Below are 115,343 nucleotides of genomic sequence, written 5' to 3'. Positions count from 1 at the left end.
AAACTATGAGAACGAGATGAAGAAAGTCGAAATGGCTCATAAGTTCGGTGCTGAAGCTATAATGGATCTTTCCAACTACGGCAAGACAAATACTTTCCGCCGTGAACTGGTGGAGAAATCACCTGCAATGATAGGCACTGTGCCTATGTACGACGCTATCGGCTACCTTGAAAAGGATCTGCTGGAAATAAAAGCAGAAGACTTCCTGAAAGTTGTACGTGCCCATGCTGAAGAGGGCGTTGATTTTATGACCATACACGCAGGTCTCAACAGACGTGCCGTTGAAGCTTTCCGACGTGAGGGCAGAAAGATGAATATCGTTTCCCGCGGAGGATCACTACTGTTCGCCTGGATGATGATGACAGGCAATGAAAATCCTTTCTACGAGCACTATGACGAGGTTCTTGATATTCTCCGTGAATATGACGTTACGATCAGCCTCGGTGACGCGCTTCGCCCCGGATGTATAGACGATTCCACCGACGCAGGACAAATATCCGAGCTTATTGAACTTGGTGCGCTGACACTTCGCGCATGGGAAAAGGACGTACAGGTCATGGTAGAGGGTCCCGGACATATGGCTATGAACGAGATAGCCGCAAATATGACTTTCCAGAAACGCATATGCCACAATGCACCTTTCTATGTTCTGGGGCCTGTTGTTACAGATATCTTTCCCGGCTACGACCATATCACCACTGCTATCGGCGGTGCTATTGCCGCATCAAGCGGTGCAGACTTCCTCTGCTATGTTACCCCCGCAGAGCACCTGCGTCTGCCAGATGTCAATGACGTTAAGGATGGTATCATAGCTTCAAAGATAGCTGCACACGCTGCTGACATCGCAAAGGGCGTACCTCATGCACGTGACAAGGACAATGCCATGGCAGAAGCCAGACACAAAGTCGATTGGGATGAAATATTCAAGCTTTCATTCGATCCTGAAAAAGCACGTGAGTATTTTGAGAGCACTCCCCCCGCTGACAGACATACCTGCTCAATGTGCGGAAAAATGTGTGCAGTAAGAACTACCAACATGATACTCGAAGGTAAGACCGTAGAGTTCTGTACAGAGAAATAATCTACCTTTATATACAAAAACAGTTCCCGATACATCATATTCCGGGAACTGTTTTTTATTTATTTTTCAGCGTTCCATTTCTTCAAGATATTTTACGGCTGTATCCATAAGGTAGTCATTGCCCTCATCAAATATCTCGCGGAATGCTTTTTCATCAAATGGTACTATAACTTCCGCATCATCATCGGCATTATAATCGGTACCGCAGTCTATATAGACAGTGCCGTCCTTATTCAGCATAAGCGAACTTGAATAGCTGAACGTCCCGCTTTTAAGCTTTATGGGAGATACACCCTGTGCTGAACCGAGAGGTCCCGTGAAACCCATGACCGTAGTATTTTCAAATCCGCTCATAAGCTTTGTAAGATGGTCAGCAGCACTTACCGAATAGCTTCCCACAAGAAGAACTATCCTGCCTTCATCGCCCAGGATATTCTCACCATCAACGAAAACATCTCCCGCTGTTTTCCACTTTCCATCACCCTCGCTGACATAGCACTTATTTTCATGGTCGAAATATGCATCGGTAACATAATAGTGTTCGCCCTCGGGTGCAAAAAGTTCGCCAATGGCTTTAACCATTGTTCCGGAACCGCCGTTATTTTCGCGGATATCTATAATGATATCGCGCACGCCCTCTTTTTTCGCATCCAGTATCTGCTCACGAAGTTCCTCTTTCATTTTCTTGTGTTTGTCTTTTTCAGAAATAGAATCAAAGCTCATGGTCTTGATGCGCAGGCAGGCTGTGGTATCGTTTATCTTTGTTATCGTCATATGACCCACGTTCATACCATTTAGTAGTTTTTTATATGCTTCTTTTGCTCTTTCATAGTAATTATCGGAGAGCTTATCAATAGTGACTGTTTTTTCTGTTCCGCTGTCGTCTTTTATAACTGCCTGAACACTGTCTCCGCCTGTGCCTGCTGCAAACATACCCTCAAAAAAATTCTCGTTATCGGAATCTGCAAAGGTGTAAAGCTGTTTCATTTCATTGTGTTCATCAGCTTCGGCAGGTGTCATACCGTTCCAGCTTACTATCTCGATGCCGTTATGTATACCGAGCTTTTCCAGGCTGCTGTCAGTCTCGGCTGCAACTGTTCTGCCATCAGAAAGCGTACATATCACAAGGCCGTAATCATTGCCTGATACCCTTGCGTATGCTGCATCTCTGGTTTTCTCGTCTGAGCCGAAATTCACATGACCGTCATGGAACTCAGCACAGAATTTGTACCATGCTATCTCATTGGCAACCTTGTCATGCGCTTTGTTCGCCGCTTTGAATTCGGGAAGATATTTTTCATAAAGCGCATCCCAGTCGACCTCTTTATGCTCGGCAAGAACATAATGAGCTTTCATACTCTCAAAGCCATCTTTGAAATCACTGACGTAATCCACACTTCTGTACGCCTTATTGAAAAGACACATCGGAAGACTTATCAGCACCAGCACCCATGATACTGCCGATGCTGCCCTACGTGTCTTTATCTTGTGTATGAAAAATCCCGCTACAAGTATCACAGCCCCAAGATACGCAGGGATCAAAAGCTTTTCTACTCCGCCAACATATACTATCAAAAAACAGGATGCCACTGGGATAAGCCATAAAAGTCTCCACTTTGAATTCTTAACTCTATCCGCAAGACCTGCCATAAACCACAGCCCACCGCTCATCAATGGGAGCAAAACAAGCGTGACTATATCTAAAGTTTCAAGTTTACTCATTTTATCGCCCCCTATTCAAGATCATCGGTGTGGAAGAAATTGTAACCTAACAAAAGATATAAAGCCCCCACCGCCAGCGAGACCAATATGCACCTGACGATGAATCCCGCTTCTGGCATAGGAGTGTATACCATCTCCACAGGACTCTCCAGACCAAAGATATGCCATTCCTTATATCTCATGAGAGTGCCTACAGTAGAGAAAACAGTCAGCACTCCCGATTCATCATCAGCACCCTTTATCATGTTTGAAACAGCAAAGATCATATAGTCTGTGAGAAATGCAAAACCCGCACGCTTAATAAAATACGCGATCATTACGAAAAGACATGATACCCGAATAAAAGGGAATGCCAGCAGAAGTATCCTTGCTGCAGCCGCACTGAACGGAACTGAATCTCCCCAGCCTGTAAGCATAAAGCTGATCCCAAGCGAGGTGAATACCATGACCAGACCGAAAATCGTACACAGAACTATCGTTACGGAAGCCCTTGAAAAATAAGTTTGCTTTCTCAGCTTGCCTGACATCATCTCATAATTCACAGTTTTATCGCTGAAATCATCTGCACAGAAAAAAGCCGCAAAAAAAGCTATCCCCATCATTGCTATACTGACTACCATTTCCATGCGGGTAGCAAAGTCAGATGCTGTCAGTTTCTGCCATTCCTCCAGATTATCTGCACCGTTAAGGTACTCTACCGCACCGAACAGAACAGCAAGCATCATCAATGTTATAAACACAAGATAATACACCCTGGTGCGGGATATCTGATACAACTGCGCTTTTATCAAATTCTTCATGTACTCACCTCAATTCATGTCGCGTCTGCGCATTACAGCGTAGCCGATAAGCAAAAATACAGCTGTGCCCAGGATACTTGCTGCCGCAGCGTGACACATAGTATCTGTTTCAAGTATATCCTTTACCACCATAACATCTTCTCCGTCAAAAAAGCCGTAGCCCATATTTTTAGGATTCAGCAGCCTATCAAAGATATCGATTGAAAACAAATACATCGTTACCTTAGTATCAAAAAGTTCATTTATCAGAATAGTTAAAAGCATCGTTATCATTGAGAACACATAGCCTATACCGATAACAACAGCTTTGTTTCTGACGGCCATCGTTATAAAAGTATAGAACGATGTATATCGAATCACAGGCAACAGACCCAAAGAATACCTAATGGCTACTTCTTTGACCGTCATAGTATGACCCCAGCCGTTCAATGCAGTGAATATAAGCATCGGCGGAACAGTTATGATAAGATACACTATAATATTTACAGCCAGTACTACAAAGAATCTTCCAAAGAAAACATCACTTCGTCTGATCCCGCAAAGCAGTTCGTAGTTGACCGTTTTATCGGTAAGATCATTGCCGAATATCACAGCAGTATAAACTAGGATCAGCATAGGCGGGATCGTCATATTTATCTCACCTATGTAGCTGACAAACATACTTCCGGTTATCTTTTCTGCTTGTTCACCTGATATCTCCGCAAACAGGATAGCGGCAATAAATAACAGCGAGCAGAGCAATATCACATAAGTGCTAATGCTTCTCAGCAGCTGATACTTCTGCGCTTTTATCACGTTGATCATTTTCATCACCTACCAGTTTCATGTAGAATTCTTCAAGGTTAGCATCGTGCATATGTATCTCTGTCGGTATGATACCGTTCTCGAACATGGTCTTTGATATCAGCCTTATCTCATCGATACGTTCATAAAGTTCAACAGAACCGTCCCTGCGAACACGGATATCATGTATACCCAGCTTGTTTTCAAGCATAGCGGGAAGAGCTGCATTATTATCCGAATCTATGTGATAGAACTCATGGCATTTATGATTAAGTTCCTCGGCAGATATGGTCTCAACTATCTCACCTTTGCGGATAAACACATAGTCCGTGCAGAGAAGAGAAAGTTCGGACAGAATGTGTGATGATATAACTATGGTCATATGCTCCTCGCGGTTCAGTTTCAGAAGCAGCTCGCGTATCTCAACTATGCCCTCGGGGTCAAGACCGTTGACAGGCTCATCAAGTACCATAAGTTCCGGTTTTGTCAGCATTGCCCCTGCTATGCCCAGTCTTTGTTTCATACCAAGCGAAAAATTCTTAACCGATTTATTGCCCGTATCCGCAAGACCTACCAGTTTCAGCACCTCATCAACTCTGTCACTATTGGGCAGACCTTTCTGAAGCCTTAACTTTTCAAGATTCTGCCTAGCTGTCATATTCTGCTTAGCGTAGGGCGTTTCTATCATAAAACTCATTCTGCTTCGGGAATGTGCCAGTCCCTTTTCACTCTTCTCACCAAAGAGTTCTATCTCCCCTTCCGTTGGAAGAACAAGTCCTCCCAGCATTTTCATGATAGTTGTCTTGCCCGCGCCGTTAGGTCCCACAAGTCCGCATATCATTCCCTTTTTAATAGAGATATCAGCACTTTTGACCACCGTGTTTTTCATATACTGCTTTGTAAGTTCCGTCGTCTTGATGATTATATCACTCATAGTACATACTCCTTTCGTTTGTGTATGATCTTTCCTTGATATTAATTCTAAAACAATACCTTAAAGAATTTCTTAAATATTCTTAATGTTTACAAATTATTCACAAGTAAAAAAGACACCCGGCAAAGCAGAGGTGTCATATAATAATTATTCTATTCAGCACATAAAAACTTGATCCTGACCGAAAGCATATCATCTTTTACATCGGCACTGACCTCCGCGCCCTGTTTTTGCGCTAGAAGTTTGACGATATAAAGTCCGAGACCCGCACCTTTTCCGCCCCTGGCGCGATCGGCACGATAGGTGCGTTCAAATAGCCGCTCAGGTTCGGGAATGTTCATGCTGATGGGATTTGAGATCGTCAAACAGCCATCCTCGGTGAGGGTAAGCGTAAAAAACTCATGTGAGTATTTAAGCACATTGCCCAGAAGATTTCCAAGCATACGCCCCACAAGCTGAGTATCACCATGAACGAAAACAGTCTTAGGGGGAAGTGATATCTCCGGTTCAAGTCCGGAGAGCCTTATCATACCCTCGTTTTCCGCGATAAAACTCATAAGAAGGTTCGTGAGATTTATCTTACCGACGTCAACAGTTCCGCTCTCGCTTTCAAGAACAGCCAGTTCAAAAAACTCATCGCACATCTCTTTCAGACGTTCAGTTTTTTCAAGGCATATCCCGGCATAGCCGCGGCAGTTTTCACTTATACCATCATCACGGAGTATAAGCTGAAGATCGCCTTTAATTACAGCAAGAGGCGTTCGCAGATCGTGAGCTATATCCGAAACCGACTGCCGCAGAGAAAGCTCAGCCTGCTCGGTTTCCATTTTCAGCTTTTTCTGATGGTCGATACTCTTGTTGATCTCCCCCGCCAGATCATTAACGTCCTTGTCGAAAAGCGATATCAGCAGATGGCGGTCATAGTCGAACTCAGCTGTGCGTTCAAGCTCCCGTCGCATTACCCGAAGCTGGTGCTTCATAATCAGAATATATATCAGAAGACCTACGCAGATAACCCCCGGTATAAATATCGCGGCGATCATTGTGCGTACCCTTTCAGCCTGTAGCCAATGCCCCAGACCGTTTCAATGTGATCTTTGCCCGAAGCTTTTTTCAGCTTTGAACGCAGATTGCTCACATGAACATTGATGGTGTTGTCCTCGTAGAAATACTGCTCATTCCAGACAGTTTCATAAAGCTCTGCCTTTGTGTAAACCTTTTTCGGGTGTTCAAGAAATAGTTTCAGCAGCATGAGTTCCTTTGCTGTGAGCTGAACCTGTTTCCCGCCCACCGTCAGCCGATTTTCTTCGGTGTTCAGCGAAAGCTCCCCTGCTTCAAGTACAGGCTTTGCAGAAAAAGCACCACTTCGCCTGAGAACTACTTCGATCCTTACCAGCACTTCGTCGAGATCAAAAGGCTTGATGATATAATCATCTGCACCAAGCCTGAGAACTTCAAGCTTAGTTTCCATCATGGACTTTGCAGATATAACGATAACAGGAGTTTCACTATTTTCCCTGAGTTCAGCGATAAGCCTTTCACCGTTTTTGTATGGCAGCATCAGATCCATCAGCACCATATCGAAGCTCTCCCGCGACAGCAGTTTTGATGCTTCATCACCGTCAAAAACCTGAACACATTCATACCCGCTGATTTCAAGAAGCTCTTTTAATATACTGCTGATCTCGCGATCGTCCTCCACAACTGCTATCCTGATCTTCACAATACCGCCCTCCCGTTTTATAAATAACAAATGAATTATATCATAATTTACTCAGAAAAGTCAACCCCGATAAAAAAGCGGTAACGAAAACGATGTTGACCAAGCAAGAAAAAGATTGTCCGAAATTTACATATTGAAAAAAATAAGAAACTAACCATATCATAAAAATTTATACGTTTATGTCTAAATAATCCCTTGACAAATGTATTTAACAATGGTATAATGTTTTTAGTTAATATTTCAAACGTAAAATTTGAAACTACAGGAATATTTTAATATTATCATATTTTAAAGGAGGAACCCGAAATGAAAAGAAGGACAAAAAAAGCAGCCGGCATCTTGCTCGCCGCAGGAATGGTGATGTCAACAGCTACACCTCTTATACCGCAGTCTCAAAGCGGTCTCATAGCATATGCAGGTGAAAATGATTTCAGCTGGAGCGCATACTCAAAGAAGGATTCTTCATGGTGGTCAAGCTATGAAGCAACTTCCCTTGCAGATGAGATGATAGCATATCAGCTCTCCGACGGCGGCTGGAGAAAGGATATGAAGAACGCGACCACAGGTTCATGGAACAAGTCCACCATCGACAACAACGCCACATGGGGACAGATACGCTTCCTCGCAAGCGTATACAAAGCAACAGGTAATTCTAAGTACAAATCTGCCTGCCTGAAAGGTCTTGACCTGCTGATAAACGGTCAGTATTCCAATGGTGGCTGGCCTCAGGTATTCAATGATGCAGGTACTTACCATGCTCACATTACCTACAACGACAGTGCAATGGTACAGGTACTGAAGATCATGCTTGAAGTTTCCCAGAAGTCGGGAGCTTTCTCATGGGTTGACAGCAGCTATCAGAGCAAGGCTGAAAACGCTGTAAATAAGGGTATAAGCTGTATCCTTAAAACACAGATAAAGGTCAACGGCACACTGACTGCATGGGGTCAGCAGCACGATGAATATACACTTGCTCCCGCTGCAGCAAGAGCTTATGAGCTGCCATCGGTATGTACTTCCGAGAGTGCGGGCATAGTTGATTTCCTGCGTTCGCTTCCCGATTCAAAAAAATCCGCAGACGTTATCCGCAGTATAAACGCTGCTGTAAGGTGGTTCGATTCAGTAAAGATAGAGAACAGGAAGTGGGACTGGAATTCCGATAAGTCCGATAAAGTTGTTACATACTCCAGCGGCTCGACTATATGGGCAAGATTCTACGATCTCCAGTACTGCAAGCCCCTCTTCGCAGACCGTGACGGCAAAGCGTATTCCGATGTTACACAGATAAGCCTGGAGCGCAGAACAGGCTATTCATGGTACGGCACCTGGTGCGCAAACAACATCAAGCTGGGTACTCTGCCTGAACCCTCGAGTTCTTCTACACAGACACAGGGTACACATCTTTATGTCGGCTACAGCAATAAGTCAAACAATTATAATACCATACAGGCAGCAGTAAACGCAGCTGCTTCAAAAAACCCTTCATCCGAGCAGACCCGTGTAAGCATACATATCGCTCCCGGCACATACCGCGAGCAGGTTCGTGTAAACACACCTTATATCAGCTTCGTCAATGACGATCCCTCAAAGGAAGTTAAGATAACATGGTACTATGGCATAGGCTATAAGTATTACAGCATGGGCAGCGATGGATACTACAATTCATCAAATGCAAAAAGCAAGTCCTCAAAGGGCGAAGCTACCCGTTGGGGAAGCGCTGTTGCACTCCACACAAGTGCTTCACACTTCCGCGCTGAAAATATCACCTTTGAGAACTCTTTCAACCGCTATGTTACCGATGAAGAGATCGCAGATGGTGTTCAGGTATCGGGCAGCGAATCCATTACATTCCAGCGCTACAAGGGCGCAGATGTAAAGAGCAAGACAGCTACTGAGCGTGCAGCTGCGATAGCTATCGAGGGCGATTACAGCGAATTCTATAATTGTAAATTCCTTGGCAGCCAGGATACTCTGTTCACAAGAGGTGAACACGAATATTTCCGCAACTGCCGCATCGAAGGCAACACCGACTATATCTTCGGTCAGGGCACCTGCGTATTCCAGACCTGCGACCTCGTATGGGCCGGCTATACCGATAGGGCTGTCGGCGGCTATATAACAGCAGCCAAGAGTGAAGGCAAATATCTGTTCACCGATTGTAATGTATACGGAACAAACGGTATGTATGTAGGCTCCGGCTATTTCGGCAGACCCTGGGGTCCTTATGCAGATGTTGCATTCGTTAATACAAAGCTTTCTTCCGAAAACATGATCACCTCCGCAGGCTGGACAAGCATGAGCGGAAACCAGCCACAAAATGCGAAATTCAAGGAATACAACACCACAGCTAACGGCTATGGCGTAAATACTTCCGGTCGTGTGTCGGGTACTGTAAGATACTCCGCAAGCGGACTTGATGTATATTCATACCTCAGCGGCTGGACTCCATATTATTTAAACTATTCAGGTGCTGTCGTTACAGTTGATCCGATAAGCGGCAAACTGGTAAAGGATCTGACAGTGAGCGATTACGAAAACGCTGCTGACTGGGCAATAAACAACAGCTTCGGTTACGGCTCTCTGCTCTTTGGCGACCGTGATTTCACAGCCACCGGTGTACCTTCTTATCTGGTGGGCGCAGAAGCTATAAAAACTGCCTGCGATTCCAAGACTGTAACATCTGACCTCGGTACATTCACTGCAGGTTCTGACATTACTGTTTATACAGCAGTTGACAGCCGTGTTACAAGCAGCGGTCTGCCCTCATGGCTTTCAAGCTGGACAAAGACAGGCGATTCCATCTACACCTCCAACGATCTTACATTGGAGATCTTCAAGAAGACATATTCTAAGGGCAGCCAGATAACACTCGGAACAAACGGCGGTTCAACAGGCTGTGTTAACTATATTGTTCTTGTTACCGAAAATGCTCCCGAGCCTCTGAACGGAAAGTACATCAGAAATCTCGTGGTAAACGATACTGAAAATGCATCTGACTGGTCCATCAGAAACGATATGAACAACGGCTTCCAGATATTCGGCGACCGTGATTTCACGGTATCGAATGTTCCAAGCTATCTCGTAAATGCTGAAACTATCCGTACTGCCTGCGATTCCAAGATATACACATCTGATCTTGCAACATTCACAGCAGGTTCGGATATCACCCTCTACATTGCAGTTGATACAAGAGTAAACTATCAGCTCAGCTGGCTGAACTCATGGACACCTGTTGGCACATCTCTGTACTCTTCAAACGACGTTGAGCTTGCACTTTATAAAAAAGATGTTAATTCGGGAACAAAGGTAACTCTGGGCACAAACGGCGGCGAGGGCTACTCCATCAACTACATTGTAATGGCTGTTCCGAGACAGACATCACAGCCGATCAACAACACTCCTTATGTCACCAATATCAGTGTTCTGTACAACCAGCAGTACCATCAGATAAGATTCTCGTGGAAGCCTGTCAGCGGCGCTACAAACTACGGCATCGCAGTTTATCTTGCAGGCAAGTGGAGAGTTCAGACTTCTTCTATCCCCGCATCTGCTACATACTTCACAACTCCCAAAAACCTGACACCCGGCATGACCTACAAAGTTGCAATTGCCGCAAAAGTCAACGGCGACTGGAATGTAAACAATGCGATCAAGAACGCAGTGATCGTAACTGTACAGTAATATCTGAATTATCAAGGAACAATTTTACCACATAATGTCAAGAGCTCAGATGACCACAATACGGTCGCTGAGCTCTTTTACACTGTATAGTCACAGGCAGAAAAAGCCCCGCGGATCCACTGTTCCGCGGGGCTGAACTTTTATACAGAAATAAACATCAGTGCTTTTTCAGCTGCTTTTTACCCTTGACGTGGGCAGCTATCATAGTGATATCAGAGATGTTGATTTTGCCATCACCGTTGACATCTGCACGCGTCTTTCGCTTTTCGCTCAAAGACTTTTTACCCTTAACGTGGGCTGCCGTCATAGTGATATCCACAATATTTACAGAACCATCGCCGTTAATATCACCGGGCGCAGTTTCCTCACCGGAGGTATCCTCATCTTCCTCATCAAATATTATATCAGGGGTTTCGGGATCAAGAACTTCGTATGAAAGATCATTGACCACCGCATATATATAAGCCTGCGAATTCATATAACAATTTATCCTGAACCCGCTTATTTTCGTGTAAGAAGCCGCATCATTGTCATCAAGTGTGAAACCAAAAGCTGCGTCCTCAATTTTGACAACGTTCTTAGGAATAGTTACCGATTTCAAAGAAGTACAGCCCATAAAAGCCTCATACTTGAATGTTACAGCAGAATCCTGTATGGTTACAGTCTTCAGCGCAGTACAATCCGAAAAAGCTGCTTCTGAAACAGTCTGTAAATTCTTTGGAAGCTTCACAGATTTAAGGCTTGTACATCCGCTGAAAGCACATACGCCGATGGTCTTCACAGAATCAGGTATAGTTACCGATGTCATAGAATCGCACTCCATAAAAGCGCTTTCGCCGATGGTCACAACAGTGTCGGGAATAGTAACAGCGGTAACAGCGTCACACTGAAAGAACGCATTATCCGCAATTGCAACAACCTTTTTGCCGTTTATCTTAGAAGGTATCGAAACCTTTCCGCCATTGCCGCCATAAGCGGTTATTGAAACTCCCCCGCTGACAGCCTCATAGTAAAAATCGCCGTAAGATTCAGCTGAAGCCGATACACTATATATGCTATCCCTGACAGGCAGTATTCCGCTGCCGCCGAACACAAAAACTGCCGCCGCAAGACAGGCTGCAAACTTTTTATTCAACATATTTCCTCCGATCGTTAGTATACAAATACCATTATCTTTTTTCCAAAAGCCGTTAACTTCGTCATATCTGACATCTTTTGCCATAGCATTTAGTATATTATACCCTAATCGCACCCGAATGTCAATTGCCGTAAATGCAGAAGAAAGCCCGAAAAGCTAAGCTTTTTCGGGCAATATCATCAAAATTCTCCATCAGAAGTTATATCATCATCCGACGTGACAATATCTTCGTCATCAGTTATAAAGCTGTCTTCATTGTACCTGCGAACATCCGTGATAATACGCTTACCTTTGATGTGAGCTGCCAGACGTGTAATATCGGTGATATTTACCTTACCGTCACCGTTAATATCGGCAAGGAGCTGTGCATCGTCAGTAAGACATCTTGCAGATTTTACATGAGCCGCCGTAAGGGTAAGGTCGGTCACATTTATATTACCGTCACCGTTAATATCGCCGAGAGTTCCTGTTGTAAGGAGCACAGCACCGTCAATAACGCAGGTTGTCACTGAATTCGGCGCAAGATCAACAGAAAAACCAGTGCTTGTGACTACTGCCGAATCATCTGTCACAGACCAATGCTCACCGTTATCAAGACTTCCTGAAGTACGTATCTCTTTCACAGTGCTTCCTTTCAGCATACCGAAGCCATCAAGAGAATACTTCACTTTCTTTACTCCGCATCCGTCATTGACCGCGACGATAGTCATCCTGTTTTCTGACCTGTTGTATGCAGCTATCGTATTCTCATCGACCTTGATAAGCGTTGATCCCGCGCTTATATATCTGCTGAACTGCCCGAAGGCGTAGTACTTTTGTGTTGGTTCAAGTCTTCTCGTAAGATCGTCACGATACACTAATCCCAGGTAGCCGCGGTCGAGATCCGGTCTGCCATCGCATACAGCCTGCCATATCACCCACGCCGAAGCACCGCTGTTCTGAAGATCGGAGATTATTCTTTTGCTGATGCCCAGCGCTGCTGACATTTCTCCCGCATTTGAACCTGCGGTGTAAAGACCATCGGCCTCTGTTATTCTCACACTTCCGAAATTCTTTGAAGCCGCAGTAAAATCAGAGTTTTCATGCTCGGCAGAATGTATATTCACATTGTGGACAATACGCGCTGCCTTACCGGTAAGAGCTTTAAGTGAAGCTGATGCCGTATCGATATCTGCTTCATCAGGGGCGGAGATATACACTTTTGAAAGGCCTGCATTATTCAGAGCATTCCTTACAGCGAGCAACATATATGACTGCTGTTCTCCCTGAGAGACATGAAAACCCTCCCGCCTTGTGTCGCCTGCTTTCCAGTGAAGCGAAGACGGCTCATTCATAGGTGCGATGCCTGCAACACTTATACCTTGAGCTGCCATAGCAGTCACGGCTGATGCAAGATATTCTCCGTAAGCACCGCGGCACTCCGAACGCAGATTATCCTTTCCCGAATACACAGCCCCGGCTGTACAGCCGCTGACCGTCATATAGTATGGCGGCGAGGTAGGGCAAAGCTCGACCGAAAGATTACCGCCTGCGCTGTTTATACACTTTTTAAGCAGTGCTATCCTGTTCTTATCTTTTGAAAGATCGATAATATGATCGGTCTTCCCTTTCTTGTCGGTAACAGCTTTAGTCCAGGATGGCGGCATTTTATCAGCATCGAGAAAATGTGAATGAGTCGGGTCATCACCGCCGCTTATCTCGTACCTGACCATATTCATTTTCAATCCATCTTCACCAAAGAGAACTTCGGCAGCCTTGTCGGATACAGTTTTTGACTTGCCTGCATCTACAGCCCACTGTGAAAATCCTGTACCCCACCCTGAAAACACACAAAGCCTATTGGATATGGATACTGTTATTGTTTCCCTTTCATCAGCAGAAACAGGGAAACTCAACATATCAAACAGAACCGAACAGGCGGCAGCTATACTTAATATACGTTTACTGAGCTTCATGAGCATCACCTCCAAAAAATCTGCCTTGTCCCCAAATGGACAAGGCAGTTAATTTTTTTAAGATTCATTATTCAAGTTCATCAACAGCATTCTGCTTCTGCTCATAAACAGTTTTAGCTGAACCGTAAGCAGATGAAGCTGACTGTGCAGCCTTTTCTTTGTCGGTAACTGCCTGTTTAGCAGAATTGAGGGCACTCTCAGCACGTTTCATCGCTTCCTCCGCGCCCGAGTAACTCTTGCCCTTGATAGCGGTTGAATAATAGGTATTGAATTTCTCGGAAAATTCAGCGAGAGGCATCATCCGTCCTGCATCATAGCCCTTATCACAGAAAAGCACATTATGAACATTGCCATTCTTGTGACTGTAAGCAAAGCCGGCAGCGATATGTTCTTCATTCACAAGGCTGAGATAATTGCCGCCGTTATCGTCCTTTTCATCATAATACCATATGGTGAAAGGATCGTCGAAACCGATAGCAAGATCTTCGTCTAGACCGGTTCCGTTGGAATTGCTGTTATCCGCAGAATAAAGATCGTTGTTCAGCGCTGCAAGAGCCATAAGCTTACAGCTTACCTTGACCTCAGGCTTGCCCTCGGCTTTTCTGATCTCGTTGATGAAATTAAGATACTCTATGCTTCTCTTCATGCATTCCAGCGATGCTGCATCAGCAGAATCACCCATATTTGAAAGAGATACAAGATCAGAATCATTCAGAGTTTCAATACCTTTGTGATCGTGTATACTTTCAAAGAAGCCAAGCATACCCTTGTTGAAGTTCTCTTTTTGTTTCTCATCATAATTACGCTTGATCTCTTCGTACTTTGACTTTGCGTTATCGTATTCACCCTGAAGCTGGTCTCTTCTGCTCTTTGCATCGTCCAGAGCCTGATTACACTGATCGAGCTTTTCGCCCGCTTTCTCAAATTTTTCTGAAGCTGCTTCAAGCTCTTTCTTAGCCTTCTTCAGCTTTTCTTCTTTTACTTCTTTATTCGATCTCGTAGTTGTAGTCTCAGTCTTGCGGCGGTTATCTATCTTTTCGGTAGACTGTGTGACCACAGGGGTCTCTTCATCGGGCTGACTTTCCTCGCCGCTGATCGTAGTCGTAATATTGGAATCAGTGTCTGGTAACACATCATCAGCATCAGTTGTAAGGCCATCATTTTCAGCCGTGACATCACCTTCATCAGAAAGGTTCTTTCCGGAACGTTCGATCGAGAAAGGATCTCTTCTGAGTGAGTATTTGATAAGCAGTCCCGAAAAGACTACTACCACAATAACAGCTATCCCTATCCAAAGCTTCAAACTGCTTCTTACCATTTCCTACCTCACTTTATAGAAATTAAAAAAAGCTTATATTACTCATATAATAACATATGGTTTATTATAGCACAACAGATTAAATATTCATGATATACTTAGTGAACAAAAAGTGAAGTAATCATTTTCGATGTAATATTTTTCATTCAAATCGTGTCAATAACTGTGCAACCAGTACAATTCAAGCTAAAAATTCGCCTTCAAGCCGAATTTTATACCAATACCTGGTATACGCAAATAACGTCATTTGATCGCAGTTCTTAGTTTCAGCTTTATTTAAAATATAACTCTGCTTACTGTTTCCATACCGGTTAAAAACTACTGAGATTTGTCCAAACCGAATGTGCAATAGCTTGCATTATTGTCAATTGTATGATATAATAAATAGATAATCAATCATACTTATTATTGAGATCTTGAGGTGTATTTATGGTAGTCAATTATTACGGTATTCTCGGATGCGAATGTATATGGGATCAGAATGGTTTATTTCTCGCAGCACCCGCAGGGGTACAAGTACAGTCGCTTCAGCAGCTTGGATTTTACACTGCTGCCGACGGAAGGTGGTACAAACAGCTTTCTCCGCAGGAATCCGCATATCTGAATTCCATGAAAAATGTGTCTGTTGTTGATCTGCCTTCACAAGGCTATAATTTCGGTATGGTGTCAGGTACAGCATCAGATATGGAAGAATCCCCCGAGGATAAAAAGAGAGCAAACACTCTGTGCTTGATATCATTGATACTAGGGCACGGACTAAGTTTATTCAGTTATATACTTACACAAATATGTGATATGCATACTTATTCCATATTTGGAACAGCAGGTCTGATCGCATTTATCCTGATGATATATGTACGTGTAAAATATCCGAAGAATAAATTCGGCAAGGTACTTATGATACTTTATATTGTTGAAATCATAATAGCAATTATAGTTTTAATCGCAATTATCGCTGCGTGTGCTTCATGCTTGAACGACTGCTCGTGAATGTGATGTCAACACTAAGGTGAATTTATGATAGTTAATTATTATGGTATTCTCGGATGCGAATGCATATGGGATCAGAATGGTGTATTTCTGTCAGCCCCCGCAGGTGTACAAGTTCAGTCGCTTCAGCAGCTTGGTTTTTATACCACCGCCGACGGAAGGTGGTACAAACAGCTTACTCCGCAGGAATACGCGTATCTCGAATCCAAAAGAAATATGGCTGTTGTTGACTTGCCAGAGTATGGGTATTCTGGTTTACCCAATTCATCAGAAGAATCTCCCGAGGATAAAAGGAAAGCAAACATCTTGTGCTTGATATCCTTGATATTTGGTCAAGGGTTAAGCGTATTAAGTTTTGTACTTTCAAAGACATATAAACTGGGTATTTCTCCGCTCACCGCAATACTCGGTATATCTAGCTTTATACTGATGATCTATGTGCGTATTAATTATCCGAAAAATAAATTCGGCATAGTGCTAATGACAATTTATTGTATAGAAGCAGTTTTAATACTTATAGGGATAATAGCAGTTATTATCATGTGCTACTCCCTTATTTCCTCGTGCAATTCCTTCTTTAATGACTGTAGGGGATGTTAATAATGACGACTATGCATATCCATATAAACACTACACATTCCCACATACAGCCCTATGGTCTGATGATAATAATGTCGTTTATTGTTGGGGCGGCGGGGATGTATATACTTAATATCCGAAAAGGAGTTCAGAAAAATATAGCACGTTATCTGCTTTTGCTTCTGCCTTTGATGAGCTTGTTCTGTGCTGTAATGCTTACATATATCACAAGCGGCGGAAAGAACTACGGGCTATCCTCTGTCGGCGGATTAATTGGAGTATACGCTGCTGTTATCACAATGGGGCTTATGTCTCCTAACAAAAGTGATATACCTGTAATGACAGAAACAGCAACGGTAATGCTTCCGCTGATGTACAGCGTTTCAAAAATCGGCTGTTTTCTGGCAGGGTGCTGTTACGGTTTTGAATATAACGGCGCATTAGCCATTGAGTATTCGGGACGCTACGCACATGACCATCCTGCTTTTCCTGTACAGGCGACCGAGACACTTACATTCCTTATCATATTCCTGATCGGCGTTATGCTTTACGTTAAAAAGATGCGGTACGCTGTGCAGATGATCTTCATTGCATCTGCATCAGCAAAATGTGCGCTGGATTTTCTCCGCGCATCGCATGAAGGCATTATACTTTCACTAACACAGGTATTCTGTATAATACTTGCTGTCATCGGCATAATATGGCTGATTCTCAAAATGAAAACCCATAAAACCAAAAGAGCTAATACTTGATAATGATCGGTCTTAGCTCTTTTTATTATGTAATATTATTCTGAATCGGTGGTGTTTTTATCCTGACCCAAACTAAAGAAACTATCGTTCCTGTGTTCGCCGTAGGTAGATAAATATGCCTTATTGATGATGATATCTTTTTTAGGACGAAGGTCGTCATCATCTTTCATTACTTCGGCACGGCAGATAGCATCATAAGCATCAAAGCCATCATACACCTGTCCGAAAATGGTGTACTGCTGAGAGAAATTCGGTATGCCTCCCTTGCTCTTGAAAGTTTCAACGAGCTCGGTGTTGCCGCCCGCAGAATCAAGTTCTTCCTTGAATTCGTCGGTGAATTCCACCGTATCAACAAAAAGTATACGGCTGCCCGACATGATCTTTTTGTTGAAGATGGAGCCGCCCTTGTCACCATAGGATATCAGTGCCCCCTTGAAAGGCCACAGGTCCTTGTTTATCTCAGGCTCGATCTGAGTTTTATCTGTATCGTCAGTTTCAGTACCGTCCGATGCTTTTGAACCGCCCATGAAATAAACGTCCTTCTGTACTGCGAATACATAGGTTCCGTCGTAGTATCCGTCCTTGACCAGATCCTCGAAATACTCAACGAACTTCGGTGCCTGATCGGGATAAAGCACTGCAGTGAATGTGCCCTCGGAAGTTTCAAACACAACAACAGGTGCATCGTCCTTTGGTACCTGATACTGTATAAGATCAACATTATCGGGATCAAGTGTGCCTGTCTTCATTCTCTGACAAGCATTGAACAGCGTAAAAACCAGCACAAAAGCCAGGGCTATCATTGAGAAATTGAAATATATCCTGAAACGTCTGCTGCGCTGCACATCGTAATAATTCTTTTTTGGTTTCTTGTTTTCCATCATTTCCTCCGCTTAAAGCTTAGTCACGGTAGTACCCTGACGAGTTTCCTTGACCTCATAGCCAAGAGCGGTTATCTTGTCGCGTATCTCGTCTGCCTTGGCAAAATTCTTGGCTTTTCTTGCAGCCTGTCTCTCCTCAACCAGTGCCATTACCTCAGCGGGGATATCAGCACCGCTGTTCTTTTCGTTCTGCTTCTTTGCAGCATTGATAAGACCTACGCAAAGCACCTTGTCGATATCCTCGATAGCGGCAAGCTTGGTAGCAGCGGAAGCATCGGATTTCAGGATATCATAAAGAACTGTCATGCCGTTTGATGTGTTAAGATCTTCGTCCATAGCAGCAGCAAATGCAGCTTTCAGCTCATTAACTTTAGCTGCATCAGCGGCAGAAGCGTCCTTTTCATTCAGCAGTGCAGCGATCCTTGCAGTAAGCTTATCATAAGCAGTCTTTGCATTGTCAAGGTTTTCCCATGAGAATACCAGTGACTTTCTGTAGTGAGACTGTAAGCAGAAGAATCTGTATACCAGCGGGTCATAGCCCTTTTCTTCAAGCAAGGATACTGTCAGGAACTCGCCCTTAGACTTGGACATCTTGCCTGTATCGGTATTCAGGTGATGAACGTGGAACCAGTAGTTGCACCACTTGTGTCCGATATAAGCTTCGGACTGTGCGATCTCATTGGTGTGGTGGGGGAATATATTATCAACGCCGCCGCAGTGGATATCAAGATACTCGCCGAGATTTTTCATGGATATGCAGCTGCACTCGATATGCCAGCCAGGATAGCCTACGCCCCAGGGAGATTCCCATTTCAGCTCCTGATCGTCAAACTTGGACTTTGTGAACCACAGCACGAAGTCAGCCTTGTTGCGCTTATTTGTATCCTCTTCAACGCCCTCACGGACACCTACTTCAAGATCCTCTGCGCTGAAATTGTGGAACACATAGTACTCCTTCAGCTTGGAAGTATCAAAGTAGATATTTCCGCCTGCCTCGTAAGCATAGTCTTTTTCGATAAGGGAAGAAATGACCTTGATAAACTCATCGATATAGGTCGTTGCAGGTGCCACAACATCGGGGGTCTTGATATTCAGCTTAGAGCAATCGGTGAAGAAAGCATCGGTGTAGAACTTAGCGATCTCCATAACAGTCTTATGTTCGCGCTTTGCACCTTTGAGCATCTTGTCATCACCTGTATCGCCGTCAGAAGTAAGATGACCAACGTCAGTGATATTCATTACTCGCTTAACATCAAGGCCTGTCCAGCGCATATACTTCTCCAGAACGTCCTCCATGATGTAGCTTCTCAGGTTACCGATGTGGGCAAAGTGATATACAGTAGGTCCGCAGGTATACATGGATACCTTTCCCGCAGTGTTCGGTACGAATTCTTCAACCTTATGGCTGAGTGTGTTATAGATCTTCATTGTTTTTTCCTCCTGATAATTTACTTGGAAATTTTATTAAGTTCAAGTCTGACTGGCTTTTTGAAATTCAGCTCACTCACTCCAGTAACACTGAACCAGTTGAGTTCACTTCCAAAAAGTGACCGTGCATCTTCAAGCAGAGCAGATTCATCTTTAAAAAAATGCCTGCGCTGATATATAACGCTGTCCGTTTCATAAGCTGAAAGCCAACCTGCGCCATCTGCAAGTTCAACAGCATAAAAAACTGTGGGGTATTTATCCAGACCGGTTATCTTTACAAAGGCTTGCTGCTGTTCATCGGTAAGCATTACCCTTTTGTATGACCTTATCTCCAGTCTGCGGAAATTATCGAAGTAATTCACGAACATACGGTAGCCCTCTTTATTGCCGAAATATGTCATGAGTATATCGTACCAGTCGGCTTTGGGTTCATCGTAGGTCAGCGAACACCTGATGAATTCAGTGAATAGTCTCCAGTCAGCGGGCAGGAGCGAATATTTTTCAGGGCTTTCATTCAGTATCATATTTGAAGCCAGACAGAAATCATAACCGAACTGAAAGTATTTCAGTGCTGTCAGATCCTCGCCGCCCGTAAACAGATATGGCTTTGCCAGCATATGTTCAATAAGCTTTATCGTATCCATTTATCTGCCCTCTTGTCCTATGAGCTTTTCCAGATCTTCAACACGCTTTTTAAGGCGTTCAAGTTCGATCCTTTCCTTGCAGAGCTCCTGAGAAACAGGATCGGGCATATGCACCTGATCGAGATCGAGTGTGCGCTTGCCGTTCTGCTTAACTACCTTTGCGGGAACGCCAACTGCCGTACAGTTTGGCGGAACAGATTCAAGAACCACGGCGTTAGCCGCTATCTTTGAATTATCTCCGACCTTGAAAGGACCGAGCACTTTTGCGCCGCAGCCCACCATTACATTATTGCCCAGTGTAGGATGACGCTTACCCTGATCCTTGCCGGTACCGCCGAGGGTACAGCCCTGATACAACAAACAGTTATCGCCGATCTCGGCTGTTTCACCGATAACGACTCCCGCGCCGTGGTCTATCAGCAGACCCTTGCCTATCTTTGCCCCGGGATGTATCTCGATACCCGTAAGAAAACGAGCCGTCTGGGAAATCACCCTGGCTACAAACTTTAAATTTTTAAGATAGAACCAGTGTGCAACACGATACATAGCCACCGCGTGCAGTCCTGAATAAGTCAGTATCTCTAAAGTACTTGTCGCTGCAGGATCCCTGTCCTTGATGGACTGTATCTCATCTTTGTAGCTTCTTATGATTCTGGTTATCAACTTACTCATGTTGACCCTCCGTGTTTCTGAATAAACATATCATTTATAATTACTGTAATGCGTTCAGTCGGAAAAAGCAGACCTCTGTTAAATAAAAAAGCCCCCGAACACGCAACGTATGCGCATTCGGAGGCGAGAGATCCCGCGGTCCCACTCCGTTTCACTGTACATATCTTGTACAGCCTTGATATCCTTAACGCGGATAAACGAGGAGGGATACTGAGCATTGCTGTTCCCCTCTCCCTGCTGTCAGCCGCACTTCCCACCGCCGTAACTTAGCCTTGCACCGAACGGCTTTTCTCTTGACGTCACTGATGCGGGGTACTCTTGCTGATGCGCATTTCGGGAATATTCAATTATTCATTAGGGTCTATATACTTCGCGTAAGCTTTAAGATAAACACCGCCCGATATAACTGTAAGTATAACAGCTATCCAGATCAGCACCTCATTCATCAGGAAAACAGGGTGTGTCCAGTTCAGATCGGGAGCACCTTTAAGCTCGGGGTAGATTATCTGCATAAACATTATAGCTATCATAGCAACCATAGTGAAAGCTGTTTTAAGCTTGCCCCAGATGCCTGCGGCAACAACAACTCCCTCGCCTGCAACAACTAGTCTCAGACCTGTTACCATGAATTCTCTTGAAAGTATGATAACAACAGCGATAGGATCTATCCATCTTTCAAAAGTAAAACATATCAGCGCCACCATGACCAGCAGCTTATCAGCCAGCGGATCAAGGAATTTGCCGAAAGTTGTAACAAGATTCTGTGCCCTTGCTATCTTGCCGTCCAGCATATCCGTCAGCGATGCGATTATAAATACCGACATTGCAAGTATCGTATGCAGTCTCGGACCTATCTCAAAGCAAAGCATAAATACCATGAAGAATGGTATGAGTATAACTCTCAGCACCGTGAGCTTATTTGGCAAATTCATTTTCTTCATCGGAAAGTCCTCCTTATTCCGTTACAGTTCCCAGCAGATCGTAGTCAAGAGTATCAAAAAGTTCGACCTTGACGTATTGTCCCACTGCGACTTTTTTCTCGGAGGTAAAGAATACCTTTCCGTCTATCTCGGGCGCATCTGCTGTACCTCTGCCAAAATAGCACTCCGCATAGCGGTCAAATCCTTCGCAAACTATCTCGACTGTCTTGCCAAGCTGTGCCTGATTATATCTTTCGGTCACCAGCATCTGCTCCTGCATGATGATATCAGCGCGTCTATTTCTTGTTACTTCATCTACCTGATCGGGCATTGAATATGCCTTTGTGCCCTCCTCGGGAGAATATGCGAAGCAGCCAAGTCTTTCAAAACCGACATTCTTTACAAACTCGCAAAGTTCCTCAAACTGAGCTTCGGTCTCCCCGGGGAATCCTGCAATGAGGGTAGTCCTCAGCACAATATCAGGTATCCTCGCTCTCAGCTTCTGTATCAGTTCAAGCAGAAAAGCCTCGTCTCCTGCACGGTTCATTCTTTTCAGAACATCACCGTTGCAGTGCTGTATAGGCATATCTATATATTTTACCAGTTTATCCTCGGTCGCCAGCACATCGATGAACTCATCGCTGATTCGCTCGGGGTAGCTGTAAAGTGTTCTTATCCATTTGAAGCCCTCTATCTCGCAGAGCTTTTTAAGCAGTTCAGGGAGCATTGACTTGCCATAAATGTCCTCACCGTAGCGGGTGGTATCCTGTGCTATGACTACGACCTCGGTAACACCGTGTTCAGCCAGCCATTTAGCTTCCTCCAGAATATCTTCCATCTTCCTGCTGCGGAATTTTCCTCTTATGGCAGGTATTGCACAGTAGGTACAGCAATTGGAGCAGCCCTCTGCTATTTTAAGATATGCAAAGAAAGGCTCGGTGGATATCAGTCTGCCGCCCTCCATAGGAAGGTCTGTCTTGCTGCCGTAGGCGCAAACGCTTTCCTCGGTGCGGTATATATCCCTGATTATATCGGCTATCTTGCCGTTTGAACCAAGTCCTACGACTGCGTCAAGCTCGGGTATTTCCTTTTTCATCTCATCGCGGTAGCGCTCGGCAAGGCAGCCTGTTGCGATAACGTGCTTTATCCTGCCCTCTTCTTTAAGGGTGCAGAATTCAAGTATCGTATCGATAGCTTCCTGCTTTGCGGATTCAATAAAACCGCAGGTATTAACAATGACCACATCAGCCAGAGCTGCATCGCTCACAAGCTCATAGCCCTCTTTTTTTAGGTCATAAAGCATATGCTCGGCATCCACCTGATTTTTGGGACATCCAAGAGAAACCATACCCACTCGTGTAGACATAAAATAAGAACTCCTATCAATTTAACATTCTGCTCGATCACATTATTACATTATAACACCTTTTTCCTGATTTGTAAAGAGCTGTAAAAATATTTTACATTAATTTACCTTCACAGGATATCTCGATCGACCCATCTCCCAGAAGTTCGACCATAACACCCTCACCGAGAGCGCCATTTTTTGCGGTTACTGTTATACTCAGAACAGTGCCCTCATCGTCTTCATCAACAAAAGCACTTTCTATCTCCATTATCTCTTCTATCTGCGCAGAAGTCAGCAGAGGGAATTTCTTCTTGTCGTACTTTCCATCGCGCTTTATTATCTCGGCAAGCTTTGACTTGTTGCGCTCTACCCTGCCCAGCTTGTCAGCAATATCGGAGATATTATCCATTATATCCTGCTGATCTTCCATATAAAACAGGACCGTCACAGGCTTGCCCCAAATCTCGTAAGATATCTCAAATGCTTCCTGTTCCTCGTTGTACTTAATCTTATCCAAAATCTACTCCTCCTCGCCGTATTCTTCTTCAATATCTCGCAAGACCTCTTTTATGAGGTCATAACCATAACCATATCTTACCAGCGCATTCTTTACACGGTTAACGCCCTTTTCGTCATCAAGGTAACGCAGATATTTCTTCTCCACCAATTCATAAAGGCGGTCATACCACGTATCTTCCTCGTCTTCGTCATATCTGTCAAGGGCTTCGTTAATGACTTCCGATGTGAGACCTTTATTTCGCATCTCACGGAACGCCCTTGTTCTGCCGAATTTTTTGACTTCAACATAATGACGCGCCATACCCTCAGCATAGCGTCTGTCGTTGACAGTGCCCATCTCCACCATCTTATCCATTACACGATAACAGGTGTCTTCGGAATAATTCTTTTCAAGCTTTCGGAAGAGTTCGATATACGAATAGTCCTTATAATCCAGCAGATACAGCGCTCTTTCCCGCGCCTTGCGGTATTCTTCCTCTGCCTTGATATCTTCCCACGCAGACAAAGGCAGACTGATGCCTGCCTTTAAATTATATCTGCTTACTATCTCACGATTCAGGAATTCAGCATCCCTGTCCTCGAATTCGATCATATAAGTCGCGCCCTTGTAAAGGGATACGTTGGTTATTTTAAGCATTTTTTTACTCACCGAGACTGTCGATATCTATCGGTGCGAACTCCTCAAAATCCTCATCTGAAGGATTCTCGGGTTCGACAGATGCCTTATCAGCGGTGATGCCTGCACCTGCATTAGCCTTTTCTTCAAGCTTTGATTTTTTCTCAGATTTCTTATTTGAAGAAGCCAGTGCATCATCAACGGAAGCCGCCTTTATCTTCTCCTCGATCTCAGCCATGATATCCGGATGATCCAGCAGGAACTGCTTGGAGTTGTCTCTGCCCTGACCCAGTTTGTAATCCTCATAGCTGAACCATGCGCCGCCCTTCTTGACGATACCGAGATCAACAGCCGCATCAAGAACTTCGCCCACGCGGGAGATGCCCTTGCCATACATGATATCGAATTCACACTCCTTGAAAGGAGGAGCGACTTTATTCTTTACGACCTTACATTTAGTCCTGTTGCCCAGAACTTCTCCGCCGTCCTTGATCTGCTCACCGCGTCTGACTTCAATACGTACCGAAGCATAGAACTTCAGCGCACGTCCGCCGGGAGTAGTCTCGGGGTTGCCGTACATAACACCTATCTTCTCACGCACCTGATTAATAAATACGCAGGTAGTATTGGATTTAGAAACAACACCTGTCAGCTTTCTCATAGCCTGTGACATAAGTCTTGCCAGCTGACCTACGTGGGTATCGCCCATTTCGCCGTCTATCTCAGCCTTTGTTACCATAGCTGCAACAGAGTCGATAACTATGCAATCGATAGCACCGGATCTTGCCAGTGCTTCGGCTATCTCCAGTGCCTGCTCGCCGCTGTCTGGCTGTGATACCAGCATACTGTCGATATCAACACCCAGATTCTTTGCATATACAGGGTCGAGAGCGTGCTCAACATCGATGAAAGCAACATCGCCGCCCATCTTCTGGGTCTCTGCAATAATATGCAGTGCAACTGTTGTCTTACCCGAGGACTCGGGTCCGTATATCTCGATGATACGTCCGCGGGGAACACCGCCTATACCAAGAGCCATATCAAGCATCATAGATCCTGTGGGGATAGCCTCAACGTCCATAGCCCTTGCATCGCCCAGCTTCATTATAGCACCCTTACCGAACTGCTTTTCAATAAAAGCAATGGCAGTTTCAAGTGCCTTCTTCTTCTCCTCAGCGTCGGTGATGTTGTGGACCTTAACGTCCTTTTCCTTTTTCTTCTTATCGATAGCCATATTTTTTATTTCCTTTCAAAATCAATTTTATCGGAAATTTTTCTTTCCTGCATATATTATAACACATTAACTGTCCCTTTGTACGGACTGCAAGTGATTTTTTGCCAAATTAAAGATTTGCGTACTAAAATTCGTACTATTATCGTTTTCTGTACTCTTTAATGTACTCTATGCGTCTTTTTCGACGTTCAGAACCGTTTTTCTTATGAAAATAGTTATCCTGAAGACTTCTTTTTCTCATCAGAGCATGACGTACAGCCATATGTCCGCTGAGTTCGGATTCTGCATCAAACAGAATACCCCAGGGTCTTGCGGGACGTTTTGCGCACATAGGACAATCAGGATCGCCGCAGACATCTTCTGCCCACCTATCGCAGGCAAGGCATCCAAGTGCATCATACATCGGGAAATCATAAAGTTCCGCACCGCACACTTCGCAGACACGACCCGTTTCAAAGGCAAAGCCTTCGTTTACCAGTCTGCGCATTTTTGCACGTCTTTTAAGGTAGTTCTTCCTGTTTTTCAAATTTCATCACCGCCGACATACCGGCATTATTTTATTTCGTCAGACGACTTCGGTATAGTGCAGTCGTAATGCCACTTCGCGTTCAGAAGCCCTGCATTGAAGCCTTCATCGCAGAAGTCTATCTTTGTCCTGTCTTCCTCGCTGCCCTCGTAGAAAACTTCCTCGGGTGCAGTGAAGTTGAAGGCTTTGAAGCCTATAAATTTCATGCTTTTCGGGATATAAATACGTTTCAGCGATCTCATCCCGGCACAGCTGTACTCTATCATACGTTGACAGCCCTCGGGTATAACGATAGTTTCAAGTGACTTAGCATTCAGTGCCGTGTCCCCTATCCACTCGACACCCTCGGGTACAAAAAATACCTTTCCGTCAAACTTCGGCGGCATAAAATAGAACTTCTTCATATCCTTAGAGTACAAGCCGCCCTCATACATACGGAAATACTCATTATCATCTTCAACGATAAAGTGTTCAAGCGCATTGTTGTAATCGAAAATATCACCTTCGATATAAACAACAGGCGCACCATTTATCGTATTCGGGATATAGAAATTCCTGATATTACTGACACTTTCGCGCGTACCTATCAGCCATATGCTGCCGTCATCTTCTTCCTCGGTGCTGAAATAGACCTTGCAGCCGTCACAGATATAAAACTTTTCTTCCGTTGTGATATGCTTTGTATTCATTTTTTTGTACCCATAACACATCTCATTATGCCGCAGGGGTCGGGCTTACAGCGGACGTTCTCAAAGCCGTGCTGAACCATTATCTGCATAACGTCATCTTCCTGACCCATACCTATCTCATATATCAGCATACCGCCTGTTTTAAGCCTGTTTTTCCATATGCGTGTAACAGTGCGGTAAAAATCAAGTCCATCCTCTCCGCCAAAAAGTGCTTCTTCGGGTTCGTGAGTAACTTCCTTTTGAAGACGTTCCATATCTTCCCCTGTGAGGTAAGGCGGATTGCATACTATCAGGTCACATTCAGGGATGATCTCGACACATGACGATCCGAGCACATCACCCATCACAAGCTTTACTGCCGAACCGTTCATTTTAACATTCTCACGAAGATATCCCGCCGCTTCTTCGCTCTTCTCAACGGCGTAAACTTCACTGCACCGCAGATATTTTTCCAATGCAAGTGCGATACAGCCGCTTCCCGAACAAAGATCGGCGATAACTAAATTATCCAATTTTTTGTACTTTTTAACAGCCAATTCCACAAGAGTTTCCGTATCCTGTCTTGGGATGAGCACGCCTTTACCCACCTTGATCGGGATACCGTAAAACTCCCATTCTCCCAGCAGATACTGAAGAGGCTCGCCATTCTCTCTCCTGCCGCAAAGCTCTTCAAAAGCTGCGCTGACAGAACTTTCAGCCTGTTCGTCAAGCGCAGATTCAAAAGTCCCGCTTCGGCAGTCCTTGCCCATAGCCAGCCCAAGAAGCTCACTGCAATCGAAAAACGCATTATCACAGCCCGCCTTTTCAAGACGTTCAGCCTGCGCTTTAAGAAGCTCCCTGTAAGTCACCACTGATCGTCCTCTTTATTCTCGGGTATAACGGCTTTCAGCGCAGCGATAGCACACTCGATCTCTTTTTCATCAGGCTCGCGTGTGGTTATGCGCTGTATCCACAGTCCCGGGGCTGAGAATATACGGGTGCAGGCGTTGGTATACTTTCCTGCCAGACGTATCAGCTCGTAAGCTATACCCGTCACCACAGGCAGAAGTGCCAGTTTGCACAGCACTCTCAGTGGCAGACTAGCCCATGATATTCTGAAAATAGTGTTCACAAATATACTTATGAACAGCACTAAGAATATAAAGCTTGTACCACATCTCGGATGAAATCTTGTGAACTGCTTTACATTTTCAGGAGTGAGCTCGGTCTCAGCCTCATAGCAGGCAATGGTCTTGTGCTCAGCACCGTGATACTCATAAAGGCGCTTCATATCGGGCATAAGTGCAGTAAGTGAAGTATACCCGATGAATATTCCTATCTTGAGAAAGCCCTCTATCACGTTTTTAAGAACTGTGTTGAGCTCTGTTCCCGCCAGCTTTTCAACCAGCTTTATCAGAGCCGAGGGCACCCACATGAACAGGAACATAGCTATAACAAGTCCAATTATCATTGAAATAGTGGTAACAATTGGCATCAGCTTGTCGCCAAGCTTATCCTCCAGCCATTTCTCAAACTTTGTGGGTTCTTCCTCATCGTCATCTGTCATCTGCTTGTCAACTGAACGTGATATGCACTTATAGCCATCTATCATCGAGGTCACGAAATTGAATATGCCCCTGATGAAAGGTGTTTTTCTGTACCAGGCAGGATTTTTGCCGCCCTTTATCTCCCACTCATCTAAATCGATAGTGCCATCGGGCATACGGTTAGCCATAGCGCCCTTGTCTATGCCGCGCATCATTACGCCCTCAATAACTGCCTGACCGCCTATTTTTGATTTGAATTTTTCCTTACCGGCATTACTGCTCATCGGTCTCTTTCCTTTCTATAGCCTCCTCGGGCTTGTCATCAGAGGATATCAGCTCAACATCGACAGTATCGCTTTCCTCCAACTTATCTTCCTGCTCTATACAAGGCAGAGTTATCATAACAGTAGTTCCGACACCCTGCTCACTGTCAATAGTCAGAACACCGCCGTGTCTTGATATTATCTCATCAGCCACAGCAAGTCCTATACCCGAACCGCGTCGTGTGTGGTTCGCCTTGAAGAATTTCTGCTTTATCCTGGGAAGGTCTTCCTTTGATATACCTATACCCGTATCGGATACAGATATACATATATCTCCGTCTTCTTCATAAGCCTCAACTGATACAGTATCTCCCTTGTCGGAATACTTTATCGCATTATCAACAACATTGATGAACACCTGTCTGAGCCTGTTCTTGTCACCGTAAACAAAGGGGAGCATATCCGGTTCAAAATAATTCAGTGTGATACCAAGTGCCCTCGCCCTCTCCTGATAGATAAGCACAGTTTCACCTAACTCGGCAAGTATGTCTATGGTGTCCATCTGGAGCATCAGCCTGTTATCCTGTATACGGGAGAAATCAAGAAGTTCCTCCACCATCTGTGAAAGTCTTTCCGTTTCACTGTTGATGACACGCATACCTTTCTTGAAAGTCTCCACATCACCGTACATCGTGGCGACAGTTTCCGTCCAGCCCTTTATCGCTGTAAGAGGTGTTCTCAGTTCATGTGATACCGAGGATATGAACTCGTTCTTCATCTGCTCGGTATTAGAAAGCTCTTCAGCCATGTTGTTTATGGAGTCGCACAGCTGCCCCAGCTCGTCCTCGCTTTTTTTCTCGATACGCTTCGAGAAATCGCCCTTAGCATACTTATGTGTTATATCAGCAATACCGCGGATAGGTATAACTATCTGCCTTATAAAATACATACCTGTGAAGAACATCAGCAGGATTATACCCAGCACGATAGCAGATATCACCGCTATTATCATAACTATCTGATTATCTACGTTCTTCATGGAACTCAGCATCCTGAGAGCTTCATAGTCGCAGCCCTTAGGGGATATGACAGAAGTTACAGCCACCACTTTTTCACCTGTAGGCAGCTTGATTATCTGCGCAGCCGTACCCGCCGCCGAAGCCTTTGCCTCTGCGTAATCGGTCATGCTGTCACTGCCCTCCAGTGAAAATCCCGAGGAAGTAACATCGACATCACCATCAGCGGTTATAGCCATCAGCTCTATCCTGTCCTTGTCCTCATAGCTCTCCACAATGCTTCTTATCTCAGCATTGTAGTTAGTTGTATCCCCTGCCGAATTCATCACCGAAGTGGTTATGATATTCATTTTTGAAGTCAGGTACTGCTTAGCTGAAGTATAGTAATAGCTCCGCACTATCACTATCAGCACTATCTCCACCGCCAGAAGTATCAGCGTAACAATGCCCATGCTGTTTATCAGCCAGTGCCTAGTTATGCTCTCTCTGCCGCGGTATCTCCGTTTAATATCAACGCTCAATTTCAGCAGTACTCCTTAACCGTTTCCGCCCGACCACTTATAGCCGAATCCCCAGATCGTCAGTATATACTTAGGATTTGAGGGTTCATCTTCGATCTTCATGCGGATACGTCTTATATTTACGTCAACGATCTTGTCATCGCCGTAATAGCTCTCGCCCCAGATATGGTTGAGTATACTGGATCTGTCCAGAGCAGCATTCTGATTCTTGAAGAAATACTCCATTATCTGGTATTCTACCTGGGTCAGATCTATCTGCTTATTGTTCTTGAGAACGGTCCTGCTTTTGAGATTAAGCACAAAAGGTCCCGAAGTTATAGTAGAAGCCTCCTCGGGCTTAACAGCAGAGCGGTTGACTCTTCTGCAAACTGCGTCAACTCTGGCGATAAGCTCGGATATGGAGAACGGTTTGGTGATATAATCGTCCGCACCACTCATCAGGCAGGATATCTTATCCATTTCCTGGCTCTTGGCAGAAAGCATGATGATACCAACAGAATTGTTCTTCTCGCGTATCTTTTTGCATACCTGCATACCATCGATACCGGGCATCATTATATCCAGCAGAGCAACATCGAAGCCACCCTCGTTCTCTTCATATGCTTTAAGAGCATCCTCGCCGCAGTTAACATCTACTACCTCATAACCGCTCCTTACAAGATTTATAACCACAAACTCGCGGATGGAGTCTTCATCTTCGCAAACAAGCACTTTTTTCATAGTAAAAGTTCTCCTCTCGTTTATTATTTCAGTAATTATCGTGCATCAGCCAACGATAAAGAAATTGTTCTTGACCTCATCTATGGTGAGTATCAATTGTTCCCTCTTATCCTCGGGAAGCTTTACATAATAATCCAGCTGACCCTTGCTGGCGATGAGTTTATAACCATCGTCTGCATAGGACTCACTGTCCTTTCGGCTCACAGCCGCTATTCTCATAATTTCGGTATTTGAACTGTTGATATCACCGCTGTATTTGTAAAACACCAGTTCCGACATATCCGGTTCCCTCTTGATCGTCACCTGATCGTTCCACCTGTTGGGGAAAGCGAAGAAATAACCGTTGGATATTGAGTAGTATCCGTGATACTTCTCCGTCAGGTCAAAGAAATCCTTGTATACGTTCCATGTGGTCATGTATACCATCTCATCGGTGATAGCATTCTCATAACCCGTCATAGGCTTTACCGATGGTATCTCAACTATGCCGTCATCGTCAACATCAGTGCTGTAATAGCCCGACGGTCTTGTACAAAGGGGCAGAAGCTTCTGCGGACTTAACTGCATGGGATTCTGCAAACTCGAATACCGATAGTAAACTATCTCCGTCTGAAGATTGCCGTCAGAATTCATGCCGTCAATAAATATCGCCTCATGCTGTTTGTTCAGCAGACCCGAGCAGGTATTGACGTAATTCACGACATTTGAGCACATATCTATGCCCTCTGTCCTGACAAGTTCATTATCCGCAGACATATCCAGAAGCGAAGCCTTAGCAGATGTTGCATTTGTTTCCGAATTGGTCTGCCTTTGTATCGTAACTATCTCGCGATAGCCGTCATAATTTATATCCAGCGTATCCAGCACCGAATAAGTATCAGTACCAACACGTTTGAAATCTCCGTCATAACAGCTGTATATCTCCAGTGCACAATCTGTACCTGTCACCGACTGATAACCTACCAGCACATTGTAACGGTTTTTCTCGCCCATCTGCGCGATTATAACTCTGTCAACTTCAGTACCTGCACCTGCAAGCTCCTTTACCGAGAACCATTTACCGTTCTCATCTTTGTCCAGCAGATTGACTCTTATACCGTTATCCGAGCCTGCACCTGTGTTGTATTCGTAGAATACCAGTGCTTCCTTGCCGGGATCTCCGTCAAGATTTCCTATAACAAAAGCCGAACGGTTATCACCGTTTCTGGGATACTTCAGTGTAACGCTTCCACCGACAGCAGCCGTCAGAGCTTCATGGATCTCGCCCTGCTCCTCGGTGAGCTTTGGAGCATTTAGAAGACCGTCAACCGTAAAGCTGAACCCGGTACAGCCGCTGAGTCCGACACTTAGCGCCGTCACAGCCGCAGCAAGGCTCAAACGTAAACAGCTCACCACATCACTTCCGATCATTTCAGTTTCATTCCATACGTTATCATTATAACACAAAATCCCGCAAATGTAAAGACACCGCGGAGCAAAAAATTCCACCGCAATGACAACATCTTTTCCACCATCAAAAAAAGCAGCCCCGCCAAAAGCGGAGCCGCTAAATATGTGATTAACCTAAAATGTCGTCGAAGTCAAGAACCTCTTTAGTCGGTCTTGATTTTTCATCGCCTATGATATAAAGCTGATTCGAGAACAGACCGTAACTTACGACGTTCTTGTCTCCGATATAGCCCTTTACTCTTACACTAGCAAAATCAGCATCCTTAAGATCGCCGATCATAGCCATATTGCCCCTTACAGTAGAATACAGTTCGTAACCTTCGCCCTTGTCAAGGTAAACCATGTATTCATCGCAGTCCTCGATATCGTTCCACGAGATAACTGCATAATCATTGGTCTTGCTGACCAGTGCAGCTTCAGTAACTTCGGGCAGTGATATTATCACTCGGTTTGATGCCTCGGTATAAAACTCCTGATCGTTCTTGACATTGTAACCCTTAACCAGGAAAACAGTTGCCTCTGTATCATCGGTGCTGAAATGACAGCGATCAACTCTGCCTATCTCGACCTCTCTGCCGTCATTAGTAAGCTCATATACAACATAGCCAAGGGCATCATCGATCTTATTCCATGTCAGACCATCTGCATCTGAATCCAGTTCGATAGAACCCTTAGGAGGATAATTAACACCCTTGAATGAGCAGATATTTGAACGTTCAGTATAGAACTTCTCACCTTCGAGCTCTATATAAGCCTGAACATAGAAATCAGCAGTCTGGCTGTCGTCAACAAAATAACTGGTGTCATTGACAGCAAGCTCACTGACTTTACCATTAAGATTTCTGGTTATGATGTAGCCATCTGCCTCGGGAACAGCTGTCCATACCAGTCTGTTAGCCCTTAACTCAGCTGTAGGCACACCTGCGGGAGCATTACCGGGAAGATCGACCTGTTCTGAAAATTCACCGCATAAGCCATTCTTGTTATAAGCTCTTACAGCGACCTTTTTCTTCTGAAGATTTTTTCCGATTATCTCAAAGCCGGTATCAGCTGTCTTGCTAATACGCATTAATTTGCCATCAGTTACAGTGTATACCTCATATCCGGCTGCCTCAGGAACAGCATCCCAGCTGACCATGACCTTGTTGATACCGTTTCTCTTTGCATCAACACCTTCAGGTGCCTGGCGGAAGCTGTCAACCATATTGGAGGTTTTACCGTAGTGATTCTTTCCGCTGAAATAGTTGTATGCTGCAACACAGTATTTACCTGCTGTCTGACCGTCTATCTCAAAGCTTGTACCTGTAACATTGGCAACCTCATAAGTATCGGTACCGTTGTCAGAACCATATACAGTGTAACCGTCAGCTCCCGCTGCCTCATTCCAGGTAAGCACTCCGTTTTCGATATTTAAATTAACTTTGGTTGTAGGAGCGTAATTCACGTCATACATAACGTTGATATCTACACTGCCCTTGATGCCGCTGATATCAGCATTGCTTGAATACTGCCACATATCATATATGCCTGCGTAATTAAGCTGTGACATATACGCAGCGACCCAGGTCTTGTAATCATTACCAAGTTCGGGACCGTTTATCATATTATTCAGCCAGTAAAGGTTAGCATATACGCCCGACTCATAGCCGTAAGACTCAATCCTGTTGCAGAACTCCTTGCATAGCTTTGTCTTCTGAGCCTTTGTAAGACCTGCATGGTCAAGTCTGCCGTAATCGTAGTCAACGCTCTCGATATCATAGTATACAGGAAGATCAAGAGTATAGCCTTTCAGCGCATTAGCACAGAAGTCAGCCTCTGCACGAGCCTCAGCGTAGCTTATAGCCTGAGTGTAGAAATATATTCCTACTTTCAGACCCGCAGCTTTTGCACCATTGATATTCTCATAGAAACTGTTATCCATCATAAGCGTGCCTGCTGAGCCATAACCACGATATCCAAGTCTGATTATAACATCGTTTATGCCGTCTGCCTTGACTTTTTTCCAGTCTATCTTTCCCTGCCACTGCGAAACGTCGATAAGATATGTTCTGTTCATTCCGTCGAATCTGCTGTCGTGGCTAAGGTAAGAACCGAAAGTACCGCATATTGTGGAATAGTTCTGCTTGATCCTGCCCGCAGGAGATATACTCGCAAATTTATTAGCGATGAGGTTATGCTTGTATTTCAGATAACCACCATCGTCATTCTTTTCAGCATTAGTGACCGCAATGGCTCCATCGCTTATAACTTCCTTGCTGACTTCATCAGCACTGGCTGTCAGGGTCATGCCCGCGATAATAATACCCGCGATGACTGCGCCCGATGCCGCTTTGATAAATTTCATAAATATAGACCTCCGTAAAAGTTACAGTTTATTACATAACGGTTACATTCAATGCCATATATTATACTCGATTTCACAAAGCTTGTCAATAGAAAGAATTTTCCAAACAAATAAAAAAACTCCCAAAAGTCGGAATTTTTGTAAAAAATCACCGATTTTGGGGAGTAAATCATATCAATTTAAACAAAATTAATCAACTATATAAATTGATTTTTTATATTATACATTTTCGATGGCATGGATCTTATCAACTCTGCGCTGATGTCTGCCTCCCTCGAAAGGAGTATCGATAAATACCTTGATAAGTTCGCAGGCAAGACCTGCACCAACTACTCTTGCTCCTATACACAGAACATTCGCATCGTTGTGAGCTCTAGTATACTTAGCCGAAAAATAATCCGAACAGCAAGCAGCCCTTATGCCCTTTACCTTATTTGCCGCCATAGACATTCCAATACCTGTGCCGCAGATAAGTACAGCCATTTCGCACTCACCGCTTGTGACCTTAGCGCATACTTCCTGAGCCTTGTCAGGATAATCGCATTTTTCGCCTTCCTGAACGCCCAGATCAACATATTCCACGCCTATCTCATCCAGATATGCAAGTACCTCTTTTTTAAGCTCGGGACCTGCATGATCGCAACCAATTGCAAGTTTCATAGTAGTTTACCTCCACATTTTGATTTTAGATACATTTTCTCAAATGTCCAAATCTTCCCTTTTCCTCTTTTTCATATTTCCAAACAACATAAAGAATTCAATTAAAGCCATCACATGAAGAACAATCGATATTATAAGAAATTCTTTTCCATGCCCCTTTAACAGAAGGCAAACCGTCGCCGATAAAAGCAATGCATACGCATAAAACGGGTCGATAAATCTCTTCATAACAACTCCACCTCAATATAAAATATCCTGTACCACAATTCAAATTTATTGAACTGTCCGCAGGACAGATCGCGTTCAACTGTCGCGGTGAGCCTTGTCTTTTTCAGCCTTAGTCGCCTGAAGATAGGACACTGCCAGTTCATCAGCACTGCACATAAGCGTCGGATCATCTTCGACCGCAAGACAAAGCGACGATGCTCTTTGCAGAACACAGTTCAGCGGAGCTGTACGCACATTGTCAGACTCAGCAAAACGACCTGCCTTTATCTCCTCGGCACAGTCACCTACCAGCATGACATTTCCGCAGAAGCCTATCTGCGAGAAGAATTCGTCCTCACCGCAGACCTTATCCTCGGTCATACGTATGATCTTTCCGCCGCTGCTTTCAAATGCCGCAGCGTAGATTATCTTAGGGCGAGCTCTCATCACTGAGAATATCTTTCCCTCAAAGCCCACACAGTTGTAAGCCAGCGCCAGTAAAGTCGATACTCCTGCCGCTTTGATGTTCGGCGCACCCATGCAGATGCCCTTAACAGCACCAACGCCTATCCTGAGCCCGGTATAAGAACCGGGTCCGTTGGCGATTGCGATGCAGTCAATGTCGGGATAGTCAATTCCCGTTTCTTCCAGAGCGCTCTCCACCATCGGCAGTATCACCTGCGAATGTGTAAGCTTAGTAAAAACCGTCTTTTCCCACAGCAGTCGTGCTCCGTCACTTATTGCAACAGAAGCCGTTTTGCCGCTTGTATCAATAGCTAATATTTTCAAATCTGTCATCTCCGCCGCAGGTCTCGATGGTGAGCTCTCTCTCATCATCGGATATCCTGTTTATCGTTATCCTGATACAGTCATCGGGCAGGTCATCGTCTATATTCTCCGACCATTCCACAGCCAGTACCGTATCCTCGTCCATATAGTCGAAAAATCCCGTAGTTTCCAAATCTTCCCCGGAGGTTATACGGTACATATCAAAGTGTATCAGGCTAATTTTGCAGCCCTTTTTTCGGTACTCGTTTACAAGAGCAAAGGTAGGCGAAGTCACTTCGTCACCAAGCCCAAGCCCATCTGAGATACCGCGTGTTATCGTTGTTTTTCCTGCACCGAGCCCGCCGCGGTAGGCGATAACCTCGCCACCGCGCAGACGTTTGCCTATCTCACGTCCGAGTGCGATAGTCTGCTCAGGAGAGGAAGTCCTGAAAGTAAAGTTCAATTTATCTCAACTCACTATTCTTCACCGACGAACTTGTGCTCGCCGTAATAATTCAACATAAGATCAACCATTCTGCAGTAAGATTCGAGACCGTCCTCAACTCCGTTAGCCTGCAGAGAAGTCTCCATAGCCTTTTCGCTAACTTCACTGACACTTTCGCTTTCAAACACTGTGTCTTCGGCTTCTTCCACTGACTCCCAGTATGCACGGTTTCCGTCGATATCTGCCCATACCTCGTCACAGATGGCATTATCAAATTCAACCATTGTTTCTTCGTCACAGTACTCAAATATCTCATTGCGAACATAGGTCAGCGCCGAAAGATAACCGGAATACCTATAATCCACATTATCACAGCGGTCACAGGCAACAAAAGCGATGAAATTCGCTTCTTCTTCCCTTATAAAGCCCTTCGTATGGGCAAGTTCGTGACAGATAGTGTTCGGCAGCTTCGCCTTGTACATATCAGTGTTGTAGTTTGCTTCCATCGAAAACGGGAAATAAATCCCCATAAGATCCATCTGGCTCATAAAAAACGAGCAGTAAATGGGTTTGGGGTGAACTTCATATCCGCCGAAGTTTACAAACTCTTCTTCCAGACCCTCGATAGCATCCCGTGCTGTATCGTCGGTATCCGCAGTCAGCACAAATCGACCATCTTCATCACGCTGCACCTTTTTTGAAAGCACGTTAACCTGAGAGACTATGCGGTATCCTAGCGCTTCCAGTTCTTCATGGGTGTGCTCTTCTGTACTGATATCGTTCAGCTTTTCAAATGTAGAAGTATGATACAGTATAAAGCAGTTCAGCGTTTCTGTACCAAGGATAAATACCAGTATCCATCCGTAAATAAACCCGAATATCCTTGCAACTTTCCCACGCCTGCCCTTTTTGATAATAAGCAGAACGATCATCACTATAAGTGAGAGAGGTATACCGAAAACAGCTATCGCTATCAGCAATTCTCCAAAAGAGAAAGGCAGCAGTGAAGTCACACGGCCGTAGGTCTGTGCCCACAGCGGGTATATCCACTTCTGGTAAAAATCGCAGAATGGTGTGCTTTTCCATGCAAGCACATTCAGCAGCACGAAAACAACCGTGCTGCCGATGAGCCATTTAAGTTGTGTGTGCTTATGTTTTTTGTCCGCTTTATCGGACTCATTTACGTCAACGCCCTTTGCTGTCACTTCTTCGGGTATGACTTTGGTTTTCATTTCGCACCTCTGTATTTATCAGAACAATCCATAGATATTGCCCTTATTGTCACAGTCGATATTATTGGCAGCAGGCACCTTGGGCAGACCCGGCATGGTCATGATATCACCTGTGTAAGCTACAACAAATCCTGCACCTGCCGATACTCTCAGATCGCGGACAGTTATCTCAAAGCCCTCGGGCTTGCCAAGCTTGGTGGGGTCGTCAGAAAGCGAATACTGTGTCTTTGCAACACATACAGGTATCTTGTCGTAGCCCAGTTCATTGATCTCTTTCAGTGCCTTTTCAGCCTGAGCGGTGAAAATAACACCGTCAGCACGGTAGATCTCCTTAGCGATCACGCCCAACTTTTCCTTGATAGGCAGCTTTTCATCATAAAGTGGCTTGAAGTTGCTCTCGTTATTTTCAATGGTAGCAACTACCTTTTCAGCCAAATCAGTACCGCCCTTGCCGCCGTTTGCAAATATCTCAGCCAGTGATACCTCAACACCCATCTCAGCGCAGGTCTTTTTGATAACTTCGATCTCAGCCTCCGTATCGGATGCAAATCTGTTGATAGCAACAACAACAGGCACACCGAACTTCTTCATGTTCTCGATATGTGTCCTGAGGTTTACGATACCATTTTCCAGTGCGGGTACATTTTCAGCAGTAAGATCTGCACGTGCAACGCCGCCGTTGTATTTCAGCGCACGGATAGTCGCAACCAGAACTACACAGCTGGGCTTGAGTCCTGCAAAACGGCACTTGATATCAAAGAACTTCTCAGCGCCAAGATCGGAACCGAAGCCTGCTTCGGTAATAGTGTAATCAGCCAGTTTCAGGGCAAGCTTAGTTGCTCTTACAGAGTTACAGCCGTGAGCGATATTTGCGAAAGGACCGCCGTGTATCAGCGCAGGATTGTTCTCCAATGTCTGCACGAGATTAGGCTTCAGTGCATCTTTAAGCAGTGCCACCATAGCGCCGCAGCCGCCGATATCCTTAGCGAAAACCGGCTTGCCATCGGTGGTATAAGCAACAAGTATACGCTCGATACGCTTTTTAAGATCTTCAAGATCAGCCGCCAGACAGAGTATAGCCATTATCTCAGAAGCCACGGTTATCTGGAAAGAATCCTCTCTCGGTATACCGTTGACTTTAGAACCCAGACCGATGATTATATCTCTCAGCGCTCTGTCATTCATATCAAGACATCTCTTGAACATTATCCTTCTCTGGTCGATATGCAGAGGATTGCCCTGCTGCATGGAGTTGTCGATCAGTGCACAAAGCAGATTGTTAGCCGCAGTAATAGCGTGCATATCTCCAGTAAAATGGAGGTTTATATCTTCCATAGGAACTACCTGAGCATATCCACCGCCTGCAGCACCACCCTTTATGCCGAACACAGGTCCGAGGGATGGTTCTCTCAGTGCGAGTATTGAATTCTTGCCAATAACGTGCATAGCCTCATGCAGACCTACCGAAATGGTAGTCTTTCCCTCACCAGCAGGTGTAGGGTTTATGGCAGTAACAAGTATCAGCTTACCGTTGGGCTTATCCTTTGTCTTTTCATAAAGAGATTCTGAGAGCTTAGCCTTGTAATGACCGTAAGGTTCATATTCCTCCTCTGTTATCCCGAGTTTCTTGGCGATCTCGGAAATTTTCAGCATTTTAGCCTGCTTGGCTATCTCGATATCTGACAGCATTGCGATCAGTTCCTTTCAAACAAAAATATTACATACACATTATATCACACAGCGCTGTAAAATGCAAGTAAAAAATATAACATAAACTCTATAATAAAAAAGTATATCTCCATTCATCCTCTGATAAGATCCCCCTCTTTTGTTGTCCTAGGATTTCCTATGTCAGTATCACAACATAACCGCTGTCTTTGTCAAGCAGTGCACCATTGGGAAAGTTCCCGTTTATCCAGTAAAGTTCTGCGTTCTCGAATTCGTCCCGCTTGCTTTCATCTATCCGAGCATTATCACAGAACCAGTCAATACCCTTTATCTCGTTTTCGCTTTCATCTTTCACCCTTCTCTCATCGCATATACCGCCATAGTATTTGGCATAACTGTCTATCGTCCTTTCATCAGTGCGGAATGACAGACATGATGATGCATGATAATCTTGTGCTATCATACAACCACGAGTAATGAATGAATAATCCTCGCATTCATCGGGAAGTCTTTCAGGCAAAAGATTTTTGTAATACTCCGCATTCTTGCCGTAGACACCATGCGCGTAATCCAACCTTTTTATACTATACATACTTTTTGTATTCTTAAAATTTAAAAGCACCAAGGAAGGCAGATATATCCCCGCTAAGCACAAAAGCAAACCTGCCCTCAAGGCATTTATAATCTTCGTTCCGTTATTAATGTATCTGGCTTTCTGATATACTATTTTAGTAACGATCATACACACGATCGAACCTAACAAAGAATAAAACGATATCCCGATCGTATATACACTCATATAAAACCACAGAGGAAACACGATATGCAACACAAGTATCAATTTATTCAACTTCTTTAATCTGCTTTCCTTCATCGTCGTTGTAGCCTCTCTTTTGCAACTTGTGTTATTTTATCACTTTGGTTCATCTATCGTTATAACCACATACCCGCTGTCTTTATCAAGCAGCACACCTTCGCGAAAAATCCCATCTATCGAATAGATCTCAGCATTTTTGAACTTTTCAAACCATTTATCTTTCCCTTCACCCCATCTGTCTACTAATCCGGATCTTGACAAAAAACCATCGAGCGCAACCTCTGTTTTTTCAAGCTCTTCTTCAATACTTATATCATCTATATCATCGTAAAGAGCACCATTGTATTTCCTTTCACAAAAACCGGCATAGTATTCCGCATACTTCTCTATAGTTTCTTCATCTGTGCGAAACATCAGACGAGATCCGGGATAGAAGTCATACATACCACCCTGAGTCAGATATTCATAGTCATCACATTCATCGGGAAGGTTTTCTGGGAAAATCTTTTTGTAATACTCCAGTCTTTCTCCGCTAAATCCGTACACCCCATGAGCGTAATTCAGCCGTTTTAAAATGTACATACTTTTTGTATCATCAAAATTATTGATCACTATCGACGGCAGATATACCCCCGCTAAACACAAAAGCAAAGCTATCCTCAAAAAGATCAGTATTATCACGCTATTTTCTATTTCGCTGTCATTATTATAAAATTTCCACGTAGCGATCATAAACACGATCGTACCTAAAATGCAATAGAAAGAAATTCTTGATGTGTTTATACCGACAAGCCACGCAGGGAACACAAAAAAGGTCAGCACAAATACTATTGCGTTCAATATCTTAAATTTATTTTCTTTCATAATCGTTGTCTCCTATCTTTCTTGATTTGTATTATATCACACTCCAAACTGTTTGTCAATAGTTTTTTATTGTTTTTCGATATTATTTTTTTGCTATTCAAGTCATCGACATACAAAAAGACCTCCCCGTTTTCGGGAAGGTCTCATACAAAAGAATATAAAATATTACTTAGTCCTCTTTCAGCAGATCATCCATAGCATAAAGACCTGCGGGCTTGTTCTTCAGGAAGATGGCAGCATTTACAGAACCAACTGCAAATACAGACTTAGAATGTGCTTCATGCTTCAGGCTTACGACTTCATCTCTGCCAGCAAAGATTATCTCATGCTCACCTACGATAGTGCCGCCGCGCACCGAGTGCATACCGATCTCGTTCTTGCCTCTCTTAGCACGAACGGAGTGTCTGTCATAAGTATAGGAACATCTGTTGTCAAGCTCACCATTGATAGCGTCAGCCAGCATAATAGCAGTGCCCGAGGGAGCATCAAGCTTCTGGTTGTGGTGCTTCTCTATGATCTCGATATCGAACTGGTCGCCCAATATCTTAGTAGCCCTGCGAGCCAGATCAGCCAGCAGATTAACGCCCAGTGACATATTAAAGGTGAAGAACAGAGGTATCTGTTCAGCAGCCTTCTTGATCTTGGCAGTCTGTTCCTCATTGTAGCCTGTGGTAGCAACTACAAGTGCAGTTCCGTTGGAACGGCAGTAATCAAGCAGACTATCAAGAGTTGAGGGGTGTGAAAAGTCTATTATAACATCGGGCTTTTCTGGAAGTTCAGAAGCATTCTCATATATAGGGAAATCTGCATACTGAGCAGTCACTTTGTCGATTCCCGCGATAGTTTTGCAGTCATCACGGTTGCTTATTACATCGGCGATAACTCTGCCCATGTGACCGTTTGCGCCGCATATAACTATATTTGTCATTTTTATCAGTCCTTTCATTTACACGATAAAAATCAAGGGCAGAGCGTTCACCGCTCCGCCCCGTCAATTGCTTTTTACTTTACAAGACCCAGCTCAGCCATCTTAGCTCTGAGCTTCTCGATCTTAGCTTCTTCCATCTTAACCAGAGGCAGACGGCATTCGCCAACATCCCAGCCCATGAGATTAAGAGCTTCCTTTACAGGGATAGGGTTGACATCGCAGAACAGACCGTTGCTGTTTGCGAAATCGAGGATCTTATTCATCTTAGCCTGTGCCTCGGGATACTTGTTCTCCAGGCAAAGCTGTGTGATCTCGTGAGTCTCCTTAGGCATAACGTTGGACAGTACAGAAATAACGCCCTTTCCGCCCAGTGCCATGATAGGAACGATCTGATCATCGTTACCCGAATAGATATCAAGTTCATCGCCGCAAAGTGCTGCAACTCTTGCTATCTGCGAGATATTGCCGCTTGCTTCCTTAACAGCCACGATGTTCTTTACCTTTGAGAGCTCCTTCAGAGTTTCGGGAGTGATGTTCACGCCTGTTCTGGAAGGAACATTGTAAAGTATTATCGGGATATTTATAGCGTTTGCTATAGTTGTATAGTGTACTATAAGACCCTTCTGAGAGGTCTTGTTGTAGTAAGGTGTTACCAGCAGTACAGCATCAGCACCAAGTTCCTCAGCCTTCTTGGAAAGACCAACTGCATACTCGGTATGGTTTGAACCTGTACCTGCAATAACAGGGATCCTGTGGTTGACCTTTTCGATAGCATACCTGATAGCCTCAACGTGCTCATCATCGCCCATTGTAGAGCTTTCGCCGGTAGTGCCGCAAATAATGATAGCATCAGTGCCCTCAGCTATCTGCCATTCGATAAGCTCACCCAGCTTATCGAAGTTGATAGAACCATCGGCGTTCATAGGTGTGACGATAGCCACGCCTGCGCCGGTAAAAATTGTATTCTTCATAATTATTCTCCTTGATCGTTAAGATCAATGATCTTGTTGAAAGTCATGCTAAGCGGCAGTTTACTGCCGCCCGCCGACCGTATCATCTTTTTTAATTAGTCAAAATAGCCCTTAGCAGCCAGAAGCTCAGCCAGCAGAACAGCACCGCCTGCAGCGCCTCTCAGTGTATTGTGAGACAGGCAAACGAACTTGTAGTCATACTGAGTATCTTCTCTCAGTCTGCCGATGGAAACAGCCATACCACCCTCGAGGTTTCTGTCAAGCTTAGCCTGAGGTCTGTCATTCTCCTCAAAGTAGTTCAGGAACTGCTTAGGAGCGGAAGGCAGATTGATCTCCTGAGGAACACCTGCGAATTCCTTCCATGTCTGGAGGATCTCTTCCTTGCTGGGCTTGTTCTCGAAGCTTACGAATACAGCAGCAGTGTGACCGTCAGAAACGGGAACTCTCAGGCACTGTGCAGTGATTGCGGGAGTTGTAGCATCAACGATCTTGTCGCCTTCGATATGGCCCCAGATCTTCATGGGCTCCTGCTCACTCTTCTCTTCCTCACCGCCGATATAAGGGATAACGTTATCCAGCATCTCAGGCCATGTCTCGAAAGTTCTGCCTGCGCCGCTGATTGCCTGATATGTGCAAGCCAGTGCCTTTGTTACCTTGTACTTTGCGTGCAGAGGAGCCAGTGCGGGAACATAGCTCTGCAGTGAGCAGTTGGACTTAACTGCGATGAAGCCTCTCTTTGTGCCGAGTCTCTTTCTCTGAGAAGCGATGATCTCGATGTGCTCGGGGTTGATTTCAGGGATAACCATAGGAACGTCATCAGTGTGTCTGTGAGCAGAGTTGTTGGAAACAACAGGGCACTCAGCCTTAGCGTACTTCTCTTCCAGAGCTCTGATCTCGTCCTTCTTCATATCAACTGCGCAGAATACGAAGTCAACCATAGAAGCGATCTTCTCAACATCTTCCTCAGCGTTGAGGATAACCATATCCTCCATGGACTTAGGCATAGGATCAGCCAGCTTCCACTTGCTGCCTGCAGCCTCTTTATAAGTCTTGCCTGCACTTCTGGGGGAAGCAGCCAGACATACTACATCAAACCAGGGGTGCTTGTCGAGAAGCAGAGAAAATCTCTGACCTACCATACCGGTCGCACCGATGATACCTACCTTGAATTTCTTTTCCATAACTAAAAACTCCTTTTCCTCTTGCACGGCACCGTCAATTACGCCAAATATACTTGCGTATTCCGACAGCATTTTGCGCAAAACATAAAAAATTGACAAATAACAAAAAAACCGGTTGAAAACCGGCGCATCATACAATATAATAAGAATGTTGGCAAAATTAATTTCCGCCGATAGCACTCCATCATAAAGTCATGATGACAACCGATGACCTATTAAACCATCAGTCAGCAAACGATACCCCACATCGCAGCTTCGGCAGTTTTACCTTTCACATCGGTCATTCGGCTTGGGAAACTTAGTCCGCGGAATACCGCATGACAGACCGTGCTACTCTTTTCAACCGCACCTCTATCTGTTCTGAAATAAAGGATAACACATATTCCGCCGCTTGTCAATAGTAAGCGCCCATGTTCCGAAAAGTTTTATATGAATTTTCTGTAAATTGTCAGCAATCAGCCGCAGATTTTGTTCATTACGCGGCATACGATATAAGCAAGGAGAGTTAATATGCTAGACCTCAACAACATGAAAAAGTCCGATTTTTTCTATGAGCTTCCTCAGGAACTCATAGCCCAGACACCCATCGAGCCCCGCAACGCATCAAGGATGCTTTGCCTTGACCGCAACACAGGCGAGGTAGGTCACGACCACTTCTATAATCTATGCGATCATCTGAAAAAAGGTGACTTACTGGTACTGAATGATTCCCGAGTTCTTCCCGCACGTATCTACGGCGAGACCGAGGATACTCACTCATTCATCGAATTCCTGCTGGTCGAACAGAGGAGCAATCTTGAATGGGAGATACTCTGCCGTCCCGGTAAAAAAGCCCGCGTGGGCAGACGTTTCGTATTCGGCAACGGTCTTCTCACTGCCGAGATAACGGAAGTTCTCGAAGACGGCAACCGCATCGCAAAATTCGAGTGCAGTGATGCCACAAACTTCTTTGCTGCACTGGACGAAATAGGACAGATGCCGCTTCCCCCTTATATAACTGAAAAGCTCAAGGACAAAGAGCGTTACCAGACAGTATATTCCAACGAGATAGGCTCTTCCGCAGCACCAACTGCAGGTCTGCATTTCACAAAGGAACAGCTCGCGGATATCGAAGCTATGGGAGTTAATATTGCATATGTGACCCTCCATGTCGGTCTAGGAACATTCCGACCTGTCAAGGAAGACAAAGTACTTGATCACAAGATGCACCGCGAACACTACGAACTTCCCAAACGCACCGCCGACCTCATCAACAAGACCAAGGCAGAGGGCGGCCGCGTTATCGCAGTAGGCACGACTTCCTGCCGCACCCTCGAAAGTGTAGCCGCTTTCTACGGCGAAATAAAGCCCTGCGACGGATTCACGGAAATATTCATCTACCCGGGATTTGAATTCAAGGTCCTCGATGGTCTGATAACCAACTTCCACCTGCCCGAAAGCACCCTTATCATGCTGGTATCAGCTTTCGCAGGATACGAGAACACTATGAACGCCTACAAGATTGCCGTGGAAGAAAAATACCGTTTCTTCTCCTTCGGTGATTCCATGTTCATTGCACCTGACGCAAACAAGAAATAAACAAACAGAGCGTATGCAAAGTCAAAATGCATACGCTCTTATTACTTTTGTGGAAAGTATCACTGTTCCTCGTCAAGCCAGATGCAGTAATACTCATCATCGTCATCCCATGGGGTGTTTCCGTCATCCGGACCAACATATTTCAGCTGATCTCCCCTTATGATGATCGAACACTGATGCTCGGGCTCCCAAGGACACTCTGCTGTGATGCTGTAGCCTGTCTCATCTGAATAGTCTTCAGACATTTCAATATTAAGGCAGGGTTTCGTGAGATATTTCAGTATATCCCCACCCGATTCATATTCTTCCACAGCCTTTTCAGTATCCTCGGCTATATCAACATATATGCCCATAGACTCCCATTCATCACGCATATAGTACATGAATTTAGCAAGCTTCTCACGGATATCAGCCATAAGCTCGGGATTCTCATTAAGGCAGTTATAATGGGCTATGCATTTTTCAGCATATTCGGTATACTCGTCTGAATCACCATATATCGTTATATCCATCTCACCATTAAACAGCGAGACCGAATCAAACTTGCCATTCAGCCAGTCAAGTCCGCCCTCATCGTGAAGGATATCTCTTATAATACTCATTTTCTGCTCCTTGCTTATATGCCGTTTTTCATACCGGAAATGTTCCCTGTCTTAGCTTTGTTCTTGCCGGCAAGAGCCTTCCAGCTCTGCTTGTAACAGCTGTACGCTGCCTCGAACTCAACATCCGCAGGTTTATATCCACCGAAGCATACCTGCTCGAACAGGCTGACAGCCCTGCTTATCTCAGCACCCCTCTCGGTGCCCATAGCCAGTATCTCACCCGGTGTCATTCCGCGAATATGTTTGTCCTTGTCCGATGATATCTCCAGCAGACGAACGATACGTTCATACAAAGCCATAGATTTTTCCTGAGTTGTCTTGCGGAACTTCATCCTTATACGGAAGAAGAACTCAATGATCCTGTCTAAGAATATCACGAACACAAGCACGAACACAACACCCAGGAACAATGCTATCTTGCTGAAATAATCCATGAAAGTCCTGATAACGTTCGCCGCGTTATTATTGTTGTAGTTCTCTACACCCCTGTAATCGGGAACTGTCGGATCAAATGTCACCCAGCCTGCACCGGGGATATATGCTTCAACGAAAGCATGAGCATGGCTGTCACGGACAACTATATCGCCATCATCATTTCTTTCGTACGCTGCAAAGCCCTCAACATATCTCGTCGGGATATCCAGTGCCCTCGCCATCAGCACCATCGACGTCGCATAGCTGGTACATACGCCTGTCTTGCTCTCAAAAAGGAAATAATCGATAGATTCATCATCGGGTATATATTCAAGGTCGTAGATATAACCGTTATCCTCGAAATAATCAACTATAGCCGAGCATTTTTCAAAATCAGTCTTGCAATCCTTTGTTATGTCCTTGGCAAGCTTATCGATACGCTCAGTCACACCGCCCTTTTCAGTGTAGCGATCAAAGATACTCAGTATCTGCGAGTAATCCTCGGGGCTGACATCACCATAGTATACACCTCTGGTCATCAGCTTCTCAAAGCTTTCCCAACTGAAAGGCAGTCCTCCCACGTAAGCATACTCATCACTTTCCTCGGCAACACAGCCATAGCTGACCCCAAGGCCACCGTAAGCAGAAGAATACCTGTTCTTGTAATAGAACTCACCGTGAACATTTCTGAAACCGTAGTCAAGGCTTTCCGTATCTGCCATTAAGGGAGCGGGAATATAGCTGGGGCTGTAAGTCGAGCCCGAAAGGTTAAGCCATGCCTTTCTCTTGTATTCGTTACCGAACAGATCTTCTGTAAGTCCCAGATCCTCATACCTTCCGGTAGCTGCCATGGACTTTAGAAGCTTATGCATATACAACGGAGAATTGACTATGTTATCGGTACCGTCCTCAGCACCGTACCAATCCCTGTATTCATCCCTAAGCACCCACTGATCCGCTCTGAACAGATCAAAGGATTGCCTGCGCATATATATTGCATCAATATCCTTAGGGTCATCAATAGTAAACAGTATCTCACCTGTGGAATCAGCACCGAATCTTGGAGACGATACATCATTCAGGTCATCATAGTCAGTAGTGTTGGAGTTCAGATAGTACTTGAAAACGCCTTTGTTCGCTTCAAGCTGCGACTTGTAAGCAGGCTTCGGAATAAGCATGGTAATCGCACCAACAAAAGTAACGAACAGCGATATACCGATAGCGTAGGATCGGTTCATTATAATGTTTCGCTTCTGCTTTTCGGTATAATCGTCAGCCACTCTCTTCTGATGGATCATCATCGCCAGGAAGACAGTCATCATGAATGTCTGGCTGAGGGTGTTAATGTTCTGCGCACGTTTACCATAGATCACAAACGGAAACATGGTCGTCAGCATAACACCGAATATCCTGAACCTGTAAACGGTAAAATAGTAAAGTATGGATATGATGAAAAATCCCATACCTACAAAAATAAAAGCATTGTAGTAAGTTACCGAACCAACTTCCTGGGAGTTCACATAAAACCAGTCAATAAAGCTGACACCCGTTTCCTGCCAGCCGTTGCCTATCAGCCATCCAGAAAGCACAAGTATCACAAGTCCAAGTGCGGTATAAATAAAGAAACGCCAGCCCTTCCGCTTCTTTATCTTTTCAAAAAACCAGAAAAGAACACATTCGTATACTACAAAACCCGCTGTAACAGCCTTAACAAAATAATCGTAGTAAGTTCCGAATATGACATTCATCACGACTGCACCAAGCAGAAGCGGAAGAAAATACTTTGCTGCGGAAGCATAGAGCCATTTAAGCGGTTCTTTTTTATCAGTCATGGCCCACGCCCCCTTATGTCAGTTTCTCAAATTCAAATTCACGGCTGACTGTCCACATATCGTTCCTTACAGCACCCAGACCGCTCTCTTTGACAACGACCAGAGTACCTTCAAAGTTCTCCATAAGTTCAGTCAGCTGGGCAGTCATCTGCCCTGTGCATGAAGTAAAGCATATCATCGCCTTACCCTTTTCGTTTATCTCGTGATCGACCATCCTGTTTTCATCAGGATAAGGCATTATACCTGCCAGCCTCTCCTGAAGCTGTATCAGCGATGCCTCATCAGCGATCTCAGCCATTTCCCATTTTCCGTCAATGAAATAGTTGTACTCACTCTCATACCCGGACCTTATCAGCATCGAAAGCATGGCCAGTGAGCCTTCTATCGTGATATCCATCATGGTATAGCTTATCAGGTCGGGTGTCGGACTTGTCGGCAGATCCATTCTGAATATCTGGCTGGATGAAGTCACCTTCTCATCAAGCCTTACCATCAGCTGATCCTTTTTTGAGCTAAGCTTCCAGTTGACCCTCTTCAGCGGGTCTCCGGGAACATAACTCCTGTGCTCATAGCCCGGAACGCCTGTCAGTGCAGATGAAGTCTCGTTTGATTCTTCATCACTGTCGTCAAAGGATATATTCTGGGATACCGACCTCAGCACCTCGTTCTGGGAACCTGTATCAGGTATCCTCGGAAGTATCTTCACCTTGCATTTTTCGGGAAGTGTCTTCTTTTTCATGCTGAACAGACCAAGGTAATCGGTGAAAGATATGCTATCTACCGATACCTCAGCTCCGCCGCAAAGAATTGCTTTCAGCGGTATCTCAATACTGTCCCCCCGCAATCCCGTACATATGAACCTGTACGCCAGCGAACCGTCCCCGCCCTCAATATTCGGGGTCACTGACAGCGTCACCTCAATAAATGTGCTTGGGAAAAAGAACTTTTTATTGAAATCCAGTCTGGCAGTCAACTTATCGCCCTTGTTGACTATATTACCCGATAATCCCATAGATATATCTATGGAAGTATGAGATAAAGCCAGCATCAGCAGCGATGTAATAAGTGCCATTATAAGCAGCACCGCGATGAATATTCCTCCGCTGCCGCTTATCATATAGCCCAGTCCGACCGACAATGCCAGACACGCCAGAAAGCTTATCAGGTTTTTTACAGTCTCCAATCTGATCACTCCGCAGTAGTAGGACTTTGTACCGTCATCGCCACAGCTTTAAGTGCAGCGCCGTTATCTTCAAAATTCGATTTGCCCTTGGGCGAAAGCATAAGTCTGTGAGCAAGCACCTCAACCATTACCGACTTCACATCATCGGGTATGACATAACTTCTGCCCATAACGTATGCATAGGACTTTACTGCCCTTAGCATTGCGATCGAGCCACGGGGCGAAACACCCAGCCTTATAAACTCCGAATTTCTCGTAGCTGTAACGATATCAAGTATATATTTTCTGATGCTTGGAGCAGTGGCCACTTTCTGTGCTTCTTCCATAAGCACCGCGATATCATCGGTGGACATTACCGCTCTCAGGTCTTTAGCTGAAATAAGCTTCTCACCATTGGACATGATGCGAAGCTCGTCCTCATAATCGGGATACCCCATGGATATCTTCATTATGAATCTATCCATCTGTGCCTCGGGCAGATGATAAGTACCGTAGGTCTCAACAGGGTTCTGTGTCGCCAGTGTCATAAAAGGCACAGGCAGACTATGGGTAACACCGTCAATGGAGATCTGATGTTCTTCCATTATCTCCAGCAAACTGGACTGCGATTTCGGCGAAGCACGGTTTATCTCGTCCGCCAGCAGGAAGTTGCACATAGCAGCGCCCTCTTTGTATTCAAGTTCCCTTGTCACCTGATTTATCATCGAAAAACCGACGATATCCGAGGGCATAACGTCGGGGGTAAGCTGTATACGGTTGAATTTGCCCGCTACCGACCTTGCCAGCGCAGACACGAGCTGCGTTTTACCAACGCCGGGAACGTCCTCTATCAGCACATGACCGCCGCAAAGCATTGCAGTTACGATTTTAAGCACTGTTTCCTGCTTTCCGACGATGACTTTCTCTATATTTGCTACCAAAGCTTCGATCTTACTGTTCATCAAATATCCTCCTGTTCAGGGATAACTTATGCGCAAAAATAACGCATTTATTCAATATTATTATACCATAAATATGGACCAATGTCAACCAAATATGCGACAAATACATAGATTATACAAAATTCGGATCCACCATTTCCGATATACCCGAATATGCATTATTAATTGAAAAACCCGACAAAATATGTCATTTTCTGCGTCGGGTACCTTTGTTTACAGGTTTTCTGACAGATCTTCCTCTCGGTTTCAGAAATACCTGTTTTTCCTGTACTGTAACTTTCTCTGGCGCCTTTTCGGCAGGCTTCTCGAACTTTTCAAGACAGACAACATTCTCGATGCCCATAGTATGCGGGAACATATCCACAGGCTGAATGAACGTCGCTCTGTATCCCTCTTTCTTGAATATCCTTAGATCACGCTCAAGAGTTTCGATACTGCATGAAACATATACTATCTTCTCAGGTGCAAGCTTTACCGCACAACCGATAAATTCACGGCTGGCACCTGCCCTCGGAGGGTCCATGACCAGAACATCAAAGCTATCCCCTCGTGAAGCCATAGCCTGCATGAATTTACCCGCATCGTCATTAAAGAAACTGATGTTGTCAAGACCATTCAATTCTGCATTTACTTTAGCGTCCCTGCAAGCAGACTTGTTCAGCTCCACGCCCGTAACTTCTGCGCCGTTCTTCGCACAGATGATACCTATGGTACCTGTTCCGCAGTAAGCATCAATAACTTTCACGCCCTTGCGGATACCTGCCGCTTCAACAGCAAAGCTGTACAATTTTTCGGTCTGTATCGGATTAACCTGATAGAACGATGCAGGGGAAATCCTGAATCTGCACCCGCAAAGCTCGTCCTCAATATAGCCCTTGCCGTAAAGAACAACGCTCCTTTCACCAAGCGTCAGCGGCATACCATTCGGGCAGATATTGTGAACTATCGTAGTAATCTCGGGGTGAGCCTTTACCAGTGCCTTGACAAAATTATTCTTTGCAGGCAGCATCGGTGAAACCGTAACAAGCACCACCATGACCTGTCCAGTGCTGAAAGAAGTACGTATCAGCGTGTGCCTGAGCAATCCCTCACCCGTCCTGAGGTCATATGGTCTTATGCGCATATCTTTCATCAGAACCTTGATAGTCTGAACGATAGGCGAAGCTACCTCGGCTTCAAGCATACAGTCGTCCACTGCCACCATTTTTCTGGCATTTGACTGATAAACACCGGAAATTATCCGTTTTGAGCTGTCCGTTGCAAATACCGTCTGTACCTTGCACCTGTAATTATAAGGCACTTCCATCGGAATGATATTCTCGACTTTTCCGAATCCCGAAAGCATCCGTGCGGCTTTCTCCTGCTTTCTCGCTAACTGTTCGCTGTAACTCTCACTAAGCTGACACCCGCCGCATCTCTTGAAACAGCGACATTTTCTCTCACCGGTTGAATGATCTGTAATGACCTTTTTAGGCATATCTTGCCCTCCCAATAATATTTATCCGAGTGTGCGGGCTTTTCCCGACACAACATTTTATGTAACTATCTTTCCATCCAAATTTCCCAAAATTCAGAACAGTACAACGATTATACCACGTTTCAACTCCCCTGTCAACGTTCGCAAGCGTTTCTCAAAAAAATTCACATAAATATAAAATTTCTGCCGAGATACATATTGATATACTCGCAAATGTATCACACAAAAAGACAGCCGCACAACAGTACAGCTGTCTTGTAAAAATCATGAAAAATTATTCTTCGTCAACATTCTCAGAATCTTCTGAAGTCTCTGCATCTGCTTTGTCTTCAGAATTCGCCTCGGCAGAATCATCTTCTTCATTCTCAGGCAATTCTTCACCGCGGAGCGATCTGCGTCGGGCATCACGTGCTGCAAAAGCCTTTTTCAGGTCTTCACGCATTTCCTCTTCGTCATCATCGTCATCTTCCTGTTCTTCTCTCTCAAAGAAAGCTTCTGCCGCTGCAAGCTTCTTACGACGCTTGCTTGTGGGCTTCATTATAACAAGATACTCAATAGCGATTATTACTGCAGTAAGCGCGATAGCAATTATGATGAACAGGTTGCGGACAGTCTTGTCAACACCGCCGCCGTTATTATCAGCTATGGATACTGTTCTGTCCTGTCCGTCGGTAACTATGGTATCATCGATGATCACGATATCATAAGTTTCAATCTCGTCATTGTTGAATACTACATCAAAAGAAGTCTCACCCGCAGCCAGCATCTTGAAAACGCCGTCTTCAAATTTAACTATGCTCTCATCAGCAACAACAATGTTCCTGTAATCCTCGATACCCATCTTCGAGGGCGGAGCCTGACCGACACTCTTCTGAACTCTTACCAGCTTGTTGAGTTTTGGAGCCTGTGTTTCCTCGCCACTGTAACCGGGTGCATCGGGATTTGCGATTATACCGTTCTCAACCGAATATGATATCGGTATACCTGTCTTGTTATCAAGTGTGGTAACAGTAAGGAACAGTGTGGTGGAGACCATATCCTTATCCAGCACTTTGAAATTCAGTGTAACATAATTTCCCTGAAATTTGCTGCCGGAATCATTTGTATAATTGAAAACATACTTGCCGTTGAAGCTGTTCTCAGCCACCTTGCCGCCTGCTTCGGGATTTATCTGTGTGCTTTCCAGCTGTAAAAGCGCAGTATCGAATGTAACCGACATCAGCGCACTTGATACAGTAGTATCAGCCTCTATCCTCAGTTCTGCAGAAACTTTGCCGTCCTTGATTTCACCCGGTTTAAGATAGACCTTTGAAGGCGCAGATGTGGGCTTATCGGGAACAAGAGTAGTAGCCTTGTTCTCCATGGCTGTGACTTCATTTCCCGCTGACTGCGCTGGATCAAAGCCGGGATCAGGAGCTGTGGTAGTTGTGGTCTCCTCATATCCGCCGTTGTCATAGCTGTAATCGTAATTATAATCATAATTATTATAATCATAACTGTTATAATCGTAAGTATTGTAATCATATGTCGGATCATAACCGTATTCCGCATGAACCGCAGGAACTGAAGCAGTCACCGCCAGAGCCGCGGCAATGACCGCAGCAAACCTTTTTATAAACATTTTTTCCACTCCCGAGATATATTTTTTCGCTATACACAGCAAAAACCTCTATATTTTTGTAATACAGAGGCATCTGCTTTAAAATTGTTAATTATCAGTCAACTAAGGTGACTTTCTTCATCACCTGGGGTTCCAGAGGCTTATCGTTGAAATCTACCTGAACATCAGCGATCTCATCAACTACCTCGATACCTTTTACTACCTTGCCGAAAGCTGCATAGTCACCGTCAAGGTGGGGTGCATCTTCATGCATGATGAAGAACTGTGAGCTTGCGGAGTTGGGCATCATAGATCTTGCCATTGAGATAACGCCTCTTGTGTGCTTGAGATCGTTATTAACGCCGTTTCTTGCAAATTCACCCTTGATCTTCTCATCAGAGCCGCCCATGCCGGTACCCTCGGGATCGCCGCCCTGGATCATGAAGCCCTTGATAACTCTGTGGAATATCAGACCATCATAAAAGCCCTGCTTTACAAGCTTTTCAAAATTTGCAACTGTGATCGGTGCCTTCTCGGGATAAAGTTCGATAAGTATCTCCTTACCGTTTTCCATTTCTATTTTAACCATTTCCACTTTCCTCTCTTGTTTATCATTCGGCATAGCCGTAAAACTTTTTTTCTTCTTCCTTTGACTTCGGCAGCAGACCTGCGTCAAATCTCTTCTGAAGATCCATAAAATACTCACTCTCGGGAGTTCTTGTCTTCTTGAACAGCGAAGCCTTCTTAACTTCGTCCAGTGTGAAGAAATCGCGTTTTCCATCTGTATTTACGCAGTAGAATCTGTTTACCTTTTCAAAATTCCCGTTCTCATCGACCCTGTTCTTATCAAAACAGCAGAAGATATCTCTTGCCATAAGATCACAAAGTCTGAGAACTCTTGTATAGTTGGAAGCATCTTTCCACGCATCAAGTTCCTCTTTAAAATACTGCTGAACAGGTACACCATTGACTTCCATTCGCCTGATTATCCTTGCCAGGCACACCGAAGCGTCATGATCTGTCAGCTTTTCAAGACGTGCGTTCTTATACTCCATAATATAATCATTTACCGTTGAATAGAAAAGTTTATCATATGGAAATTCCTTTCCTGCTTCAGAATACTTGATTATAGGGTTGTCCGTGTTGATGTTCAAAACCTATCGCTCCTAGAAAAAACATTTGCCCTGACCTTACCTGCGGTCACCATATTTTGCCTCAAATTCCTCGACTTTTTTAGCAAGGAATTCTTCATCGACAAATCCGATATTATCGGGATCGTCACTATGGTCGATAACACCCAGCTTCTCGATCTCAGCTTCATCAGGTTCTGATGCAACAGCAGCGATATCCTTATATTCCGCATAATCCTCGGGGCGCTTCGCATAAGGAAGATCCACAAGTTTCTTATCCACCTCAGCCTGTCCGACCTCGCTGAACTCAAACTTTGTATTCTCAACCTCAGCTACCTTTGCTTCATGCTCGGCATACATAGCTTCCATCTTCTCGGCTATGCCCTGCTCCTTAGCCTCGGTTATCTCTTCCTGATGTGACCTTATATATTTCTCATGCTCAACTTCATAGAGCTTCTCATACTCGGTCTGAGCATCAACGATCTCTTCACGGCCGACCGTGCTGGTGCCATAGTCTGCATGAGTTTTGACGGGCTGATTCTTCTTCTCTTCAAGTTCTGCTTCAAGCTGAGCCATCTTGGTCTTGATCATCTCAGGGTCAACGCTCTCTACCTCAAGAGTCTCGGGAACAGCTTCATCATACTTTGACTCCTTAACAGTAACGGTCTGCTTGCGTCTGGGTGACGGAGTATTCCAGATGTCATCAGGATTAACGGGCTTAACCGCAGGTGCTGCCGACGGTGCAGCAGGTTTCTTTTTATTGAATAGAGCCATTATATATTTCCCCCTAGTGTAAAAATGTTCAGATATGATCACCCGCACCAAATGCCTGTTCCGCGGACAATATCTATACAAATTCATTATACTATAATCTGCACAAAAATGCAAATACTTTTTGTCATCTAATTGAGATAAATTTCAGAGAACAATTTAGTTATATTTACCTGTATTCACACTTAGTTCACTAAACGTTTTATTTTTATCGATATATCATGTAAGATTATTTGATATAATTGGTTTGATATAGTATAGAGTTTATTATGCGGATGCAATGTATAATCTTTTAACCGTTTAAAACTTTTTCCAGATAATTTTTACATTTAAATACCTTTAAGGGGGAATCACTTTGGCAAACCAGAAACTTGGAGTTACCGCTAACGAGCTGTTCGCCTGCAATCCTTTCAGAATATTGGGTCTGCCCGTTACTGCGGAAGATGAGGAGCTGACTGCTACCTACAAGAAGCTGCTCTCAATGGGAGATGCGGAAAATTATAAGACTGACTTTGATTTTCCTACCGCACTGCCGCCTTTTAAAAGAGATGACATCACACTGAGGACTGCTTATGCTAAGCTTGCCAGCAACGGCTACCGCTGCTTTGCATTCTCGGACGGCTGTTTTTCTCAGGCGCTCACCGAAGATGATGTGCTGCTGAACCTGAAAGATATCACCTGCTATGATGCTTTCATCAGATGCTATATGTGGCTCATCACCAATGACAGAGGATTCGAGCATCCGCATCTGTGGATACTTCTCGCCAAGCACATCGATAAGCTCATAGATTCCAAGCAGAGTGAATGGAAGCGTCTGTTCGACAATCGTTTCCCGCAGTCGGTAATGTCCGCAGGCAGCGATCAGATGCTCGCAGAGCTCCATGCTACTTTCAAGGATATAATACTCCTGCCTCTCAAAGAGATGGTAAGAGGTTCGATGAGATGCACTTCTGCAACTCAGATACTCAAGGCTGCAAAGATCGATGTTGACAAGGTATATCCCATGCCCAACATCAGTCAGGCTAACGGTACAGGTTCAAAGCTGAGGATCGCATCAAAAGATATCACAAGTTCCGCAGCTTCATCAAAGGTCGAGGAAGCTCACAGCTTCGTAGCTTCCGCTTCGGCTATAACTGCTGATACGATCATGAGTGAAGAAGCTCCCAAGCCTGCTGCAAGACCTGTTGTCAATACTGTCAAGCCCGCTGCTCCTGCTCAGCAGAAGCCTCAGGAAGAACACAAGGTAAGCCTTGTTGATGATGCTATCGCTGCACAGGCTGCAAGCTCCCAGAGCAGTCAGTCAAATACATCAGGCAGTTCTTCCAGCAAGACCTCACTTGTTGAGGAAGAGATTCCTGTCAAGCACGTTGAAGCCATCGATGGTCTTGCACCCAGACGCAAGCCTATTATTAAAAAGGAAGAGCCCAAGACTCCCGGTGCATTCGAGATACCTTCTGACAAGGATATCGCAAGCAGCTTTACTGTCAATGCAACTCCTGATGAATATAAGAAGCCAAAGGAGAATATGGGACCTGTTTCCTACCGTCCCGAAGTTGATGATCTGCCCTCTGCAAATGTCGGTGAAAGAACACTCGAAGCGATCGATCCTTTTGCAAATATCGGAGCAACTTCTGCCAGGATCGTTGACGAAGGCAGCATAGCGACAGGAACAAAGCGTAAGTCTGTTAATCTCACAGGTCTTGACGGCACAGGTTCTGAGATCGCAGATGAGAAGATCGATATGCAGTTCACTGCACCTGAAGGCTATCGTCATGTTGAAGAAGAGGAAGTCGTTGAAGAGCGTGAGATCAGCAACCGTTCGCTGACTTACCTGATAAACGAAGTTGATTCCCGTACCGAGGAAACTACCGACCAGCTGCTGACCGAACAGGAGATAGAGGACGAGCTGTACACTGATACACTTATCAAGCTGCTGCGTTCCAACCGTTCCAGCAAGATGATGAAGGAAGTTGATACCGAGCACGTATATCTTAACGGCGGCGGTACAAGTGAGAACAAGGGTCCCGAGATCACGATGGAAGACATCGATATGAAGAAGAAGGACAACTCAAATCTTGATTCTGCTTACGGCTACCACAGATTTGACGAAGCTCACGCTGCTGAGGCCATCAAGGAAAAGTACAAGAATATCAACATCGGCGATATGCTCAATCCTACTGTGGGCAACTCACTGAAGAGAGAATACCATGAAGACCCCATCAAGGAGTACATCAAGTATAAAAATGCTGAAAAGAACCTTTCTGCTTCGATGATGAAGGCATTCGGATTTATTGCACTGGTTGGCATACTTATTTTTGTGCTTGTATTCTATCTCTGATATTTTACTTCACGGAGAGGTTTTCCTCTCCGTGTTTTTTTTGTCATAATAATGTGATCTCATATATCTATTTCAAAACATCGAATAATTAAGAAAAAGTTGTACGTTTTTGTCTAATCTTTGCTAAAATATGACCATATTAAAATTTAAAACAATTGTTAACACAAAGTTTTCGCAGAGACAATGTTGATATCTGACTCTCAGCAAGTCTTGAAAATGTAGCAAAAATGGCTGAACAAGGCGGTCATAGACACTTATCCGTATTGAATAAAAGCCAAGTGAGCCAAAAGTTAGAATAGTTGACTTTTGAATACGAATCTGATATAATTTAACATGGAATAATCTAAAATATATGGGGCTTTTCAGCCGCAAAGAAGGTCACACAATGAATGAAAACAGAAGCGAACAGCTGCAGCATATGCTGGGCAGTCTGTGGGAAGAGCTTATGCACTGCACTGATAGTGTAGGAGCTTTTGTGCTGTGGAACGACAGCCGCGAATATTATATTGATGATAATGCGCTGGGACTGCTTGGCATGGACAGAGAGTATCTCTCCTATGAGGCTTTGCAGAATGTGCTGGAGTGTGCCCTTGACGCAGAGGTATCTTCAAGTCCATCCAAGGTGATGACAGTCCATATTGACGATGAGGACTGTATCGCCGGCTTTGTTGTGCGCCGCGACACAGCTGTTCCTCTGGCTATCGGCGAAATGTATCCCCTGCTGAATCAGAATCAGCTGGCTGAACATATGACAGAAGCGGGAGAAGACGCATTCCTGATGCTTATAAAGCTGGAGCACATCGATGAAGGCAGAGACGAAAAAGCATTTGTCAGAAGTGCGCTGGAAAGCATGGAAAAGGTCTGCCCGGAGGGTACTGTGCTGGCATATCATTCTGGAATGAAATTCTGGGTATTTGTCAGAAACGGTGTAAAAGAACCTCAGGAGCTCGCAGAGAATTTACAGAGGGCTGTAAAAAATACTCCCGTTACGGACGAGTTCGGCGTTGTGATAAGCAAGGAACATTCCATGACCTTTACAGGCGGATATGTAACTTTCCGCAGAAAAGAACACGCGGCGGTAAAGGAATTCCATTATGCTTCATTTGCCTTATATGAGGCTATCAGCTCCGGTGTCGGGACTATCAGCAGTTTTTCCAGCACTGTGTACGAGCTTCAGAAAAACGACTACCGCAGGGTGCAGAATTTCTTCCATGTGCTGGATAGGAATTCATTTACGTATTATTTCCAGCCCATTGTAAGTGCAAAGGACGGAAGCATATTCGCTTACGAAGCACTTATGCGTACTGACAAAAAATTCGGGCTGAGCCCATTGCAGATAATCGACATGGCATCGAAGTATGACAGGCTCTACGATATCGAGCACGCTACCATGTACAATGTGCTTGATCAGCTAAGCAAGAACCAGAGCTTTTTCAAGAAGAGAAAGCTGTTTATAAATGCGATACCTTCCAGTTTTCTAAGTGACAGTGACTGGACACAGCTTATGACCGATTACGGCGAGCTGATGGAAAAAGTCGTCATCGAGCTCACCGAGCAGACGGATACCTCGGACGAGAATCTGAATTTTCTCATAAACAGACTGAAAGAACAGAAAGTCGAGATGGCGATAGACGACTACGGTACAGGATACTCGAATACTTCAAGACTTATACGCTACGACCCTCAGTACATCAAGCTGGATCATTCGCTGATATCAGGGATAGATACCAACCTTAAACTGAGAAGCATAGTTTCTCAGCTGATAGATATGATGCACTCCAACGGTCATCTTGTACTGGCTGAGGGTATTGAGACCGCAGAAGAGTTGCGTGTGCTTTCAGGCATGAACGCTGATCTGTTCCAGGGATTCTACATCTCACGTCCCAAGCCTTTCTTCATCAATGAGATAAGCGAGAGGATACGCAGTGAGATAGTCAAGTACCATCTTGAAGCACAGGGAAACGCGGGCAAGATATACCATGCGGAATCGGAAGAAAAAGAAATAATAATGCTCTCGGACCTGATACAGGAAAAGTACACAGGGGTGTTCATCAGCGGACGTGATGTAGAGATCATAGGCGAGGCAGGTATGCCATCTGCCATTATGCCTATCACCGTCAAAGAAGGTGCTGAATGTCGGCTGAGACTGAGAAATGCTTCTATTGAATCCACGCTGGGACGTCCCGGACTCTCTCTGGGCTGCGGAAGCAAGGTAACAGTCAGGGTGAGCGGTAAAAACAGGCTCGTCAAGGGAGGTATACTCGTTCCCGAAAAAGCAGAGCTGACCCTCGAAGGTTCGGGAAGCCTGACGATAATACCAGAGAGTGTTAGCTGCTTTGGCATAGGAAATGAATTCGACCTGACTTACGGCAAGATAACCTTGCAGATGGACGATGAACTTACCATCACTGCCTGCGGAGACAACTGCGTAGGTATAGGCGGCGGAAAATGCAGCAGCCGAGATGGTATAAATATACTCTCGGGAAATATGGAGGTAAGCTGTGCCGGAGCGAACAGTATATCTATCGGCAGTGCCATCGGCAGGAGCGATATCACTCTCAAGGAATGTTTTGTTTCCATAGGTGCGGCTTCGGCTAATCTGACGGGTATAGGCTCTATCGACGGCAATACACGGATAGATGTGGAAAACGTCAAGCTGGCTATCACCGCAAGCGGCAATACTATGTGCGCTGTTGGTGCCAAAAACGGCGGTGTTGCTGATTTAAATATCAGGAACTGCGAACTGTCTTCAAACATCAAAGGCAGAGAAATAACCAACATCGGTACACGCGGCAGTGAGTGCGCCTGCAGGATATCGAATTCTGCAATTAACCTCAACTGCGAAGGCAGTATAGTATCAGGCATCGGTGACAGTTCAGGTGCCGGATTCGTTGAACTGACAGAAACAGAGCTAAATATAGATTTCCTTGCTGCGGAATGTTTCGACCTTGGCTGCCGCGACGGAAGTCTGGAGATAACAGACTGTCAGAAAAACATACATATAAATGTATAGCGTGTATGGCTATAATATGATCGTATAGACTAATGAAGGAATGCTCTTTTCAGCTAAAGCGGTGTGGTGCCCGCAAGAGATGGCTGAAAAGAGCTTATGGGTAAAAATAAGGAGTTTTTAGAAATAGGTCTGTTATGGATGGGTGTACCTTTTCAGACCTGCGATCATTAAATGGGGAGTGTATTTTATGAGCGAAAAAACTGTCAGCAGACGCAGACTGCGTGTGGGGCTGCTGATAAGTAATCCGGAAGACGAATTTGACAACGCGGTGTGTGAAGGGGCAATGATCGCAGCGCAGCATTTTGATGTAGATATGTTTATACTTCCGGGACGTTATATTGATGCACAGTATGCTGACAAGATAAGGACAGCTTACGAATATCAGTACAACACGGTATTTGAACTTGCAAAAGACAAAAGTTTTGATGCGCTTCTCGTACTTATAGGTACTATCGGAAGTCACCTTGACAAAAAGCGCAGAGAAGAATTTCTCAAACAATTTTCTGATGTGCCGATAATAACCCTTACTTCACAGATAAACGGATACCCATGCATAACCGTTGATAACCGCACAGGTCTGAAACAGGTGATAAAGCATCTGATAGAAGCTCACAGCTGTTTCAAGATAGGATTCGTCAGCGGACCCATGACCAGCGATGACGCTGTGGAAAGATTCGAGGTATACAAGGAAGTACTGACTGAGTACGGCATCGAATATGATGAGAACAAGGTGGCTTACGGCAATTTTTCAAGGCACGTGGAAAATGAAGTCGGCGCGCTTCTTGACAGATGCCCCGACCTCGACGCCATAGTATTCTCAAACGATCAGATGGCGATAGGCGGATACAAGGCTATGGAGGTACGCGGGATCAGACCGGGTACTGATATTCTCGTTACGGGATTTGACGATGATCCTGCAGCGACAGACCTTACTCCCCATCTTACTACTGTGGCAATGGATTCCACCGAGCTGGGTTACAATGCGCTTATAGAAGCTGTGAACTACATCAACGACGGTGCTATACAGCAGGAGACCATCTCTTCAAAGATAATAATCAGGAATTCCTGTGGATGTATAGATGCTGCTTCTGCGGAACTGAATGCGCTCCACAACGATCCGAAAATGATCGCGGAGCACGCTGATGATATTTGCAGAACGATATTCAACAGGTACAGGCTCAGCAATACATCCATAAGATACCGTGAGACCTTTGCTGATATTATAAAGGAACTGTGTACAAGTACGGAAAGGATAAAGCAGGACAACGACTTTGATCCTTACCATATCTTTGAACAGCTTGAAGACACGATAACAGAAGATTTCTTTGACTTTACCGATCTGGAAACGCTGTATTCCACCATGGAGTATATCCACTCGGCACTTGCCTGTACGCTTGAAAGCAAGACCGAACAGCTGAGGCTAAACAGCATATTCATAAGGCTATACAAGCTGATATCCGAGAAGAATATCAAGGTCAATCATATGAAGCTGAGAAGCAACATCCTGATGACCAGATTGACAAATATGGTTACCCGCGATATGCTGGCTTTTGACGCTTACGAAGATGGAGCTTTCCTCTCGGTAGTTGACAAGATGAGCAGGATACATGTTACTTCCAGCTATCTGTATGTATATGAAAAGATAGTGGAGCATCACAAGGGTGAAGAATGGAAGTATCCTGATTGTATCAAGCTGAAAGCTTATAACAATCTGAAAGAGCTTAAACTGCTTCCTCCCGAGGAACAAAGTATTGCACCTGATGAACTGCTTACAAACAAGTATTTTAATCAGGACAGGCGCTGCACGATGATATGTGTACCGCTGTTTACCAACGAGGAGCATTACGGTCTCCTGATATGCGAGCTGGAACATCAGTATTTCGGTTTTCTGCCTCCGCTGACGGTCCAGCTATGTGCCGCACTTAAAATGGTGGTCGTTATGAAAAATCAGAAGATCATCGAGAAACAGCTGAATCAGAGCCTTATCGAGATACGTGAGAACAATCAGCTGCTTGACGAGCTTTCAAAGCAGGATGCACTCACGGGCTGTCTGAACAGGCGCGGTTTCTTTGAGGCGGCGAGAAAGCTTATACGTTCCGAAGAGAACGAAGGCTGCAGCGCAATGATGATATTCGCCGACCTGGACAGCCTTAAAACGATAAATGACCGTTTCGGTCATGAGGAAGGCGATTTTGCCATACGCGGTATCGCTAAGATACTCTCCTCAGCATTCCGCGGCGGTGAGGTCATAGGCAGACTGGGCGGAGATGAATTCGTAGTGTGCGTTCTGTCAGGTGAGAGCCTGAGCGCATCTGCGATACGCAGCAGGATAGATGAGATATCGGCAGAGTTCAACAAAAATGAGGGCAGGGATAAGGAGTTTTATGTCCATGCCAGCGTAGGCGTATATCCTTTCAAGTGTAATTCCAACGATGAGATAGGCGAACTTCTCAGCCATGCGGACGCTCTGCTTTACTCGCAGAAGAAGAACAAACTCTCGGTAATAAAATCGGAGAGGGAGAAACAAATCAGAGAATAATACAGAGGTTATATATGGGAAAGATCTGTAAGTCATGCGGACATTATTACAGCGGAGAATACTGCGACAAATGCGGCTACGGCAAGCCCGCTAAAGTCGCAGAATCTGTAAAAAAATACAGAAAAGCAGCAAGAAAAAAGCCACTGCGTATGCAGACGGAAGAGGACAAGAAGCTGTATGCAAAATGGGCTAAGGAAGAAAAGCAGGGGCAGGTACAAAAGAGGACTGATCCGAAAGCTAAAGTCCATTTTCTGATAGTAGTAGTGATCGCGGCTTTGATCGTGCTTGGATTCGCACTTTACAAGAGCGGTGCAGTTTTCTCAAATACCAAGGAAGAGGTCATACAGCAGTATTTTACTGCCATATCTCAGGGGGATTACGACAAGTTCGTCAAATGCTTCCCGAAAGAGATAAAGCGGGAATACGATGATGACAGGCAGGCATCGGGGCTCAGTAAAGAGGAATACATGAAAGCGCTGTATCAGGAATTCACCGATACCTACGGCGCAGGGTACAGCATAACTGTTAAGTTCGGGGACATGACTCCCCTTTCGCCGGATGATTATGATATGACAGCTTACAAGGAACAGCACGGTTCTGCGCCTAAGCTCAGTGAAGTATGCGAGGTCGTAACTAATATCGAATTCCGCGGGGCTAAGGGCAGTCAGCAGTCAAAGCTGTTCATATACGTTGGAAGATCAGGCGGTTACTGGCATATCTTCGGAATGGACGAGGATATGGGAAGCATCAATGCAGATGGTTCACCCAACGAGGGCGAGATACCTCCTGTGGTCGAAAACGAAGACACCATAAAATAAAAATCGAATGCCTGTTCCCTGTGGTACAGGCATTTTTAGTGCAAAAACAAGAGCTCAGCATACTGTGTTTTGGTACGCTGAGCTCTGTTTATTTCAGGCTATGGAGCCTTATATTTTAGTAATACGCCGCAGGAAATTATCACTTAACAGTAACTGTAAATGCTCTGCTGTTAAGTGCCGATGTACCCCACTTGCCGCCTACCTTAGCGCATATGACCATTTTATAGGTCTGACCTGCTTTAAGCTTAGGTGAAGTAAAATACGGAGTAGATGCGGAGATATTCTGATCAAGTATCACCCATCTGCCTGCGAGGTAAACAGCTACACCGTATTTTTCGGCATCCTTAACCTTTGTCCAGGTGAGTCTGAACTGATGGTACTCCTCGTTGTATTCGATGTTTTTTACAGCAGGATATTTTGTAGTAGTAACCTTGGGAGAAACAACGATAGCGTTAGAAACATCAGTTACCCAGTTACCATAAGCGTAGGTAATAACAGCTACCTTGTACTCCTGACCTTCTTTCAGATCATTAATAACAAAGCTGGTGCTCTTGTTCTCACCGATAATAGACCATCTGCCGCTGATATAGGCTACTATTGCATATTTATCAGCACCCTCAATTTCTTTCCAGCTGAGTTTGACTGCACCGTAACCCTGTTCGTAAGTAATTTCAGGTGCATTGTAGACCAGCTTAGGGATCCGTACTTCCTGAGTATCGGTATAGACCTTGCCTTCTAACTTAGCAGATGCAGTGTAAACGATCTTACCATCGGAAGTATAAGTAGGTTCGGTGGTAACAGATTTTATCAATGCAGTTGTACCGACCACGCTGTTGCACTTAGAGCAGGTCGAAGACAGTGTTGCCGACGAATGATCTTCGCTCCATTTCCAGACAGGCTTTCCAAGATCATGACCTGTTGCTTCAATTACAGTCTTTTCCTTGGATATTTCAGTTTCTCCCTTTGCATCAGCAAAATACTTGTTATTTACCCCATCGTACCAGTAACTGATATGACCATCCTTGAGACAGGTCGGTTCGACCTCAGCAACATAAGTAAGCTCCAGCTTCGGGATATCTACTTCCATGGTATCAGTATATGTTTTACCGTCGAATTTCACAACAGCGTTATACACATACCTGCCGTTTGCTGTATATGTCGGATCAACGATCCTGGCAGTCACTTTTGCATCTAAGACATCACAATAACGGCATTCCTTGCACTTGAAAGTTGCCTTTGCGGTGATGGCAGCAGTTGAAGACATATCAGACCATGTCCACTCAGGATCATCGAAAGTGTGACCCTTTGCAGGTATAACAACGTCTTCGGGTGCGACCTCATTTATACCCTTATTATCGGTGTAGTACTTGCCATCGGAACAGATATAGAATAAAATGTTTCCGTTATTTGTGCAGGTGGGTTCAACAGCACCTACCTTTTTATAGGTATGATAAACTGTAACAGGAACTTCAATATCATCCACTGTCAGATAATGCTCGGTATCATTGGGAACAAAAACCGCATTGAATTTTTTAGTGCCAACATCACCGACTTTAGTATCGCTGTTTTCCCATTTCCATGTACCGTTTTCAGCCTTGGGCAGTTCAACATCGGCAAGTGTACTGCCAAAAGGAGCTTTTATATCGGTGGGTATATCGTACTTAGGCAGCTCCTTGATATTGAATGTAACAGTTGTTGAACCATAGAAGTTGCCGATGCCGTTGATATATACCGTAGCTGTGCCCACATCGATGTTTTCATCATAGGAAACGGTGAAATCAACATTCTCATTAAGAATTCCTGAAGATGTCTTTATTTTTACAGGGGGCTTGATCTTGCTGCCTGTATATTTCTGATCGGCAATGGGTTCGATCATTAATGACTTGGAGTTGATAGATACAGCATCTGTCTTGCGGATACCAAAACTGTATGTGTCATCATTGATATCGTAATACTCATGACCCTCTTCAGGGGCGGAAATATATTTCTTCAAATTAGTGCGTTCTGTAAAGTAGCCGCCTGTAAGGAAATACTGTCCTGAACCGTTTCTGTAAAAAGGTCCGTCATTGTCATCATTCTGAAGATCGAAATAACCGCCTTTGATATAGATATGTGCATCGTTTGATTCAGTTCTTGAGATATCAAGGCCGCCTGTATAATTACCACTAAGGATCTCGACAGTACCCTTTCTGATTTTTATGAAACGTACTACTCTTGGATTTTCAGCGAACATTCCGCCGTTATGACCGCTGTCAAGGAAAGTGATATGAGTATCAGCATTATTGAGATAAAGATAGCTCTGCGTATTACCTTTTTCCATACTATCATACCAGATAGTGTTGCCATTAAAGTCAACTGTGAAGGAATTGCTGTTATTTATAGTATGATCCCCAGTGAGATCAAAAGAATCTGTCAGCCTGATGATATCGCAGTCATCTGCATTGTTTGCAGCTTCAAGAAATTCATCAAGAGTTGCGACCTCATGTACATTTGCAATCGAAGTATAACCTGATCCTGCATCAGCATACGCGGTTACAGCATTTATACCCCAGAAGCCATTTGAAGCTATTCCTGAGGGAACAGTTCCCGCAACACAAAGAACAGCCAGCGCAGCTGCAACAGTACGCTTTGTGAAAATATTATTCATTAATACTTCCTCCTTTTGTTTACTGTAAATCATAGGATTTCAATAAATTATCAAACCGGTTCTTTAGTCCGATATTAATAATTATATCATGATAAATTCAAAATGGCAAGCTAATTGTAAAATATATGAATATATTTTATTTTTTTTGTAAAGAGTAACAAAGGTTATAAAGTATTGAACTGCATTTGGTACAAAATTAAGTTCACTGTTATGCTTTTACACTTGAACCATTGTAGCTATCGTGCTATAATTATATCAAATAACTATACACTGACAGAATGGCAGGTGGAAAACTATGAAAAGGCAGATCATAGGTGTTATCCTGACAAGAACGGCTGACACCGAACAGCGGGAACTTCTCCGCGGTATAATCCCTGTGGCATGGCAGCATAATACAGACGTTGTGGTGATATCAAATATATATGATCCCGAGTATGATGATGAACAGCTGGCGGCTGAGAATGACATCTATCGTCTGACAGAATCTCCCGACCTGTGCGGTCTTATTCTTGTGACGGAAGCCTTCATAAATCCTACACACCGCAAACAGATATCTCAGCTGATGAATAACAGGGGTGATGTTCCGCAGATAGCTGTCGGCTCTTACTTTGAAGGCTTTGATCTGGAGCACTGCATATCTCTGAACACCGCAGATGCAGATGATATAGCCGACCTTACGGAGCATCTTGTAACAGTACACGGTTTTACTGAAATTGATCTGCTCACGGGTTTTCAGAATTATTCGGTATCCCACCTGCGCATAGACGGTTACCGCCGTACACTGGAAAAACACGGCATACCATTTGATGAGAGTCGTGTAATGTTCGGTGATTTCTGGATGCCATCGGGCGAGAAACTTGCAAAAGCCTATATTTCGGGAGAACGTAAAATGCCGCAGGCTGTGATATGTGCAAACGATCACATGGCTTACGGTATACTCGATGTTTTTTCGGCGCATGGTATCTCTGTACCCGAAAACCTCACAATTGTGGGATATGAATTTGTGCGTGAACGTCATATGCACACGCCGATACTTACAACGTTCCAGCGCAACCGTGAAGCTCTCGGAAGAATAGTTACGGAAATGCTCCTAAAAAAGTTCAGGACAGGGGAATTCGGTGATTTTGTTCCGCCAAGAGGAAGAGTCATCTGCGGAAACAGCTGTACCTGCGGTATAAAACTTTCAGACCTTGATACCGAACTCAGCGCCGCAAGGACAAAAGCTTTCTATGAATTTCTCCACCTGTATAATCAGCTGGAACAAAGGCTGACCGAAGCACATTCCATCAGGGATTTCTGCGGAAAGTTCGTCGGCTCGGAATATCTCCTGCCGAATATCGGCGGAGCCGAACTCTGCCTTTACCGCAACTGGAATCATGGAGTCAGCGATGACAGCGCAATTAACTGTTATACTATCTACAACGCCTCAGACAACGGTCAGAGCAGAACGTTTAATTGTCTGAACATCTCAGCACTTACCGAGAACTGCGACACTCCTGCGGTTTACTACTGTTCTCCGCTGTTTTTCAGTGACCGTCCGCTGGGGTTTATTGTCACACGGTATGATATCCCCGCGACTTATGACCATATTTTCCGAAGCTGGATGAAAACAGTATCTAATGCCCTTGAGATACTTCGCATGAAAAATGATATACGGTATCTTATGGACTGCTGCAACCTCTCGGAATATCAGGATACACTTACAGGGTTGCCGAATCGGAAAGGCTTTTCTCACGAACTTCATATACTCATAGACAAAGACAAGATGCATCAGCCTGTGTTCTGTCTTTTGCTGCAGACTGCCATCGACCGTGACAGTCTGTCGCTGAAAAACAAGAAGTCAGAGTTAGCTGTTCATCAGGAGATATCAGCTGCTTTGCAGAGCCTGACATCTCAGTTTGTTCTTGCAAGACTTGAGGAAAACATCTATGCTGTTGCAGGACTGAATAACAAAGAAACAACTGTTGAACTTTTGCATGAGCGCATAACTTCTCTTATGCTCAACAACGAAAAGTATATCGGACTTTTCGGCATGGATTCGTTCTGCATCGCATCTGTTTGCACAGAGTATATCAGCTCTACCGAACTGCTGGAAACAGCAGAGAAAGAACTGATGACTCAGGTCAGAATTGTTGAGGAGATGCATAGCCGTCCCCATTACCGTCAGCTTATCAATGCACGAAGCAGACTGTACAGCACAAACGAAGAACCACTTTCAGCCGAAACTCTTTGCAGCCAGTACCTTATCTCGGCAGGACATTTCCGCAAGATATATAAAGAAACCTTCGGCATAGCCTATCATCAGGATATAATTCGTCAGCGCATGATGAAAATGATATGGCTGCTGATATCTACCGACTTGGATCTTTCCGCTATTGCAGAGCACTGCGGATATGATGACTACGGCTACTGTCTGCGGCTTTTCAGACAGTTCACGGGATATACCCCAAACAAGTACCGCAAACTTTAAAGCCAAGGAACGTTTTCTCCATAAAATATGTATTTTTTTCATTGAAATAGCTATCAGCATTAGTTATAATGAAATTACAAAAGTAAAACGTTTAACAATTTTAGATCGTTCATCCTGTGGTGTAAAGATGTACGGTCAGAACGTTTCACAAAGGAGGAAATAGTATGAAATTCAAGAAACTGTGTGCCTTTTTGCTGTCAGGCGCGATGCTTGCCGGCACGATGGTATCACCTGTGGGCAGTATGCTGCCGATGGCAGTCAGACCTGTGAGCATAACGGCACAGGCAGCAGCAACGATGCGTCGTCCATGTGACCCCGAGCGCCCTATGCTCATAGTTCACATCGACACATGGAATTATGCCGACCCCGCAAAGATAATCGCAACTATCCCCGAGAGTATCAGACCCTACTGCGTGTTCAATATCTCCCTCTCGATAAACTGGAGCAATACCGAACACAAGTGGCTGATGGTACAGGATGGCTACGAGTGCGCAAAATCGTGGCTGAAGACCTGTTCGGATATGGGTGTATGGTGCATGGTACAGCCTGCATCGGGCGGTCAGTGTCATTTCCCTGACTACGACAGCAATTACAACATCGTTAACTCACCCAACAAGGGCAGATATGTACAGCACGCTGACGAGGATTATGAGAACACTATATATGCCGAGTTCTTCCGTGATTATCCCAGCTTTATCGGCTTCAACTATTCCGAGCAGTTCTGGGGCTTTGCATCGCAGGATCACCCCTGCACATTCCAGCAGCGTTATCAGCATTTTGCTCACCTGCTGAAGCTCTGCAACAAGTACGGCGGTTATCTGAACATCAACTTCTGCGCAAACCGCTGGTCTGCGGGACTGAATCCCATAGCAATGCTCAAGACCAACAGCCTGTGGCGTGATGCCTGCGAGAAGTATGGTCAGAACCTGATGCTTGAAGAAAAGTATACACAGGAGAGTATGATCGAGGACGTTGAATCCCAGATACTCGGTCTGTACCTTTCGGGCTACTGCGGCTGCTTCGGCGTGCGCTACGATGATACAGGCTGGACAGACCTCGGTTCCGACGGCTCATCACTTTCCACAAAAAATCAGTACCGCCAGATAACAGGTCTGCCTATACACGCTGAGAGAATGATAATGAACGGTGCTACCGTAATTGATGGTCCCGAGCTTGTATGGAACGATGATTTCGGCGAGACATGGGGCGGTGTAAAGGACAGTGAAGGTTATTCCTGCCGTAACTGGTTCACTAAAGATCAGTATGTAAATTCCACTCTGAATTTCTTTGAAAAGATGGTGGACGGCACTTACCGCATACCCACCCGTCAGGAAGTCATCGACCGCACAAAGTATATCATCATACAGGACGTAAGCTCAGGCGGTGACAACACAAAGTACAGCACCTACCAGACGCTGTTCGAGGGTCTTTACCGTATGCCTAATGACGGCAATCTCTGGGATAACAAGAACCTCTATAAATCAACGGGACGTTACCCCACTATACCCACCACCTACGGTCTCAGAGACAGCACTGCTAAGTCATTCAAGTATCAGCTGAAACAATCTCAGCTCGGTTCCCGCTGGAGCAGTATATCTGCCAAGCAGAACGAATTCAACAGAGAATTCCCTTCAGAATACTCTGGCACCTGCTATGCGGGTCACTATAACAACACATGGGTGACTTACAACAACGATAAGCTCAACCGCAATCAGGGCGTGCTTATTGATCTGCAATACAACACCTGCTCTACTTTTGATGCTAACTTCAACGCTTACGGAAATGCGATAATCAACGAGTACAGCGATCACATTGACGTTTATGCAAACAACTTCGATAACAAGGCACAGTCAACTCTTGTTACCGATACCTTCAAGGTCAACGGCTGCAACTCCAGACCAACATATACCGCTAAAGATACAGGCCGTAACCAGACAAGCTCCCAGATAACCGAGAGCTATTCAAACGGAACATATACCCTTGTTGTGAAGCACAACGGTCCTGTTGATATACGTATCAACTGCACAGGCAATAACTCAGGCAGAAAGACCAATTACAATAAGGCATCTGTACAGCCCATAACCAAGCCCGCATTCTACACAGGCACCCGCCAGTATGAGGGCGAATTCCTCGATGTCAAGAACGTTGAGGGCAATGTTACCAACGCCTGCAACAGCGGTGTTACAGGTATTCAGGGTCAGGGCTTCCTTAAATACGGCAAGAACTACAATGCCGCTGTCAAGGATACCGTACATACCGATAAGGCAGGTGCGTTCACTCTGAAGCTGAGGTATTCCTCTCAGTCGGACATCGATCAGGTAGACCTTTACGTCAACGGCACCAAGCAGGAGACCATGCACCTTTCAAACACCTACGGCTACTCCAACTGGAAGACATATGAAAAGACGATCAACCTCAAGGCAGGAGATAACAAGATCGAGTTCAAGTCAAATTCGGCTCTTCCCTCTTCGCTGTACATCGATAACTTTACAGTAGACGGCGATTTTGGTGACGGAAGCGGAACTATCATCGTAAACGAGCCCGATCCGATCCAGGGCAGGATCATAAGAGACCTGAAAGTTGCTGACTATGAGAATGCAGACGACTGGTCGATCGTTTATGATACCACAGTGGGCTCACCATTCTACGGCGACAGAGATATCACCGTAAACAGCATTCCTTCCTACCTGAGAAATACCGAGACTATCAGAACAGCCTGCGATTCCAAGATGTTTGCAAACGACGAAGCAACATTTGCTGTTGATCAGGATTCAACTGTTTTCGTTGCAGTTGATGACCGTGTCAATCAGGGTCTTAACTGGCTGAATAGCTGGACTAAGACTTCGGATACCATGACGACCTCTAATGATGTAGTCCTCACAGTTTTCCGCAAGGACTTCTCTGCAAACAGCACTGTAACACTCGGTACGAATGGTGCCCAGGGACTTTCTGCGAACTACATAGCATTCGTTCTTCCCAGGCAGTCACAGTCTTCCGATACATATCCCAGGAATGTCAGAGCTATAACCAACTCTCAGTATCATCAGATACAGTTCGTATGGGACAAGGTACAGGGTGCTGATAAGTACGGTATAGCTGTATATCTGGCAGGCAAATGGAGAGTTCAGACATCCAATATCACAAATAACAGCTACGTAACGCCCAAGAACCTTACTCCCGGCATGACATACAAGGTAGCCGTTGCGGCAAGAGTGAACGGTAAGTGGAACACCACAGACCCCATCAGGAATGCAATTACAGTCACAGTAAGGTAATAAGCATATAATTCGTGTGACATCATGTATGCGGCTATATAATTAATCTGAAACTAAAAACTCTCCGATCGGGATAAAAACGGTCGGAGAGTATTTTTTTCATGGATAGATCCCTTTCACTTTAGCACGCTAATACAAAAGTTGACAATGTTGACAAAACGTTGAAAGGGTTTTCAACGCTTATTTTCCCCGAAGTTTCGGGGCTTTTGCCCAAACGTTGAAAACGTGACAGGGGTAAGTGTAAAAATGAAAATATATAGTCATTAATTCCATTATATGGTAAATTTACTTAAAATGGCTACCATAGAACTTGTCACCATTTTTCAATTTTCGTATACACCCCGTCATCATTTCAACGTTTAGGAGTTTTGACCCTCAAACCGCGTAAAATCGGGCTTTTAAATGTTGACAACTTGTGTCAACGTTTGTCTACGTTTGTCAACGCTTGTCATACATTATTCATAAAATATAATTGGGTTTACCTTGATAGTTATCTTTGGTCTGCCTTTTTGTCCGCTGCGCTGTTTAATTGTCCTGATATAGTTCAGGCTTTCAAGAAGCGACAACGGCTCACTAAGCTGTATGAAAACAGAGTTAATAAATACTGCGGGATCTTTACTTAACAAGTGAAGGATAATATAATATGATATAATAAACAGACCATGTCTAAAAGAGTACAGCTTTGGTAACGATTTGAGACATGGTCTGTTTTTTGCATGGTCAGCAAGTTATACAAAATATCTTCGAACACCAAAACAGATCTGTGACAGCAAACGATTTTTATGATGTTTCTACGGATATCGGATAGATAACCATAATTCATAAAATTATATTGAAATTTGCAGGTGAATATGTTATAATATATAACGGTAATTTGATCAGACGTCAATTTCGCTTTGACGGAGGTCTGTCCGTGTCAGTTAAACGACTCAAAACATGAGGTGATAATTATGAATAAAAAACGATTTTTCGGTGTCATTACCGCAGCTGCAATGATCGTATCATCAATGTCGATATCTGCAGGTGATATGGATACTTCTATCGTTGCTTCTGCAGACGAATGGTATTGTGCCGGAAGTACCTGCGACCCTCTGCACGATACTTCCCGTGATATACAGAAGGAAGGAGTTGGCAATCCCCTTGGCTTTGGGGAGAGGAATACTCCCGCAAACGCTTCAACGGCTGAGATACGAGCTATCAACCATAATATGACAGTGCAGGAGGTAAAGTACGCTCTCTATAAAGAGATAGATGAGCACTGGGAACTTATCTCCACTCGTCTTGGACAGCCTGAGCGTGAAAAGGTGTATGCTTTGTTTCTTGGACTTGGTTCCCGTGAATCCACTCTGGGTGAAGGCAAGATAGGCTCAGACCATGAAACAGCTTATGAAGACGGCTGGGGTGTTAACTCTGCCCATGCATACGGTACTCTTCAGACCGCTGTTACAGCTTTTGCAGACTGCAACCCCAAGTTCATGCCCGAGGACAACGTTCCTGAGATGTATCAGTATTCTTTCACGGAATCCAATTTCTATGATTGTATAATCTCAAATCACATGGGTATCAGAAAGATACTCCACTTTGCAGAGATCTGCATTAATGAAGAGGGAATGCACGGCTATCAGGTCATAAGGAACAGCCTGAAGGGCTTTAATACAGGCTGGTGCTACATGGCTGAGGACGATGGTGCATACAAGACCTATGCTGATGAGATCTGTTCGATGGCACAGTTTTATTATAACGAAGGGCATCTTTACGACAATGTATTTACCTGGACTTCGGCAGGCGGAAATATGGAGAAATACCGTACCGCTGACCGATGGGACTGGTGGGGTGATACCGAACCGAGCATGGCTCCCGTAACAGAGAGCAATACTCAGGATAATCCAAAGGTACTTTATGGTGATGCAAACTGCGACGGAGAAGTGGATATTTCTGATTTCGTACTTATCAAGCAGACATTGTCAGCACCTTCAAAGTATACGCTGACTGAGCAGGGAAAAATAAACGCTGATTGTTCGGGCAATGGCGATGGCATAACCGAGGCAGATGCTGTGGCTGTCAGAAAATATATTCTGAAAATGACAGATACTCTTCCTGAAGTATGATACAAATGACAGGAATTACTCTCAGCAGAGCTGAATTCCAAGGCGAATAAACTACAAGGCATTCATCGTTTGGTGAATGCCTTTTTTTAAAGTATCAGGAAAGGTCCATGCGTATGTCGGACAGCGTGATAATTAAAAAGTGAGAACTTCATAACTTTACGGTCATGATTGAATTTATACTTTATGGTATGCTGGCGGGTCATCGGATCAAAGCGAAGGGGTATACCGTTTTGAAGAGCATAGAGGCGTTCAGGTACCGATGTTCACCGTGCTTACAAGAGAAGCGGTCACTCCCGTAAGAAGTATTCAAGATCGAATGCCGTTGATACTAGGTAAAGATAGTCTGAGTGAATGGATACATCCAAACGGCGATCCATACAGGATAGCTAAAATGGCATTAACGAAAATGATTATGGAAAATACTAGACAAAAGTTCTATTAAGTAGTATAATATATAACAGAAAGAAACACACAAGTATTTTAATATGAATCAGGTGAACAGAATGAAAGCAAGGAAAATAGTGATCGCAGTAGGGATTAGCGCTATGGCGGCGTTCTTTTCGTACAAGACATATAATGAAGTCAAAAATAAAGCCGAAGCCAAGAAGCTGCATGATGCTGCGGCGGCTCAGGCACAGGAATATTTGCAGTCAAAATATGGCTTTGATGCACCAATGAGCGACGAGAGCGAGTACCCTCTGAGACAAAAGTGGCTGCTTGAAGAGAGTGTATATGAGTTTTCTTCGGAATATGACGGTAGAAAGTTTACTGTCTGGGTGAATACCTCTGATGGGGATAATATCAGATGCAAGGATTCATATCAGTTTGACGATATATGTGCGGAATTCAAGGACATGATAGAGGCGGAGTTTCCGAAATCCTATATCTCTGACCTATGGCTCGGCGATAATGACGAGTGGAAGACCGGAAACTCGCTTTACGGCGGATTCTCAGATTACTATGACGGTACTAATTTGGTTGAGATGATAAAGAAAAACGGTAAGGGAAGCATCAGCGTGTGTGTGGCTGAAAGCTCCCTTGAAGATTCGGATATCGATCAGAGATTGTCTGAGCTGAATTTCACATACAGCCTGACTGCTTTTGACACTGCGGAGCATCTTGATGAATTTCAGGAGTTCCTTGGTTCGGGTGAAAGCAACTTAAAATACGAGTATGCAGTCCCATATATTACCGAACATATCGACAATTTGAGCGGCGAAAAGAAGAAGCTCGCGATAGATCTGAAGGATTGCGGGGCGTTTAAGTATGCCTATCTTCCGGTGGAAATCAGAGGCTTTCCGGAATCGGAGGAAACGTCTCCTCCCACCAAGATGGATCTTGGACTCTTCAATATGGGCTTCGTATGGGGAGGCTCTGATTACAATTCGGCTTATGACGAGCGAGAATATATTGACACGCCCGTTTCAGATCCGTGGGGGTTCGAGACCCGCTACGGAGATGTTATGGTCTATTATCCTCTTGAAAAGCTGAAAGGTCACAATATTGATGATCTTGGATTTGCCTGGCGTTCGTATGGCGGCTTTGCAAATGACCGGAACATTGAGAAGCTCACGACCTTTGGCGATTATGCTGTGCTGCGTTTGGAGTTCGGGGATACCAGATTCATGATAGTCGATATGAGCGGCAAAGATGAATATATTCCGGGATGGATGAAAAAATAATATAGGTTGTTCAATACGTATACTAGGCAGCCGAATCGATCGATTATCAAATAGTCTCACTTAGACATAGCTGAACATGATGTTTGATGGGTCTTTTTTATAATAAGGTCTCAGAAACCGTATCGGTTACAAGGTGATTATTTATGTCTTTAGAAAAATACGTTGAGATGAATATCTGTCACCCATTCCGTGAGGGAAACGGAAGAGCAACAAAGATATGGCTCGACCACATTTTCAAGAACGAACTGAAAAAAGTCGTTGACTGGAGCTTAATAGATAAGGAGGACTATCTACTTGCTATGGAGAGAAGTCCTATTCGCTCTACAGAGATAAATATACTGCTCAAAAATGCCCTTACAGATAAAACAGAAGATCGTGAAGTATTCATGAAAGGCATTGACACCAGCTATTACTATGAGGGCTACACGGCTTTTGACATCAACGATCTGAGGTGACTATCACCGTATAACAATCTATTTAAACCGGAGGTGACACAATGGCTGTTTCAGAAGCTCATCAGAAAGCCAATATCAAATGGGGCAAAGAGAACTTAACTAATTTAGCAGTCAGACTTCGTAAAGAAAAGGCTGCTAAGTTTAAAGAACTTGCGTACAAAAACAATACAACGCCAAACGCTTTATTCAAAGAATTCGTAGATAAATATATTGAGGAAAACTCTTGACATACAGTATTAAATACTGTATAATAAACGGTAGACAGATACCACCTGTCTACCGTTTTTTATTTGCAAAAATAATTAATCGAGGTGTAAAATGAAAATACCAAATAAACTGCTGTAGCTGTCCCGTAACGAACTAATGGTAGCCTGCCGCCTTTACAGCATCGTTAACAGTCACACCAAGCTGACAACGAACGGTTATGCGGTCTGCATCAAGCAGGAAACGATAGCAGCAATCTGTGGACTGTCTGTAGCAACCGTTAAGCGTGTTTTAAAGGCTTTGTCTGAAAAGGGTATCCATTTCACCAATATCGTCAGACACGTTCTAACGGCTGTCTGGGTGCAACTCACTACGATCTGCAAGCCTTTTCTTTCCTCTCGGATTATTTTTATATGCCTAACGATGTTTTTAAGCTGGGTCTGTCACAGAAGATGTTCTATGCATATGCGCTTTTCTGCAAACTGGCTGACAGCAATAGACGGACATTCTTCCATAGCTATAATGACCTTGCCGAGATGATGAAGCTGAAGCGCAGTGAGGTCATAGAGCTTGTCGGTGCGTTAATAAAAACAAGGCTAGTTTTCCGCACAGGGAGAAGAAAGCCCATGTCCCTGACCAAATCCAACTGCAAGGCTCTTCTAAGCAGCGGCAGCACCACGGTCAGCATCGAGGAGAAGAACGGCAAGGGCAAGTACAAGATCGGTGTTACTTTCAAGCCTGATAATAAGCATGAGTTTTTCGGTATAGAGCGTATCCGGGAGAAAAAGAAAGAGGGTTGATGTTTTAGTTTAAGCGATGTCAATCCCTCGATAAAAAGTGTGTCTATAGACACAGTTCAGCAACCAAAAAGCGTCCGGCACTCACCGAAAGGCGGTGTCAGACGCTTTGTATTCTTATCTGCTTATTGGTTAAAGTATATTATCGCTCTTCGTTGTTTTTACGCTTTTGGCAAATTCAAAAAACCAACTATCTGCGCTTTCAAGCTCCTCATCGGATATGCTTTCCTTGCCGTTGCATGGTGCAACAACAAATGAAAAAATAGTATCCACAAAATTTTCATCCAAACAGTGAACTTGTATTCTTGAATAGCTTCCTCTAGTCTTATCATCAATACCATCTGCAGTGTTATCTCTGAATATAATAACTGCTCTATTACCGTCTTTTTTAACAGAATAAGTAAGTAGTTCAGGCGCTTTCTGATCTAATGGATTATTTTCTTTTACTATTTCTTCACTATATTTTCTAAGATTATCGTCTGTGTATTCTATTAGGTCAAGCTCTGCCACAATAGTATTTATAAATCTGTTTTTGTGTATTGCATATTTCTGACCATTATCCTCATATACGTAAGCAAAACAATTGAAAATGTCGCCCATATACGCTGGAAGTTCGTAGTGTATATCAAAACTGTGATCACTCCCAGGATACATATATTTATCTGGGAAACTGAAATTATCATCGGGTTTCGGAAAGTCATCCAATGAATTGATAGTATATCCCGCCGCCATAATTAAATATTCGTCATCAAAGTTGATACGCGAAACTGTTTTTGTTTTAGGATCTATACTGACCTCGTAAGAATATCCAAAACTGCTATAAGCACCATCCTTGAAATAGCTGTATGGTTGACTCATAGAAGCATCTTCACCTGTTTTTTTGGGAACAACGTAGGTATCCGTTACCATATCCCTCAAGTATACAAGTTTTTCTGCTTCTTCGATATCAGGTTCACCCCAAAGCCTGCGAATCTCTTCTATTGGCATACCTGCTTTCACACCCTTGGGAAATACCACATTTTCTGTGTTACACAATACCATAACATTACAATCCGATAAAAACTGCTTCTCTTCTTCCGTTGTTACATTGAAGTAAAAGCTTGTTTTAACACCATCAATGGTAACATTGTAAATACTTGGTTCTGCTATGATCGTTGTGGGATCTTGACCTTGGCTTATTCCAGCCAGCTGATCCTCATCCAGTTCCACACCATCCATATCAAACAGCTCCTTAGCCGTCATGGGAAGCCTTATCACCTTTTCACCCACCTGAAATACATCAGTATACATTTCCGCATTCAGTACTTCATCAGCTATCTTTGTCTCAGAATAGCTTTCATTCTCCGCGGTAGTGTCATTATTTTGATTTTCTTCATTTCCACTTTTTTCGACTTCTGTTGTATCATTAGTAATTATACTGGACTGTGTAACGATTTTACTTTCGTTATCTGAATTTCCGCAGCCTGTGATACAGCCACAGATGCATACAGCCGTTATGAGTAATAATAATGCTTTTGTTCTCATAAAAACTCCTTAAAAATATAATTTTGTAACATAAATATTATACCTGAATAAAAAAAGATAGGATTCTTCTTTATATCCCCTTTTAAAACCGCAAGATCAAGACAACTCTTCAGATTAACGTATGCTTTTTTAGTAGTACTATAAGAAGATCGTTCAGCTAAATCGTTAAGCATTATCTGTATATCATCACTGGTGAGTTTCCTCATCTTTATTCTTCCAATAGCCGGAAAAATCTGATAATAAAGGCTTTGTTCAACCCGATCATATGACGAACGTTTCAAAATTGGACGTTTGGTATTAACTAACCAATTAGTCATGTACTCTTCTACCGTATTGTTGCTCTGTTTCTCGAATAACATTAAAAATATCCTCCAAAGTATATATTCCTGTATGCAAAAGCACAAGAACTATAATACCAAAAAGAGGATAATTCGTCAATCTATAATATTCTAAATTATATACGATATATCAAATGATATATCTACGAGAAAAGAACAAACAAATTAAAATTAATTCAAAAATATTTTTCATAATGACTTGATAAATAAAAAACGATGTGCTATAATGCATACAGTGAGTGCGAACAACAAAACGCTCACCTGCGACTTAAATGAATTGGCGTTCAAATAAGCCATCAGCACAAATGCTCTCGAACAGCAATTGTGAGACTTTTACAGATGAGTTCATCAATGTCCATGTTGTATATTATAGCATTGTTTTGATAAATTTGTCAAGGAGTTTTCAGTATGCTTTTGCGGGCAAGTGCTGAGAACTCTTTTCTTTTTCCCGTAAGACTTACGGATCCTACGGCTGACTCCAGTTGAACTGAATAGCCAGATAGAGAAAGCAACCTCGACGAGACCTCAATAACTGCTGAATGATTCAGCTTCATTGAAACAGTTTGCATTTGCAAGCCTGCCTTATGGCAGCTACCTCAATGTGCGCCGTGACCACTTATTGACAGTAAGTGCAGCGAGTATAAACACTGTGGTGTGAGCTACCGGGGAGGTAATCGGGAAGTCATGGTCTGTATCGACTATGCAAAGGGCGCAGCCGACAGCAAGGTGTATTTGCTAAAAGAGTTTGTCACTCCTCAGAATACACTGATGACTAGGCGATCTAACTGATCTGCGTCAAAAGGAAAACTTTCAAGGCAATCGAAAAAATATTTCCGCTATGGAACAGCGGTTATAAATAAAACCAACAGGCTGGTATGGCATTACCGCTTGTTGGCACAAATTCACTGAGATCAATGGACTTGTGCCAGCAAGTGAATTGCATACACTGTGTCTATAGACACACTTTAGATATGAAAAACCCCGTAAGGGAATTTCTTCCCTCACGGAGATAGCAGGGGCACCAAGGATCGAACTCGGGACACGCGGTTTTGGAGACCGCTGCTCTACCAGCTGAGCTATACCCCTAGATATGAAATTGAGAGTGGACCATCAGGGACTCGAACCCCGGACCCACCGGTTATGAGCCGGTTGCTCTGACCAACTGAGCTAATGGTCCATGTACAAAAAAACGCAAACTGAAGAAGTCAGCTTGCGGTCTTGGGAAATATGACCCGTGGGAGAATCGAACTCCCGTCGCCGGCGTGAGAGGCCGGAGTCTTAACCGCTTGACCAACGGGCCTTGACGCTGGTTTTCAGCGTTATGAAGTGCACCATCGGGGACTCGAACCCAGGACCCACTGATTAAGAGTCAGTTGCTCTACCATCTGAGCTAATGGTGCATATGCCAAAACACTCCGAAGAGTGTTTTGGGAGAGCCGGCGACAACTTATTTTCCCGGGCGGTCGCCCGCCGAGTATTTTCAGCGAAGATGAGCTTAACTTCTGTGTTCGGCATGGGAACAGGTGTGACCTCATCTCAATGATCACCGACTATTAATTGAGGACAATAACCTCAAAATTGAATAATGAAGGGTAATTTAAGGATTAACATAATTTAGGATAAGCCCTCGACCAATTAGTACACGCTAGCTTAATGCATCACTGCACTTACACTTTGTGCCTATCAACCTTGTAGTCTTCAAGGGGTCTTACTCATAAAGATGGGATATCTTATCTTAAGGGCGGCTTCACGCTTAGATGCCTTCAGCGTTTATCCGTTCCGCACATAGCTGCCCAGCTGTGCCACTGGCGTGACAACTGGTGCACCAGAGGTGCGTCCATCCCGGTCCTCTCGTACTAGGGACAGCTCCTTGCAAATATCCTACGCCCACGACAGATAGGGACCGAACTGTCTCACGACGTTCTGAACCCAGCTCGCGTACCGCTTTAATTGGCGAACAGCCAAACCCTTGGGACCGAATTCAGCCCCAGGATGCGATGAGCCGACATCGAGGTGCCAAACCTCCCCGTCGATGTGGACTCTTGGGGGAGATCAGCCTGTTATCCCCAGGGTAGCTTTTATCCGTTGAGCGACGGCATTTCCATTCACATACCGCCGGATCACTAACTCCAACTTTCGTTACTGCTCGAACCGTCATTCTCGCAGTTAGGCTCGCTTTTGCGTTTACACTCTGACGCATGGTTTCCATCCATGCAGAGCGAACCTTTGAGCGCCTCCGTTACTCTTTAGGAGGCGACCGCCCCAGTCAAACTGCCCACCTAACAATGTCCCCCGACTTGATTCAAAGCCGCAGGTTAGAACTCCAGCACTTCAAGAGTGGTATCCCAACAGTGACTCCACATCAGCTGACGCCAATGCTTCCCAGTCTCCCACCTATCCTGTACATGAAATACCGAAATCCAATATTAGGCTACAGTAAAGCTCCATGGGGTCTTTCCGTCTAGTCGCGGGTAACCGGCATCTTCACCGGTACTACAATTTCGCCGGGCGGGTTGTTGAGACAGTGCCCAGATCGTTACACCATTCGTGCGGGTCAGAACTTACCTGACAAGGAATTTCGCTACCTTAGGACCGTTATAGTTACGGCCGCCGTTTACCGGGGCTTCAATTCGATGCTCTCACATCTCCTCTTAACCTTCCGGCACCGGGCAGGTGTCAGCCCCTATACGTCATCTTTCGATTTAGCAGAGACCTGTGTTTTTGCTAAACAGTCGCCTGGGCCTATTCTCTGCGGCTTGATCACTCAAGCACCCCTTATCCCTAAGTTACGGGGTCAACTTGCCGAGTTCCTTAACAACCCTTCTCCCGTTGGCCTTAGAATCTTCTTCCTATCTACCTGTGTCGGTTTGCGGTACGGGCACCTAAGATATACATATAGCTTTTCTTGTCTCCGTCCATGATGACTTCTCTACTTATTTTCGATCCCTTACGACCGGGTCAACCATCGCCCGGCAACATCACTTTCGAAGCGTCCCTATACTTAAATCTTTCGGTGGCTACGGAATTTCAACCGTATGTGCATCGGCTACGCCTTTCGGCCTGACCTTAGCCCCCGGCTTACCCTGAGCGGACGAACCTTCCTCAGGAAACCTTAGATTTTCGGCCATTATGATTCTCACATAATTCTCGCTACTCATTCCGGCATTCTCACTCGAATAAAGTCCACCAGCGCTTCCGCTCTGACTTCACCCCTTATTCGACGCTCTCCTACCACTGTCATTACTGACAATCCCAAGCTTCGGTGTACATTTTAGCCCCGTTGAATTTTCGGCGCAGGGTCACTCGACCAGTGAGCTATTACGCACTCTTTTAATGAGTGGCTGCTTCTAAGCCAACATCCTGGTTGTTTATGCAACCCCACATCCTTTTCCACTTAAATGTACTTTGGGACCTTAGCTGTGGGTCTGGGCTGTTTCCCTTTTGACTGTGAGACTTATCTCACACAGTCTGACTCCCATGAATCGATTATCCGGCATTCTTAGTTTGATAAGGTTCAGTAATCTTTCGACCCCTAGCCCATTCAGTGCTTTACCTCCGGTAATCTGTCATGAGGCTAGCCCTAAAGCTATTTCGGAGAGAACCAGCTATATCCGAGTTCGATTGGAATTTCACCGCTAACCACACCTCATCCCCGGCCTTTTCAACGGACGTGGGTTCGGCCCTCCATGGAGTTTTACCTCCACTTCAGCCTGGACATGGTTAGGTCACTCGGTTTCGGGTCTATTGCATACGACTTATTCGCCCTATTCAGACTCGCTCTCGCTTCGGCTCCGTGCCTTAAGCACTTAACCTTGCCGCATACAATAACTCGCCGGACCATTCTACAAAAGGTACCCGATCACCCATTGACGGGCTCTCGGTGCTTGTAAGCATAGGGTTTCAGGTTCTTTTTCACTCCCCTCCCGGGGTTCTTTTCACCGTTCCTTCACAGTACTATTCGCTATCGGTCATTAGGTAGTATTTAGGCTTGGAGGATGGTCCCCCCATCTTCCCACGGGGTTTCACGTGTCCCGCGGTACTCCGGATACAGCTCGCTGCTCTGACTTTTCGCTTACGTGACTCTCACACTCTTTGGTTCGTTTTCCCACACGATTCAACTAAATCATTACAATGCTAAATGCTGTCCAAAACCCCAAAGGTATTGCTACCTCTGGTTTAGCCTCTTCCGCTTTCGCTCGCCACTACTCACAGAATCTCGGTTGATTTCTCTTCCTCGCCCTACTTAGATGTTTCAGTTCAGGCGGTTCCCCCCATACAGCTATTTTATTCACTGTACAGTGCATGAGCATACTCATGCGGATTGCTCCATTCGGAAATCTGCGGATCACTAGATACTTGCTCTTCCCCGCAGCTTATCGCAGCTTATCACGTCCTTCATCGGCTCCTAATGCCAAGGCATTCTCCCTACGCTCTTATTAGCTTAACCTTAGAATTATGTTATCCTTAATGTTATGCTGATTGTAGTTTTCCCGACTAATTTCTTTTAGTCGTTTTCCTCATTTGCATTACTTTTAATATTGCTTCATTATTCAATTTTCAAGTTACTGTCAGAGGACTTTCGTCCTCAGTGGGCACAAGTGGACTCGAACCACCGACCTCACGCTTATCAGGCGTGCGCTCTAACCACCTGAGCTATGCGCCCAAACGAGTTATGTTCTTGCCTGTAGCTTGTCAGCTTTTCTCTCTGTCCTCGTCCCATGGTGGAGATGAGGAGGATCGAACTCCTGACCCCCTGCTTGCAAAGCAGGTGCTCTCCCAGCTGAGCTACACCCCCGTTTAAGGGACTCTTATGCTCTTTTAAAGATGCTTTAGACATCTTCAAAATTGAACAACCGACTGTTTCCACCACTTGCTGACCGGAGATTTGTTTATGAGAATTTTACTTCTCGCTTCTCCATAGAAAGGAGGTGATCCAGCCGCACCTTCCGATACGGCTACCTTGTTACGACTTCACCCCAGTCATCAATCCCACCTTCGACTGCTTCCTCCTTGCGGTTAGAACACAGGCTTCGGGTGTTACCGACTCCCATGGCGTGACGGGCGGTGTGTACAAGGCCCGGGAACGTATTCACCGCGGCATGCTGATCCGCGATTACTAGCAATTCCGACTTCATGTAGGCGGGTTGCAGCCTACAATCCGAACTAAGACTGCTTTTAGGGTTTTGCTCCACATCACTGTTTTGCTTCCCTCTGTTAACAGCCATTGTAGTACGTGTGTAGCCCAGGTCATAAGGGGCATGATGATTTGACGTCATCCCCACCTTCCTCCGTTTTGTCAACGGCAGTCCTGCTAGAGTGCTCTTGCGTAGCAACTAACAGTAAGGGTTGCGCTCGTTGCGGGACTTAACCCAACATCTCACGACACGAGCTGACGACAACCATGCACCACCTGTCTATACGTCCCCGAAGGGATTTCACATATCTCTATGCTATGCGTACGATGTCAAGACCTGGTAAGGTTCTTCGCGTTGCTTCGAATTAAACCACATACTCCACTGCTTGTGCGGGCCCCCGTCAATTCCTTTGAGTTTCAGCCTTGCGGCCGTACTCCCCAGGTGGATTACTTATTGTGTTAACTGCGGCACGGAAGGGGTCAGTCCCCCCACACCTAGTAATCATCGTTTACGGCGTGGACTACCAGGGTATCTAATCCTGTTTGCTCCCCACGCTTTCGAGCCTCAGCGTCAGTTAAAGCCCAGTAAGCCGCCTTCGCCACTGATGTTCCTCCTAATATCTACGCATTTCACCGCTACACTAGGAATTCCGCTTACCTCTACTTCACTCAAGAACTACAGTTTCAAGTGCAGTTCAGGGGTTAAGCCCCTAAATTTCACACCTGACTTGCAATCCCGCCTACGCTCCCTTTACACCCAGTAATTCCGGACAACGCTCGCTCCCTACGTATTACCGCGGCTGCTGGCACGTAGTTAGCCGGAGCTTCCTCCTTGGGTACCGTCATTATCGTCCCCAAAGACAGAGGTTTACAATCCTAAAACCTTCTTCCCTCACGCGGCATCGCTGCATCAGGCTTTCGCCCATTGTGCAATATTCCCCACTGCTGCCTCCCGTAGGAGTCTGGGCCGTGTCTCAGTCCCAATGTGGCCGTTCAACCTCTCAGTCCGGCTACTGATCGTCGGCTTGGTGGGCCGTTACCTCACCAACTACCTAATCAGACGCGAGCTCATCTTCCGGCAATAAATCTTTGATAGATAGGTCATGCGGCTTATCTATGTTATGGGGTATTAACAATCGTTTCCAATTGGTATCCCCCACCGAAAGGCAGATTGCTCACGTGTTACTCACCCGTCCGCCACTAGCTAGAGAGTGCAAGCACTCTTTCGCTCGTTCGACTTGCATGTGTTAAGCGTGCCGCCAGCGTTCGTCCTGAGCCAGGATCAAACTCTTAATTAAGTTGTATCCTAATACTCTCTTCAGAGTAATTATGATCTCAGTTTCGTTTCACTGAACGTTTGTACATTTCATTAGTCTTGTACTTGACTCCGATGAATTTCTTCATCGGTCATACTTTGTTACTCAAAGTATTTTCAAGGGTTTTCGTATTCTTGGTTGTTCAATTTTCAAGATGCCTTTCGTTGTCTGTCTTTGTCAGACAACTCATTTATTATACCACACTTTTCTTCGTTTGTCAACCCCTTTTCAGAAGTTTTTTGAAGATTTTTTTGAACTCTTTTCAGAGTTCTTTGTGCGTTATAAGCTGTTTTATTATACCACATTTTCCTTCGTTTGTCAAGCCCTTTTCAGAACTTTTTTGAAGTTTTATTTCCGAGCTCAGTTCTTTTTTATTGAACTTCTCTCTTGTGCGGTACTTTTTATTATATCACTTTTTCGCTCTTTTGTCAAGTGCTTTTCGTGATAATTTTTTGCTGCTTCTGAGTTTCGCTCTTCTGAACTAGTTCCGCGCTCGTTCTCTTATCCCTAAGTTTCCCGCGCTTTATTCGTTCTTTCGTGCTCTCTCGTTGACAACTTAATTATTATAGCACCTTTTGGCGCGTTTGTCAAGTAAAAGAGTTCCACTATTATCCTGGTAATTGTATGCATAATTACCATATGTATAAATCTGATATTTAAGTTAATAATAAGCTTATAATTTATCAATCGGAGGTTCATCATGAAGTCTGATGCAAAATATATTTGTCGGTCTTTAGCAGTCATTCTTTCTCTTTTGCTTCTTTCTGCCCTTATCGGCAAGATCGTTCCACATGAAAAGGAAACAGTCTCTTCCCTTGGGTCATACGGCAATGAAGTTCGTGCCATTCAGCAAAAGCTAAAGGAACGAGGTCTGTTCAACACTAATGTCACAGGTTATTATGGTGAGATAACCAGAAACGCCGTCCTTGCTTTTCAAAGACAGCAAGGCATATCTCAGACAGGTACCGCAGGTCCAATCACGCTTAAAGCTTTAGGTATCTCCATTGGTGCTGCGCCTGCCGCTACCGAGGCTAATATCAATCTGCTGGCACGAATCATCTCTGCCGAAGCCCGCGGTGAGCCCTATGCAGGACAGGTGGCTGTTGGTGCTGTTATACTCAACCGTATAGAACACCCCTCTTTTCCCGATACCCTCTCAGGTGTGATATATCAGGACGGTGCTTTTACAGCCATAGTTGACGGTCAGTTCAATCAGCCCGTTTCAGCCTCTGCCTATAACGCCGCCCGCGATGCCCTGAACGGCTGGGACCCTACAGGCGGTTGTATATACTACTACAACCCTAACAAGACCTCTAATAAGTTTATGTGGTCAAGGAAGGTCGTAACCGTGATAGGCGCACACCGATTCTGTATATAGCAATGGAGTCAACTATTATATAATAGAAAGCGGCGCTTCCCGAATCAGAGGAAACGCCGTCTGTTATTATACGTTGAATTTGAAGAGAACGATATCGCCGTCCTGCATTACGTACTCCTTGCCCTCCTGTCTAGCAAGTCCTTTTTCACGAACTGCCGACATAGAACCGTACTGCATCAGGTCGTCGAAGCTCACTACCTCGGCACGGATAAATCCGCGCTCGAAATCGGAGTGTATCTTACCTGCAGCCTGAGGTGCCTTTGTACCCTTGGTGATAGTCCAAGCCCTTACCTCGGGTTCACCTGCTGTAAGGAATGAGATAAGACCCAGCAGTGCATAGCCCTCCTTTATTATACGGTCGAGACCGGAAGTCTCAAGACCGAGGTCTGATAAGAACATAGCCTTGTCCTCAGCGTCCATATCGGAAATCTCAGACTCAATCTGTGCGCATATAGGCAGAACTGCCGATTTCTCGGCTGCTGCTATCTCGCATACCTTTTTGTAGTTCGCATTGGTGTCGATGTTGTTCCTGAAATCGTCCTCGCAGAGATTTGCAGCGTAGATTACAGGTTTCAGCGAAAGCAGAGGTGTCTCTTTCAGAAGATCCAGCTCGTCCTCGGTCATCTCAAAGCTTCTTGCAGAACGTCCCTCTTCCAGATGAGCTTTCAGTCTTTCAAGGAATTCTACTACTGCCCCAAGACTCTTATCGCCCTTCATAGCTTTCTTGGTGCGGTCGATACGTCTGTCGATAAGCTCGATATCCGAGAATATCAGTTCCAGATCGATGGTTTCTATATCCCTTGCAGGGTCGATAGAACCGTCAACGTGGATTATATTATCGTCCTCAAAGCACCTGACAACGTGAACTATCGCATCTACCTCACGTATATTTGCAAGGAACTTGTTTCCGAGACCCTCGCCCTTTGATGCACCCTTTACCAGACCTGCGATATCAACAAATTCCAGTGTGGCAGGTGTGAACTTTACAGGGTGATACATCTCAGCCAGCGCATCAAGGCGCTTATCGGGCACAGATACTATGCCCACGTTCGGTTCGATGGTGCAGAACGGATAGTTAGCAGACTCTGCCCCTGCGTTTGTAAGTGCGTTAAAAAGTGTAGATTTACCGACATTCGGTAATCCGACCATACCTAGCTTCATACTTGATTAACTCTCCCTTTGAATGATTTATCAGTCAGCGCAGAAATTTCCGCAGCATTCCTCTTCTTCTTCGTTATTTTCTTCCTGCTTGTTCCTACAGCAAGGATCTGTTATCTTGCTGCTGTCGATGCAGTTGTTGCCGTTATTGCAGCCTATCTTAATGCCCTTTTTGATGGGGGCAAAGGTGAATCCTATGATAACACCAAACAGGAAAAGTGCCAGACCTTTCCAGAAATAACCCACAGATGGTGTCATTACCTCATTATCGATGATCTCTCTTACTGTCTCTCTGATCTTGTCTTTCATTGTTTGTACCTCCTGTAAAAATATTTATATAACGGGTTTGCGCCCGCTGTTTACAGCATTTTTGTTATCACATTATCTTTTATGGCGCAAGCGGTGTGAGTCCGTTCCAGATAAACATATAGAATCCTGCGTAGACTACCATAACCATCGCTGCCGAAGAAATTATGATATGTCTGTGCTTTTCACCGAACTTTTTCCTGCCGATATGGAAATACAGTGCCAGTGGGATGTAGGATAAGAGAAGTACAGCTACCAGCAGGATCAGGTTTTCCTCGTTGTTTAGGTCAGCGATCTTCTCTCCTATACATACTGAGGCTGTCGGTATACCCGCCGCCATCGCCAAAAGAATAATATAATAAATTATCAGGCCCATAATATCTGCCCTCCGTTCTTGTATATACCACACATTCATGCTTTACCTGCGGACGTTTCGTTTCATCGTACTGCACGCAGAAGGTTCCGCCATTTTTTAGTATTTTATTCCACCGATTTCAGTGAGCCTATCATATCAACTCTTTTCAGGCTGAAATGCAATGCACCGTTGACTGCCAAAGTAAATCCCGCAGTTATGAGTGCGCCGTACAGCATAGCCGAAAATGAAAGTGTGTGATCGAACATCAGTATATCCACCTCAGCTGTGACAGTTACGAAATAATGCAGTACACGCCCCACGGGAAATCCCGCAAGTATGCCAACTGCCGCCGAGATAAGATTCTCGCGGAGGATATAGTCATCTGTCTCACTGTCATAGAATCCCAGCACCTTAACGGTGGCGATCTCGCGCAAACGCTCGGTTATATTTATGCTTGCAAGATCGTAAAGCACCACCGCCGCCAGAAGTCCCGCACTGAATATCAGCACGCCTACAACGGTATTCAGGCTGTCAATGGAATTGAGGAAACCTCGCGACTGATCGTTCTTATATGTCAAACCGTAGAAACAGCTGCTTTTAAGAAACTCATTGCGGAAAGCATCGGTATCCGTTCCGCTTTTAAGATCGATAAAACTTATATTGTATACAGGTTCAGTGCCGAAGCTTTTTTCGTAGTCATGGGGTGTAACAAAAACATAGTGGAACGCATAGTTTCTGCATACATCAGCAACTGTGAACTCGGCTATTTTGCCGTCAGTTTCAGTAACAGTGAAAACACTGCCCTTTTTGAGATGAAGATTTTCGGCAAGCTTCTGTGTTATAACAACACTTCCGTCCTGCAAAACAAGCTTTTCACCCTTATCTTTATCCCTGAGAAGTACGAATTCTTCAAGCCTTTCACTCTCACTCGGCACACAGATGTTCACCATGCACTTCTGTCCGTCAGCTTCAAGATCAACTTCGTTCAGCAGTGCCTGCATATGCCCGCCAATACGTTCTTCGCCCTGCATCTCGTTTTCAAGTTCGTCATAGGTGTACCTGTTGTTCATCACAGCTATTCCGTCATACACGAATACCTCGCCGAACTGCCTGTCCACTACCGAACTTATGGAATTTTTCAGCCCGAAGCCCGTTATGATAAGGGCAGTACAGCCTGTCACGCCCGCAAGGGTCATGAAGAAGCGCCGCTTTGAACGCAGCATATTCCTTGTGGTGACTTTGCCCATGAAGCTGAATCTGTCCCATACTGCCTGCCAGTTTTCAAGCAGGACTCTTTTACCCGCTTTGGGCGGTTTCGGGCGCATAAGGCTTCCTGGAACTTCTTTAAGGTCTCTCATGCAGGTGTAGACCGTCACGCCGCATATGCAGACAGCTGATACCGCCGTGCAGGCGGCGATATAGCCCCATCTCAGCGGTGTTTGTATATCGGGGATATTATACAGCATTTTGTAGCCGTTGTATATCACCCGCGGGAATATCTTCAGTCCCGCCGCCGAACCGATAAAAGCACCCAGAACAGCCGCAGTTCCCGAATAAACCAGATATTTTGAAAGTATCTTCCCTCTCGGATAGCCCAGCGCCTTATATACGCCTATAAGACCTCGCTGTTCGTCCATCAGTCTTGACATAGTAGCCAGACACACAAGACCTGCCACCAGCATGAAGAACACAGGGAATACCTTTGCGATAGAATCTATCTTTTTACTGTCGCCCTCAAAGGAGGAATAATCGGAACTTGCGTCAAACCTGTTGTAGCAGTACACCTTTGGATCGTCTGTATCGTCCAGTTCTTTCTGTGCCGCTTCGATCTCTCGGCGGGCATCATCAAGCTGTGACTGATACTTTTCATGGGCAGAACCGTCAGTATCATCAGCCAGTTCCTTAGCTATGCCAAGTGCCTTTTCAGCCTGTAACATGGCGGATTTTTCCAGATAAGCACGTTTGCCCTGATCTGCCTGTTCCTCATATATGCGTCTGGTCTCCGCTGCTTTTTCCTCCCATTCGGGCATATGTTCAAGCAGTTCTTCCCTGTCCATATCCAGCACGCCGTTCAGAGTATCTGCGGTCTTTGTGGCTGAAGCGATCCTGTCTTTCGCCTGTGTATAAAGGTCACCGAACCTCTCGTTGACGCTTTTCTCGAATGCAGCCTTTGCAGCCGCACCTTTTTCATCTACGCTTTTGCGGTACTCTTCGGAAAAAGGGTCGGTCTCGTCAAGCCCCTCAAGGTCAACGAACATCTCAGTATAATAATTGGTATAGAATTCTTCCTCACGGAGGAATACATTGCTGACTATCGTACCGTCACCCTCGGTAGTATGGTCGCGTTCATAGCCGATATACTGGGGCGATGTAACTATGCCTACTATCTCAAAGGTATCGTTCTGCAGGGTATCCGTCAGCTTTTTGGTATCGTCGGGGTCGGAGAAAGTCAGCTTTTCGCCTATCCTGAAAGTATCGGGCGAAGATATCTTTACCTCCACCGCACATTCGCCGCCATTTTCGGGCAAACGACCCTCAACAACGTGAAGCTTGTTCATGAGGTTAGGACTACTGTCGTCAAGGCTGCTGTTGAAGGATATACATTTCAGCACGATGTTCTTGTTCTCGTGCAGATAGAAAACTTCCTTTGAATAGGCAGCGTGCGCCCCGCGGACATTATCTGCCATCTTAACAGCTTCAACGTCGGACGATCTTACACCTATGGTTGAGACAAGTTTTAAGTCCATTAAACGGTACTCATCAAAATAAGCAGACGCCGAATTCACCATATCGGGCATGGTCGCCTTGACCCCCGAAAAGAACCCGCACCCGAGGGCGGCTATCAGCAGGACTGACAGGAACCGCCCTTTTGAGCGCAGTACTTCACGTACAGTATCTTTAAAAAGTGCCGTCGTCATGATCGGTCTTACCTTTCAGTTCTTATCAGCGGTCAACCAGACCGACCTTATGATACACCTTTGATACTACTCTTCTTGTTATCAGCTGAGCCTTCTGTGCGCCGTCAGTGTAGCACTCCTTCAGGTATGCCTTGTCAGCCATCAGCTTGTCGAACTTTGTGCGGACAGGTTCAAGGTGGTCAGCAACAGCTTCGCCGACAGCCAGCTTGAAATCGCCGTAGCCCTTGCCTGCGAATTCCTTTTCGATCTCCTCGAAGGTATTTCCTGTAACTACGCTGTATATGGTCATCAGGTTGTTGATGCCGTCCTTGCCCTCAGCAAATCTTACCTCGGTCTCGGAATCGGTAACAGCCCTCTTGAACTTTCTTATTATAGTATCCTTGTCGTCGAGTATGAATATGCAGGCATTGGGGTTCTCATCGGACTTGGACATCTTCTTTGTAGGCTCCTGCAGGCTCATTACCTTTGCGCCCATCTTTGGTATATAAGGATCGGGCAGATTAAAGAACTCGCCGTAGCGCTGGTTGAATCTCTGTGCGATATTTCTTGCAAGCTCCAGATGCTGTTTCTGGTCTGCACCTATTGGCACGAGATCGGCATTGTAAGCCAGGATATCAGCCGCCATCAGCACAGGATAAGTGAACAGACCCGCATTGATATTGTCAGCGTGCTTTGCGCTCTTATCCTTGAACTGTGTCATTCTGGAAAGCTCGCCGAACTGTGTTGAACATCCCAGTATCCAGCTGAGTTCGGGGTGATTGCAGTTATGGCTCTGGAAGAACAGTACGCTCTTCTCGGGATCCATACCGCAGGCGATAAGCAGTGCATACGCCTGAAGAGAATTCTTTCTCAGTGCGGAGGGCTCCTGTGTAACTGTAAGGGAGTGAAGGTCTGCAACTGCATATACGCAGTTAAACTCCTCCTGCAGAGGACCCCAGTTCTTTACAGCACCAAGATAGTTGCCCAGGGTGAAAGTACCCGTAGGCTGTATCATGCTAAGTATCAGTTTCTTGTCTTTGGAAAAATTCAATTCGCTCATAATGATCTCCTGTTTCATGAATCTATGATTTTACCGGATATCCCGGCAATAATATTTCGTTATTCTGCTTTGCTTTCGGTGACAGCTGTGCCGTCATGGGGCACGAACATTGCATCATAGGCGGCAGTATCCTCGTTATCAGCGGGAAAGATCTTCAGATAAACCGCATCTGTGTCAAGTGCGTAAAGATCATCTATCATGATATCGCCGTCAAATTCTTCGTTCAGTATACATTCATCGTTTTTTATACTGATATGACCCAGCTTTTTGTCATTGCCGTCATACGCCTTTGCAGGTGCATCTTCGGTAATGTCCTCATAGCTGTTATCCGTAAAATAATAAACGCTCGGCTTGCAGTTGATATCGTTTGAAGCCAGCATATTTGACAGCCGCCTGTAATCTTCAAGAGGTGCATCGCTGTCATCGGTGTATACCTCTACAAGTCCAAGTGCGCCCGAAAGCAGGAAGTCCTCATAGGACGTATCAGCGGGCAAAGTCCTGTCAGCCATTTCATTCTTTTCGTTCAGCAAAAGCATGACCTTCGGCTTATCGCCTGTATAAACGGTCTTTGCCGCAAGCTGAATATCCGACAGTGCCTGATGCTCAAATTTTTTCGGTACCAGGTCATCAAAGAATTTATCTCCGTCACTGCTGCATACCCTTATCTTCAAATCGGGCAGCTTCTCGCAGGTCAGAAGTACATCGACGTATTCATCCTTATTATCGGATGCGCCATCTGTTATCGCCTTTGTGCTGTCCTCATCGTAAGTGAACTCAACACCGTACTTATTGCGCATATATCTCATTGCTTCATTGATATGCACCTTGCTGTTGAAGCTGTCACTTTTAGCACACGAACTTACCGCTGCAGCAGTAAATGCCGCCGCAGATACTGCCAGCGTATACTTAATCATCCTGAATATATTCATTTTCATTCTCCCTGTCAACTTCTGCATCTGCCGGTATATCCTCTTCATCAAGACTGATATCGGCCTTCGCCTGTGCAAGTATATCCTCAGCCGTCCTCGGGTGATGTTCCTCAGCGATGATATCTTCCGCCGCTTTCATCAGTGCAGCCTTCTTCTCATCAGCTTCGGCATCAGTTTCCTCGGTGACTTCCGTATCACCCATATCCTTTGTCTGAAAATAGTAAACTATCCCCGCCATAAGGAACATGAGTGGTGCCGTAAAGCTTATCGCCCTGCCTGCGCCCTGCCAGAACATGGTACCGGCAAGCATCATTATCAGCACTATGGTGATATCCAGCGTTACCATGCAGAAAAAAGTTCTGAGTGCGCTGACGGCGGGCTTTTTGTCCCGAAGTTCACCTTTATCGAAAAGGTCGATATCGCCTGCTTTTACTACCAGCACACCGCACATCACAGCGACTATGACTGCCAGTGCCAGATTCATTATAACAGCACTGTGCCTTACGGTGCCGCGGTCAAACATCAGCAGGAATACATCTCCGCCTGCGCAGAATATGAGCCCCGCACCGTTCAGCAGGGTCAGCCCCAGCTGAACAGGGGTCAGCTGCAGCTTAGGATCATTCACCGAACATTTCCTTTGAAAGCTTGCCAAGCATCTCGCAGCCTGCAACAAGCTGTTCATCGGTGGGTGTCGAGAAATTAAGTCTGAATGAAGTTGTGTGGTCGCTCTCGGATATCATGAATGCATTGCCGGGAACAACTGCAACCTTGAACTCCTTGACTGCTCTTGTGCAGAAAGCAGACATATCGCAGTCATCGGGGAGAGTACACCATACGAAAAGTCCGCCCTCGGGTCTGGTGAAGCTGATCTTTGAAGAGAAGTTCTTCTCGATCTGCTCGATCATCAGCTGGCACTTATGACGGTAGATAGCTCTCAGCTTTTCAAGATGCGCATTCATATCGCACTGTGTCATGAACTTGTAAGCAAGTACCTGTGCCCAGATATTGGTGTGAACATCGTCGACCTGCTTGCAGATGACCATCTTGTTGATGATCTCCTTTGGAGCGCTGATATAGCCAACTCTGATTCCGGGGGCAAGTATCTTTGAGAATGTTCTGGAATAAGCAACTATGCCATCCTTGTCCATGCTCTTGATGGAAGGAACGTTCTCGCCTGTGAATCTCAGATCGCCGTAGGGGTTGTCCTCCAGGATGATCGCGCCGTACTTCTTTGCAAGCTCGTAAGCGCCCTTTCTCTTTTCAAGAGAAGTGGTAAGACCTGTGGGGTTCTGGAAATTGCATATCAGGTATATAAGCTTTACCTTGCCTGTCTTGAGAACTTCTTCCAGTTCATCAAGGTCTATGCCGTCTTCTTTCAGTGTGATGCCTCTCAGGTCAACGTTATAGGACTTGAAGGCATTCAGGGAACCGATGAAGCTGGGTGCCTCACAGCAAAGGATATCGCCCGGGTCGCAGAGAACTTTTGCCATCATAGCATTAGCCTGCTGTGCGCCGCTGACGATTATCAGTTCATCTCTGTCGGGATCGAACTCGCCCTTTTTCTCCAGTTCCTTTTTCAGCAGGTCACGGAGAGGAGTATAACCCTCGGATATGCTGTACTGAAGTGCAAGGATGGGGTCTTCTTCAAATATCTCTTTGGATATGCGTGTGATCTCATCTACAGGAAAAGCTTCGGGTGCAGGATTGCCTGCCGCCAGCGAGATAACGCCGGGCTGGGAAGTGAACTTCAGTATCTCTCTGATAGCGGAAGCCTTAATGTGTGAAACTTTTTCGGAAAATCTGTAATCCATGATAGTGAACCTCTTTCATAAAAAATAATTATACCTATATATTATAACATACTTCTTCGCTACTTTCAAGCTTTGAAGAACCAAAATATCCAAGTTTTTTATATTAAATAGTCTTGTTTGATTATAAGTTTATAACAATTAAATAAAGTTTATAAATAAAACACATAAATATTAAACAAAATCAGCTCCGAGCCTATTGCATTTATTAATAAGTTGTGCTATAATAATTTATAGTAAAAGAGTTGGTAAAACATCATAAATATTAATTTATTTTATAGATGTTCTAACAAATTGGGGCTGCCGTTTCCTCCTTGCGGCTGATAATTAAACTACCTGATTCATTCAAATTACCACGAAACTTCGGCGCGGTTAAGTTTATCTTGACAGCGCCGTTGTTTTGTGTATTATCATAGCAGAAAAATACCGAAAAACCGTCCTCGGTGAGCTGAGGACGGTTTTGTTTTACTGTACAGTTTTTGTCACAGTTACCTGCGAACCTGTTCCAAGCAGATCGTCGATGATGACCTGACCGACTTTAACAGGAAGATGTATTTCCGCCGCTTTGATGGCAGCTGTACATTCTGATATTTTATCCTTCGGGACAGGCTGTGCCGTCTTCACGGGGACAGGTCTGCCCTCGGCTGAGATAACAGTAGTAGTGATGGTACGGGTCGGGTTGGATATCTCGCTTTCGGCATATATCTCGCCGCGTTTACAGGTGTTTCCGCTAACAGAAATGACCTTTCCGTTTTCGACCTCAACAGTCATTTCACAGCCCATGGGGCAGTTTATACATATAAGATCTCTCGTCATGGCTCACACCTCCTCGATCTCAGCTGTGATATCGCAGTTCACACCTGCAAGCTTATCTTTCTTAATGATGATATCCAGCATCTCACTTGGCACAAGTATCCTGTTTTTACGGCGGACAAGTTCTTCTTCGCCCGCTTTTATCACAACGGAACAGTCCTTGAAAACACCCGTTACCCTGAACCTGATATGAACATCACCAAGCAAGTCAGATGTGTGTATTTCAGCGGGAACTGTGTATCTTACGCCGTTCTTTGGCACTACTTTTATAGCGGCAGTATCGTCCGGCGTGCAGCCGCGCTTAACGAAAGCAGCCGCACTCTCGCCTGCCCTTGCTGATTCTTCCGATACAAAATCCACAAGGTCGTGTACGTGCAGAACATTTCCGCAGGCGAATACGCCGTCTATATCGGTTTCAAGACCCTCATCGACAACAGGACCGTTGGTTCGTGGGTCAAGCGTTATTCCGCAATTTTTGGAAAGCTCATTCTCGGGAATAAGCCCGCAGCTTAGAAGCAGAGTATCACAGGGATAGAACTGTTCTGTACCTGCAATAGGTGTGTTCGTGCTGTCTACTTCGGCTATGACCACGCCCTCAAGCTTTTCTTTTCCCTTTATGTCAACGACAGTATGGCTGAGAAGAAGCGGTATCCCGAAATCATCGAGGCACTGTACGATATTTCTTTTCAGACCGCTCGAATATGGCATAAGCTCCGCAACAGCGGCAACATGAGCACCCTCAAGTGTCATTCTTCTTGCCATGATAAGACCGATGTCTCCCGAACCCAGGATAACAACTTCCTTACCCGGAACATAGCCCTCACAGTTGACCAGTTTTTGCGCTGTACCTGCGGTATACACGCCCTGCGGTCTGAAGCCCGGGATGTTAAGCGCACCGCGAGGTCTTTCACGACAGCCCATTGCAAGAATGACAGCTTTAGCGCGTATTTCCTCAACACCGCGTTTTCTGCTGAGGATAGTGACCACCCTGTCCTTTGAGATATCTAGAACCATAGTATCGGTCTCGTAGGGAATGTTCATATCACGGACTTTATCGGCGTACCTTTCGGCGTACTCGGGGCCTGTAAGTTCCTCTTTGAAAGTGCGCAGACCGAAACCGTTGTGAATGCACTGATTGAGGATACCTCCAAGTTCGCTGTCACGTTCAAATATAACAATATTCTCTATCCCCTGTTCTCTTGCAGATATAGCCGCCGCCATTCCTGCAGGACCTCCGCCTACTATTACGATATCAAAATCACGCATTCTCGCTCACCTCCTGACTGCCGTTCTTTCTTATATCTCCGATATTGCAGCCCAGTTTTTCGGACAGCATCAGTATAGTCTTCGGCGAACAGAATCCCGCCTGACATCGTCCCATTCCTGCCCGTGTGCGCCGCTTGACGCCATCGAGAGTAGTCGCACCGAGAGGTCTGTTTATCGCATCAAGTATTTCGCCCTCGGTTATGGTCTCACAGCGGCAGACTATATTGCCGTATGCGGATTCTTCCCTGATTAGTGCATTCTGCTCTTCCCTGCTGAGTTCGGCAAAATGAACCAGACCTTTGCGGGTATCCTTGTGATACGCCTTCGGTTTAAGGTCTGTATTTTTGGACAGTAGCTTTCTCATCATCTCGGCAATTGCGGGGGCGCTTGTAAGTCCCGGGGATTCTATTCCCGCCGCATTGAAGAAGTTAGGAGCTGCTTCTTCGATGATAAAATCGTGAGTATCACCTGTTGCACGAAGTCCCGAGAAGCTGGTTATGACCTTGTTGAAAGGCAGTCCATCAACAGACAGCGAACCCTTAGCCTTCACCTCGGCAATGCCCGAAGCTGTGGTCGAGGTATTCTCCTTATCGTCGATATCCTCGGCGGTAGGGCCCACAAGGAGATTGCCGTGAACGGTGGGGGTGACAAGGATGCCCTTGCCCATTTTTGTGGGCAGCTGGAATATCGTATGGCTGACGGTACCGCCGGCGTCCTTGTCCATAAGCATATATTCGCCTTTTCTCGGGGTTATAGTGAAATGTTTATCTGCTATCATATCGCTGATAACATCGGCATAAACTCCCGCACAGTTGAATACCGCACGAGTCTCAAACTCTCCTTTATCGGTGATGACTTTATAGCCCTCCGATGTCTTTTCAATCCCCGTGACCTTGGTGGAAAGTTTAAACTCCGCGCCGTTTTCAAGGGCATTTTCAGCGAATGCCAGCGTCATCTCAAAGGGACAGACTATGCCAGATGTGGGGGCGTATAAGGCATATTTCACCTCAGCTGAAAGACGCGGTTCACGTTCACGCGACTGTTCGCCTGTGAGTATCTCCAGACCATCAACCCCATTTTTCTTTCCTTTTTCAAGAAGCTTTTCAAGATCGGACAGCTGAGTTTCATCGAAACACAGCACCATTGCGCCGTTCTGCCTGAATGCAAAATCCAGTTTTTTGTACAGTTCGCGAATCATGGCATTACCGCGGACATTCAGCTTAGCTTTCAAAGTACCGGGTTCAGCATCAAAACCCGCGTGTACTATCGCACTGTTCGCCTTGCTTGTACCCTCGCAGACATCGCTTTCTTTTTCGATAACGCATATATCGAGCTGGTATTTAGCCAGTTCGGCAGCTGCCGCGCAGCCTGTCACGCCGCCGCCTATAATTATAACATCATACATAATATCACCTGCTTTGTTTTTGTTAAATAATAAACAATCAATCATTTTATCTTCATATAAATTGTAGCATATCTGCACGATTATGTCAAGCTTTATTAACATTTCTATACAGATAGCCATTTCATCACGCATAAAGTAAAATACACCTGTTACCGTCTTTTTCATAAACCTCTTCTTCCCTGTTAGATATAATTTTGCGTTCTTGCCATGTTCAGCTTTTTTTATTATGAACTCGCTCGGATACTTTATAAAAGTCTTCTTCTGCGAGGATTGTCAAGATTCCAGGTTTTCTTTTCCGGCTATGCAGTATAACACGCCGCCTTCTATCCCGTAGTCATAGTCGGCGGCTGCCTGCCATCGTGCGCATAAGCGGAAAACATTTTTCGGAACACCTCTCCGTGAAAAGATGTTTTCACTATCAGTGTTTTTAGGCAAAAAGTTGTACGTTTTTGTACAACTCTTGCAGAAATATGTCTGAATTAAAATATAAAACATTTGTTCGCATAAAATCTCAGGTATGAATATAGGCAGATCAAACAAAAAAACACAGGTCAATGTCAAGAAATATACCTTTACACAAAAGGACAAAAATCATGAAAAAACTCCGCTCAAAATGCCAAAATATATGCACATTCATTCAGATAATTTGAGAGTAGTTCTCAAATGTAAAAATTGTGTTAAGTACCCCGAATTGTCGTTGACATAGGTATTTTAATATGGTATAATACAAAATTGAAATTAACTCTCGATTTTTGAAAGGAGGTATCACCGTGGCAAAATACAACACCGTCCAGAGGGGCGAACTGCTTGAATTTATGGGCAGGCACAGATCTTCTGCTTTTACCGTTAAAGAGATAGCCGATATGATGAAAACAGACAGTGATATACCCAAGCCACCGGGCGAAAGCACGGTGTACCGTCTTATAAAGGAACTTGTTGAGAGCGGTGAGGTCAAGCGTACTGTCCGCGGCAACAGCAGGACATTTGTTTATCAGCTTACCGACGGTGAGAATTGCCACCATCACCTGCATATGAAATGTATCTCCTGCGGCAAGCTTTACCATATGGATGACGAATCCAGCCGTGCCCTTGTGGAAAGGATATTGCAGGAAGACAGCTTCGAGATAGACAGCAGCGCTGTACTCCCCGGAAAATGCGGCGGGTGCAGAGGCGGTAAATGATACTGTACATTAATTCGGATAGTATGAGATCTTACGGAGGATATATATGATAAAAAGGATAATGAATGTTCTGGTTTGTGCTTCTATGCTCGGGCTTACCGCCTGCGGAGGTTCAGTTTTCGCACAAAGTTCCGCAAAAGACAATGGCAAGCTGAACGTTGTTTGCACTACTTTTTCATGCTACGACTGGACAAGGGAGATAATGGGCGAGCATACTGATGATGCTGATCTCACTTATCTTCTCGAAAACGGCACCGACCTGCACAGCTATCAGCCATCTGCCGCTGATATTGCCGAAATAACAAGTTGCGATGTATTTGTATACGTTGGCGGAGAATCCGAGGAATGGGCTGAAGATGCACTTAAAAATGCTTCCAACAAAGATATGAAAGTCATCAAGCTGATGGACGCTCAGGGCTTAAATACAAAAGAAGAAGAGCTCAAGGAAGGTATGCAGGGCGAAGAGGAAGAAGAGGATGAACATTCCGAAGAGCCCGAATATGACGAGCACATCTGGCTATCACCCAAAAATGCCAAGATACTCTGCGAAAACATTGCAGAAGCTCTCTGTGAAGCTGATCCCGACAACGCCGAGGACTACAAGGCTAATCTCAATGGATATTCAGAAAAACTGGACGAACTCGACAACAAGTTCAAAGATGCAGTTGAAAGCGCAAAAATCAAAACTATCGTTTTCGGCGACAGATTCCCGTTCAGATATCTCTGCGACGACTACGGTCTGGACTACTTCGCAGCTTTCGTTGGCTGCTCAGCTGAAACAGAAGCATCTTTTGAAACTATTGCTTTTCTCGTTAATAAGACCGACGAACTTGGTGTAAATACGATTTTTACCATCGAGAATTCCGATGGCAAGATAGCACAGGCTATTATCAACAACTCCAAAAATAAAGATCAGAAGACTGCTGTCCTCAATTCACTGCAGTCTGTAAGCGCAAATGATATCGAGAACGGCACGACTTACATCTCAATGATGGAAGACAACTGCGAGACACTGAAAGCCGCTATCGACTAACTTTAGTTAAAGTACAAATTATAGTACAGATATCACCCTTGTCCGTTATGCGTACAAGGGTAGTATAATGATGGAGAAGTAAAATGGGTAAACAGATAGAATGTAAAAACTGCACCTTAGGATATGAGGGCGTACCCGTAACGGAAGGTATTAATTTCACCGTTAACAGCGGCGATTATCTCTGTATCCTGGGTGAGAACGGTTCAGGCAAAAGCACGCTGATAAAATCACTGCTTGGGCTTCGGCCTGTCATGAAAGGCGATATTGACTGGTGCGAAGCAAAACACGGTGAGATAGGCTATCTTCCACAGCAGACAGTGGTACAAAGGGACTTCCCTGCTTCGGTAAGGGAGATAGTAATATCCGGCTGTATGGCAAAAGGTAAATTTCACCCCTTTATCCTCAAAGAAGACAAAGAAAGAGCCGCAAAAGCTATGGAGCAGCTTGGTATCACCGACCTTGAAAAGCACTGCTACCGTGAACTTTCAGGCGGTCAGCAGCAGAGAGTCCTTCTGGCAAGGGCGCTGTGTGCATCGGGAAAGATACTTCTTCTCGATGAACCTGTTACCGGTCTTGACCCCAAGGCACAGAACGATCTTTACGAAATGATAGCAAAACTCAACAAAAGCGGAATGACCATAATAATGGTATCTCATGATATCCATGCCGCAGTTAAGTACGCAAGCCACGTTCTGCATATAGGCAGCAAAAAACAGCTGTTTTTCGGAACCAAGGAAGATTATGTAAACAGTAAGCTCGGACAGAGCTTCATCAATTCGGAGGAGGCAGAGCACGATGAATGAAACAATCCAAACTCTGCTGAATTATTGGGATCTGGAATTTGTAAGGTACGCCGTTATAGTAGGTCTGCTGATAGCACTGTGTTCATCGCTGCTCGGCGTTACACTGGTGCTGAAAAGATTTTCGTTTATCGGTGACGGTCTTTCACATGTAGCTTTCGGCGCTATGTCCATTTCGACTGTACTCTCTGTGACACTAAAACAAGTTTCGCATGGCAACAGCGTTTTCGCGAAATTTCTCGAAGACACCAACGGAATGGTGATAATTCTTCCCGTAACACTTCTTGCGGCGGTACTGCTGCTTAGAACAGGTCAGAACACCAAAATAAAAGGCGATGCTGCTATCGCCATGATATCAGTAGGATCGCTGGCACTGGGTTATATGCTTATGAATATGTTCCCCGGTTCAGCTAACGTATCGGGCGATGTGTGTTCAACTTTATTCGGTTCGACCTCGATACTCACGCTGTCGATCACTAAGGTAATAATCTGTGCTATACTTGCAGCTATCGTGATAGCGGTATTCATAATTTTCTACAACCGAATATTCTCAGTTACATTTGATGAAAATTTCGCAAAGGCAAGCGGCGTGAAATCCGATGGATATAACCTGCTCATAGCTATAATTACCGCAACGATAATCGTACTTGCGATGAATCTGGTGGGCTCGCTGCTTATATCTGCACTGATAATATTCCCCGCGCTTTCTTCTATGAGACTTTTCAAGAGCTTCAAAAGTGTTGTAATATGTTCTGCGGTGATATCAGTGATATGCGCATTCGTTGGCATGGTAGTTTCAATACTGAATTCAACACCTGTCGGTTCAACGATAGTAACAGCCGACATCGCTGTATTCCTGATTTTCAGTATTATTGCCGCTGTCACAAAGCGAAACTGATCTCGGAGGGATAACAATGAAAAAATATACCGTACTTGCACTCGCGGCACTAATGCTGGCGGGTTGCGGAGACACTTCAAAAATCGATAAAATAATTGAGGAAAAACAAACGACAGGAAGCGGTGAAGTTACCCTATCCCCTGCCGATGAAGCTATCGCCGCCGAGGCAGAAAAGGCAGTAAGCGAGGAACAGGATAAACTTTCTGATGCTGTCACCACAACTCAGCCCCCCATGGTCATCGCACCCGATGAAAGCGGGCTGAAAAACGGCGATATCGACCTTGACCTTACTAGTCTTAATGCCAATATGCTTTATGCCGAGGTCTTTCAGATCACAGGAGACCCCGATAAATATCAGGACAAAAAGATACGTGCAAAGGGTACCTTCAACTACATGAAGGACAACGGCACCGAGTATTTTGCGGTATTTATAGCAGATGCCGCTGCCTGCTGTCAGCAGGGTCTTGAATTTCGCACTGCCGAAGACCTGACCTATCCCGATGACTACCCCGCTATCGGTACCCCGATAGTTGTAACAGGCACGTTCAACTCATATAAAGAGGGCGTATTCACTTACTGTGAGATCAAAGATGCAACATTTGAAATAGCTGAAGAATAATAAAAAGGAAAAGGTGTCCCGTTTTATGGACTTTAAGTCCGCGGTGACACCTTTTCCTTATCATAGTAAAAATAAAAAGCCCCCAGTATTCCGGGGACTAATTAAACAAATTTATCCTTTTCCCTTGACCATAGCAGAAAGCAAAGCAACATCGGAAATGTCAACTACGCTGTCTCCGTTGAGATCGGCAGCAGAAATATTATCAAGCAGTTTAATACCTTTAACATGAGCAACAGTAAGTGTAATATCGGATATATTGACCTTGCCGTCACCGTTCACATCTCCGGGCAAGACCTCAGCAATACTGTAGACCTGACGCACAGTCTCTTCAACAAGAACAGGCCTATCCAGAACAACTGTTGAATGTACGCGCTCGGTCTCATCAGTGAGAACAGGCGAAGCGTATGCAGATACTGCTGCAGTACACATACACATCATCGCCGCTGCAAGAACTGTAAACTTCTTCACAATTACCTTATTCATTCTGCATACCTCCATTCATCAGACATTCATGTCATTAATTCATTTAACAAAAGAAAGCTTATAAAAAACCGCACCGCAACATTTTTCGCGATACGCTGACCTTCCTTACTAATGTCATAATACCACAACTCAGGTAAAAAGTCAACAGTATAGTTTATTCTTTGTATTAATTTACATAAAGCCATACAAATTAATCACATGTATTGTATATTACGCAAAATACGATATTTGATTTCATGTATCAAAGATTTACATATTTGTGCATTTTCCCTGCTTTATAATGTATTTAATCTAATTAAATAGTGCACAATAAACAAGGAAAACGCATTTACTTTGGTCATATAATATAAATATGACTTTCCATTAACCACATCGGCTGATAACGCGATATACAAAAGCGCTATATTTCAATAAGATAAGCCCTGCACGGTGCGCCGTCACAGCCGCCAAGATTTATCGGGGCTGCACTCAGGAAGTATTCACCCTCTGTAACGTTTTCAAGGCGGATACCCTCCAGCAGAACTACGCCCGCACCCAGCAGTATAAGGTGGACTTCTCTCGGAGCATCCTCAGGTCCCACTGTCTGACTTTCGTTGCCGATAAGTTTAAGTCCCTTCTCAGCGAAAACCTTTGCGGCTTCGGCAGTAACGGTACATTTACCCCCTATCAGGAGCCTTTCGCAGGTATTTTCGCATTTTTCCAACATCGTTTTTGCATCATCGGCTGTGACATCCCCTTCATGCCGGAAAACATAGCATTTTCCAACAAATCTATCCAAAGGGACGCGGTCGATGGTGATACCATCATCAAGGAAATGATAAGGCGCATCAACGTGCGTTCCGTTGTGGGCACACATCGAAAGCTCTGTCAGATTGCAGACATCACCGTTTTTGATGCTCAAAGCAGTCTTTTTTACGGGCGGTTCATCTCCGGGGAAAACAGCACAGCTGAAAAGTTCCTGCGAGATATCGATAATTCTTTTTTCCATATTAGGCCTCCTATTAATATTTTATGAACCAAATTCGAGCATATTAGGATAATTTCCAGTTTTAAACAGGAGTTTTTACGATCGAAGGCAAAATATCGTTTTCGTATAAAACACCTTTATGCAAAAGATACAGGTTTAATAATTTCAGTGTCAAGTGATGACACGTATTTTATAGATATGAAATATAATGTTCATATCTCGTAATAAATATATACAGCAGAACCCGCCTTCCAGAATTTTCCACCTAATTTTACAGTAATCGGTTAATATCAGATAATTCGATAAAATCCCTTGTGCAAAACTAACATACCTTAAAGCTGAACTGCTAAAAGAGTAAAATATTGTCTAAAACGTTGAAATATCTTATTAACAAATGTGAGATGTGACAATTAAAACCGCTGATTTTCTATATTTTTCCACTACTTTTTAAACGAAAAGGTTAAAGCTGCAAATTTTAAAAGCCGAGTTTGTGCATGATGTACAAGTTTCATATAATCAGATATCAAAATAAATTTATTCTTTAACAGAAGCAAACATAATGTTCATATTTTGCAGACAACTTCAAGCCACTATGCTTATGAAGTTATGGTAATTATAAACGATTAACCATTGATTGTCAAGTACAAAGTTTTACCAAATAATATAGCAAATTTCAAAAAAAAATCTTGACGATTCGGGTATTAACTGCTATAATTTATAAGGAGACTTATCTAATGAAATCTGAGGTCGTTCTAAGTGAAAATATGACTATCCCTGCTGTTCATATTAAGTTTATCATTGCGATATGTTAAGATCTGACACAAAATATCGCAGTGATATTTTGTCCATACGGATATGAACATCTGAACTAAAGAAAACGTTACATTTTCACGGCACATCAGGTTTTATCAGTATTTTTGAATACGTTTACTGACAAAGTCCATATGAGGGACTTTCAGTATCTTATAAGACTTTCTTTTCCTGATCGGGATATTATTTATTGATGACCCGATCACGGTTATTTATATGTTTTACTAAATTCTACCATATGCTTGACAAGCATCCGAATATGACAGTATCAGCGGCTGTCCGGAGGCTTGAGGAAGGAGATGCGCTTGATGGCTGATGAAAAATTTACAATACTTGACGGTGAACTAATCTCTTACAGCGGAAACGATAAGATCGTAACCGTACCTAACGGGGTGACAAGCATCAAGGAAGGGGCTTTCCTTGGCTCTGTTCATATAGAGGAAGTAATACTTCCCGAAGGTCTGACTATGATAAAGCATAAAGCATTCTGGGGTTGTGCCCGCCTTAAAAGGATCAAACTGCCGAACACGCTCCGCGCCATTGAATTCGGTGCGTTCAGAGAGTGTGAGGCTCTGGGTGAGATAACTATACCCGAAGGCGTAACAGTGATGGGCGATTCGGTATTCCGCAGCTGCGATTCGCTTTACAAGGTCTATCTTCCCGATTCTCTTACAGAACTCAGAACAAGCACTTTCTCGGATTGTTTTCTTCTCAGTGACATACGTCTGCCCGAAAAACTTGAAAGAATACCCGTAAGCTGCTTTCAGGGCTGCGCGTGTCTGAAATCCATCACTATCCCCGATAGTGTCACATCAATAGGAAAATACGCATTCAGCGGCTGTACATCGCTTGCCGAAGTTAAACTCCCATCGGGTCTGAAAGTTATTGAAAAAGAGTGTTTTGAGGACTGCCGTAAACTTATGAAGCTGGACGTACCCGATACCATAGAAGAGATCGGTGCGAACGCATTCAACAAAAGCGGTCTTATGACTTACTGCTTTTCTGACTACCTTATTATGGGACATATCCTTGTTCGCTATATGGGTAAAGAAGCGACCACTGCTGTTCCTGATGGGGTACGCGTTATAAGCGACCACGCATTTGCATATAACGAAGAATTAATAACGATCACTTTTCCTGAAACAGTTACAGAAATACAGGATAATGCCTTCGAGCACTGTCCTTCGCTGAAAACTGTCGAACTGCCATATAGTCTTAAAACTATCGGAAACAATGTATTTTCTGAATGTGAATCCCTTATCCATATTGAATTCCCGCCCAGCATCGAGCGCATCGGCAAAAAGGTATTTAACGGAACGGGTTATGAAAAGTTCAGCGATAAGGATATGAATATACTTTCAGGCAAATATCTGATAAGCTACAGCGGAACAGCTGAAGAACTGACTATACCCACAGGCGTAAAAGTTATCGCTGACGAAGCATTTGTTGAATGCGGCGGAGTAAACGCTGTCATACTGCCATACGGTCTTAAAACCATAGGCAACGGTGCTTTTCACTGGAGAAGCGAACTTAAAAAGGTAAGCATACCTTCCACAGTAAACTACATCGGCGAAAATGCTTTTGTAAGCTGCAACGAGCCTGAGATAAGCATAATCAGCCCGAATGGTCATCTGGGCGAAAATGCTTTTCCTGACAGCGCCAAACTCAAGATCGTAGATGGAAGCAGAGTTCTGAACGTTAAGCTGACCTGGGCTGTCAAGGCAGGTGACTGTCCCGAAAGAAGGCTTTGGAACTTCATATGCAGCAAATCATCAACGACATTTGCCATGCTTGATAAGTCCGAGTATAAGATACCATGTGCTATCTGCTTCTATGATACGGCAGACTATTACAAAGACTATCTAAAGAAAAACATCGTTGAAGCCGTTTGCTTTGCAGCATCATACTACGATGACTCTTTGCTGGAACACGTACTTTCTTACGGTCTGCTGGATAATCTTCAGCTTCAGGAATGCATTAACTATGCTATCGAGCACAAGCTTACTATGCAGCAGATGGCGCTTATGCGTTACCGTTACGAATTTCTTGTTGGCGGAAGTATTAATTAACATACCGTCAGCAAAAAACAGTATAGATCTTTTTCGGGTATTAATTAAACGGCAGGATCTTCGGAGATACTGCCGAGGATCAAAATATTCTAATTCAGCCTGCAAAGACAGATCAAATAAATATGATAAGATCAAGGCGCGTTATGAAAACCGGTAACGCGCTGTTTTGATGGATAACGCAAAAGATGCAGCGATCATACTAAGCAAAAAATAAACCCCAAAGCACACCGAATGCTTTGGGGTAAAATTTTATATGTATATCAACCGTTTGATGAAAACAATTTTATCATCAGTAGATCGGCACATCAAAGTTCTTTATCTTCTCAAAGAGGATATCGTCCTCGGATGGGATATCCGCTGCCATTTCTATCTCACTGCGGATACTCAGCATCTCGCGGTCTGTGCCTGCGATGACTTCGGCACAGTCGCGGAGCCTGTCCACTATCTCCTGCTCATTCTCCACAGCCTGCTTGTATTTCAGCTGATGTTCAAGGCTTGCCCAGAAATCCATAGCGATGGTGCGTATCTGGACCTCGACACGCATATCACGCTTTTCTTCGGCGAAAAATACAGGCACACTGACTATAAGGTGCAGACTGCGGTAGCCGTTGGGCTTAGGGGACGCAATGTAGTCCTTGCGGGCTATCAGCGTGATATCGTCCTGCTGGATAAGTGCGTCGGCGATGGAGTAGATATCGTCGATATAGGCGCAGATAACCCTTACACCTGCAACATCGTTGAGATTTTCTTCGATATTCTGAGGAGTCATGGCAAGACCTTTATTCTGGAGTTTTTCAGCGATACTGGATGTCCTTTTAAGACGGGTGCTGATAAACTCGATGGGATTTCGGCGGTAACGCACATTGAACTCGGTGTTCAGCACATCGAACTTGGTCTTGACCTCCTTGATGGCACAGGTGTACATCATCATAAGCTCCTTGTACTCCACCATTGTGCCTATAAGCTGCTTTGTATGACTGTATACCATCTCCACTTCGTCGGAACTCAGTGCAGGCAGTTCAAGTTCGGGTGAGTTTATAACCTCAGTGAACAGATCATCGAATTTTTGCTCGCGGCTCATAACATACCTCCTGTTCTCAGCGTAAAAGCATTATACTTTCGCGCAGCTGCCGTTATTTTATCATAATACCATGCCTGTGGGAAAAAAAGGCGTTATTTATCTGAATTATCTGTGAAAACTTACCTTATTTTTCCACGCCGAAAAATTCAGCTACCTTGTCATTGAATTCTGCCTGTTCATATGCGCCGTGACCGTAGGCTTCTGTCATATAAAGCTCACAGCCAAGTTTCTCGGCTATCTCTTTTGATGCTTCGGGGGTAGCTATCCTGTCCTGTTTATCACCTATCACCAATACGGGACATTTTATTTCGTCAAGTCTGTCATAGGTCTCGCAGGTAAGACAGGCTTTGGTCATACGTGCGAAGCTTTCCACATCTTTCGGGTGTCCCGCCTTGACCAGCGCAGGCATTATCAGCTTGAACTTTTCTAGCCGCTCGGGGGGATAATTATACTTCATGGAACTTATGACAAGCCCGTCAAGGTCGCCTTTTTCTGCCAGCCCCAGCCACTCATCAACCGCACCGCGGACAACATCGTTAGTTCGCGAGAGGGTAACTCCCAGAACAAGCTTCTTCACAAGTTCGGGATGCTTTATTGCCAGATACTGGGCAGCCATACCGCCCTGTGATACCCCTATAACACAGGCATTTTCAAGTCCGAGGGCGTTCATTGCCGCCGCAACTTCATCAGCGATATCTTCTGCGGTGTAGTTTTCGGGTATCATCTTTCTGCGGTCGAAGATATACACGCGGAATTTTTTGGTGAACTGCCTGTACATCACCGCAAGTGTAAATCCTGTACCCTTGACACGTTTCAGGGAAAGCCCGGGTATCATCACCATGACCTCTTCACCGCTGCCGAAAGCGGCGTAATCTATACTCATACCGCCGATATCTAAAGTATCTTCCTTTACATTGTATAACATTGTTTGTCTCCCTATTCTTTTTTCTCTTTTTAATATATGGTCATCCCGCTGACACTCCAAACGAACTCTATAAAAAAACGGCTGCCAAAAACAGGCAGCCGAAAATTTACCGTTCTACGGAGTAATACTTATTCAGCTTTGTCTTGAATATCTCCGTTAATATATCAGCAGTCACTATCGCTGCAACGACCGACACAAAACAGATAATAAATACTTTCAGACCCTTGCTCATAATGTTCCGCCTTCCTTTCTTTAGTATGGGTTACATTTCTCTTGGCTATATTATACACTATTTTTTAGAGAATTTCAAGTACCTTCACCTAAATATTTACAGATACGGTCTTTTGCGTCAGACATTATACTATCAATATCTGCGCCCCATATATCAAGACCTTCCGCCTTGAACATTACGCACTCCCCTATCCCGTAGAAATTCTGTGCAATGGTCCTGACATAGCCGAAGCCGTATTCTTCGGAAAATATTGTTCCTCCTGCTGTGGTGACGTAGTAAAGTTTATTTGCTTTACACAATCCCCCGAAACTTCCATCGGGTCTGCATTCAAAGGTCAGTCCTGCCACGGTTATCTCTTCAAAAAACTGTTTAAGTGTCGCAGGGAACGACATATCCCAGTAAGGCGCGGCTATTACTATAACATCGGTGTCGGCAAAAAGTCTTGCGTGGTTAAACATATTGTCGGAAAAATCACCGGAAGCGCAGGCTTTGTCCCTTTTTTCAAGATACTCAGCCTTTGTCTTCGGAAAATCATACTCGCAAAGCTTGATACGATCAACGGTACCTCCAAGTTTTTCCAGCACCAGTTCACCAAGTTCAGCAGTCCTTGAATTCTTTCTGACAGTTGCATCGATGTAAAGTACTTTCATTGTCAAGCCTCCTTACTTGATTTATCATTTTATAAAAAAGGCGGAAATGCTGAACACTTCCGCCTTTGATCCTGTTATCACAGCCCGTATATGGACATCGCCATGAGTATACTGCCCACTGTACCGCGAAGTTCGGCTATAACATCGGGAGTTGTATCGACTATAAGCTTCCAGTCACCGCTTACAGCCGCTTCTTCAAGCTTTGCTGCCTTTTCGCTTATAGATATAGCACCGATAGTCTTGGAAGCGCTTTTCAAAGAATGTACATATACCCTGTACTGATCGGAATTTCCGCAGGCTATACATTCTTCAAGATGCCTTATCCTGTCATCCATACTGCCTGTATACTCAGTCAGCATCTCGGCATAGAACTCGGTATCGTTCATGCAGTACTTCATGCCGATGGCAGTGTCAAGTCCGCCTGCTTCAAGCATCGACAAAAATCCAAAGACCAGATCTTTGTCTGAATTGATATTTTGCTCAACAGTAACGCCGTTATCACCCACCAGATAGGAATCCGGATCCTCTCTCATGCTGTACTCGGTGTCCTCGTCTATCATATCAAGCATTATCTGTGCAAACTTCGGATCAAACTGAGTACCCATATTGTTCCTGAATTCGCTCCTGATATACTCCTGCGCATAAACATCATGATAGCTTCTTCTTGAACTCATGGCATCGTAAGCATCAGCCACAGTGATTATGCGGACTTCCATCGGGATATCCTCGCCTTTAAGCCCATCGGGATAACCTGTGCCGTCATACCTTTCGTGATGCCATCTGGCAGCGACCGCAAGCTGAGGCATCTCGCTGATATTCTTAAGTATATCATACCCTACCCCGGGGTGGGTCTTTATAATGTCAAATTCTTCGGGAGTGAGCTTTGTGGGCTTATTTATAACATAATCCGGCACGCCTATCTTTCCGACATCATGCAGAAGTCCCATCATATAGATCTTCTCCTGCTCTTTTTCGGAAAGACCTGCGCTCCTTGCTATCTCTCTTGAATATTCAGCTACGCGGGTAGAATGACCGTTGGTGTACTTATCCTTTGCATCAACTGCCCCTGCAAGCGTCTGTACGACCTGCATGGATAATCTTTCATTTCTTCGATGTTCTTCGATAATGTCGGAGCTGAGTTTTTTAGCTTCACTTTTAAGATCGCGCTGAAGCCTGTTCAGCTCGATGGTATTTTTTACACGCAGAAGAAGCACCGAAGCCACAAAAGGTTTCGCCACAAAATCAGACGCACCTGCTGTAAGTGCTTTTGTCTCAGTATCCGATTCTGTATCCGCCGTAAGTATGATAACAGGGATATCCCTGACTTCATGATTCGATTTCAGTTTCTGTAAAGTTTCAAAACCGTTTATACCTGTCAGATGTACATCAAGCAAAATAAGATCGGGCTTGTTTTCTTTGACATATTCAAGCAGAGCTTCGCCCGAATCAAGGCAGTCAACAGTATACCCATAAAGACTGAGTATACGATCTGCGATTTTAAGATTTCCTCTGTCATCATCAATAACAGCTACTCTGTAATGCTCCATATACCCACACTCCTTTATTTCAGATCTCTGTTCTGCTCAGAACTTGCATAAGCTCCGCTGCGGAAACCGGCTTGCTTATAAATCCTACTGCCCCCAGCTTTTCAGCCCTTTCACGAAGATCATCTGTAACAGTGCCCGACATCAGGCAGACCTTTGCATCACTTATCCCGCTTTCTCTGCGAAGAGCTTCAAGTACTTCAAAACCGTTTTCACCGGGCATCTCAATGTCCAGAAGCATAAGATCGGGATTTTCGCTTTTAAGGAGTGCCATTCCCTGAGCTCCGCTTGATGCGCTTAAACATTCATGACCTGATTTTTTCAATATAAATCCGATCATTCTGACAGCCATGCTGTCATCATCGACTACCAGTATCCTTGACATTCTTATACCCCCAAGGCGGTCAGTTTCAATATAAAAAGAACTATTCTGCATTATAATTATATCACATTGAATAATAATAATCAAGTAGTTATTAATGAATTATTTTATGGTTAAATTTTTTGGATTTGAGAATTGTATTATACACAGATTCAGAATGCCTCTTTGCTGACATAAGAAAACAGCATATCACGAAGCTTGCTCTCCTTGCTCCTGCTGACGGGGAGAGTGGTATTGTCCTCCAAAACAACACTTTTACTGCCTATCCTGAGAACTTTGGGCAGAGAGATCAGATAACCCCTGTGTATCCTGAAAAAGCCGTACTGCGAAAGCTCTTCCTCATAATCGCGTATATTCCCGCGGACGGAAATGCTTTCATCAGCTGTACTTATGATAACGTTCTGATTATGGGCTTCAATAAATAGTATATCAGAAAGGGATATTCGCTGTTCACCTTCAGCAGTCTTCACCCACAGGGTCTTGCTGCTTTCGAGTTTAACAAGCACATGGTCGATAACTTCCTTTATCTTTTGTTTATCCGCAGGCTTTGTAAGGTATCTCAATGCATTGACCTCATAACCCTTTATAGCATACTCGATATGCCCTGTCAGAAATACTATGCACACATCGCGGCTGAGTTCACGTATCTTTCCGGCGAGGGTAATCCCGTCCATCTCAGGCATTTCGATATCGAGGAAAACAACATCGTATGCCTTACGCCTGAAGCCTTTAAGCAGTTCTTCACCGCTGGTGTAGCCATCTGTTATCATATCAAGGCTGCTGTATAGTTCATCCAGATCCTTTTTCAGATCACATATAAACCGCTGTTCATCATCGCACACAGCTATGCGCATTTTAAACACCTGCCTGTTCATATCCTGTATTTTCTTACTGCTCTTATAATATTATACCATAACCTTACAAATGTTTCAATAGTTGTGGAATATTTTTCAAAAATTCCTTCAAATTGGTAATATTCCGCAATTTTTGGCTAGATTTTCGATATAACCGCTATTGACAAACATTATAAAATATGCAATAATATCTTAAAAGAATATTTTTATAGTACAAAAAAAATTAATCAAGGAGATATTATATAATGAGTGCAACTCTGGTAATAATGGCAGCCGGACTCGGTACAAGGTTCAAGGGCGGTATAAAACAGCTGGAACCTTTCGGGCCGAACGGCGAGATAATAATGGACTACTCAATATTCGATGCTGTACGAGCAGGATTCGATAAGGTAGTATTCATCATAAGACGCGATATCCGCGAGGCATTCGACGAGATGATAGGAAACCGCATAGGTGCGCAGGTAAAAGTAGATTATGTTTATCAGGAACTCGACTGTCTTCCTGCTGACTATACTGTTCCCGAGGGCAGAGTTAAGCCCTGGGGGCACGGACACGCAGTTTGCTGCTGCAAGGGCATTGTAAACGAACCTTTTGCTGTTATAAATGCAGATGACTTCTACGGCAGAGAAGCTTTCAAAGTACTCCATGATTATCTTTCGGAAGGACAGACAGGCGACAAGCTGAAAATGTCCATGGCTGGCTTTGTACTGAAGAACACGCTAAGTGACAACGGCGCAGTAA

95 protein-coding genes, 6 tRNA genes, 3 rRNA genes, 2 pseudogenes and 1 riboswitch (2 of these 107 only partly in view) are annotated in these 115,343 nt (G+C 44.6%); of the genes and pseudogenes, 27 read left to right on the top strand and 79 right to left on the bottom strand.

The window, feature by feature from the left end:
- Positions 1-1,081: the 3' portion of a phosphomethylpyrimidine synthase ThiC gene (gene thiC, locus N773_RS0102965; RefSeq protein ID WP_024856378.1), read on the top strand. It extends 233 nt beyond the left edge of the window; only the last 1,081 of its 1,314 coding nucleotides appear in the window; the start codon falls outside the window, past its left edge; it ends in the stop codon at positions 1,079-1,081.
- Positions 1,082-1,147: 66 nt separating this feature from the next.
- On the opposite strand, the gene N773_RS0102960 is transcribed toward thiC, so the two are convergent.
- The 6 genes from N773_RS0102960 to N773_RS0102935 form a co-directional block, all read right to left on the bottom strand.
- A complete protein-coding gene (locus N773_RS0102960) occupies positions 1,148-2,803 on the bottom strand; it encodes a S41 family peptidase (RefSeq protein ID WP_024856377.1) in 1,656 nt (551 codons plus the stop codon).
- Between the two features lie 11 nt (positions 2,804-2,814).
- Complete coding sequence (locus tag N773_RS0102955; RefSeq protein ID WP_024856376.1) at positions 2,815-3,603, bottom strand: hypothetical protein; 789 nt, start codon at positions 3,601-3,603, stop codon at positions 2,815-2,817.
- 9 nt (positions 3,604-3,612) lie between these two features.
- Complete coding sequence (locus N773_RS0102950) at positions 3,613-4,407, bottom strand: ABC transporter permease (RefSeq protein ID WP_024856375.1); 795 nt, start codon at positions 4,405-4,407, stop codon at positions 3,613-3,615.
- Positions 4,358-5,320, bottom strand: a complete 963-nt coding sequence (locus N773_RS0102945; RefSeq protein WP_024856374.1) for an ABC transporter ATP-binding protein — start codon at positions 5,318-5,320, stop codon at positions 4,358-4,360. Before N773_RS0102945 ends, N773_RS0102950 begins: the two co-directional genes overlap by 50 nt.
- Before the next feature lie 152 nt (positions 5,321-5,472).
- Positions 5,473-6,363: a sensor histidine kinase gene (locus tag N773_RS0102940; RefSeq protein WP_024856373.1), complete on the bottom strand. Its 891-nt coding sequence runs from the start codon at positions 6,361-6,363 to the stop codon at positions 5,473-5,475.
- Positions 6,360-7,043, bottom strand: coding sequence for a response regulator transcription factor (locus tag N773_RS0102935; protein ID WP_024856372.1), 684 nt, complete (start codon positions 7,041-7,043; stop codon positions 6,360-6,362). The genes N773_RS0102940 and N773_RS0102935 overlap by 4 nt, the downstream gene beginning before the upstream one ends.
- Before the next feature lie 306 nt (positions 7,044-7,349).
- On the opposite strand from N773_RS0102935, the gene pelA reads away from it, so the two are divergent.
- The gene (pelA, locus tag N773_RS0102930) at positions 7,350-10,724 is read left to right on the top strand and encodes a pectate lyase (protein WP_024856371.1); all 3,375 of its coding nucleotides are present in this window, start codon (positions 7,350-7,352) and stop codon (positions 10,722-10,724) included.
- 157 nt (positions 10,725-10,881) lie between these two features.
- On the opposite strand, the gene N773_RS0102925 is transcribed toward pelA, so the two are convergent.
- The 3 genes from N773_RS0102925 to N773_RS0102915 form a co-directional block, all read right to left on the bottom strand.
- Complete coding sequence (locus tag N773_RS0102925) at positions 10,882-11,862, bottom strand: leucine-rich repeat protein (RefSeq protein WP_024856370.1); 981 nt, start codon at positions 11,860-11,862, stop codon at positions 10,882-10,884.
- Positions 11,863-12,041: 179 nt separating this feature from the next.
- On the bottom strand, positions 12,042-13,817 hold the full coding sequence (locus tag N773_RS0102920) for a dockerin type I domain-containing protein (RefSeq protein ID WP_024856369.1): 1,776 nt from the start codon (positions 13,815-13,817) through the stop codon (positions 12,042-12,044).
- A gap of 67 nt (positions 13,818-13,884) precedes the next feature.
- On the bottom strand, positions 13,885-15,135 hold the full coding sequence (locus tag N773_RS0102915) for a CAP domain-containing protein (RefSeq protein ID WP_024856368.1): 1,251 nt from the start codon (positions 15,133-15,135) through the stop codon (positions 13,885-13,887).
- Between the two features lie 429 nt (positions 15,136-15,564).
- Here N773_RS0102915 and N773_RS0102910 point away from each other — a divergent pair, with 429 nt between their 5' ends.
- Genes N773_RS0102910 through N773_RS0102900 form a run of 3 tightly spaced genes read left to right on the top strand, consistent with a single transcriptional unit; the run spans position 15,565 to position 17,456 of the window.
- Positions 15,565-16,125, top strand: a complete 561-nt coding sequence (locus tag N773_RS0102910) for a hypothetical protein (RefSeq protein ID WP_024856367.1) — start codon at positions 15,565-15,567, stop codon at positions 16,123-16,125.
- A gap of 27 nt (positions 16,126-16,152) precedes the next feature.
- Positions 16,153-16,725: a hypothetical protein gene (locus N773_RS0102905; protein ID WP_024856366.1), complete on the top strand. Its 573-nt coding sequence runs from the start codon at positions 16,153-16,155 to the stop codon at positions 16,723-16,725.
- A 2-nt stretch (positions 16,726-16,727) separates the two neighbouring features.
- On the top strand, positions 16,728-17,456 hold the full coding sequence (locus N773_RS0102900; protein ID WP_024856365.1) for a prolipoprotein diacylglyceryl transferase family protein: 729 nt from the start codon (positions 16,728-16,730) through the stop codon (positions 17,454-17,456).
- Between the two features lie 35 nt (positions 17,457-17,491).
- Here the strand turns inward: N773_RS0102900 and N773_RS0102895 are convergent, their stop codons facing one another.
- The 28 genes from N773_RS0102895 to asd form a co-directional block, all read right to left on the bottom strand.
- A complete protein-coding gene (locus N773_RS0102895; protein ID WP_024856364.1) occupies positions 17,492-18,337 on the bottom strand; it encodes a peptidylprolyl isomerase in 846 nt (281 codons plus the stop codon).
- 12 nt (positions 18,338-18,349) lie between these two features.
- A complete protein-coding gene (cysS, locus tag N773_RS0102890; RefSeq protein WP_024856363.1) occupies positions 18,350-19,765 on the bottom strand; it encodes a cysteine--tRNA ligase in 1,416 nt (471 codons plus the stop codon).
- A 20-nt stretch (positions 19,766-19,785) separates the two neighbouring features.
- Positions 19,786-20,409 (bottom strand): hypothetical protein, encoded by a 624-nt coding sequence (locus N773_RS0102885; protein ID WP_024856362.1) that lies wholly within the window; start codon positions 20,407-20,409, stop codon positions 19,786-19,788.
- Positions 20,410-21,081 carry a serine O-acetyltransferase EpsC gene (gene epsC, locus N773_RS0102880; protein ID WP_051454248.1) on the bottom strand — a complete coding sequence of 224 codons (672 nt, stop codon included), beginning with the start codon at positions 21,079-21,081 and terminating at the stop codon, positions 20,410-20,412.
- Between the two features lie 347 nt (positions 21,082-21,428).
- Positions 21,429-22,022 (bottom strand): CDP-diacylglycerol--glycerol-3-phosphate 3-phosphatidyltransferase, encoded by a 594-nt coding sequence (gene pgsA / locus N773_RS0102875; protein ID WP_080678286.1) that lies wholly within the window; start codon positions 22,020-22,022, stop codon positions 21,429-21,431.
- 13 nt (positions 22,023-22,035) lie between these two features.
- Positions 22,036-23,367: a 30S ribosomal protein S12 methylthiotransferase RimO gene (gene rimO / locus N773_RS0102870; RefSeq protein WP_024856359.1), complete on the bottom strand. Its 1,332-nt coding sequence runs from the start codon at positions 23,365-23,367 to the stop codon at positions 22,036-22,038.
- 94 nt (positions 23,368-23,461) lie between these two features.
- Positions 23,462-23,866: a hypothetical protein gene (locus N773_RS0102865; RefSeq protein ID WP_024856358.1), complete on the bottom strand. Its 405-nt coding sequence runs from the start codon at positions 23,864-23,866 to the stop codon at positions 23,462-23,464.
- Positions 23,867-23,869: 3 nt separating this feature from the next.
- Entirely contained in the window at positions 23,870-24,505 is a 636-nt protein-coding gene (locus N773_RS0102860) for a regulatory protein RecX (RefSeq protein WP_024856357.1), read from the bottom strand.
- 4 nt (positions 24,506-24,509) lie between these two features.
- Complete coding sequence (gene recA, locus N773_RS19670) at positions 24,510-25,718, bottom strand: recombinase RecA (protein ID WP_024856356.1); 1,209 nt, start codon at positions 25,716-25,718, stop codon at positions 24,510-24,512.
- Between the two features lie 139 nt (positions 25,719-25,857).
- Positions 25,858-26,244 (bottom strand): hypothetical protein, encoded by a 387-nt coding sequence (locus N773_RS0102850; protein ID WP_024856355.1) that lies wholly within the window; start codon positions 26,242-26,244, stop codon positions 25,858-25,860.
- 26 nt (positions 26,245-26,270) lie between these two features.
- Positions 26,271-26,933, bottom strand: a complete 663-nt coding sequence (locus tag N773_RS0102845; protein WP_024856354.1) for a leucine-rich repeat protein — start codon at positions 26,931-26,933, stop codon at positions 26,271-26,273.
- Positions 26,930-27,784 carry a peptide chain release factor N(5)-glutamine methyltransferase gene (gene prmC / locus N773_RS0102840; protein ID WP_043537750.1) on the bottom strand — a complete coding sequence of 285 codons (855 nt, stop codon included), beginning with the start codon at positions 27,782-27,784 and terminating at the stop codon, positions 26,930-26,932. Before prmC ends, N773_RS0102845 begins: the two co-directional genes overlap by 4 nt.
- Positions 27,778-28,743, bottom strand: a complete 966-nt coding sequence (locus tag N773_RS0102835) for a DUF1385 domain-containing protein (protein WP_024856352.1) — start codon at positions 28,741-28,743, stop codon at positions 27,778-27,780. Before N773_RS0102835 ends, prmC begins: the two co-directional genes overlap by 7 nt.
- Positions 28,733-30,259, bottom strand: coding sequence for a sensor histidine kinase (locus N773_RS0102830; protein WP_024856351.1), 1,527 nt, complete (start codon positions 30,257-30,259; stop codon positions 28,733-28,735). The genes N773_RS0102835 and N773_RS0102830 overlap by 11 nt, the downstream gene beginning before the upstream one ends.
- 15 nt (positions 30,260-30,274) lie before the next feature.
- Entirely contained in the window at positions 30,275-30,979 is a 705-nt protein-coding gene (locus tag N773_RS0102825; protein ID WP_024856350.1) for a response regulator transcription factor, read from the bottom strand.
- A gap of 45 nt (positions 30,980-31,024) precedes the next feature.
- On the bottom strand, positions 31,025-32,389 hold the full coding sequence (locus N773_RS0102820; RefSeq protein WP_024856349.1) for a hypothetical protein: 1,365 nt from the start codon (positions 32,387-32,389) through the stop codon (positions 31,025-31,027).
- Between the two features lie 148 nt (positions 32,390-32,537).
- Positions 32,538-34,772, bottom strand: coding sequence for a GH25 family lysozyme (locus N773_RS0102815; protein ID WP_024856348.1), 2,235 nt, complete (start codon positions 34,770-34,772; stop codon positions 32,538-32,540).
- A gap of 219 nt (positions 34,773-34,991) precedes the next feature.
- A complete protein-coding gene (rpiB, locus tag N773_RS0102810) occupies positions 34,992-35,432 on the bottom strand; it encodes a ribose 5-phosphate isomerase B (RefSeq protein WP_024856347.1) in 441 nt (146 codons plus the stop codon).
- Between the two features lie 39 nt (positions 35,433-35,471).
- Complete coding sequence (locus tag N773_RS0102805) at positions 35,472-35,660, bottom strand: hypothetical protein (protein ID WP_024856346.1); 189 nt, start codon at positions 35,658-35,660, stop codon at positions 35,472-35,474.
- A 75-nt stretch (positions 35,661-35,735) separates the two neighbouring features.
- A complete protein-coding gene (gene tsaB / locus N773_RS0102800; protein WP_242840419.1) occupies positions 35,736-36,437 on the bottom strand; it encodes a tRNA (adenosine(37)-N6)-threonylcarbamoyltransferase complex dimerization subunit type 1 TsaB in 702 nt (233 codons plus the stop codon).
- Positions 36,409-36,870, bottom strand: coding sequence for a tRNA (adenosine(37)-N6)-threonylcarbamoyltransferase complex ATPase subunit type 1 TsaE (gene tsaE, locus N773_RS0102795; RefSeq protein WP_024856344.1), 462 nt, complete (start codon positions 36,868-36,870; stop codon positions 36,409-36,411). Before tsaE ends, tsaB begins: the two co-directional genes overlap by 29 nt.
- 14 nt (positions 36,871-36,884) lie before the next feature.
- Positions 36,885-38,084, bottom strand: a complete 1,200-nt coding sequence (locus tag N773_RS0102790) for a DUF3810 domain-containing protein (RefSeq protein WP_024856343.1) — start codon at positions 38,082-38,084, stop codon at positions 36,885-36,887.
- 18 nt (positions 38,085-38,102) lie between these two features.
- Positions 38,103-39,773, bottom strand: a complete 1,671-nt coding sequence (locus N773_RS0102785; protein ID WP_024856342.1) for a formate--tetrahydrofolate ligase — start codon at positions 39,771-39,773, stop codon at positions 38,103-38,105.
- 157 nt (positions 39,774-39,930) lie between these two features.
- Positions 39,931-40,344, bottom strand: coding sequence for a hypothetical protein (locus N773_RS0102780; RefSeq protein ID WP_024856341.1), 414 nt, complete (start codon positions 40,342-40,344; stop codon positions 39,931-39,933).
- Positions 40,345-40,665: 321 nt separating this feature from the next.
- Positions 40,666-41,433, bottom strand: coding sequence for a hypothetical protein (locus tag N773_RS0102775; RefSeq protein WP_024856340.1), 768 nt, complete (start codon positions 41,431-41,433; stop codon positions 40,666-40,668).
- A gap of 169 nt (positions 41,434-41,602) precedes the next feature.
- Complete coding sequence (gene dapB / locus N773_RS0102770) at positions 41,603-42,361, bottom strand: 4-hydroxy-tetrahydrodipicolinate reductase (RefSeq protein ID WP_024856339.1); 759 nt, start codon at positions 42,359-42,361, stop codon at positions 41,603-41,605.
- A 74-nt stretch (positions 42,362-42,435) separates the two neighbouring features.
- On the bottom strand, positions 42,436-43,332 hold the full coding sequence (gene dapA, locus N773_RS0102765; protein WP_024856338.1) for a 4-hydroxy-tetrahydrodipicolinate synthase: 897 nt from the start codon (positions 43,330-43,332) through the stop codon (positions 42,436-42,438).
- Between the two features lie 95 nt (positions 43,333-43,427).
- Positions 43,428-44,513, bottom strand: coding sequence for an aspartate-semialdehyde dehydrogenase (gene asd / locus N773_RS0102760; protein WP_024856337.1), 1,086 nt, complete (start codon positions 44,511-44,513; stop codon positions 43,428-43,430).
- Positions 44,514-44,679: 166 nt separating this feature from the next.
- Positions 44,680-44,875, bottom strand: a riboswitch (Lysine riboswitch).
- Between the two features lie 148 nt (positions 44,876-45,023).
- Here asd and queA point away from each other — a divergent pair.
- Positions 45,024-46,091, top strand: coding sequence for a tRNA preQ1(34) S-adenosylmethionine ribosyltransferase-isomerase QueA (queA, locus tag N773_RS0102755; RefSeq protein ID WP_080678284.1), 1,068 nt, complete (start codon positions 45,024-45,026; stop codon positions 46,089-46,091).
- Positions 46,092-46,150: 59 nt separating this feature from the next.
- Here queA and N773_RS0102750 read toward each other — a convergent pair whose 3' ends face one another.
- The 9 genes from N773_RS0102750 to N773_RS0102710 all read right to left on the bottom strand — a co-directional run bounded on the left by N773_RS0102750 (position 46,151) and on the right by N773_RS0102710 (position 56,044).
- Positions 46,151-46,693: a DUF6985 domain-containing protein gene (locus N773_RS0102750; protein WP_024856335.1), complete on the bottom strand. Its 543-nt coding sequence runs from the start codon at positions 46,691-46,693 to the stop codon at positions 46,151-46,153.
- Between the two features lie 14 nt (positions 46,694-46,707).
- A complete protein-coding gene (locus N773_RS0102745) occupies positions 46,708-48,939 on the bottom strand; it encodes a DUF4129 domain-containing transglutaminase family protein (protein ID WP_024856334.1) in 2,232 nt (743 codons plus the stop codon).
- Positions 48,940-48,952: 13 nt separating this feature from the next.
- The gene (locus tag N773_RS0102740; RefSeq protein WP_024856333.1) at positions 48,953-50,122 is read right to left on the bottom strand and encodes a DUF58 domain-containing protein; all 1,170 of its coding nucleotides are present in this window, start codon (positions 50,120-50,122) and stop codon (positions 48,953-48,955) included.
- A 5-nt stretch (positions 50,123-50,127) separates the two neighbouring features.
- The gene (locus N773_RS0102735; RefSeq protein WP_024856332.1) at positions 50,128-51,063 is read right to left on the bottom strand and encodes an AAA family ATPase; all 936 of its coding nucleotides are present in this window, start codon (positions 51,061-51,063) and stop codon (positions 50,128-50,130) included.
- Positions 51,064-51,250: 187 nt separating this feature from the next.
- On the bottom strand, positions 51,251-52,540 hold the full coding sequence (gene rlmD, locus N773_RS0102730; RefSeq protein ID WP_024856331.1) for a 23S rRNA (uracil(1939)-C(5))-methyltransferase RlmD: 1,290 nt from the start codon (positions 52,538-52,540) through the stop codon (positions 51,251-51,253).
- Between the two features lie 274 nt (positions 52,541-52,814).
- Entirely contained in the window at positions 52,815-54,161 is a 1,347-nt protein-coding gene (locus N773_RS0102725) for a hypothetical protein (protein WP_024856330.1), read from the bottom strand.
- Between the two features lie 94 nt (positions 54,162-54,255).
- Complete coding sequence (locus tag N773_RS0102720; protein ID WP_024856329.1) at positions 54,256-54,729, bottom strand: peptidylprolyl isomerase; 474 nt, start codon at positions 54,727-54,729, stop codon at positions 54,256-54,258.
- A 22-nt stretch (positions 54,730-54,751) separates the two neighbouring features.
- Entirely contained in the window at positions 54,752-55,294 is a 543-nt protein-coding gene (locus tag N773_RS0102715) for a hypothetical protein (protein ID WP_024856328.1), read from the bottom strand.
- 36 nt (positions 55,295-55,330) lie between these two features.
- Entirely contained in the window at positions 55,331-56,044 is a 714-nt protein-coding gene (locus N773_RS0102710) for a hypothetical protein (RefSeq protein WP_024856327.1), read from the bottom strand.
- 352 nt (positions 56,045-56,396) lie between these two features.
- On the opposite strand from N773_RS0102710, the gene N773_RS0102705 reads away from it, so the two are divergent.
- From N773_RS0102705 to N773_RS0102690, 4 genes are all read left to right on the top strand, one after another.
- Complete coding sequence (locus tag N773_RS0102705; protein ID WP_024856326.1) at positions 56,397-58,379, top strand: hypothetical protein; 1,983 nt, start codon at positions 56,397-56,399, stop codon at positions 58,377-58,379.
- Between the two features lie 385 nt (positions 58,380-58,764).
- Complete coding sequence (locus tag N773_RS0102700; RefSeq protein WP_024856325.1) at positions 58,765-61,392, top strand: EAL domain-containing protein; 2,628 nt, start codon at positions 58,765-58,767, stop codon at positions 61,390-61,392.
- 187 nt (positions 61,393-61,579) lie between these two features.
- Positions 61,580-63,931 carry a diguanylate cyclase gene (locus N773_RS0102695; protein WP_024856324.1) on the top strand — a complete coding sequence of 784 codons (2,352 nt, stop codon included), beginning with the start codon at positions 61,580-61,582 and terminating at the stop codon, positions 63,929-63,931.
- Positions 63,932-63,945: 14 nt separating this feature from the next.
- Entirely contained in the window at positions 63,946-64,749 is an 804-nt protein-coding gene (locus N773_RS0102690) for a hypothetical protein (RefSeq protein WP_024856323.1), read from the top strand.
- Between the two features lie 139 nt (positions 64,750-64,888).
- Here N773_RS0102690 and N773_RS21025 read toward each other — a convergent pair whose 3' ends face one another.
- On the bottom strand, positions 64,889-67,396 hold the full coding sequence (locus tag N773_RS21025) for a hypothetical protein (protein ID WP_024856322.1): 2,508 nt from the start codon (positions 67,394-67,396) through the stop codon (positions 64,889-64,891).
- Between the two features lie 295 nt (positions 67,397-67,691).
- Here N773_RS21025 and N773_RS0102680 point away from each other — a divergent pair, with 295 nt between their 5' ends.
- The 9 genes and pseudogenes from N773_RS0102680 (at position 67,692) to N773_RS22850 (ending at position 78,390) form a co-directional block, all read left to right on the top strand.
- Positions 67,692-69,866: a substrate-binding domain-containing protein gene (locus N773_RS0102680; RefSeq protein WP_024856321.1), complete on the top strand. Its 2,175-nt coding sequence runs from the start codon at positions 67,692-67,694 to the stop codon at positions 69,864-69,866.
- A 164-nt stretch (positions 69,867-70,030) separates the two neighbouring features.
- Positions 70,031-73,141 (top strand): glycoside hydrolase family 98 domain-containing protein, encoded by a 3,111-nt coding sequence (locus N773_RS0102675; RefSeq protein WP_024856320.1) that lies wholly within the window; start codon positions 70,031-70,033, stop codon positions 73,139-73,141.
- 950 nt (positions 73,142-74,091) lie between these two features.
- Positions 74,092-75,249: a dockerin type I repeat-containing protein gene (locus N773_RS0102670; protein WP_024856319.1), complete on the top strand. Its 1,158-nt coding sequence runs from the start codon at positions 74,092-74,094 to the stop codon at positions 75,247-75,249.
- Between the two features lie 172 nt (positions 75,250-75,421).
- Positions 75,422-75,691, top strand: a complete 270-nt coding sequence (locus N773_RS0102665; RefSeq protein WP_278245369.1) for an SOS response-associated peptidase family protein — start codon at positions 75,422-75,424, stop codon at positions 75,689-75,691.
- A gap of 61 nt (positions 75,692-75,752) precedes the next feature.
- Positions 75,753-76,931 (top strand): hypothetical protein, encoded by a 1,179-nt coding sequence (locus tag N773_RS0102660; RefSeq protein WP_024856317.1) that lies wholly within the window; start codon positions 75,753-75,755, stop codon positions 76,929-76,931.
- A gap of 149 nt (positions 76,932-77,080) precedes the next feature.
- Positions 77,081-77,386: pseudogene (locus N773_RS0102655) on the top strand (protein adenylyltransferase Fic); the annotation flags it as partial.
- Positions 77,387-77,427: 41 nt separating this feature from the next.
- Positions 77,428-77,613, top strand: a complete 186-nt coding sequence (locus N773_RS0102650) for a hypothetical protein (RefSeq protein WP_024856315.1) — start codon at positions 77,428-77,430, stop codon at positions 77,611-77,613.
- 136 nt (positions 77,614-77,749) lie between these two features.
- A pseudogene (locus tag N773_RS23450) lies at positions 77,750-77,896 on the top strand (helix-turn-helix domain-containing protein); the annotation flags it as partial.
- A 107-nt stretch (positions 77,897-78,003) separates the two neighbouring features.
- A complete protein-coding gene (locus N773_RS22850; RefSeq protein WP_024856314.1) occupies positions 78,004-78,390 on the top strand; it encodes a hypothetical protein in 387 nt (128 codons plus the stop codon).
- 129 nt (positions 78,391-78,519) lie between these two features.
- Here the strand turns inward: N773_RS22850 and N773_RS0102640 are convergent, their stop codons facing one another.
- The 11 genes from N773_RS0102640 to N773_RS0102590 form a co-directional block, all read right to left on the bottom strand.
- Entirely contained in the window at positions 78,520-79,911 is a 1,392-nt protein-coding gene (locus N773_RS0102640; RefSeq protein ID WP_024856313.1) for a hypothetical protein, read from the bottom strand.
- The gene (locus tag N773_RS0102635) at positions 79,908-80,270 is read right to left on the bottom strand and encodes a phage integrase central domain-containing protein (RefSeq protein WP_024856312.1); all 363 of its coding nucleotides are present in this window, start codon (positions 80,268-80,270) and stop codon (positions 79,908-79,910) included. Before N773_RS0102635 ends, N773_RS0102640 begins: the two co-directional genes overlap by 4 nt.
- 992 nt (positions 80,271-81,262) lie before the next feature.
- Positions 81,263-81,335: transfer RNA gene (locus N773_RS0102630), tRNA-Trp, on the bottom strand.
- Between the two features lie 17 nt (positions 81,336-81,352).
- Positions 81,353-81,426 (bottom strand) — tRNA-Ile (locus N773_RS0102625).
- A gap of 51 nt (positions 81,427-81,477) precedes the next feature.
- Positions 81,478-81,549 (bottom strand) — tRNA-Glu (locus N773_RS0102620).
- Between the two features lie 27 nt (positions 81,550-81,576).
- A tRNA-Lys gene (locus N773_RS0102615) sits at positions 81,577-81,649 on the bottom strand.
- Positions 81,650-81,683: 34 nt separating this feature from the next.
- A 5S ribosomal RNA gene (rrf, locus tag N773_RS0102610) occupies positions 81,684-81,800 on the bottom strand.
- Positions 81,801-81,864: 64 nt separating this feature from the next.
- Positions 81,865-84,696 (bottom strand): 23S ribosomal RNA (locus N773_RS0102605).
- Positions 84,697-84,838: 142 nt separating this feature from the next.
- Positions 84,839-84,912 (bottom strand) — tRNA-Ile (locus N773_RS0102600).
- 56 nt (positions 84,913-84,968) lie between these two features.
- Positions 84,969-85,044, bottom strand: a tRNA-Ala gene (locus tag N773_RS0102595).
- 126 nt (positions 85,045-85,170) lie between these two features.
- A 16S ribosomal RNA gene (locus N773_RS0102590) occupies positions 85,171-86,681 on the bottom strand.
- Together the 16S, 23S and 5S rRNA genes with 6 tRNA genes alongside form the textbook arrangement of a ribosomal RNA operon.
- Positions 86,682-87,399: 718 nt before the next feature.
- Between N773_RS0102590 and sleB the strand changes: the two genes are divergently transcribed.
- The gene (gene sleB, locus N773_RS0102585) at positions 87,400-88,077 is read left to right on the top strand and encodes a spore cortex-lytic enzyme (RefSeq protein WP_024856311.1); all 678 of its coding nucleotides are present in this window, start codon (positions 87,400-87,402) and stop codon (positions 88,075-88,077) included.
- Between the two features lie 66 nt (positions 88,078-88,143).
- On the opposite strand, the gene ychF is transcribed toward sleB, so the two are convergent.
- From ychF to N773_RS22500, 12 genes are all read right to left on the bottom strand, one after another.
- Complete coding sequence (gene ychF / locus N773_RS0102580; protein ID WP_024856310.1) at positions 88,144-89,238, bottom strand: redox-regulated ATPase YchF; 1,095 nt, start codon at positions 89,236-89,238, stop codon at positions 88,144-88,146.
- A 30-nt stretch (positions 89,239-89,268) separates the two neighbouring features.
- On the bottom strand, positions 89,269-89,544 hold the full coding sequence (locus N773_RS0102575; RefSeq protein WP_043537746.1) for a hypothetical protein: 276 nt from the start codon (positions 89,542-89,544) through the stop codon (positions 89,269-89,271).
- Positions 89,545-89,623: 79 nt separating this feature from the next.
- Positions 89,624-89,917 (bottom strand): hypothetical protein, encoded by a 294-nt coding sequence (locus N773_RS0102570; RefSeq protein ID WP_024856308.1) that lies wholly within the window; start codon positions 89,915-89,917, stop codon positions 89,624-89,626.
- 104 nt (positions 89,918-90,021) lie between these two features.
- A complete protein-coding gene (locus tag N773_RS19660; RefSeq protein ID WP_024856307.1) occupies positions 90,022-92,814 on the bottom strand; it encodes an ABC transporter permease in 2,793 nt (930 codons plus the stop codon).
- 25 nt (positions 92,815-92,839) lie between these two features.
- Positions 92,840-93,853 carry a tryptophan--tRNA ligase gene (gene trpS, locus N773_RS0102560; RefSeq protein WP_024856306.1) on the bottom strand — a complete coding sequence of 338 codons (1,014 nt, stop codon included), beginning with the start codon at positions 93,851-93,853 and terminating at the stop codon, positions 92,840-92,842.
- A 59-nt stretch (positions 93,854-93,912) separates the two neighbouring features.
- Positions 93,913-94,782, bottom strand: coding sequence for a hypothetical protein (locus N773_RS0102555; RefSeq protein WP_024856305.1), 870 nt, complete (start codon positions 94,780-94,782; stop codon positions 93,913-93,915).
- The gene (locus N773_RS0102550; RefSeq protein ID WP_024856304.1) at positions 94,760-95,407 is read right to left on the bottom strand and encodes a hypothetical protein; all 648 of its coding nucleotides are present in this window, start codon (positions 95,405-95,407) and stop codon (positions 94,760-94,762) included. Before N773_RS0102550 ends, N773_RS0102555 begins: the two co-directional genes overlap by 23 nt.
- Positions 95,400-96,593, bottom strand: coding sequence for a PLP-dependent aminotransferase family protein (locus tag N773_RS0102545; RefSeq protein WP_024856303.1), 1,194 nt, complete (start codon positions 96,591-96,593; stop codon positions 95,400-95,402). Before N773_RS0102545 ends, N773_RS0102550 begins: the two co-directional genes overlap by 8 nt.
- A 462-nt stretch (positions 96,594-97,055) precedes the next feature.
- Positions 97,056-97,406, bottom strand: coding sequence for a DUF1667 domain-containing protein (locus tag N773_RS0102540; protein ID WP_024856302.1), 351 nt, complete (start codon positions 97,404-97,406; stop codon positions 97,056-97,058).
- 3 nt (positions 97,407-97,409) lie between these two features.
- Positions 97,410-98,669: an NAD(P)/FAD-dependent oxidoreductase gene (locus N773_RS0102535; protein WP_024856301.1), complete on the bottom strand. Its 1,260-nt coding sequence runs from the start codon at positions 98,667-98,669 to the stop codon at positions 97,410-97,412.
- Entirely contained in the window at positions 98,662-100,074 is a 1,413-nt protein-coding gene (locus N773_RS0102530; protein ID WP_024856300.1) for an NAD(P)/FAD-dependent oxidoreductase, read from the bottom strand. Before N773_RS0102530 ends, N773_RS0102535 begins: the two co-directional genes overlap by 8 nt.
- Positions 100,075-100,347: 273 nt before the next feature.
- Positions 100,348-100,509 (bottom strand): hypothetical protein, encoded by a 162-nt coding sequence (locus tag N773_RS22500; protein WP_196231595.1) that lies wholly within the window; start codon positions 100,507-100,509, stop codon positions 100,348-100,350.
- Between the two features lie 335 nt (positions 100,510-100,844).
- Between N773_RS22500 and N773_RS0102525 the strand changes: the two genes are divergently transcribed.
- The 5 genes from N773_RS0102525 (at position 100,845) to N773_RS0102505 (ending at position 104,605) form a co-directional block, all read left to right on the top strand.
- Complete coding sequence (locus N773_RS0102525; RefSeq protein ID WP_024856299.1) at positions 100,845-101,255, top strand: Fur family transcriptional regulator; 411 nt, start codon at positions 100,845-100,847, stop codon at positions 101,253-101,255.
- Between the two features lie 46 nt (positions 101,256-101,301).
- Positions 101,302-102,288, top strand: a complete 987-nt coding sequence (locus N773_RS0102520; protein WP_043537744.1) for a metal ABC transporter substrate-binding protein — start codon at positions 101,302-101,304, stop codon at positions 102,286-102,288.
- Positions 102,289-102,371: 83 nt separating this feature from the next.
- The gene (locus tag N773_RS0102515; RefSeq protein ID WP_024856297.1) at positions 102,372-103,091 is read left to right on the top strand and encodes a metal ABC transporter ATP-binding protein; all 720 of its coding nucleotides are present in this window, start codon (positions 102,372-102,374) and stop codon (positions 103,089-103,091) included.
- Entirely contained in the window at positions 103,084-103,986 is a 903-nt protein-coding gene (locus N773_RS0102510; RefSeq protein ID WP_024856296.1) for a metal ABC transporter permease, read from the top strand. Before N773_RS0102515 ends, N773_RS0102510 begins: the two co-directional genes overlap by 8 nt.
- A gap of 16 nt (positions 103,987-104,002) precedes the next feature.
- Positions 104,003-104,605, top strand: coding sequence for a lipoprotein (locus N773_RS0102505; protein WP_024856295.1), 603 nt, complete (start codon positions 104,003-104,005; stop codon positions 104,603-104,605).
- Positions 104,606-104,716: 111 nt separating this feature from the next.
- On the opposite strand, the gene N773_RS0102500 is transcribed toward N773_RS0102505, so the two are convergent.
- Together N773_RS0102500 and N773_RS0102495 are read right to left on the bottom strand one after the other, a co-directional pair.
- Positions 104,717-105,088 carry a dockerin type I repeat-containing protein gene (locus tag N773_RS0102500; protein WP_024856294.1) on the bottom strand — a complete coding sequence of 124 codons (372 nt, stop codon included), beginning with the start codon at positions 105,086-105,088 and terminating at the stop codon, positions 104,717-104,719.
- 400 nt (positions 105,089-105,488) lie between these two features.
- Complete coding sequence (locus N773_RS0102495; protein WP_024856293.1) at positions 105,489-106,076, bottom strand: cyclase family protein; 588 nt, start codon at positions 106,074-106,076, stop codon at positions 105,489-105,491.
- 1,097 nt (positions 106,077-107,173) lie between these two features.
- Here N773_RS0102495 and N773_RS0102490 point away from each other — a divergent pair.
- Positions 107,174-108,934 carry a leucine-rich repeat domain-containing protein gene (locus tag N773_RS0102490; RefSeq protein ID WP_024856292.1) on the top strand — a complete coding sequence of 587 codons (1,761 nt, stop codon included), beginning with the start codon at positions 107,174-107,176 and terminating at the stop codon, positions 108,932-108,934.
- A gap of 289 nt (positions 108,935-109,223) precedes the next feature.
- Here the strand turns inward: N773_RS0102490 and N773_RS0102485 are convergent, their stop codons facing one another.
- From N773_RS0102485 to N773_RS0102455, 7 genes are all read right to left on the bottom strand, one after another.
- On the bottom strand, positions 109,224-110,015 hold the full coding sequence (locus tag N773_RS0102485; protein ID WP_024856291.1) for a GTP pyrophosphokinase: 792 nt from the start codon (positions 110,013-110,015) through the stop codon (positions 109,224-109,226).
- Positions 110,016-110,139: 124 nt separating this feature from the next.
- Positions 110,140-110,940 carry an alpha/beta fold hydrolase gene (locus N773_RS0102480; RefSeq protein ID WP_024856290.1) on the bottom strand — a complete coding sequence of 267 codons (801 nt, stop codon included), beginning with the start codon at positions 110,938-110,940 and terminating at the stop codon, positions 110,140-110,142.
- 106 nt (positions 110,941-111,046) lie between these two features.
- Positions 111,047-111,172 carry a hypothetical protein gene (locus N773_RS23250; protein WP_278245326.1) on the bottom strand — a complete coding sequence of 42 codons (126 nt, stop codon included), beginning with the start codon at positions 111,170-111,172 and terminating at the stop codon, positions 111,047-111,049.
- 74 nt (positions 111,173-111,246) lie between these two features.
- Positions 111,247-111,822, bottom strand: coding sequence for an NAD(P)H-dependent oxidoreductase (locus tag N773_RS19655; protein ID WP_024856289.1), 576 nt, complete (start codon positions 111,820-111,822; stop codon positions 111,247-111,249).
- A gap of 77 nt (positions 111,823-111,899) precedes the next feature.
- Positions 111,900-113,369 (bottom strand): HD domain-containing phosphohydrolase, encoded by a 1,470-nt coding sequence (locus N773_RS0102465; RefSeq protein WP_024856288.1) that lies wholly within the window; start codon positions 113,367-113,369, stop codon positions 111,900-111,902.
- Between the two features lie 19 nt (positions 113,370-113,388).
- Positions 113,389-113,751: a response regulator gene (locus tag N773_RS0102460; protein ID WP_024856287.1), complete on the bottom strand. Its 363-nt coding sequence runs from the start codon at positions 113,749-113,751 to the stop codon at positions 113,389-113,391.
- 149 nt (positions 113,752-113,900) lie between these two features.
- Positions 113,901-114,623 carry a LytR/AlgR family response regulator transcription factor gene (locus N773_RS0102455; RefSeq protein ID WP_242840344.1) on the bottom strand — a complete coding sequence of 241 codons (723 nt, stop codon included), beginning with the start codon at positions 114,621-114,623 and terminating at the stop codon, positions 113,901-113,903.
- Positions 114,624-114,847: 224 nt separating this feature from the next.
- Here N773_RS0102455 and N773_RS0102450 point away from each other — a divergent pair, with 224 nt between their 5' ends.
- Positions 114,848-115,343, top strand: partial view of a nucleotidyltransferase family protein gene (locus N773_RS0102450; protein WP_024856285.1) — the 5' portion only. Its footprint extends 413 nt past the window's final position; 496 of the gene's 909 nt are visible here — the first part of the coding sequence; it begins with the start codon at positions 114,848-114,850; its stop codon lies beyond the right edge, outside the window.

The organism is Ruminococcus albus AD2013, from assembly GCF_000526775.1.
GTDB classification, from domain to species: Bacteria; Bacillota; Clostridia; order Oscillospirales; family Ruminococcaceae; genus Hominimerdicola; species Hominimerdicola alba_A.
The sequence above is the reverse complement of the archived record's forward strand: the minus strand, read 5'-3'. Positions and strand labels throughout refer to the sequence as shown.

What these genes read in the sequence shown, in the direction of transcription:
- rimO (WP_024856359.1), bottom strand. Translation starts at nt 23,367, where the DNA reads ATGTCTACACGAGTGGGTATGGTTTCTCTTGGATGTCCCAAAAATCAG.
- N773_RS0102570 (WP_024856308.1), bottom strand. Translation starts at nt 89,917, where the DNA reads ATGGGCCTGATAATTTATTATATTATTCTTTTGGCGATGGCGGCGGGT.
- N773_RS0102545 (WP_024856303.1), bottom strand. Translation starts at nt 96,593, where the DNA reads ATGGATTACAGATTTTCCGAAAAAGTTTCACACATTAAGGCTTCCGCT.
- N773_RS0102920 (WP_024856369.1), bottom strand. Translation starts at nt 13,817, where the DNA reads ATGAAGCTCAGTAAACGTATATTAAGTATAGCTGCCGCCTGTTCGGTT.
- N773_RS0102650 (WP_024856315.1), top strand. Translation starts at nt 77,428, where the DNA reads ATGGCTGTTTCAGAAGCTCATCAGAAAGCCAATATCAAATGGGGCAAA.
- N773_RS0102510 (WP_024856296.1), top strand. Translation starts at nt 103,084, where the DNA reads ATGAATGAAACAATCCAAACTCTGCTGAATTATTGGGATCTGGAATTT.
- N773_RS0102805 (WP_024856346.1), bottom strand. Translation starts at nt 35,660, where the DNA reads ATGAAGAGATTTATCGACCCGTTTTATGCGTATGCATTGCTTTTATCG.
- N773_RS0102465 (WP_024856288.1), bottom strand. Translation starts at nt 113,369, where the DNA reads ATGGAGCATTACAGAGTAGCTGTTATTGATGATGACAGAGGAAATCTT.
- N773_RS0102690 (WP_024856323.1), top strand. Translation starts at nt 63,946, where the DNA reads ATGGGAAAGATCTGTAAGTCATGCGGACATTATTACAGCGGAGAATAC.
- N773_RS0102515 (WP_024856297.1), top strand. Translation starts at nt 102,372, where the DNA reads ATGGGTAAACAGATAGAATGTAAAAACTGCACCTTAGGATATGAGGGC.
- N773_RS0102675 (WP_024856320.1), top strand. Translation starts at nt 70,031, where the DNA reads ATGAAATTCAAGAAACTGTGTGCCTTTTTGCTGTCAGGCGCGATGCTT.
- N773_RS0102925 (WP_024856370.1), bottom strand. Translation starts at nt 11,862, where the DNA reads ATGTTGAATAAAAAGTTTGCAGCCTGTCTTGCGGCGGCAGTTTTTGTG.
- N773_RS0102530 (WP_024856300.1), bottom strand. Translation starts at nt 100,074, where the DNA reads ATGTATGATGTTATAATTATAGGCGGCGGCGTGACAGGCTGCGCGGCA.
- N773_RS0102950 (WP_024856375.1), bottom strand. Translation starts at nt 4,407, where the DNA reads ATGATCAACGTGATAAAAGCGCAGAAGTATCAGCTGCTGAGAAGCATT.
- asd (WP_024856337.1), bottom strand. Translation starts at nt 44,513, where the DNA reads ATGGAAAAGAAATTCAAGGTAGGTATCATCGGTGCGACCGGTATGGTA.
- N773_RS0102915 (WP_024856368.1), bottom strand. Translation starts at nt 15,135, where the DNA reads ATGGTAAGAAGCAGTTTGAAGCTTTGGATAGGGATAGCTGTTATTGTG.
- N773_RS19655 (WP_024856289.1), bottom strand. Translation starts at nt 111,822, where the DNA reads ATGAAAGTACTTTACATCGATGCAACTGTCAGAAAGAATTCAAGGACT.
- N773_RS0102735 (WP_024856332.1), bottom strand. Translation starts at nt 51,063, where the DNA reads ATGAACAGTAAGATCGAAGCTTTGGTAGCAAATATAGAGAAAGTCATC.
- N773_RS0102505 (WP_024856295.1), top strand. Translation starts at nt 104,003, where the DNA reads ATGAAAAAATATACCGTACTTGCACTCGCGGCACTAATGCTGGCGGGT.
- N773_RS0102745 (WP_024856334.1), bottom strand. Translation starts at nt 48,939, where the DNA reads ATGACTGATAAAAAAGAACCGCTTAAATGGCTCTATGCTTCCGCAGCA.
- N773_RS19660 (WP_024856307.1), bottom strand. Translation starts at nt 92,814, where the DNA reads ATGACGACGGCACTTTTTAAAGATACTGTACGTGAAGTACTGCGCTCA.
- N773_RS0102900 (WP_024856365.1), top strand. Translation starts at nt 16,728, where the DNA reads ATGACGACTATGCATATCCATATAAACACTACACATTCCCACATACAG.
- N773_RS0102750 (WP_024856335.1), bottom strand. Translation starts at nt 46,693, where the DNA reads ATGAGTATTATAAGAGATATCCTTCACGATGAGGGCGGACTTGACTGG.
- N773_RS0102825 (WP_024856350.1), bottom strand. Translation starts at nt 30,979, where the DNA reads ATGAAAAAAGTGCTTGTTTGCGAAGATGAAGACTCCATCCGCGAGTTT.
- N773_RS0102535 (WP_024856301.1), bottom strand. Translation starts at nt 98,669, where the DNA reads ATGCGTGATTTTGATATCGTAATAGTAGGCGGAGGTCCTGCAGGAATG.
- pelA (WP_024856371.1), top strand. Translation starts at nt 7,350, where the DNA reads ATGAAAAGAAGGACAAAAAAAGCAGCCGGCATCTTGCTCGCCGCAGGA.
- tsaB (WP_242840419.1), bottom strand. Translation starts at nt 36,437, where the DNA reads ATGACAGATTTGAAAATATTAGCTATTGATACAAGCGGCAAAACGGCT.
- N773_RS0102815 (WP_024856348.1), bottom strand. Translation starts at nt 34,772, where the DNA reads ATGAAATTTATCAAAGCGGCATCGGGCGCAGTCATCGCGGGTATTATT.
- N773_RS0102775 (WP_024856340.1), bottom strand. Translation starts at nt 41,433, where the DNA reads ATGAAAGAAAATAAATTTAAGATATTGAACGCAATAGTATTTGTGCTG.
- queA (WP_080678284.1), top strand. Translation starts at nt 45,024, where the DNA reads ATGCTAGACCTCAACAACATGAAAAAGTCCGATTTTTTCTATGAGCTT.
- N773_RS0102670 (WP_024856319.1), top strand. Translation starts at nt 74,092, where the DNA reads ATGAATAAAAAACGATTTTTCGGTGTCATTACCGCAGCTGCAATGATC.
- N773_RS0102490 (WP_024856292.1), top strand. Translation starts at nt 107,174, where the DNA reads ATGGCTGATGAAAAATTTACAATACTTGACGGTGAACTAATCTCTTAC.
- dapB (WP_024856339.1), bottom strand. Translation starts at nt 42,361, where the DNA reads ATGACAAATATAGTTATATGCGGCGCAAACGGTCACATGGGCAGAGTT.
- N773_RS0102700 (WP_024856325.1), top strand. Translation starts at nt 58,765, where the DNA reads ATGAATGAAAACAGAAGCGAACAGCTGCAGCATATGCTGGGCAGTCTG.
- N773_RS23250 (WP_278245326.1), bottom strand. Translation starts at nt 111,172, where the DNA reads ATGAGCAAGGGTCTGAAAGTATTTATTATCTGTTTTGTGTCGGTCGTT.
- N773_RS0102500 (WP_024856294.1), bottom strand. Translation starts at nt 105,088, where the DNA reads ATGAATAAGGTAATTGTGAAGAAGTTTACAGTTCTTGCAGCGGCGATG.
- epsC (WP_051454248.1), bottom strand. Translation starts at nt 21,081, where the DNA reads ATGAGTAAGTTGATAACCAGAATCATAAGAAGCTACAAAGATGAGATA.
- N773_RS0102555 (WP_024856305.1), bottom strand. Translation starts at nt 94,782, where the DNA reads ATGAATATATTCAGGATGATTAAGTATACGCTGGCAGTATCTGCGGCG.
- N773_RS0102710 (WP_024856327.1), bottom strand. Translation starts at nt 56,044, where the DNA reads ATGGCTCTATTCAATAAAAAGAAACCTGCTGCACCGTCGGCAGCACCT.
- N773_RS0102955 (WP_024856376.1), bottom strand. Translation starts at nt 3,603, where the DNA reads ATGAAGAATTTGATAAAAGCGCAGTTGTATCAGATATCCCGCACCAGG.
- N773_RS0102725 (WP_024856330.1), bottom strand. Translation starts at nt 54,161, where the DNA reads ATGTTTATAAAAAGGTTTGCTGCGGTCATTGCCGCGGCTCTGGCGGTG.
- N773_RS0102820 (WP_024856349.1), bottom strand. Translation starts at nt 32,389, where the DNA reads ATGATCGGAAGTGATGTGGTGAGCTGTTTACGTTTGAGCCTTGCTGCG.
- N773_RS0102640 (WP_024856313.1), bottom strand. Translation starts at nt 79,911, where the DNA reads ATGAGAACAAAAGCATTATTATTACTCATAACGGCTGTATGCATCTGT.
- pgsA (WP_080678286.1), bottom strand. Translation starts at nt 22,022, where the DNA reads ATGAAGAAAATGAATTTGCCAAATAAGCTCACGGTGCTGAGAGTTATA.
- N773_RS0102460 (WP_024856287.1), bottom strand. Translation starts at nt 113,751, where the DNA reads ATGTCAAGGATACTGGTAGTCGATGATGACAGCATGGCTGTCAGAATG.
- N773_RS0102635 (WP_024856312.1), bottom strand. Translation starts at nt 80,270, where the DNA reads ATGTTATTCGAGAAACAGAGCAACAATACGGTAGAAGAGTACATGACT.
- N773_RS21025 (WP_024856322.1), bottom strand. Translation starts at nt 67,396, where the DNA reads ATGAATAATATTTTCACAAAGCGTACTGTTGCAGCTGCGCTGGCTGTT.
- cysS (WP_024856363.1), bottom strand. Translation starts at nt 19,765, where the DNA reads ATGAAGATCTATAACACACTCAGCCATAAGGTTGAAGAATTCGTACCG.
- N773_RS0102905 (WP_024856366.1), top strand. Translation starts at nt 16,153, where the DNA reads ATGATAGTTAATTATTATGGTATTCTCGGATGCGAATGCATATGGGAT.
- N773_RS0102910 (WP_024856367.1), top strand. Translation starts at nt 15,565, where the DNA reads ATGGTAGTCAATTATTACGGTATTCTCGGATGCGAATGTATATGGGAT.
- dapA (WP_024856338.1), bottom strand. Translation starts at nt 43,332, where the DNA reads ATGAAGAATACAATTTTTACCGGCGCAGGCGTGGCTATCGTCACACCT.
- N773_RS0102495 (WP_024856293.1), bottom strand. Translation starts at nt 106,076, where the DNA reads ATGGAAAAAAGAATTATCGATATCTCGCAGGAACTTTTCAGCTGTGCT.
- N773_RS0102885 (WP_024856362.1), bottom strand. Translation starts at nt 20,409, where the DNA reads ATGGATACGATAAAGCTTATTGAACATATGCTGGCAAAGCCATATCTG.
- N773_RS0102860 (WP_024856357.1), bottom strand. Translation starts at nt 24,505, where the DNA reads ATGCTTAAAATAACCAACGTATCCCTTTACAAGGGCGCGACTTATATG.
- N773_RS0102485 (WP_024856291.1), bottom strand. Translation starts at nt 110,015, where the DNA reads ATGAGCCGCGAGCAAAAATTCGATGATCTGTTCACTGAGGTTATAAAC.
- rlmD (WP_024856331.1), bottom strand. Translation starts at nt 52,540, where the DNA reads ATGCCTAAAAAGGTCATTACAGATCATTCAACCGGTGAGAGAAAATGT.
- N773_RS0102835 (WP_024856352.1), bottom strand. Translation starts at nt 28,743, where the DNA reads ATGAGCAGTAATGCCGGTAAGGAAAAATTCAAATCAAAAATAGGCGGT.
- N773_RS0102945 (WP_024856374.1), bottom strand. Translation starts at nt 5,320, where the DNA reads ATGAGTGATATAATCATCAAGACGACGGAACTTACAAAGCAGTATATG.
- N773_RS0102720 (WP_024856329.1), bottom strand. Translation starts at nt 54,729, where the DNA reads ATGGTTAAAATAGAAATGGAAAACGGTAAGGAGATACTTATCGAACTT.
- recA (WP_024856356.1), bottom strand. Translation starts at nt 25,718, where the DNA reads ATGGCTATCGATAAGAAGAAAAAGGAAAAGGACGTTAAGGTCCACAAC.
- N773_RS0102895 (WP_024856364.1), bottom strand. Translation starts at nt 18,337, where the DNA reads ATGGAAAACAAGAAACCAAAAAAGAATTATTACGATGTGCAGCGCAGC.
- N773_RS0102785 (WP_024856342.1), bottom strand. Translation starts at nt 39,773, where the DNA reads ATGCTGTCAGATATCGAGATAGCCAAGCAGGCTAAAATGCTGAAAATT.
- N773_RS0102845 (WP_024856354.1), bottom strand. Translation starts at nt 26,933, where the DNA reads ATGAATACAAAGCATATCACAACGGAAGAAAAGTTTTATATCTGTGAC.
- N773_RS0102455 (WP_242840344.1), bottom strand. Translation starts at nt 114,623, where the DNA reads ATGAACAGGCAGGTGTTTAAAATGCGCATAGCTGTGTGCGATGATGAA.
- N773_RS0102960 (WP_024856377.1), bottom strand. Translation starts at nt 2,803, where the DNA reads ATGAGTAAACTTGAAACTTTAGATATAGTCACGCTTGTTTTGCTCCCA.
- rpiB (WP_024856347.1), bottom strand. Translation starts at nt 35,432, where the DNA reads ATGAAACTTGCAATTGGTTGCGATCATGCAGGTCCCGAGCTTAAAAAA.
- sleB (WP_024856311.1), top strand. Translation starts at nt 87,400, where the DNA reads ATGAAGTCTGATGCAAAATATATTTGTCGGTCTTTAGCAGTCATTCTT.
- trpS (WP_024856306.1), bottom strand. Translation starts at nt 93,853, where the DNA reads ATGAGCGAATTGAATTTTTCCAAAGACAAGAAACTGATACTTAGCATG.
- N773_RS0102520 (WP_043537744.1), top strand. Translation starts at nt 101,302, where the DNA reads ATGATAAAAAGGATAATGAATGTTCTGGTTTGTGCTTCTATGCTCGGG.
- N773_RS0102940 (WP_024856373.1), bottom strand. Translation starts at nt 6,363, where the DNA reads ATGATCGCCGCGATATTTATACCGGGGGTTATCTGCGTAGGTCTTCTG.
- N773_RS22850 (WP_024856314.1), top strand. Translation starts at nt 78,004, where the DNA reads ATGCCTAACGATGTTTTTAAGCTGGGTCTGTCACAGAAGATGTTCTAT.
- N773_RS0102680 (WP_024856321.1), top strand. Translation starts at nt 67,692, where the DNA reads ATGAAAAGGCAGATCATAGGTGTTATCCTGACAAGAACGGCTGACACC.
- N773_RS0102540 (WP_024856302.1), bottom strand. Translation starts at nt 97,406, where the DNA reads ATGACGAGAGATCTTATATGTATAAACTGCCCCATGGGCTGTGAAATG.
- N773_RS0102780 (WP_024856341.1), bottom strand. Translation starts at nt 40,344, where the DNA reads ATGTATAGTATAAAAAGGTTGGATTACGCGCATGGTGTCTACGGCAAG.
- N773_RS0102480 (WP_024856290.1), bottom strand. Translation starts at nt 110,940, where the DNA reads ATGTTATACAATGTAAAGGAAGATACTTTAGATATCGGCGGTATGAGT.
- N773_RS0102660 (WP_024856317.1), top strand. Translation starts at nt 75,753, where the DNA reads ATGAAAGCAAGGAAAATAGTGATCGCAGTAGGGATTAGCGCTATGGCG.
- N773_RS0102695 (WP_024856324.1), top strand. Translation starts at nt 61,580, where the DNA reads ATGAGCGAAAAAACTGTCAGCAGACGCAGACTGCGTGTGGGGCTGCTG.
- N773_RS0102790 (WP_024856343.1), bottom strand. Translation starts at nt 38,084, where the DNA reads ATGAAAACCAAAGTCATACCCGAAGAAGTGACAGCAAAGGGCGTTGAC.
- N773_RS0102575 (WP_043537746.1), bottom strand. Translation starts at nt 89,544, where the DNA reads ATGAAAGACAAGATCAGAGAGACAGTAAGAGAGATCATCGATAATGAG.
- ychF (WP_024856310.1), bottom strand. Translation starts at nt 89,238, where the DNA reads ATGAAGCTAGGTATGGTCGGATTACCGAATGTCGGTAAATCTACACTT.